Here is a 91,707-nt window from a genome sequence, read left to right as displayed (position 1 = left end):
TACGGCTGCAGCAGCCGTGTCAGGCAAGGTTTTTTTGGCTTCTAGTCGTCGTCTTCCTCGGCAAGCTTCGCGAGTTCCTGCTCCAGCGCTTTGCGACGCAAATACTCCTCGGTATCGCGGTCGCGTTGACGAGACTTCTCCTTCAACCGTTCAATGGCCGGCAGGATCAGAATGTCGATCTCCTTCTGAACCGTCGCCACCAGATCATAGCGGTCTTGCGTCTCCAGATAATGGCCGACATCGATCAAGGCGTTGTACCGGTCGAGCTCCTCGCGGGTCAGCAGCCCGCGAACCTGCACACTGCAGTGACGCATCGTTTAGAAACGGCCTTTCTTCAAGACGAGCGGGATGCCACCGATAATGTACAGGTAGCGAAGATCGATAACCTTCTTCATCACGGCCGCGACACCGCCTTTAATTTTGCGCGAGCCGACGATGCCGATCGCTTCGCCGCGGCCGAGCGAGGCCACGGTGCCTTTCGGCTTGTACTCGAACTTCTGCAGCTCGGAATTGCGAATTTGCGCAACAAGATTGTGCGCGCACACTTCCGCCTGCTGCATCGAAATTTGCGCGGTCGGCGGATAAGGACGGCCTTCCGGACTCATCACGATCGAGCAATCGCCGAGCACGTAGATGTTCTCATGGCCCGGGATGCGAAGCGTGTCGTCTACTTTGATGCGGCCGCGCATCGTTTCGAAACCGGCTTCCTCCAGCATGTGGTTGCCGCGGATACCGCCGGTCCAGATGATGGTGGCCGATTTGATCTCTTCGCCGGTCGCCAGAACGACGCCTTCCGGTGTGCATTCTTTAATCGCCGTGGCAATTTTGAACGTAACGCCTTTGTTCTTCAGAACGTTCATCGCATACTCGACCAGTTCCGGGTCGAAGCCCGGCAAAGCTGTTGGAGCCGCTTCAATATTATAAATGTTCACGAGAGACGGATCGATGTCAAACTCCTTACAGAGCTCCGGAATGCGATCGGCCAGCTCGCCGACGAATTCAATGCCTGTGAAGCCTGCTCCGCCGACGACGAATGTCAAGTAATCCGTACGGGAAGGCTCGCGCTTGAATTTGGCGAACTGATATTCGATATGCTCGCGAATGAAACGAACGCTGTTGATCGAGCGGATGTTCATCGCGTATTCCTTCAAGCCGGGAATGCCGAACGTTTCCGGCTCCCCACCGAGACCGATAACCAGGTAGTCGTAGGACAACGTGCCTTCTTCGAGAATAACTTTCTTCTCTTGCGGGCGAATTTGAACGACTGTCGATTTCACAAAATCGATTTTGAACTCGTCGATCAACTTTAAGATGCTGACACGTGCATTTTCCGGATTATCCGTGCCGGCAGCCGGCATGTGCAGATGCGTGGTAATGTAATGGTAATCATGCTTATTTACCAGCGTTACGTCCGCCTCGTTATAGTTGAGTTCCTTCTGCAGCCGGATCGCCGTCACAATACCGCCGTAACCTGCACCCAAAATGACAATCCTTGGAATTCGACTCATGGCTCTATCCCTTCCATCCTTGCGTATTTTCTATATTTCTTTATAAGTTTGACCAAAATTCTTTGTGAAAAATTACACAATCTATGCCGGAATGTGATTTTAATTTTATTTTTGGCATCAGTTAGTCAAAATATAAGCGTTTCAAGTGTTTATGCAACAACAAATTTAACCAATTCAAAAGAAATGATATAATGATACGCTTGAAATAGCAAGTATTATTTTGATTAAAATCGCCCCTTTTTCGCCATCTTAAGAAAGGGATTCCCCCGATTGTTTCCTCTCTCGTTTTTTCCCGCCGGAATTGAAATTATACGGAAAGGTTATGAATACCATTAATTAATTTAATCTAAATACGCTATGCTTTCATATTTTCATGGAAAGAGCGTACGTTTATAATAGAATGGATACATATCGTACCGGAGGTGCTTATTGTAATGAGTAGCGGAATTGTTGACATTATTATCGTCGGCGGCGGTCCGGCAGGCATGTTCGCTTCGTTCTACGGCGGCATGCGCCAAGCATCCGTCAAATTAATCGAGAGTATGCCGCAGCTCGGCGGACAGCTCGCCGCGCTTTACCCGGAAAAATACATCTACGATGTGGCCGGCTTTCCGAAAGTAACGGCTCAGGAGCTCGTCAACAATCTGGACGAGCAGATGAAGCATTTCTCCGACATCCAAATTTGCCTGGAAGAGAAAGTGCTATCCGTGGAGAAGAAAGACGAGCGTTTGTTTGAAGTTACGACCGACAAAGGCGTACATCAGTCCAAAGCCGTTATCATTACAGGAGGCGTCGGAGCGTTCGAGCCGCGCAGACTGGAATTGCCCGAGGCCGTTAAATACGAGAAGAAAAACTTGCACTACTTTGTCAGCGACCTTAACCGCTTCAAAGGCCAAAAAGTCTTGATCAGCGGCGGAGGCGATTCCGCCGTGGACTGGGCGCTCATGCTGGAACCGATTGCCGAGCAGGTAACGCTTATTCACCGTCGCGATAAGTTCCGCGCTCACGAGCACAGCGTTGAAAACCTGATGAATTCGAAAGTCAACGTCGTAACGCCGACAGAAATTAAGGCGCTTCACGGCGAAGATACGATTACCCAAGTCACGCTGGCCGATATCAAGAGCGGTGTGGAAACTGTCATCGACGTTGACGCGGTTATCGTCAATTTCGGATTCGTCTCCTCCCTCGGACCAATTGCCGAATGGGGACTGGAAATCGACAACGGCTCGATCGTCGTCGACTCCCGTATGGAAACGAGCATACCGGGCATTTTCGCCGCGGGCGACATCACCACATACCCAGGCAAGCTGAAGCTTATTGCCGTAGGCTTCGGCGAAGCGCCGACTGCGATCAATAACGCGAAGGTGTACATCGACCCGACCGCGAAGCTGTCCCCGGGGCACAGCTCGAATATGAAGAGGTAATGCCGGTTTTTCAGGGCAATTGTTCTCGGTAGTGACAAATAACCCCTGCTTACGCTTTAAGCGGCGAAGGAGGGGTTTTTTTGGAGTATGAGGGCTACTATCCGATAGGGGAGAGAAAGAAAGTTCAGGTCATGAAACCTGCGCGTCCCCTTCCCGGTAATAATCCAGGTTAAGTTCGCGACGATGTATTTCTTCCAGCAGCAGTTCGACAAATTCTTTTTCCAATTTTAGATCGAGCGCTTTGAAGTATGAATCCACCAATATTTCATTACTGATCAATTTCATCTCAATCACCTTGATTCTTTAAAGTAAAATTATAGTAACACGGTTCAAAAATTAGAACAAGCGTTCCGTTATCCACATCAATATGTGCACAACCTGTGTGCATCTTGTTAATAACTGTAGAAAAATGGATAATACTGCGCCGGGTCATGTGGACAAAGTTATACACAATGAAACCGGACGTGCATGCAATAAAAATATTTTATCAACTTTGGTTTAATTTCCCATTTGACTCGAAACCGTATTTACGGTTCTGCGTATTGCGTAATAGCTTTTACGGATGGAAGGGGCTGTTCTCTTGGAAACGCGTAAACTCATTTCGGCCTTATGCTATTTCAGCATTTTCTTCGCGGGGTTCATTATCCCGATCGTTATTTACTTCATTACCGATGACCCGGAAGTGAAGCATCATGCGAAAGCGGCGTTCGTCTCGCATATTTTGCCTTTCGCCTCTTTATTGTTTTTGTTGATCGCCGTCTTTACGCTGCCGACCTTCAGCGGTTTTATTATCGCGCTAGTACTTTGCGGCGTTCTGTATGCAGCCGTTACGATCTACAACGTCATTCAAGGTATTCGGGTGCTCGTCTCCCGCTAACAAAGTGTTGACCCCATGCGCCATTAATCCGAACTATCATGTAATCGCTTGCATATCATGTAATAAGAGCTAGCTTTCCAGCCGGCTCTTATTACGGATCGGGGTGGTGAACGCGATGGCCTTTCGCAACGGATTCACGGCGATGATCGGCGTCCTCTGGCTCACAGCACCTTGGTGGGCAAGCTTTACCGATACGTCCGGCGCCGTCCTTGCCGGCGTGCTGTTCGGGCTGCTTCAAGCGGTTTCCTCGCTGCTCGCCCGCGGCAGAACCGGTTGGTCTTCATGGCCGAATTGGATCAGCTTGCTGTGCGGCGTTTGGTTTATTTTGTATCCGTTCCTGTATCATTTCGACTGGATGCTGACCCTGCTGTACGTTGTTCTCGGTTATTTGACCGTACTGCTCAATTACACGAATATGAATACCGACCCTCCGCAAGCGAAATGAGCTGACGCGGGCGTTAAGAAACCTTTCGGGACTTTTACCGAAAGGCTTCTTTTTTATGAACCACGAATGTCAATCGTATAGTTCAATAAAATCGCTATGCCGATATAAGCTGCTAGGTTCAAAAGGTACGCCATTGTTTCCGATCACAAGCCAAACTTCAACTCCAGTGCCTGCTCCCTCAGGATCCTTTACATCCCCTTCCACAACAACTCTAAGGTTGTCAGATGCATGGAACCCGTAGACCAGATGAGTTGTACCACTATGCGGACTCAGCAAGACCTCTTCTTTGTAAAGAACCTCCCCTTCGGTTTCCATGTACGGGAAATATCGATTAACCGTAGCACAAACTCTCATCGCATGATCTTCCAGGTTTCTTAGATTAATAACAAGACTATCGATAGGCAGTCCACTAGCCGTAATCCGGGGAACAACAAACGGTTTCGTAGTGATCTTCGACATACTATCACCTCCTGAATATGAGAGAATACTATATTATATTTAATTATTAGATAGTGGTATCGGCGAATCGATAGAATACGAATGTACAAGCACCGAAATTGGATTGGTTTTTTTAAGTTTACGTAAGGCTAATGTTCATGGTAAAATCGGAAATCTGTGCGGTAAATGGAAGTAACCTTCCCTGTTGTGGATGACGTGGATAAGTGGCTTGATAACGCGCCGAATCTGCTTATCCACATGTGGATAATTCCGTTTAGCCACCGTAGTTATTCACCTTCTTCGTTATCTACCGCAGCGTTAATCGCCAAAATAAAAAAACTCCCAACGTTATTTCCGAAGAAATCATATTGAGAGAATCTGGAGCGTGGTCATAACGAAAAACCTCCTGACGTATGTTCCGTAGAACTAACGTCAGGAGGTGTGCAATCCGCAACCCGTAATCAACTATTGATCAGAATCAGAACCCGCACCGCTCCCGCGATTAATCCTCGCAAGGCTGTGCCAGTACCGCATCTTCCTCTTTCGTACGGAAGCTGGAGCCGCACCCGCACGTCGCTACCGCATTCGGGTTGTTGATGGTGAAGCCGCCGCCCATGCCGGCATCCTGGAAGTCGATCTCGACACCGTACAAATACTTGGAGCTTTCTGCGTCGACAACCACCTTCAATCCGTGGATGTCCATCACTTTATCGTCTTCCTTCTGGTTATCGTCAAAGCCCATTCCATAGGAAAAGCCGCTGCAGCCTCCGGATTTTACGCCAATGCGCAGGAACAAGTTGGACGACTCCTCCGCCGCGAGCATTTCTTTAATTTTATCGCTAGCTGTTTCGCTGATTGTAATCATATGAATTCAGCCTCCCTTACGATTAAATCGGTTCTAACATAAAGTATACTCTTTTGAAGCCGACACCTCAAGGGATTTTGTTCCCTGCCCGCCGCTTCTTCTTATTTTATCAATTTCGTAATAACGTAACAACAGCACGTCCAATTGTTGGCTGCACAGATGAACCTCGGGATGCATCAAACCGAGCTCACTGCCCAATTGAACCATCCGTTCGCGAACGCTCTCGATTTCCCGGGAAAGCGCCAGGTACTGCTCTTGTGAAACAGAAATCAGCATCATCGCACCGTCCCCTCTTAGAAAAATCGTTTTAGTAAGAAATCCGACAATGCTAAAGTATACTAGATTTGGCGGCTAATTGAAATACCAAATTTTAGGTTTTTCCACTTTACTGAAATAAAATTTTATGGTAATCGTGTCATTTACTCCCATGGAAATAATCAACCTTGGTTTGCTGAAACATTTTTGTCGAAACCATGTATTGCCCAGCCCGAACAGGAGGTTTATAATAGGGTGTATTGTTCAACCTTATTTGTGTTATAAGGATATCTTATATATGATGTGTGATCAGCATGCGCCCTTGAGCCTACGGCCAAGGGCGCCTATCCAGTTTACGGAGGTGGATTCGATTGAAATCCGCAATCAGCAACCCCGAATTGCGCATGGCCGAAATTGCTGAGAAAGTAGAGCACGGCGAGCGCCTGACGTTAGAGGACGGCGTGTTCCTCTACGAATCCGACGATTTGTTAACGATCGGACAATTGGCGGGCAAAGTGAACCTGCGCAAGAACGGCAAGAAAGTGTATTTTGTCGATAACATGAGTCTCTATTTTACGAACGTATGCGAAGAGCACTGTGCATTCTGTCATTTTCGGAGAGACGAAGGCCAGCCGGGCGCCTATACGTTAACGCCTGAAGAAATGTTCGCCTATATCGACAAGCATTACCATCCCGGCATGCGCGAGTTTCACATTACGGGCGGGCATAACCCGAACGTACCTTTCCAATACTATGTAGACTGCATCCGGGGTCTCAAGCAGCGTTACCCGGACGTCACGATCAAAGCGCATACGGCGGCGGAAATCGAGTTTTTCTCCCGTCTAAGCGGACTAAGCTATAAAGAGGTGCTGCAAACGCTGATCGACGCCGGGCTGGGCACGATGCCGGGCGGCGGAGCGGAAATTTTGTCCGAACGCTACCGCAAGAAGATGCACCTCGTCGACAAGGCTTCTACCGATCAGTGGCTCGAAGTGCACCGGACTGCGCATAAGCTCGGGTTGAAAACGCACGCGACGATGCTGTTCGGTTCCATCGAAACGTTCGAGGAACGCATCCGCCACTTGATGTATTTACGCGAGCTTCAGGACGAAACGGGCGGGTTCATGGTATTCATCCCTAACTCCGTGCAGCCGGCCAACGTCGATGCGGGTTTGAAACGCCGCGTCTCCGCTTACGATAACTTGCGAACGATCGCCATCAGCCGTTTGATGCTGGACAACATTCAGCATGTGAAAGCTTATTTTATCAATCTCGGCACACAGCTGACGCAAATCGCCTTCGCCTTCGGGGCGTCCGATGCGCACGGCACGATTATTCAAGAACGGATCAGCCATTCGGCGGGAGCCACTTCCCCTGAAGGATTGACCCGGGACGAGCTGGTTTACTTGATCCAAGGAGCGGGACGAATTGCGGTTGAACGCGACACGTTCTACAACGAGATCAAGGTTTACGAATAAAATGCATGTGAGAAAGGGTTTGCCGTTGTTATGAAAAAACTTGTCATTTTAGGCGGAGGATACGGCGGTTTGACCGTAGCCAAAACATTGCTCGAGGGGGATTTGCCGTCTGATACGGTCATGATCCTGATCGACCGCATGCCGTATCAAGGGTTGAAAACCGAATACTACGCGCTTGCGGCGGGAACCGTGTCCGATAAAGACATACGCGTCCAGTTTCCGGTCGATCCGCGGCTGATTTTGAAGTACGGGGAAGTGACGTCCGTCGATCCGGAGTCGAAGCTCGTGCACTTCGAGAATGACGATCCGCTCTCGTACGACTGGCTTGTCATCGCGCTCGGCTGCGTCGATAAGTACCACAACATTACCGGCGCGAAAGAGTTCTCGAACAGCATCCAGACGTTGTCCGCCACCCGAAAAACGTATCAAGGCGCCAACGACACTGCCCCCTACGGTCAAGTCACGATCGTCGGAGGCGGCCTCAGCGGCGTGGAGATGGCGGCCGAGCTCCGGGAAAGCAGGCCCGATCTGAACATCCGCATTCTGGACCGCGGCGCAAGCGTCCTGTCTCCGTTCCCGCAGAAGGTGCAGCGCTACGTAAGCGAGTGGATGCTGGAGCATGACATCGAGCTGCGCTCGCACGTCTCGCTCTCCCGTCTGGAGGGCGGCCTCTTGTATAACGGCGATGAGATCATCCAAACGGACATCACCATATGGACGGCGGGCATTCAACCGAGCCCGATTGTGCAACAGTTAGATCTGCCTAAAGATGCGCAAGGACGGCTAATCATTAACGAATACCATCAACTGCCCGACTATCAAGAGATTTACATCGTCGGCGATTGTGCGTCGCTCCCCTTCTCCCCGAGCGGTCAGGCCGCCGAAGCCCAAGGCGAGCAGGTTGCCGAAGTATTACAAGCGGTATGGAAAAACGAAACTCCCCGGCTCGGTAAAATCAAGCTCAAGGGAGTTCTCGGGTCGCTCGGCAAGAAGGCCGGCTTCGGTATGATGGGCAAACGCACCGTCATGCTCGGCATGATGCCGCGGGCGATTAAAAGCGGCGTGCTCTGGATGTCCAAGCGCCATTTCGGATAGTTTTATTCCCCTAAGAGATCGAACATCGCTTCGATCTCTTTTATTTTCGCTTGAATCGCTTCGTCTAATCCTTCGGCCGTCTCGGCTGCGACGATCTCGCCGTTCACCAGGGCGAACGGGAACAAGTAACACTCGCCGCAATTCCCCAGACAGCCATACTCGATCACGTCGTACTCGGGGTTGCTTTCCAGCGCCTTCATCAGCTTATCTGTGCCGTGATGCATATTGTTTGTGCAAAATTCTATGATCGGTCTCATGGACGCTTCCCCACCTTATAGCCATTTTAATTTTCAAACGATTGTAATATAATAAAGGATAGAAGGGAGATGATGCAAATGAGTGAGAGTACGCAGCAAAGCACTATGTATGACGAAGTGCTTGAAGTTTTAGATAAACTTCGTCCATTCCTGCAGCGCGACGGCGGTGACGTGGAACTCGTAGACGTGGAAGATGGCATCGTTAAGCTAAGATTGATGGGTGCATGCGGAAGCTGCCCGAGCTCGACGATTACGTTGAAAGCCGGCATCGAGCGCGCGCTGCTTGAAGAAGTGGAAGGCGTGCAAGAGGTTATACAGGTGTTCTAATTGCACTTGCCAAGCAAGAAAGGGTCGACCCTCCGGGGGTCGGCCCTTTCTTGCCTTTCAGGCGTTCGTACCCGCCTCTGCGCTCGCTTTCGTCTTCGCGCCGCTGCCGACGATCGCTCGTATCGGATCAAGCCCCCCGGAGACGTCGATAATGTTGCCGGTTAAGAAGTCCGACCGTTCCTCGCACAAGAAGGCGATTACGCGGGCGATGTCTTCTCCGGTTCCCGGACGCCCCCTAGGCGATTCGTCGTCATGCAGATGCTCCACTTCGTCGATCGTCCGCTCCTTGTTCGCGCCGCGAATATCCCCCGGGCATATCATATTGACCGTAATGCCGCTGGCCGCTTCTTCGACGGCGATCGTCTTCGTGAACGAGACGAGGCCTACCTTGGCAGCGGCGTATACGGCTCGGTGCGGCCAGCCTCGCGCCTCCGAGGCGTGACCGAAGCCGAAGTGGATGATGCGCCCCCATTGACGCTGCCGCATCATCGGCAGAACCAGATGGTCCAGATGCATGACGCCGAGCAAATTCCCCTGCATCAATCCTTCGATCTCCGATGCGTCGTAATCCCGAAACAAGCGGCGCTCGCGAATGAACGGACCGGCGTTGTTGATCAGAATGTCAATTTTGCCGAAGCGGTTGACGGCTTCCGAGACAAGACGTTCCCGGTCCGCAGGCTTTGCTACGTCCCCTTGAACGGCGTAACCTTCTACGCCCAGGCTGCGAATTCGCGCGCACAGCTCCTCGGCTTCCTGCGCACTGTTGACGTAGTTGACGAGCAGGTCGACGCCTTGCTCAGCAAGCAGAAGCGCGGTCATCTTGCCAAGTCCCTTGGCGCTTCCGGTAATGAGTGCGGTTTTCCGCATAGGCTGCATGCTCCGTTCCTCCCCGCTTCCAGTTCTTCCTCAAGTATAGTGGATGGCGGGATGCGATTTCAACGCCCGGCGCGCCGTCCGCCCGCTCTGGAAGTAGGCGCAGACTTTGGCGCTGCAGTCGCGGCCGGATGCCTGGCAATGTAACGGAATGCGGTCGTTACGGCTTTCATGGCCATTTCGCAGCCTTCGCGCAGATCGTCAAGATTGGCTTTGATCTCTTCCGTCTCGGGACGCAGCCGTTCTCCGCGTCTGCTCTCCTCCGCTTTCATCAAATCGTCGAGCAGATCGGCGTTAATCGTATGAATCTCCATGTTGCGCTTGTTGCGCAGACGGTCGACCGGTTCTTTATACTTTATCTTTAGCTCATACAACTGCTGCTCCAAATCCGTGTGCAGCCCGTTCTGATGCATATTGCGGAGTACGGTAAAATAGGAAAAACGGGATTTGACGCGCTCGGTCTGCAGTACAAATCGTTCGTTCAGAAAATGTCCGAGTTTATCGAGAATGGCAAACAGGCGGATCAGCGCGTTGCGGTAATAGTACAGATGACGATGGTACTCGTCCGTCTCCCCGGGCTGCATCTGATCGACGTAATCCGAATTGACCCGGCTTCCGTACAGAATCGCGGCATACTCGCTCTGCTCCAGCTCGTCCACCGCACGCAGGAAGTTTTCGCTCCAGATGACGAAGCGCCGCTCATGCGGTGTCTGCCGGTCACCGGGGATGCGCGAGAGGACTTGCAAATAGTTGCGTATGGCTTGATTGGCTTCCAGCAGAAGCCCTTCGTCCTTGCGCGGCGGTTCGCCGAATAAAGCTCTCAACATGGTTTTATCTCCATCATCGCGTAAGATATAACTATTATTATACCCCATGATTAGGCTGAAAACCATCGAACGGGCTTGATGGAACGGATTAAAGCAGCGAGCCGAATTGAAAAACGACGAGGCCGGGATCTCTCCCGGCCTCGTCGTTGATTTGGCTTAAGCAAAATATTCGTTCCACCGCGAGTCAACCAATTCAACGATATCTTCGCGCGGGAACAGCTCGTCCGGATAGCCCGGCTTCATCCGGGCGTCGATGACGATCGGCACCCGGTACCCGATATGGTGCCGTCTCAGCTCGGCGTCGGCATACATATCCGCCGCCGGATTGAACCGGGTAAACACCGTCCACAGGAATGGCGTTTGCCCGGAGGCGATCGCCGTGTCGTCGACGAGCACGACGAGCGGCCAATCGCGCAGCTGCTCGCCGGCGTCGCGAACGAGGCGGGCGGCCAGCTCGGGGTCGTCCGCGAACGAAGCGCCGGCGACGACTAAACAGCCGCGGCAGTATGGAACCGCGCTGTGAATGCCCGGCAGCTGCCCGCTTTCGTAGACGGCGGGCAGCTTGCGCTTCGGCTCGCCGACGCCGAGCAGCACCGCTTTGCTGCCGTGATTGAGCCGGTCGCCGGTATAATCAAGCGTATCGTGCGCCGTGTGATTGAAGATGAACAGATCCGTGGCCGGATCGAATCGTTCCAGCACCGTTTCCAGCAGCTGCGGGAAGTTGCTTAGATCGACGTGCTGATTGGTCACGATCAGGAACTTGGTCAGCGTCAGCTGGCCTTCCCCGAAGATGCGGAACGCCGTCGCCAGCGCCTCGCGGCTGTAGCTTTCGCGCACGATGGCGGCAGCCAGCGGATGCACGCCGGTTTCCGCGTACGCCCACAGTTCCTTCACGCCGGGCATCGCCATCGGGAACGCCGGCGCCAGCAGGCGCTGCAAATATTCGCCGAGGTAATAGTCTTCCTGCCGCGGCTTGCCGACGATCGTAGCCGGGTAGATGGCGTCCTTGCGGTGCCATACATGGCTCACATCGAAGACCGGGAAATCGTGCACAAGCGAGTAATAGCCGAAGTGATCGCCGAACGGACCTTCCGGCCGGCGCACATGCGGCGCCACCTTGCCGACGATGGCGAACTCGGCCTCAGCGATCAGCCGGTGTCCGCCCCGCGGATTGTCCACAAGCGGCAGCTTCTGGCCGAGCATCAGCGAAGTGAGCAGCAGCTCCGGCAGATGCTCGGGCACGGGCGCGATCGCCGAGGCGATCAAGGCCGGCGGGCCGCCCAGGAACACCGTAACCGGCAGCGGTTCGTTACGCAGCTCGGCTTCATGGTAATGGAAGCCTCCGCCTTTATGGATTTGCCAATGCATGCCCGTCGTCTGCGGATCGTACACCTGCATCCGGTACATGCCGAGGTTATGGTGCTTCGTAACCGGATGCTCCGTGTATACAAGCGGCAGCGTTACGAACGGACCGCCGTCCTCCTGCCATGACGTCAGAACCGGCAAGCCGGCAAGAGGCGCTTCGGTGCGGCAATGCTGCAGGATCGGCGCAGCCTCCCGGCCGACGCCTTTGGTGCCGATTTTGAGCAAATCAAGAATAAGCTGACGCTGCTCCCACAGCGCCTTCGGCGTCGGCGGCAGCAGCGTATCCATCGCGCCGACAATTTGCTTCATCAACTGCTCCGGACGCGGACCGAACGCGAGATCAACGCGGCGGCTCGTCCCGAACAAGTTTGTAACGACGGGAAAGGAGGCTCCTTTTACATGCGTGAACAGCAGGGCGGGCCCTTCCTCTTCAATGACGCGGCGGTGAATTTCCGCGAGCTCCAGATTCGGGTCGACCGGTGCCGAAATCACCTTCAGTTGATTCTCTTGGCGAAGCGCCTCCAAAAAAGCGCGCAGGTTGGAAAATCGCATGCGTGTGCCTTGCTCCCTTCACTTTCTAAGTATGTAGATGAAGAAGAAGGCTTACGGCAGCCTTGGAGCTGCGTAAGCCTGAACGTTGTGCTCCTCCGTATGGAGGGAAGTAATGCCGAAGTAACAGAGGATTCCGAATAAACAGGAGATCAGCACGGCATGCAGCAAGCTGGCCAGCAAGTAAATTTCGTACCCGATCGACAGCGTGACGAACGCGCCGCTTGCAATTTGCAGCGTGACGAAGATCAGCGACAGCTTGGCCGCTTGGTAAACGCTGCTGTCCGGCTGTGCTTGAGAACGGACGAACAGGAACAGCGCCAAGATGACGAGACCGAGCACCGCCGCCGCCACCCGGTGAGCAAATACGATGCCCGTCGATCCGGTAAATTCCGGGATCACCTGACCGTTGCAGAGCGGCCAGCCGATACAACCGCCGACCGACTCCGTATGGCGGACGAATGCGCCCAAATAAACGACCACATAGCTGTAAATCAGCACGAACCAGACCGACATCCGGACGCCCCGGCTTAGACGCGTACCGTCTCCGCGGTGCATCGCTTCGCCGTATTTGGTAAAGACCAAATACAAGAGCAGCGTAAACGCGAAAGACATCAGCGAAAATCCGAAATGCAGCGCGAGCACGGCCGACGATTGCGGCCACAAGACGGCAAGCGCTCCAAGAACCGCCTGCAGCAGCGTGAAGAACATCGCGCCGCCGACATACCACTTGGCGTCCTTGCGCTTGCTGTATAAAAACACAAGAATCGTTGTCGCGAGCAAAATGATCCCGACGACGCCGACAACAAACCGGTGACTGTATTCAATAAAAGATTCGATTGTATAGGCCGGAACGAATTTGCCGTTGCATAACGGCCAATCGTCTCCGCAGCCTCGCCCGGATTCCGTCTTGGTCACTAACGCGCCCATGACCAGAATCAAGAACATGCCGAGCATACTGGCCAATGATAAAGCCTTCATTCTTCGCTCCATCTTCATCCGCTTTCACCCGCTTCTTGTTCGTTATTTCTCGACATAATCGGACACCGACGAACGTTTCATTAACATTATAACGATAATCAGGGGGCAATTCCACGCGGAATTGTTACAAAGCGATGAAAGAAGAAAAGCCCAGGCGGAAGCGATCCGTCCCGGGCATTCTCCATCCGTCGGTTAGGGAGCGAGCGTATTCGCAACTTCAACCGCGCGATCCAGAAACTGTTCGATTTCTTCCCGCGTTTTGCGCAGCTTGCTCACAAAGCGGATCAGCTCCTGGCCGTTCCTGAAAGCGATAAAGCTCGGAATGCCTAAAATATTCAGCTCGCTGCACAAGTCCGGCATCTCATCGCGGTCCACGTGGATAAATTGCAGCCGGTCGGCGTAAGCTTCTTCAACTTCCGGCATGAATGGTTCGATGAAATGGCAGTCCTTGCACCATGTGGCTTTAAAAACGGCAACGGTCGGTTTGGAACCGCCGATGATTTCTTGAAATCGCTGTTCAGTCGTCACTTTCTCCATAGGAAACACCGCCTATTCTTAATATCAGAAATGGAACTTACCCCACTTATAGCATTCGACAAGGCGTCTGTCAATGAGCCGGGGTGCCTTTCTGGACGAGAAAAGAGTATCCATTATTTATGGATTTACATTAATTCCTAAAAGTGATATCATAACAGTATCAAAACAATATTTAAATGAATGACGAAAAGGAGTGTTTGTTCATGCAGGAAAAAAAACCTTGGGTGATTAACGGATTCGTCGGTTTGCTTGGGCTCGTTGCCGTCGATGTGATCGGCACGCTGCTGCTCATCGATAAAGAATGGCCGGCTCTCGCCATTGTGCTTGCTCTGTTCTCCATCGCGCTGCTTTCGTCCTTGACGATCGTCCAGCCGAATCAAGCGATGGTCGTCACCTTCTTCGGCAGCTACTCCGGTACGATTCGCCGAAGCGGCATCTGGATGACCATCCCGTTCTCCGTTCGGAAGAAAGTGTCCTTGCGGGTTCGCAACTTCAACAGCGCCAAGCTGAAAGTCAACGATATCGAAGGCAACCCGATCGAAATCGCCGCCGTCGTCGTCTTCCGCGTCGTCGATTCGGCGAAAGCGTCATTCGACGTCGACAATTATGAGCAGTTCGTGGAAATTCAAAGCGAGACGGCGCTCCGTCACGTGGCTAACAAATATCCGTACGACACGTTCGAAGACGGCGGCTACTCGCTGCGGGGCAATTCCGACGAAGTCGCTGCGGAACTGGCCCGCGAGCTGCAGGAACGGCTGTCCGTTGCCGGCGTGGAAGTGATGGAGGCGCGTCTGACGCATCTGGCGTACTCTACCGAAATCGCCAGCGCGATGCTGCAGCGCCAGCAAGCGGCCGCTATTATCGCCGCCCGCTCGAAGATTGTGGAAGGCGCGGTCGGCATGGTGCAGCTCGCTATCTCCCAGCTTCAGCGAGAGGGCGTCATCGAGCTCGACGAGGAACGCAAAGCCGCGATGATCAACAACCTGCTCGTCGCCATCGTATCCGATCGTTCCGCCAATCCCGTCATCAATACGGGAAGCTTGTACTAGAAGGCGCAGTCCGTTATGGCCGCGAAGAAAAATTTCCCTCTGCGGCTGGATCCGAAGTTATACGAGGTGCTTGAGCGATGGGCCGCGGACGAATTCCGCAGCGTAAACAGCCACATCGAATATTTGCTGCGGGACGCGGCTTCCCGAGCCGGAAGACACCTATCGCCGCGCCCGCCCGCCTCAGCTCCGAAAGAGCCGGCCTCCAGCGCAGACGACAACCCGACAACCGAATAAAGCGCTTGCCCCCGCGCATGCGGCAAAGCCCCCGAACGATCCTTGGCGGACAACGTTCGGGGGCTTATGCATGTTGGTCCCCATATTGGGAAAATGTAACGGGTAAAGCTCGTTATTCGCGGACGATGCCGACCGTTTGCGTTTCTTGCGTCCAGCCAACCTTAGCGTTCATGCTCTCCGCGACGAAACGCACCGGAATGTACGTTGAGCCTTCGACGATAACTGCGGCTTTCTCCAGCGTTTGCAACTGTCCGTTCACGCTTGCCTGCGTGCTGTTGATCGTCAGAACGGTTACGTTGCCGCTAAGCGGGTCAGTGATCGTGACTTGCTGCTTGGCCGCATCCCATTCGACGTCGGCGTCGAGCTGCTCGGCGACGAAGCGCGCCGGAACCATCACGGTCCCTTGATCGTTGAACGGCGTCAGGCCTGGAATGATGCTGACTTCGGAAGAGACGGTCAGATTTACTTCTTTCTTCGTGATGTTCAGTTCGTCCTTCAACAGCTTGTAGAGGTCCGACTTCGGATCGAGCGAGGCGACGAGCTTGCTCGATGTCAGGCGTCCGGATTTGTTCATCCACTCCACGACTCCGCCGGTTGTATCGATAGGATCGATCGTCACCGGTTTGTTGACGTTCCATACTTCGCCGCTGGAGGTCACTTTAATCGACTTGAGTCCATGCTTGGCCGAATCCGGCAGCGTGAGCAGCAATACGCTTGTCGACTTGCGGGTTACGTTCTCCGCGTCTACATACAGATCCATCGTCAACGATTGGTTGTCGTTCAGCAAGTCCTGTACCGACTTGCCGTCTTCGTTCTTAGGCAAGCTGTTCAGCGATTGATCAAAGCTCGCTACGACTTGTTCCAAATTGCTTTTCAGGAACGTATAGATGAATTCGACAGCTAATGTTTTATTCTCCAGGAAAGGCATGATCGAATCGAGCGCGCCTGTGTCGCCTTCGGCGTTCGCACTGCCGGCTTTGACCATTTCCTTCAAGAACGGCGCATATACATCATACAGCGCGGCGATAAATTGCTTAAGGCCTTCCTCATCTTTCAGAACATTGGTCAGGAAACCCTTGATCAGCCCGACCAGCTCGCTGCCCTTCAACTCAACGTGAAGCTTCTGCAGCTGCAGCGCTTCTCCGTTCACGGTTACGTTCGCTGCCTCCGCGGAGATCGTCTTCGGGTTCGGGAAGTTGCTCGTGAAGAACGAGCTGAACTTCGGCATCGCCTCTACGGCCTTCTGACCGAGCTGCTCGATCTGCTTCTGCAGTTCCGGCGTCGTCGGAAGAGCGGAACCTGCGCCTATTGCGGCGCTGTTGCCAATGACGATCGGCTTCTTCGCGCCTTCGATTTGAATCGTATAGATCATGTCGGATAAGACCAGGTGAAACGGAATTTTCACGTTCGCGTAAGCGAGCGAGCCTTTCGCGGAAAGCTCGGTCGGGCTTTGCTGCTTCATCTCGGTAACTTCTACCTTGAAGCCGTTCAACAGCTCGATCGCGCGCTTCTCTTCCGGCGTTATGGATGCGGCGGGATCCGCTGTCAGCTCCAAGGTTACACTTGATGCGCCTTCCGAAGATTTAACGGTAAACAGGTTGGACATGACTTTGCTGACGTCGACCGAGCCTACCGGTTGACAACCGGCCAGTACGATCACAAGGGCGATCAGCATGAGACTTAGTTTGGCGCTCCAATGTTTCTTCTTCATTCTTACCTCCTGAAATATGTAAATAAGTTCGGGGCCGTGCTACATTTTATACGCTTTTTATTTGGAAACGTTGCACTCGCCTGCGAAAATATACAAATTGTAACAATTTCCCATCGACAGGAAAGGAGGAACGGGATGAATCGTGATAAATACCGCTGGAGCGGAACCGATCTGCTGCATAAGCTGGCCGATCTGCCTCATGAGCTTTGGCATTGGTTCAAAGGCAAGGCACACAGCGTGCAGCACGAGGAGCCGCTGCTCGCGGCCGCCCACCGGATCGAGCTGAACCGGCCTTCGCTCGACGCTTTGAAGCGGCGCTATGCCTGGAAGCTGTCGCTTGCGGGCAAGGACGGGGCCGCCTCGGCCGAGGCCTGGGACGAAGCCGCCGTCAGCCCGTGGGAGCGGCAGCTGACGGCGCGCCTGGCCGCGGAGCGCGATGCGCATAACCGGAACAACTTGACGCGGACGACCGCCTACCTGAGGATGTACCGCGAGCACCCGGAGCTGCACTGGGCATTCCTCGCGCATATGGTGTCGCGCAACGGAGGCTGGAGCATGACCGATCTTCGCGGCGAGTTTCTCCCCTACCTGTTAAGCGAAGATCAGCGGGAGTGGGTGTTCCGATTCCTGGAACGGGCGAACGCGCTTATTTTTCGCGACGCTTATCCGCAGCTGCTGCTGTATGAGGCCAGCCTAAGGCATCGCAGGCCGCTGTTTCACCTGCTCCCCGCCTTCGGGGTATCGCGCTTCATGCGCCCGTTGTGGGAGCATTTCTGGGAACGGCGGGAGTCCGCTCTCTTGACGGTCGGACTCATTATCAACGAGCAGCAGCATATCGAGGAGCGGGTCGTGCGCAACGCTTCGTTCCTGCAGCAAGTGGTCGATACGTTCTTCTTCCAGGCACAGTCGCTGCTGCAGCTGAACCAGGTTGTGTTCCCGTACCGGTATGCAGCCGATTGCCGGTTGGCCGGCCTGATCCTGGAAAGCTTCAGCAGCTTGCGGGAGCGTATCGAGGTGGGCAAATCGCTGTACGCGATCTTGTTCGGCATTCCGGCTGTGCACGAGGGGGCCGTGCGCTTTGCCTGCGAGCGGCGGCACACAGGGTCGCGCGCGGATTATTGGCCGCAGCTGTTCGCGTCGGTGCGGCACGGTCCGCCGGTGAAGCGCGGACAGCTGCAGGAGAAGCTGGACGGCCTGCGGCTAAAGCCAGGAGCCGCGCCCCTGTACAGTCCGGGTCTCGCGGAGGCGTGGCCGGACCGGCCGATCGCCCCCACGGAGCCCGGAGACTGGTTCACGGATATCGCCGTGCTCGGTTATTTAAGCAGCATCCCGGCGCCGTTCTCGTTCGAGATGACGCAGGCAAACGGCTTCGGGTTGAAGAAGATCGAGATGACCGTGCTCGCGGGGGACTTGCTTGTTTGAGAAGCGGCGCACAGGCTGGGCACCGTTCGCCCAACACCAATACCCCAATCCTTCACCCTCTTTCGAGCAGGCGTGGATTGGGGTATATGCCGTTCTAGCTAAGCGGTTTTACTCAGGTTTTACTCAGGCTTTACGAGCCGCCTTGCCGCTTCTTCGACCGGTCTAACCGCGACAGCAGCGGACCCGCCAGCTTGCGCAGCGGACCTGGCGCCTGCTGCAAATCTTGCAGCCTCAGGACGCGCGTCGCAAACAGCAGCAGCGGATAGGCTGCGCCGACGATCGCGCAGATGACGATCGACTGCACCATATCGTTGAGCCGAACCGAGGCGAACGGAGTCACGTAGAGGCGGCACGCTTGATCGAGCAGGATGCCGATGACTGCGATTAGCGCCGTTGAGCCAATCAGCCCGATCCAGCGCTTTCCGCCGAAGATGCGGAAGCTCACGTTCTGGCGAAGCACGCGGACAATGATCGCCGTCATGATGATAAAGCAAAGCGCCGTCGCCGCGATAATGCCGTAGATGCCGAAAAGCGGCGCAAGCGCAAAGCTGACGGCGAGTTTGGCGGCGATGCCGACGATCACCGCGAGCACAAGCGTCCTCATCCGCCCCATGCCCATCAGTACCGCGCCGGACGTCTGCATGACAATTTGGAAGATGGCGGTTACCGTCAGCATGGCAATGACCGGACCGGCATACGTCTCCACGATCTCCGATCCCGTCACATTGCCGAATATGAAGCCGTTCAGCGGGCGGGCGGCAAGCGCGATCAGCAGCACCATCGGCAGGCCGGAGAGCAGCGAAAGCTGCAGCACCTTGGCCGTCTGCTCGGACACCTGCTTCATGTCCTTCTGCGAATAAGCCGCCGAGATGATCGGGACGATCGATTGGCTGAGCGCGACGGCCAGAATGATCGGGATGCCGGCAAGCGACTGGGCCCGTCCGGTTAAGATCCCGAGTATTTCACGGGCCGGCTCCTCCCCGAACCGGTCCTTCAACAGCAGCGTCACGATCGAAGAATCGATCGTATAGATGAGCGTCACCGTCATCGAGAAGATGACGATCGGTACCGACAGCTTGAACAGCTGGCCGTAGATCGCGCGGAACGCAAGCGGCGCTGACGCCGAGGCGGGCGCCGCCGCGTTCGCGCCCGATTCCGCTGCCGCCTGAGCGGCCGGCACAGCGGCCATTCGCTCGCTGCGGTCGCTGCGCTTCAGCCGGAGCGCGTAATACAGCATCACGGCCGCCGCCGCGATACTGCCCATCACGCCGCCGAACGAAGCGCCGGCGACTGCGGCGTCCAGGCTGTGGCCGAGCAGCAAATACGCCAGCGCCACCGAGGTGGCGACGCGGAATATTTGTTCGATAATTTGCGAAATGCCGTTCGGCATCATCATCCGGCGGCCTTGAAAATAACCGCGCATGATGGCAATCAGCGGGAACAGCAGCAGCGCCGGCGCAATCGCGCGAATCGGCAGCGCCGCCTGCGGGTTGACGATGCTTTCCGCGAAGTAAGGCGCGGCGGCATACATCAGCACGGTCATCACGACGCCCGCCGCCAGGGCGAACAGCAAGGCCGCCTTGTAAATCCGGTCGGCCTCCTCGTGGCGTCCGAGCGAGGTGCGCTCGGAGATCATTTTGCTCAGCGCGCTCGGAATACCGGCCGTTGCCACAACGAGCAGCACGGAGTACAAATTGAAGGCGATTCCGTATGCCGCCATGCCGATATCGCCGAGCAGGTAAACGAGCGGAATGCGCTGCACGACGCCGAGCGCCCGCGCCACCAATGCGGCTAACGTTAATATAAGCGTACCTTTGACTAGCGAATCTTTTCCGACTTTAGACACAGGCGTTTCCCTTCTCCCTTATCAACCGAAGAAAAACCGCCCGAACCAAGCTCCGGCGGTCTTCTTCCAAAGTGCCTTATTTCAATAACGGAACGACGGTGAACAACGGCGCGCTATGGCCCCGGTTCTGGCCGTACTTACGCATAGCGCACGACCCAAACGACGAACAGCGCGATCATCAGCAGCTGAAAGCCGATTTTGACTACCAGGCTGGAGAAAAAGCCGACCAACGCCCCGACTCCGGCACGCAGCGCCTGCTTCCAAGGGGTGCCGACGATCAGCTCGCCGAGGACGGCCCCGAGAAACGGTCCTACAATGAGCCCGACTCCCGGAATGACGAACGGTCCTGCAATCAGGCCGATCGTGCTGCCGATCACAGAGGCGCGGTTGCCGCCGAACTTCTTGACGCCAAGCGCGTTCACGAGATAATCGGCAATCATGAGCACGGCCACGATGGACGTCTGGATCAGCCAGAACCAGAAGCCGAACGGTTCGAAGCCGAGCATAAACCCGTATACGAAGAACGCACCGTAGATGGCCAGCGCCCCCGGCAGTATCGGGTACACCGCGCCGGCCATGCCGATGACGAACAAGATGACGATAATCGACCAAGCTGCCAGCACCATGCAGCCTCACTCCTTTCGCTACGCTTTCTTGTAAAGCCCGGCGACGCCCGCTTAAATGCCGGCGCTGCCGCCCAATGCATATTCACGGATGATGCATGCGACTCCGTGCTCCTCGTTCGTAAGCGTGACGGTGTCGGCGAGCTTCTTCACTTCGTCCTGCGCATTGCCCATAGCGACGCCAAGACCCGCTTCGCGGATCATCGACACGTCGTTCAAGCTGTCGCCCATCGCAATCACCTGCGACATGTCGAAGCCGTAAAGCTCGCACAACCGGCGCAGGCCGCTCGCTTTATTGACGCCCTTCGGGTTCATCTCGATATTGCACGGGTGCGAATTGGTGATCTCGAACAGGTCCCACGATTCCAGCTGCTGCCGGATCGTACCCAGCACCTCGAGATTCTCCGTATAATAGCCGAACTTCAGCCACGTCCGCGCATCGATATCGCCGACCCCGTCCCACGTCTCCTTATTAAACACATCGCCGACGCTGTACGCCCAGTACCAGGGATCGTACTGAATCGCCAGCTGGTGCATGCGGCGCACTTCATCCGCCTGCATCGGGTGCCGCTCGAGCAGCTCGCCCGGCGCCTTCCAGACCTCGCCTCCGTTGACGGTGACGAGCGGAGAGGTCAAGCCGAGCTCCACCGCGTACGGCAGCGCATTCTGGATCCCGCGTCCGGTCGCGAACACCACCTTGATCCCCGCATCTTCGGCCGCGAGTATGGCCGCGCGGGTTTCGGCGGAAATCGTCTTCTCCTCCGTCAGCATGGTGCCGTCCATGTCGAGTGCAATCATCCGGTATCGACTCATTCGTACCTCTCCTTTATCCCAGATCGTCCTTCCTTACAGCGCATAAGCGAGCGAAGGCTGCTTCTGTTCGTTCATATAGGTCGTATGCCAAAGCGCGAACATGTAGATCGTCCAAATGCGGCGGGCGTAGTCCCCTTGTCCGCTGCGGTGCGCGTTCAGCATGGAACGCACGGTGTCCAGACGAATGTACTCTTCAATGCCGCTGCCCTCGATCTGCTCCACGATTTGCTGCCCCCGCGGACCCTTCATCCAATCGCGCATCGGCACCGGAAACCCGAGCTTCGGCCGGTTCAAAATAAAGTCGGGGATGATCCCCTCCATCGCCTTACGGAACACGTATTTCGTCGTCCCCTGCGCAATCCGGTACTTGGCGGGTATACGGCGCGCCACCTCATACAGCTCCACGTCCAGGAACGGTACGCGCAGCTCGAGCGAGTGGGCCATCGTCATTTTGTCCGCCTTCATCAGAATATCGCCCGGCAGCCACAGGTTCATGTCGATGTACTGCATCCGCGACACCGGATCAAGATGCTTGCTTCTGTCATAAAATACTTTCGCTACCTCAAGCGGATTGCGGTAAGAGCGCAGCAGCTCGCGATCGGTGCGAACGATGTCGGCCTTCATCTCCTCGGTGAAAATTTTCGCGTTGCCGAGGAAACGCTGCTCGAGCGGCGTTGTCCCGCGCAGCAAGTAGTTGCGGCCCTTGAAGCCCTCCGGCAGCACCCGCGCCAACGCGTGCAGCATCCGTTTCACGCCATGCGGCAGCCGTTCGATCGGGGCCAGCGAGTTCGGCTCGTTATAGATCCGGTAACCGCCGAACAGCTCGTCAGCGCCTTCACCCGACAGCACGACGGTCACATGCTCGCGCGCAAGCTGAGCCACGTGATACAGCGCAATCGCCGAAGGATCGGCAACCGGCTCGTCCTGATGCCACACCGCTTTGGGCAGTGTCGCGAAATAATCGGCTTCCGTAATGATTTTATCGTAATGCTCCGTATCGATCGCATTCGCCGTCTGACGGGCGATCACCGTTTCGTTGTTGGCACCCTCAAAACCGACGGAGAACGTGCGGATCGGCTCGATCGAACGCATCAGCGTCGCGATGGCCGTCGAATCGATGCCGCTGGACAAGAAACAGCCCCGCTCCACGTCGCTCTGCATATGATGGATGACCGAATCCTGAAGCGTCGAGCGGATTTGCTCCACACAGTCCTCGAACGAGCGTTCCTCCGGCGCGAGCATCGGATCCCAGTACTGGCGGATCGACATTTGCCCGTCGTAGGTCACCGTTACGGTGTGGCCCGGCGGCAGCTTGCGGATGCCGTCAAACATCGTATCCGGCTCCGGCACATATTGGAACGTCAAGTAGTTCAGCAGGCTCTCGCGATGAATCGAACGCTCCACGCCGGCAGCCAGCAAGCTCTTGATTTCCGAGCCGAACAAAAACCGCGAGCCGTCGTGATAGTAATAAAACGGTTTGATGCCGAAATGGTCGCGCGCCCCGAACAGCAGCCTTTTACGCCGGTCCCAAATGACAAAACCGAACATCCCGCGCAGCTTCTCCACGCAGGCTTCGCCGTATTCCTCATAAAGATGAACGATGACTTCCGTATCCGTATGCGTCTTGAACTGATGCCCCTTGCTCTGCAGCGAATCCCGCAAATACTTATAATTATAAATCTCGCCGTTAAATGCGATCCAAACGGTATCGTCTTCGTTGGCGAGCGGTTGATGCCCTTCCTTCAAATCGATGATCGACAAGCGGCGAAAGCCCAATCCGATCCGGTTATCGCTCCAAAATCCAATATCGTCCGGTCCCCGATGCACGATGCAATCCGTCATGCTCTTCAATAATTCGGGAGACGGCTCACGGTCTTCAAAATACATAACGCCGGTAATTCCGCACATTCGTCTAAAGTCCTCCTCTTACCGCGTATCACAATCCGCGAAAAAAATGTCCGATATAACAGTATAGCATAGTTTCGCGGTTATCTGGAAATCGGTTGTCCCCTGGCGGCAGCTTCGGGCCCTCCGATGCGCCCACAAAAAAAACATCCGATCCGAACCTTGGGCGGCGGGTGTACGCCTTCCTTCCAAGGTCCGGATCAGGATGCTTTTTCTTTGCCGTCTGCGCTTCGCTTACGCGGCAAGCCGTTTCGACGGGGTGCGCTGTTTCAGCTTGCGCCAGACGATACCGTGCGACGGGGACAGCAGGAACGCCGCGACGAACAAGACGCCGGCAACCGTAATCATGCAGCCCGCGATCGAAGCGTCGAGCAGCGTTGCCATCCCGTAGCCGAGCACCGCGCTAAGCACGCCGACGATCATGCTGTACACGATCATGAGGCTGAGTTTCTCGGTCAACAGGTACGCCGTCGCCGCCGGGACGACCAGCATGCCGACGACGAGGATCGCCCCGACGCTCTCGAACGAGGCAACCGTCGTAACGGAGACCAGCCCCATCAGCAAGTAGTGGAACAGCGCGACGGGAATGCCTACCGCTGCCGCCATGGCCGGGTCGAACGCGCAAATTTTAAATTGTTTATAGAACAATCCGATCACGAGCAAGCTGACCGTCAGCACGAGGCCGAGCGCCCAGACCGCCTTCGGTCCGATATCGATACCGAACGCCTGAATGGTCTCCCACGGCACTTGAATGATCTCCCCGTACAAGACGCAGTCAAGGTCCAGGTCAACTTGGCGGGTGAACACGCTGACGAGCAGAACCCCCAAAGCGAACAACGCTGTGAATACGACGCCGATGGACGCATCGGATTGGACGCCGCTCTGGTTGAACCATTGAATCAGGAAAACGGTCAGCAGACCGATCACCGAAGCGCCCAGCATCATGAAGAAGGAGTCGCGCGAGCCGCTGATTAAGAAGGCGATGACGATCCCCGGCAGCACGGAGTGGCTGATCGCGTCGCCGATCATCGCCATCCGCCGCAGGACGAGAAAACAGCCGAGCAGACTGCACGAACAAGCAACGAGCGAGGCTGTCAGTATAATCCAGAAGTCGTTCATAGTCCCCCCTCCTCCCGTGTGCCGTGCGCCGGCTGCCGTACACTCTGAACTTGCACTTGGCGCTGCATGTCGCGCAGAACGGTGCGCTTCACCGCCAGCCGTTCCAGCACCTTGGCCGCGAGCCCTCTCTTAGGCGCGAACAGCACGGAAACGATGAAGAGCGCCGTGGCCGCGAGCACGCTGAGCGGACCGGTCGGCAGGTTGCTGCCGAGGCCGCTGACAAGCGTGCCGACAAAGCCGCTGATTGCGCCGAAGATGCCGGACAGGACGACCATCACGCCGAGCTTCTCGGTCCAGTAGCGGGCCGAGACGGCCGGAGTGATCAACAGCGCCGACATGAGCACGACGCCGACCGCTTGAATGCCGACAACGACGGCGACGACGATCAGGAACATCATAAACTGGTCGAGCGCCGCGACCGGCAAACCGATCCCTTTGGCAAACCCCGGGTCGAAGCTGAGCAGCTTGAATTCTTTGAAGAGCAGCCCGCATAGGATGACGAGGATTAAGGCGACTACCGCCATCGTAATAACATCGGAGAGCACCATCGAAGCCGCCTGCCCGAACAAAAACTTGTCGAGCCCGCTCTGATTGCCGCTCCCGCCGTGTTGAATTTTTGTTAAGAGCACGATCCCGACGCCAAAAAATACCGACAGCACGATGCCCAGCGCCGAATCCTGTTTAATCCGGGAATGCCTCGTCACGTAACCGATCCCGAACGTCGCGATGAGCCCTGCCGCCGCGGCGCCGATCAGGAAGAAGAAGATGGACTTCGAGCCGGTCAGCATGAAGGCGATGCAGACGCCCGGCAGTGCGGCGTGCGCCAGCGCGTCGCCCATCAGGCTTTGCTTGCGCAAGTAGGCGAAGCTGCCGAGCACTCCGCTGCTCAAGCCGAGCAGCATGCTGCCGAGCAGAATCCACTGCGCGTTCGGATCGCGCAGCATATCGAATAAATACGCGAACATCGCGATCACCTCGAGCTGACGATCACGGCGTCTTCATCGCTGTGAAGCAGCGCGAGTCGTCCGCCGTACGTCTTTTGTAAGTTGTCTTTCGTAAACCAATCATCCGTCGGCCCGATGCCCATGAGCTCGACGTTAAGCAGCATAATCCAGTCGAAATATTCCTTCACCGTTGCCAGGTCGTGGTGAACGACCAGCACTGTTTTGCCCTGCTTTTTCAACTCGTTCAACAGTGTAATGATCGCTTTCTCCGTCGCCGCATCGACCCCGACGAACGGTTCATCCATGAAATACAGCCGCGCATCCTGTGCAAGCGCCCGGGCAAGGAAGATGCGCTGCTGCTGTCCGCCCGACAGCTGACTGATTTGACGGCCGGCGAAATCGGCCATGCCGACCTTCTCCAGACAATCCATCGCCATCTCCCGTTCTCTGGCGCCCGGCCGCTTGAACCAGCCCAGATGGCCGTAACGGCCCATCATGACAACGTCGAGCGCGCTCGTCGGGAAGTCCCAGTCTACCGACTCCCGTTGAGGCACATACCCGATAGCCTTGCGCTGCTGCTCATACGGCTTGCCGAAAATCGTCACCTCGCCTGTCACACGCGGAATCAAGCCCAGCGCAGCCTTGATCAAGGTCGATTTGCCCGCGCCGTTCGGCCCGATAATGCCGATGAGCTTGCCTTCGGGCACCGTGAACGTGACGTCTCGCAGCACCGGCTTCTTCTGATAGGCAACGGTCAGCCCTTGCACCGATAAGGGGGATACAATCTCTTGTTTAACCATGGAATCTACTCCTTCTCCCAATTCCTGCTTCATCTTTAACCAAGCAGCCCAAAGATTATTTCAACGCCTTAACGATGGTATCCACATTGTGCCGCACCATGCCGAGGTACGTGCCTTCCGGCGTTCCTTCCTCACCCATCGCGTCGGAGAACAGCTCCCCGCCGATCTTCACGTCATGCCCTTGCTTCGCCGCGCCCTGAATGACCGCCTCGATCGATTTCTTCGGCACGCTCGATTCGACGAACACCGCTTTGATCTTATTCGTCACGAGGAAATCGCGCAGGTCGCTGACATCCTTGTAGCCGTATTCGGACGCGGTGCTGATGCCCTGCAAGCCCATCACTTTAATTCCGTATGCTTTGCCGAAATAGCCGAAGGCGTCATGCGCCGTCACGAGCACCCGCTGTCCTTCCGGGATGGAAGCGATTTGCTTCGCTGCGTACTCATCGAGCTCCTTTAACTGGGCGATATAAGCGTCCGCATTTTTCTTATAGTCATCCGCATGCGCCGGGTCGAACTTCGCCAGCTCGGTTTGCACCGTCTCGGTTGCGCTGATCCACAGCTTGACGTCGAACCAAACGTGCGGGTCATGCGAGCCGGAGCCGTCGTCCACCAGGTGCAAACTTGATTCCGGGATGTTTTTGGTCACAGCTACCGTCGTTTTTTGCTTCTCCATGTTCTCGAAGATTTCCGTCATTTTGCCTTCCAGATGCAACCCGTTGTAGAAAATGATCTGGGCGTCCTCCAGCTTGCGAATGTCGCCTTGGGACGCTTTGTACAAGTGAGGATCGACGCCGGGTTTCATCAATCCGGTCACCTCTACGTGCTCGCCGCCGACCTGCTTCACGATATCGCTGATCATGCCAATCGTCGCCGTCACTTTGATGACTTCGTTGCCCGCCGAATTTGTCGGACTTGCCGTGTTTCCGCATGCTGCGGCCATGGCCGCGATCCCCAGAAAGATGATCGTCATGATGAACCGCTTCAATGAAGACGGCAGCCCCTTGCTGTTAAGCATTGTATGGTCCGTTTTCAAAGTAACTCACTCCTACTCTTTTCATGGTATTATGTCTTGATCTATATGGTGCCTAAAGTTGTCTTAGACCTCATTTGTTGGTCTCGACAACTTTTCTTTCCCACCAGACTATATTTTTATTATATACAATAATGTTTCCTTAGTGCAACATTTATTTTAATGAAATCACCCAGCCTGCCGCGTACCCGCGGACCAACCCCTGTAATTATGTAAATAGCGGAACTTTAATTTACTATTTCGTCTGTCGGTCCTGTCGGCGCTGGCTCAACAAAAATAGCGGAACTACGGTTCGCTATTTCCACTCCAACCGCGACTGGGCGGCTAAAAAGAGGGAATAACGCTTCATAGTTCCGCTATGGGTAAATGTAACTATGGCGCCGGAGTCGGCGTCACTGCGCCTGCGGCGCCGTTCGTGCCTGCCGACTTCTTCGGAACGCCGTCGAGCCCGTAATAGTAATCGTACGCATCGAAAATTTTGCGCGCGATCGGAGCGGCGCCGTAAGCGCCGTACCCGCCTTCCGGCACGACGACCGCAACGGCGAGCTTCGGCTTCTCCAATGGCGCGAACGCGATAAACACCGCGTTGTCGACGTCTTTGTTGCCGGCGACCTTCTGCGTCGACGTTCCCGTTTTGCGGGCGAGGGTGTACGGGAAGTCGTCGAAGCCGTTCACTTTCACTTCTTTCATTCCTTTAAATACAGCATCCCAATATTCCTTCGAGAAATCCGTCTTGTCGAGCACCACTTTCTCGTTAAACTGCTGTAACGGTTCTCCGTCGTAAGTCTCGATCCGATCGACGAGCAGCGGCTTCAGTCTTTCGCCCCTTGTCGCCAATGTCGTCGCATACTGCGCAAGCTGGAGCGTCGTGTACTTCTCGTTCTGGCCCCAGGAAGCGAACACCATGCGCTGCTGGATCGACTCTTTCGTATTCGTTTTGTATTCGCTGATCCCCGGCGATTCCTTCGGCAGACCGCTTCCGGTCAATACGCCGAGTCCGAACTTCGCCAAATACGAATCCCAAATATCGACCGCCTTCTCCCGTTTCCGGCCGTACAGCTCGTTGCCGATCATCGCCGACATGAACGTATTGGACGAGTACTGGATCGCTTTCGTCGCATTAATCGGTCCCCAAGCCCGGGTGTCGGAGTTGGACAGCTTCGCGTTGTTGTCTTTCCCGTAATAGAACGTCCCTGTGTCTTGATAGATCGTGTTGACCCCGAACAAGCCTTCCTTCAATCCGATCAACACCGAGAGCGGCTTCACGACGGAACCCATATACACGATGGAGGTTGGATGATACTTGATCTCCTCGGCCGGATAATCCGGGTAAGCGGTCGTAATCGTGCCGTTATTGATGAACGACTGGATCCGGTCGTACTCCGATTTCGGAATTCCGCCCGCCCATACGCCCGGGTTATAGTCCGGCATGCTGGCCATCGTAACGACCTTCCCGGTTTCCACCTCGATGGCGACGGCATACCCGGCCACCGCGTTCCTGCCTCTGCCGATATACGGATCGTTGCGAACCGCCGGGCTTTTTAAATAAGCAAGGTGATCCATGATGGCCGTTTCCGTGATGCTCTGCACATTTTTATCGATCGTCAAATACAGATTGTTGCCCTTCTGCGGCTTCGTAATTTCGACTTGACCGATGATTTTGTGGGCGGCGTTGACCGGGTACGACTTGACGCCGTTCTTGCCGCGCAGCTCTTCCTGATACATCAGCTCAATCCCGTCATAGCCGACATATTCGGTATCCATGTAACCCTTGGTATTGGTTTTGTCTTTATAGAATTCGATCCCGTACTTCGGCTCCCGCGCCTGGGAGAACGGACGCATATAGCCAACCAGCTGCACCGCCACCGGCTTGACCGGGTCATAGCTGCGGATGCTCTCCTCGGTGATTTCCAGCCATTTCAGCTCGTCGCGGTGCTCCAGGATGAAGGCCATCTCGGCCTGCGTCAAATCCGCCTTGATCCGCCGCGGCACCGAGAAGTAGCTCGGCTTCGTCTCCGTCTCCTTCATCTCCAGGTCGTAACCGACGTCCATCTCCTTGATGATGTCGGCGGCCGATAAGGGGGCAGCGGTCGGGCGGCCGTGCGTGGCAAAGATGTCGGCCAGCCGCTTAGCCAGCGCGACGACTTCCTCCTTCGGCTGCTTCTGCTCGACGCGGAAATAGAGCGATTGCGACGACGTCGTCGAGGCGAGCGGCGCGCTTTGCCGGTCGAAAATATTGCCGCGGATCGGCGGAATCGGCGTGTTCGCATTGTTGATATCGTTCTTCTCTGCCAGCAGTTCCTTGCCTTCGACGAATTGGAGCATCGCCAGCCGCACGATCAGGACAGAGAACAAGAAAAACGTAAAGAAAAAGAACACATTGATCCGAAGCGTAAAATTCCGGCGCTTGCTGGCCTCCTGCTTCGTCGGGTCTTCCATGCCGATCGGTTTTTTCATGAGGTAAAGCTGCTCCTTTCGTTAAGACACAAGCAATTGTCGCAGCGAATGAATGCCTTCGCCCGTATGGTAGTCGTAACGCTTGATCTTCACCGCATCGATGCCCGCTTGCGCCGGCGCCCAAATATCGTTCCGGTCATGGTCGCCGACATACAGCACATCTGCGGCTTCAAGCCCCGCACGCTCCAACGCGAGCCGGAAAATCGCCGGGTCCGGCTTCTCCAGCCCGACTTCCGTCGAGACGATGACCGGCTCGAAGAAATCCAAAATCCCTTTATCCGCCAAAATTGACTTCAGCGTCGGGGCAAAATTCGAAATGATGCCGAGGCGCAGCCCTCTTCGCTGCAGCTCCGCCATCGTCTCGATGACGTCCTCGAACAGCGCATAATGTTCCGGCGACGTAAACAGGTCATACAGTTCATGACAGCAGGCATGGATTTGCTCCTCCGTCCATTTCTCTTCCTCCACGCCGAGCTTCTGCAAAATATAGTGGTACACCTTCATCCAGAACAAACGGTCGGATTCGGGCGAACAAGCTTCGAACGCGTCCGAAGGCTTTCCATAATACAATAGACGAAACGCCTCGGTAAAAAGTTCACCGACTTGCTCTTCCCCGCGATGCAGCGAACGGGAAGCCAAGTGCCGGTGGAGGATCGCGCTCGCCGCCGGTATTGTCAGCAGCGTATCGCCTACATCAAAAAATACGGCTTTATAGGCCGTTAACGGTTTGTTCAGCACGTCATTACCACCTTTTTTCAATCGATCGTTGTTATCAGTTTACCACAAACCGAACCGGAGAAGAAAAGCTTCTTGCCATGGATCGCCGGCCAAAAAAACCATAAAAAAGCCGGAAGACCGCTGTTCGCGATCCTTCGGCCAGGAAACGGAGACGTTACGCCTCCTTAATATGCGTATCGTTGAAGTTCGGCGGATTGAACCAATTGCCGCCGCTGGCGACCCATGTGGAATCGAGTGGCACCCAAGCTTTCTTCTCGGACAAGTATACCTCGTTCCAGGCATGCGGTCCGTAACCGCCCCGGCCGTCGTAGCCGAGTCCGGTCACAACCTTCACATCGAGCCCGACGGAACGGGCCATGACGGCATACAGCCTGGAGAAGTCGATGCAGACGCCTTTTCTCGTAGTGAATGTATCCTCGGGCGTCTGCTCCTTCCAGATGCGCTGTTCCTCGTAAAGCTTGACTTTGTCCCAGTCGTACGAGACCCGCGTGCCGACCCAGCGGTAGAGCAGCTTCGCCTTCTCCTCGTCGGTTTTCGCCTTGGCTGTCACCTGCCGGGCCGCCTGCGCGATATCCGGCGCGATCCGGGCGTCGAGCACCTCGTATTTGCGCTGTAAAATGTTGCTGAACTCCTGCTCTACCGCACGGGTAAAAACAGGCAGCTGATTGGCCAGAAAATCGCCGGTTACCGGCTGAATGACTTCCTTGGCGCCTTTCTGGTATAACGAGGACGCTTGAATGTAACCCGCCACAGGCGTTTGCGGAAACAGCGTCGTGAAAATGAACAGAGCGGCAACCAGGACAAGGCCCCGGCCGAGCCCCGTCACCCCGCCGATACCGCCGCCCAGCAGGCTGCTGAATACCGTCGGCGCGCCTCCGCTTACCCCGGATCGCGGCAAACGGTCGCCGCGAGCGGACAGCCAACCGTCCACAACGGGATCGATCAGCCGGTAGACGAGCTGTTTGATCAGACCGTAGCCGACCACGAAGAGCACACTGTTCCGCAGCAGCGAGAAATCCCGCAGCCCCGTCACGACGGTATAATAGAACTGCTCCCAAAAACCGAGCTCCTCGGACGGAATGGTAATATTCAAGCCGACGAGCCAAGCCTGTACTTTCGGCGACATCCCGTTCGTCAGCATCCACGCGAGGAACAAGCTGACAAGTGTAACGGCGCCCTCCGTCACCATCAGCGCCAAATGCTTGGCCGAAGAGGAAGCGCCGCGAAACAATCCTTGTATGACGGAAAAGAAAAATACTGCAGCAATAAGCAGCGTGACGGCGTTGAGCGACATCGCCGTCCTTAGCAAGTCCGTATCGCCCATACCTCCTCCTCCTTCCTACCCGGCCCGGTTGATGTCAAGCGCGGCTCCCTCCATTACAAACCCGCGTTCTTTTTCGCTTGGTCAATCAAGCCTTTGATAACATCATCCATTTTGACCGTGAAGGTCTGGTTCATAAACGTCACCTTCACATCGCCCTCGCCGGCTTTGCCTTCGAGCTTGATGCTTTTCGTCGTAACCGTGAACGATCCGTCGGGATTCGCCGCGTACTTGGCCTCTTTGATTTCTTCGCTGAACGTTCGGGCCAACTGGGCCTTCACTTCCGCTGCCGCTTGCGCCCCCACCGTCGTGCCGAATTCAAGCAGTTGATCTTTATAATTCGCCCCGTAGTAGAACAGCCCCGCTAACACAGCCAGCACGAGAATCCATTTCATCACCGTCTTCACCAGGTTGACGACGATGAACAGGACGACGAGCGCACCCACGATGACGTACCACCGGTCCTGTAAAAAATTCATGATAAAGTCCATCCGCTCTCCCCCTCCTTCAATCCCATGTGCGGCTAAACTAGCCGCTTTCCCCATCATACAACAGCTGGTCTCTACTCTTCATCTCTTTTTTTTCGCAGCTCGGCGAGCTTTCGCCGGATCTCGTCAGAACGATCCTTGTGCCCGGTGCCCTTGCGCGTTCTTTTCAACCGAAGCGCCGAAACGACCAGCACGGCGATCAGCAGCACCCACATGAAACCTTCCATTTGGCCGTCGCCCCTTTCTGTTAGGGTTGCAAACCGTTAATCGGGCTAATCGTTAACCCGTTCAATTATTGAGGAGTTTTCCAACTGTTGTACTAACTTGGCCGAGCCCGGCGTAAACGTATAAAGAGCTTGTATGAATAAGCCGGCAACGAACATCGGCAGTACCCGCTGTAACCGTTGCGGGATTAGATCGGGGTGATAGGATGAAAACCGCTATATGGCTTTATTTGTTTATGTTCGTCGCGATTTTCGATCTGCACGCGCAGTATCCGATTTTGTCGCCGTTCGCCGTGTCCTTGGGCGCCGCCCCTTCGTTCATCGGCCTCATTCTCGGCGTCTATTCCATTACGCATCTACCGGGCAACTTGATCGCCGGATACGGCGTCGATCGCTTCGGCAGCAAAAAATTTATTCTCTTCAGCCTGATTGTAGCAGGAGTGCTTCTCTTGATTCAATCCCGGGTCACCGACCCTTGGCAGCTTCTGATTATCCGCTCGTTCAGCGGGTTCGTCCTGGCCTTTCTGTCTCCGGCTTGTTTATCCATGCTGGCGAAAATCGCCAAGGACCGCGTCCACCAAGGCAAATTGATGTCCGGCAACGGAATGGTGCATACGCTGGCGTCCGTCATGAGCCCGGCGGCCGGCGCTTATTTGGTGGCCCGCTTCGGCTTCGAACAGTCGTTCGTTTATTTGGGATGGGGCTTAATCACCACGGGCGTACTGGCCTCTATCTTCGTCAAAGAAAGCCCGGCTCCCAGGATGGCCGCGTTCGCGGAGCCCTCAAAAGCGTCGGACGCGCACCATACGGCGTCTTCGAATGACGCTTCAGAGCTTGAGACCGCCGCCGGATCGGGTACGATTCCATGGCTGTTTTTCTGCATCCCGCTGGCTCTCTCCTGCTCCCAGGGCATTCTGTTCTTCGAGCTGCCGCTGATGAAAGAGACGCACAGCTCGATTATGACCTCCGGCATATTTTTCTCCTTGGTCAGCTTAGGATCGCTAGTGACGCTCAGCTTGTTATTCTTAAACCGGGTATCGCCGGTCTGGCGCGTATCGTTCGGGAGCTTGGCGCTCGCGTTCACTTTCTTCGGCATGTCGGTGCATTGGCCGCTTCCGATGTCGGTTTCGCTGTTCCTGATCGGGATGGCGAAAGGCGTTATTTTCCCCGCAATCGCTTCTTTTCTTGCCGGGGTCACAAGTGCCAGCCGGTACGGACGCACGTTCTCGTTTTTATCGATATCGTATTCGGTAGGGGCCTTTATCGGCCCGATCGTCTCGGGACATGTACGCGACATCATGTCTCCTTATTTTATCGCATTCGCGTTCCTGATGATCGCCTTATCGATGGTTCCGTTCCGGGCGATTCTGACACCGTCCCGCACATCTTGAGCCGCGGCCGCAAGCCTCGCCGTCCATGAACCGGTCTTTCGCCCGGTTCCGGGCGGCTTTTTTTGTCACATGAGAAGATGGTCGCAAACGGATAGGCCAAAAGTACAAATTAGGGTAAATCCCGCAACCTTATGTAAATGGCCTCCGTTAAGGAGAAACCACCGTGTTTCAGACCAGACAAGCTTGGGTAATCTCCATAGGACTACCCGACGAAGATGAAACATGATTTGGCAGTACGGACATAAATTGGATGTTCGTGCCGAACTCTTCTGGTGGAATTTCTTAAACGAAGGAGGTGACTAGTTTTGTCCGACCCATCTCATCATGAATATCGCACAGACCCCGTTCGATTACCAGATCAAGCAGAAAGGAGTGAATCGCGAATGAAGCCTTCTGTTCTACAGAAGACGGCACACTTTACCGTTCTTATGATGATGTTATCGTTTGTATTGCCGGTTTTGGCCTACGCGGGTACTGGTTTTAAGGATTTGACTTATAAGAACGGCACGGTCACCGGAACCGTATATTCCGATGTGTACAGCTCCTCCGTAACGCCGTCCGTTTATTTCTATGATCCGAGCGGAAACTACTTGGGCGTTACGACCGCTACATACACCGTGTACGACGGCGTGTACAACTATGGATTTACCCTCAATAACGTAAGCACCTTCGATTACGTCCAAGTATACGGACCGAAAGGAACCGGCTTTAACGTGGCGGATTCCGTCTATCAATCCGTATACTTGACGACAGATCCGGGCAACTCCGGAGGCGGCGGTGGCTGCTGCGCAGGCGGAGGCGGTTCTCCTTCCACCGGCTCTGAATCGATTCAAGTCGGCGCCGACGGAAGCGTCAATGCCGATACCTTGAAGAGCTCGTTCGAAAAGTTCGACACCGTTACGCTGAACTTGAGCGGAGACAGCGTCTCCATTCCGGCCATAGCGTTAGAGAGCTTCGCTTCCGATACTGACAAGCTGTTGAAGGTGACGAATGCGAACGGCACGTATAACATTCCGCTGCACGTCTTGAAGCTAAGCGACCTGGCCGCGAAGGTTGCAGTCACCGTCAGCGAGCTGACGGTGAAAATTACGATTGCCAAGGCCGATACGGCAACCAGCAGCGCTGTGGACGCCGCAGCGAAGCAGTTGGGCGGCTCGGTGCTTGCCCAGCCGGTCGACTTCAACATCGTCGGCGTCGGCAAAGACGGCAAAACCGCAGCTCCGGATTTCGGCAGTCATTACCTCAGCCGTGTGCTCCCGTTAAGCGGAAGCGAGAATCTCTCCAGGGCGACCGGAGTTCTGTACAACCCGGCCACCGGGAAGCTGAGCTTCGTTCCTACGCTATTCACAGATAAGCAGGCGACGCTGAAGCGTAACGGCAGCAGCTTGTACGCCGTCATTCAGCTCGACAAGAGCTTCGCCGACATCAGCGGGCACTGGGCGCAGCCTTACGTGGAACTGCTTGCAAACAAGCTCGTCGTGGACGGCGTAACCGATACGTCTTTCCAACCGGAGCGCAGTATCACCCGCGCCGAATTTGCGGCTTTGGTCGTCCGTGCGCTCGGTCTTGAGCCGTCCGGCAGCGCCGGATCGTTCCAGGACGTGGCCGCAAGCGATTGGTTCGCCGGCGTCGTCGGAGCCGCAGCAGCCGCGAAGCTGATCGACGGCTACGAAGACGGCACATTCCGTCCGAATGCCACGATTAACCGCGAAGAACTGGCCGCCATGGTCGTCCGCGCTCTGGCCTATGCGAAAGCGAAGCCGGATGTAACGCCGACCGAACAAGCGGCGCTGCTCGCGAAGTTCAAGGACTCCGGCACCATCGTCTGGGCGCAGCATGAACTGGCCGTCGCCATTCACGCCGGGATCATCGACGGCATGACGAGCGATACGCTCGGCGCTCGCCAGGATGCGACCCGTGCGCAGTCGGCCGCCATGCTGAAGCGCCTGCTTGTGAAGGCGAACTTCATTAACGAATAAGAATCGATCTTGTACGTACGAACAGCCCCGGCGCTTCCATAACGGAAGCGGCCGGGGCTGTTATTTATTCATCGTTTAACAACACGTATTTGTGCATCGACAAACTTCATAAAAGCCAAACGGCCCGTGTCGTCATGCGCTTCCCTGCCGCCTCATCGCCCGCTGGGCCTTCGACAATTTCCTGGGAAATATGTACAGGAACAGGTTGGATCGGACAGTAATAGGGGATATACTACAACTAAAGCGTACATAAAATAAGACGGAATGCGAGGAACGAGTATGCCGATTGCCATTATTGTCGAAGGAAAAAACGACAAGAGCCGTCTGAAACGGCTGCTAACGGACGATATTCTGATCGTGTGTACCTTCGGTTCTTTAAATACCGACCGCCTGGAAGAGCTAAAGAAATCGGTCGGCACCCGGGACGTCTATATATTCACCGATAACGACTCTTCCGGCAAGAAAATAAGAGGTATCCTGCGGGATACGTTCCCGGACGCCGAACAAATTTATACCCGCCGCGGCTACGCAGGCGTCGAAGGTACGCCGGACGAATATTTAATTCAACAGTTAGAAAAGGCCGGGCTCGAGGAATATATCTTATATCCGCCCGTGCTCCCGACCTTTGAGAAGTTTTAAGTCCGTTTATGCGATGAATTTCATTAAATAAATGACAAGCGTGACGGTAAAAATACTGAAGATCGTCGAAGAAAAAACAACCTGGGACGAAAATTCCGGTTCATTATCGTACTCTACCGCAAGCAGCACACTGCTTAACGAAGTTGGCACCGCACAGGAAAGCACAAGCGCTTGCGCCATGACGCCGTCGATGCCGAGCAGCTTGACGATGGCAAATCCGACCGCCGGACCGATGCACAGCCGAAGCACATTGGACAGCATGACGTCCGAGAAATTCAGCTTCCATTTCATGCTGCCCAGCTGTACGCCTAGCGTGAGCAGGGCGGTTGCGATGAACGCGTTCGAGATATAGTTGATCGGCGTATATACCGGGTCCGGAATCGGCACCTCCAGTCCGCGCAGCAGGAAGGCAACCGGAATCACATAGATGACGGGCATCGTCAGGATCGTGCGCATCGTCGCCTTGCTATCGTTCTTATTGGTCGCACTGCTCACCGAATAAATGCCGTACGTGTTCGGAATAAGACTCTGCATCATCATGATAATGATTTGAACCGACAGCGTGAACGCATCGCCGACAAACACGAGCTGGTTGAGCGGAATCGCATAGTTGGCGCTGTTGTAAAAGATGACGCTGTTCCGCATCGCCGGTACCATGCCGCCTTCATATCTCCGCACGCGGATGACGATTTCGATCAGCATGTACATGGCGGCGAAGAATAGAGAGAAAAACAGCAGCGTTTGCCCGATTAGCGCTAACGAAAGTTGCGATTCATATAACATTTTGAAGACGATAGCCGGAGAAAATAAATAAAAGTTCAGCTTGGATAATGTCTTAACTCAACTTTCGCAGCTTAATTTGGGCAGATAAGCCTTGATGTGACTAGGCAAAGCGGCAATCCATTGTTGAAGTTGTTTTTGGATTAATGTTGTGATCTTTTTGCTTGCTCCCTTAGCTACAGTTTCAAGGATCTCAATGAGCTGTTTTAATGCAATGGCCCAATCGATTTGACCGATTTCATCGCAGAGCAGATGAAATAAGCCGCCCAAAGTGCGCTTGTCCGTACTTTGACGATGTTGCCATGCTAACAAGATGTATCGCGAAAATACGATCGTCGTATGACTGATCAAGAGATCATAAGAACGGCCCTGGAACTCCTTTTGAAGTCGCAACAGCGATTTTGTGCACTTAAAGAACACCTCGATGTCCCAACGGATTCCATAAATCCGGATGATCTCTTCCACAGGAAGCGACAGGTCGGTGCACAGGATAGCAAGCCATTCCTTTTTGTTCGAACGGTGGCGCACGAAGACGATTGTGACGGGAATTCCCGGGGATAACTGCGTACGGATCGATCGCAGAATGCCTTTCTTGTTCCCCTCAACAGGCATAGCCTTGTAGTAAAGCTCATGCAGAGTGAGTCGACGTCCATGGATGAGATAACGCTTTTTATCCGCTTTGACCATGCCGATGACGTCCAGACCGCGAGCAAGCATCGCATGAATGAGCGGAGCATGCGTAAACCAACTGTCCATCAGCACGTACGATGCCTGCACGCCAGCAGAAAGCGCACGATCAATCATGGCGGGAATCACTTCCGGCGCAGGCAAGAGGGCCTCCATTCGCCGCTTGTAGCCAGACGTACGCTTATCGATCTTTTCCATGATGCCGTTCACTTGTGACTTGAGTGAAGCAAGCAAGGAAAAGTCAACGGGAATAAACGTATGGCCGTCCGACCATCCGAGCGTGAGCATTCGAAAGCCTTTGTAGTAGCAACCGGTTGCATGGTCTTTGAATCGGGAAAGTAGCTCGACCGCTTTGCTGCGATTGCGCTCATACATGGAATCATCGACCACAAATACGGATATACGGTCCTCTCCGGTCAAAGGATGCACCTTACCAATAGTGAAAGAACTCAACGAGGATAAGAATCGGCGCCATGCGTAACCGCTGTGATTGAGAAAGCGATACACCGCGTCTTTGCCGGGATACGTCTCGCCCTTAAGGCTTTCTAGCAAACGAAACCAGTTCTTATGATGGAATAAGAGGATAAAGACAAGCTGGAACAGGTATGAGCACGTGAAGCCGAACTTTTTCTTGAAGCCCGCTGTTCTCAAGTGCTGTAGCATCTTTAATTCCTGAAATGCAGATCTGATTTCATTTGGAAGTTGATTCGGCTCTACGGTTTGGCCTATCATAGAGAGGACACCTCTTCTGTATGGTAGTGATGATCTCGACAATCTCACTTTACCAAAAAGAAGCGGTGTTTTTCTATTTTTGCAACCTTCATATTCAATCTGCAATTTTTACTGTCACATCAATGCTCTATGCCGGTTTTCGCTCTGCGAAAGTTGAGGTCTTAATATCCAGTCGGAAAGCTCGATACAACCAAATCCCCAGCACAATCATAATCGTTAAAGGAATAACGTTATTCAATAAAATATGCGTAAAAACGTTCATGCTGGCGCGAGCCTCCGAAGCAAGCTATTTTTCTTTGCTGATTTTAATCAAATCAGCTGCCACTTTCTCCACGTCCAAGTTCTCGTCAGCGGCCGTATAGTACGTTCGCAGATCGCCTTTGCCGTCTACGAGCAGGAACAAGTTGCTGTGGGTCCAGGTATCTGCTTTCGGATCTTTGGCTACCATAACGCCGAACTTCTCGGCCAGTTCCACAGTCGCTTTCTCTTCGCCGCGCAGGAAATACCAGCCGTTATAATCCGGATGATAACGGTCGGCGAATTCTTTCAGCCGTTCCGGCGTATCTTTCGTCGGATCGAAAGTGATCGACAGTAATGCCGTTTTCGTGCCGAATACGCCTTTCTCCTTAAGACTGTCCTGAATTTTCGACAGCGTATACGTCGACGGCGGGCATACGTCTGGACACGTGGAGAAGAAGAAATATACAAGCTTCGCTTTCCCCGCCGTATCGGCTAAGGTGACCTCTTTGCCGTCCAGATTTTGCAGTTTGAAGTCGGGCGCTTTGCGCAAGACGTCCATCGTCTGCTCCTCCGGACCTTTCAACAGCATGTAACTGAACGTTCCAATCAAGCCGAGCAGCAGCACAATCACGACAATCTTAAATGAATTCTTCGGCATCTGTAAGCCCCTCTCTTCATAAAACAATCCCAGCCCGTAAGCGAGGCGTGGGATCGTTCGAAAGTATATGATTACGGCAGCAACGTCGTCGACGTCGTGCTGATCATCATGATGATGAATAAAAACATCAAGTAGTTGACGGAGAAGATAAACATCTTTTTGGCCCATTGCATATCGTCTTTGGCTTTAAAGCCTTTCAAGCTGAGGAATGCCCAGTACAGCCCCATCAGCACCGCCGCGTAAAAGTACAATTCACCGACATAGTCGAACACGTACAGCAGCAGCGAAACCGGCACAAGCAGCACAATGTAACGGATCATGGCCATCTTGGTCGGGTAAATGCCTTGAACGACCGGCAGCAGCGGAAAGCCTGCCGCACGGTACTCCTCCATGCGGCGGATGCCGAGCGCCCAGAAGTGAGGCGGCTGCCACAGGAACAAGATACCGAATAGGATAAGCGCCCCCATGTCAAACTGCTGCTGCACCGCGCAGTAGCCGATGATCGGAGGCACCGCGCCGGAGAAGCTGCCGACGAACGTGCTCCATACGGAAGTCCGTTTAAACCAGGCGGTATACACCCACACGTACAGGAACAATCCGATCAGCCCAAGCAGCGTCGATAACGGACTGCCGACCAAAAACCATAACACCGCCAAACCGGCCACGCCGAGCACGATGCCATACCCGAGCACCACCTGCGGGGAAATGCGTCCGCTCGCCAAGGCGCGCTTCTTCGTACGCTCCATCTTCGCGTCCAGATCGCGGTCCAAGTAGTTATTCAATACCGTGCCCGATGCCATCACGAGCGCGGTTCCTAGCAGCATATAAATCAGCTTCAACCAATCAATTTGCCAGCCGGACGCTACCCAAAATCCACCCAAGGCTGTAAGTGAGTTGGAGAAAATAAGACCGGGTTTGATCAGTTGATAGAAGTCTTTCCAACTTACCGGTGCACTTGCCGTCGATTCTGCCGCTGCGGCCGTTTCGACATGAAGCTCCAGGCTTGCCTGCTCTTTCAATTTGTGAACCTCCTTGTGTGAAAAATCGAACAAGCGTTGTTGCGATTTGTCCACGCTTTTACATGTCCCCTTTATAATAGCAACCCAAGGGTCGTTTGACAACAAACCGGGCACGGTGTTCAAAATATTGTCGAATGCGCAAAAAAAACAAGCGACCGCGGGCTGCGGCGCTTGCCAAATTCACTTATGGCTTATTACCCGATTCATTCTAGACCTGATCTATTTTATAGAAGAAAGTCATTTTGGAATGACAAATGCCTGACGGTCGAACAGCCGCTGCCGCACAAACAGCCAGGCCGCATGCAGCAGCTGCTGCAGCTCGAACACGCGCCGACCTAAGACGAAGACGGCCAAGCCGTAGCGGTACGTCAAACTGACGCCGACATACAGCTCGGGGAATTTGGCGGCGAATTCCGATAAATGCTGCCGCAGCTCCTCCACAACGGCCGCATCCGCCCGCTCCGAGAACAAATAAAACATGCCGAGATGCGTAAAGCTGTGCCATCGCGGAATAACGCCGACCCTCCCCTCCTTCGGGACGATTTGCTGCTTCGCTTGGTAAATCATTTCCCCGTCATAGGCGACGGTGAACCGGCTGCGAAGCTTCTCATAATGGAAACGTTCGCCGCGATGCGTCCGGCCGGGGCAAGTGAGCTCGCTAAGCATCAAGGTCGAGCCCCGCTCCATCTCAACCGCGGTGTCACTGATCAGCGTCGCGTCCCGATACAACATGAGCGGTTCCGGCATATATTCGACGTAAGCGTCCTTGCCGAGGTGCAGACGCTGCCGCTGTTCGCTTACGGCGTTCTCACCGTCACGGGGCGGATGCACCTTCGTATACGACTGGTTCGTGATCAGCACATCGGCGGTTTCCCCGATTCGCCATTCCAGCTCGTAGCAATCCCCGGCCATGATGCCCGGTGAAGCGTCCATAACATAAATGCCGAGCTGGTTGCCCGGGAACGGGAACGTTTTGGCGATTTTCAACGGATACGTCTGCGCGTGCCGCCGAAGCTGCGTGCTTCCGTTCGCACAGACAATATCCGCGGAAATCGTGCCGCTGACTTTAGACATGGCTGTATTCGTGTTCGATCCATGCCACGATATCGTCGAGTCCCTGACCGTTGAACAAGTTCGAGAAAACGAACGGCTTGTCGCCGCGCATGCGGATCGTATCCTCCTCCATGACCTGCAGGGACGCGCCGACGTGCGGAGCCAAGTCGATTTTGTTGATAATCAGCATGTCGGAGCGCATAATGCCGGGACCGCCCTTGCGCGGAATCTTCTCGCCCTGCGCCACGTCGATAATATAGATGAAGCGATCCACCAATTCCGGACTGAACGCCGCCGCCAGATTATCGCCTCCGCTTTCGATAAAGATGATGTCAAGCTCCTGGAAACGGCGCTCAAGCTCCTCAATCGCTTCGAAGTTCATCGAGGCGTCTTCGCGGATCGCCGTATGCGGGCAGCCGCCCGTCTCTACGCCGATAATACGCTCCGGAGGCAGTGCTCCCGAATGAATCAGAATACGCGCATCCTCTTTCGTATAAATATCGTTGGTAATGACCGCAACGCTGTATTTATCGTTCAGCTTGCGGGCGAGTCTTTCGACAAGCGCCGTTTTACCGGAACCTACAGGGCCTCCGATGCCGATTCGCATCGGACGGTCTCCTTCAATATTCGGCGCCTCCCATTGATGGTGGTGATGAGCTCCTCCTTGACACATTTCGCACCATTCCTCCTTCATTATTGATAGGATTAAATTCTATTTACGATAATGTTTTATGACATAAACAATCGTGAATATAAACCTTCATGACGCATCATGGCAATCTCGATTAGTGGCACGCTGCTGTAACCATCCTCCAACGGGTCTAATATCGACGCTTGCCTCCATGACCCGGCGATCGCCGGCATCAGCGAGGCGAGCAGCTTTTGCCCTTCGGTTTGGCCGAGCGACATGAGCCGGAGGCCGCTGTTCACTGCCGTGAGGGCGCATTGGTACAAGTACCCCTCCGCCGCCATAGTCAGCGGTACGCCAAGCTGCCGCGCGATCCAGCCGTGGATCAGCGGATGCGTGCCGGGACATCGGGCGTCCCGTATTGCGGTGGCAAGCGGCTCCCACTCAAGGTCCGGGTACATCGACCGCGCCAGCTGAAACAGCCTGCGGCCCATTTTGACCGTGCCTTCCCTCGTCTCCAGCGCCGGCCGCTGCATATGCTGCATCCGGTCCAAGCTCCACAAATCGTCCCACCTTGACGCCGGCGACCATTCGTAAACCGCCTTGACGGCAAGCGCGTCGACAGCGGACCAGCTACAGTACAGCATCGCTTCAATAAATTCACGCAGGTGGCCCGGAGTCATCACCCGGCCTTCCTGAACGAGCGTTTCGAGTCCGAAGGAATGGGAGAAGCCTCCGATCGGCAGCGCTGAATCGAGCAGCTGCGAGTAGGCCAGCCAGGAATATCCTCCGCCCGAATTCATCCTTGTACAGCCTCCTTAAAATAAGAAGTAACGCTGCGCCATCGGCAGCACGCTCGCCGGTTCGCACGTGATCGACGCCCCGTCCACCTTCACTTCGTACGTTTCCGGGTCCACCTCAATCGAAGGCGTCTGATCATTATGAATCATATCCTTCTTCTTAACAGTCCGGCAGCCCTTGACCGGCTCCACCCGCTTGTTAAGCCCGAGCTTCTTGTGTACACCGGCATCGAAAGCGGCTTGCGATACGAACGTGATGCTGTGCTTCAGCGCCATGCCGAACGCGCCGAACATCGGCCGTCCGAACACCGGCTGCGGCGTCGGAATGGAGGCGTTCGGGTCGCCCATCTGGGCGTAGGCGATCAAGCCGCTTTTCACGACCAGGTCGGGCTTCACCCCGAAGAAGGCCGGCGACCAAACGACGAGATCGGCCACTTTGCCGACCTCCACCGAGCCGACGAGATGCGAAATGCCGTGGGTGATTGCCGGGTTGATCGTATATTTGGCCACATACCGCTTGATCCGGAAATTATCGTGGGCTTGCGTGACCGCCGCATCCTCTTCCGGCGCAGGCAAGTAACCGCGCTGCTTTTTCATCTTATCCGCCGTTTGCCACGTACGGATGATCACTTCGCCTACGCGCCCCATCGCTTGCGAATCCGAGCTGAGCATGCTAAACACGCCCAGGTCGTGCAGAATGTCCTCTGCGGCGATCGTTTCCGGCCGGATGCGCGAGTCGGCGAAGGCCACGTCTTCCGGTATGCGGCTATCCAGATGATGGCAAACCATCAGCATATCCAAGTGCTCCTCTACCGTGTTCACGGTATAGGGCCGGGTCGGATTCGTCGAGGACGGCAGCACGTTCAGCTCCGACGCGATCCGGATGATGTCGGGCGCATGCCCGCCGCCCGCTCCTTCCGTATGGTACGTATGAATCGTCCGGCCGCCGATCGCCCGTATCGTGTCTTCCACGAAGCCCGACTCATTCAGCGTATCCGTATGAATGGCGACCTGTACATCGTAACGGTCGGCAACGCCTAAGCAAGCGTCAATCGCCGCAGGCGTCGTCCCCCAGTCCTCATGAAGCTTCAATCCGATCGCTCCCGCTTCAACCTGTTCGGCCAGCGGTTCGGGGAACGAGGCGTTCCCTTTGCCGGTAAAGCCGAGATTCATCGGGAACGCCTCCGCCGCTTCCAGCATCCGATGAATGTGCCAAGCGCCCGGCGTACAAGTGGTCGCGTTCGTGCCCGCCGCGGGACCGGTGCCGCCGCCGATCATCGTCGTCACCCCTGAAGCCAGCGCCGTTTCGATCTGCTGCGGACATATATAATGAATGTGCGTATCGATCCCGCCGGCGGTAATGATTTTCCCTTCGCCCGCAATCACCTCGGTCGATGCGCCGACAATCATATTCGGATCGACGCCGTCCATGACGTCGGGATTGCCCGCCTTGCCGATCCCGACGATGAGGCCGTCCTTCACGCCGATATCCGCTTTGTAAATGCCGGTGTAATCGATCACGACCGCATTCGTAATGAGCGTATCCAGTACGCCCTGATCCCGGGTGTGCCGGCTTGATTGCCCCATCCCGTCGCGAATCACTTTGCCGCCGCCAAATTTACACTCTTCGCCGTATACAGTGAAGTCCTTCTCTATCTCCGCCCACAGGTCGGTATCCGCGAGTCGGATCGCATCCCCCACAGTCGGTCCGAACATGAGCGCATACGCTTTACGGTCTATCGACGCCATCTAGATGCCATCCTCCCATTCGGCCAACCGGATGCGCACCGGTTCCGGCAGCTTTCCGCGGCGCACGCTGCCGGCGGACAATCCGTTTAAACCGAACGAAAGTCGTTCGCCCCCTAGCTCAACGAGCACGATCTCCTTCTCTTCGCCCGGTTCAAAACGGACGGCGGTACCGGCCGGAATGTTCAACCGCATGCCGTAAGCTTTCTCCCGATCGAAGCGAAGCCCCCGGTTTACTTCGAAAAAATGATAATGCGAGCCGACCTGAATCGGTCGGTCGCCGATATTGACGACGGTGATCACAGCTTCCGCTTTCCCGGCATTGATCGCCAGGCTGCCCTCACGAACCCGAAATTCGCCAGGTATCATTGGAATCTCCCCCTCCGTTTCGATGAACGTATTACGCCTTTAAAATTTGATCGGCTGGTGCACGGTCACCAGCTTCGTTCCGTCCGGGAACGTCGCCTCCACCTGCACTTCATGAATCATGTCGGGCACGCCCTCCATCACTTGTTCCGCCTTTAATACCGTTGTTCCGAACTGCATCAAGGCCGCCACCGACATACCGCTCCGGGCCCCCTCCATCAGCTCGGACGTAATCAAAGCTACGCTCTCGGGATAATTCAGCTTAACGCCCCGTTCCAGACGCCGCCGTGCCAAATCCGCAGCGACCGTGATGAGCAGTTTTTCTTTCTCCCTTTCCGTCAAAAACATCGGTGCACCTCCAAAACACGAATAATGAGGATGAGATTAGGTTTTATTATATTCGCGCTTATTACGTTTGTAAACAATTTATGTCATTTAATATAACATAAAAAGAGCTGAAAAAGGAGGTTATCTCTAATTTTAACCGAAAATCCTAATGATAACGTCAGTATCAGGTCAGATACAAAGTGAATTTAGTCGATTATTTTTTTGTATGTAATATATATTGACATAATTTCCGGATGTCACTATGATAATCGTGTGATCACCAATTTCCAAATAATAGGGGAGTGGATGAATTGAGAAACCAAAAACAAAGACAAAAACAAAGACAAAGCTTAACCGTACTTATGGCAGGAGCGCTTGCATGGACGGCGCTGCTTGCCGGATGCGCAAGCCAGACAACGCCGGCCGCCACCTCGGGCTCCGAAACCCCAACAGCGACCATGACCGAAGCCCCGAAAGACGGGGACGCCGGCACCGTGCCCGTCGGCGTGCTGCACTCGTTGACCGGCACCATGTCCATCAGCGAAGTATCCGTTCGAGATGCGACTTTGCTCGCCATCGAGGAAATCAATAAAGCCGGCGGTGTGCTCGGCAAACAAATCAAGCCGATCGTTGAAGACGGCGCGTCTGACTGGCCGACTTTTGCAGAGAAGACGAAAAAGCTGCTTCAAAAAGACAAAGCAGCAGTGATCTTCGGCGGGTGGACGTCGTCGAGCCGGAAAGCGGTTCTCCCCGTCGTCGAACAGAACAAAGGCCTGTTCTTCTACCCGGTCCAGTACGAAGGTCTGGAAGCATCTCCGAACATCTTCTACACCGGCGCTACGACGAACCAACAAATTGTACCGGCCGTCACATGGCTCTTGCAGAATAAAGGCAAAACATTTTTCCTCCTCGGCTCCGACTATGTCTTCCCGCGCACGGCAAACAAGATTATTAAAGAGCAGTTGAAAGCCGAAGGCGGCACCCTGATCGCCGAGGAATACACGCCGCTCGGCCATACCGACTACAACACGATCATCAGCAAAATCAAGAAGGAAAAGCCGGACATCGTCTTCAATACGTTGAACGGAGACAGCAACGTCGCCTTCTTCAAACAATTGAAGGATGCCGGCATCAGCGCAAGAGACCTGACGACCTTGTCCGTCAGCGTGGCGGAAGAAGAAATCCGCGGTATCGGCGCCTCCGTGCTCGAAGGGCATTACGCAGCATGGAACTATTACCAAACGACCGATACGCCGGAGAACCGAAAATTCGTTGAAGCCTACAAAGCGAAATATGGCCAGGACCGCGTAACCGACGACCCGATCGAAGCCGGATACTTCGGCGTATACCTGTGGGCGGAGGCCGTTAAGAAAGCCGGTTCCTTCGAGGTTGACAAGGTGAAAGAAGCTGCCAAGGGCCTCGAATTCAACGCACCGGGCGGCAAAGTGAAAATTGACGGCGACAATCAGCACGTATTCAAAACGGTACGGATCGGCCAGGTGCAAGCCGACGGCCAATTTAAAGAAGTTTGGAACTCGGGCCAGCCGGTGAAGCCGGATCCGTTCCTCACCACGTATCCTTGGGGCGCGGAAGTGACCAAGAAATAATCACGCTGCACATCGTAGAACTGAACGTATTTCTGGACGCGGGACTGCCTTCGGGCGGTCCCTTTCCTTCAACCTCACCTTTACAGCTTGACTCCCAAACAAGGAGGCGAACCTGCCATGAGCATTTTGCTGCTTCAGTTGTTTAACGGCATTTCCCTCAGCTCGATTTTGCTGCTCATCGCACTCGGGCTGGCCATTACGTTCGGTCTGATGAATGTGATCAACATGGCGCACGGCGAATTCCTGATGATCGGCGCCTATATGGCCTACATGATCCAGCTGGCGTTTCAAAAATATGTGCCCGCCTCGGCATTCGGCTATTATTTTGCCGTCTCGCTCGCCGTCTCGTTCCTCGCGGCGGGCCTGATCGGTTGGATACTGGAAAAAACGCTGATCCGTTTCCTCTACGGCCGCCCGCTCGACAGCCTGCTCGCCACTTGGGGCGTCAGTCTTGTACTGCAGCAGCTTGCACGCTCGATCTTCGGAGCGCCTAACGTCGCCGTCAAAGCGCCAAGCTGGCTCGAAGGCGGCTGGACCGTCACGGCTGAGCTCATCCTGCCTTACAAGCGGCTGTTCATTATCGCCTTAGCCGCCCTGTGCATCATCGGCCTTTATTGGTTCTTGTACCACACCCGTAACGGACGCAACATGCAGGCCGTCATGCAGAACCGTTCGATGGCCGCGTGCGTCGGCATTTCCACCAAACGCGTGGATGCGTTCGGCTTTGGGCTCGGTTCGGGACTCGCCGGCATCGCCGGCTGCGCCTTGACGCTGCTCGGTCCGATCGGCCCTTCGATCGGCACCTATTATATTGTAGACGCGTTCATGGTCGTCGTGCTCGGAGGCATCGGCAAAATCGTCGGCACGGTCGTCGGCGCGCTCGGCATCGGTGTCCTGAACACCGCCTTCGAATACTCGACGAGCGCCACGCTCGGCAAAGTCATCGTGTTTACCCTGATTATCGCGTTCCTGCAATGGAAGCCGGCCGGGCTCGTCACGATGAAGTCGCGTGCGCTGGATTAAACCGCAGAAGGAGTGTATGACGCATGAAACTGACGTTAGGCAGTACCCAAACCAAAGCGATTGCCACCGTGATTTTAATCGCTCTTTTATGCTTGGCCCCTATGGCGTTGTCCGAATTCAGGCTCGGTCTGTTGGGCAAATTTCTGGCATTCGCCATCCTGGCCATGGGGCTCGATCTGATCTGGGGCTATACTGGAATCCTGAGTCTCGGCCATGGCGTTTACTTCGGGCTGGGCGCCTACTGCATGGCGATGCACCTGAAGCTCGTCACCTCCGATGGCGGGCTGCCGGACTTCATGTCATGGAGCGGCGTGGAGAAGCTGCCCTGGTTTTGGGCGCCCTTTCATTCCGCCGGAGCGGCCCTGCTGCTGGCCATAGCCGTGCCTACGCTGGTCGCCCTCTTCCTCGGTTATCTCACATTCCGCAATCGCATCCGGGGCTCCTTTTTCTCCATCCTGTCGCAAGCGCTCGTCATCATCACCGTCACCTTATTCGTCGGCCAGCAGGGGTATACCGGAGGGTCGAACGGCTTGACGAGCTTCAGCACGTTTCTCGGAATGCCCGTGGGCGATCCTGCGACCAAAACCCTATTTTATTACGTGACGGTCGTGCTCGTCGGGCTCGTCATTTGCTTTTGCCTGTGGCTGACGTCCGGCAAGCTCGGCAACATCTTAATCGCCATTCGCGACTCAGAGAACCGGGTACGGTTCCTCGGCTACAACCCCGTCGCTTATAAAGTGTTCATCTATTGCGTGTCCGCCGCGCTCGCCGGGCTGGCCGGCGTCATGTTCGTGCTGCATGAAGGCATCATCTCTCCTGCACAGATGGGCATCGTCCCGTCTATTGAAATGGTGCTGTGGGTCGCCGTCGGCGGCCGGGCCACCATCTTCGGTGCCATAATCGGCACCATCCTGACGAACAGCGCCAAAACAACGTTCAGCGAAGCGTATCCGGACTGGTGGCCGATTCTGATCGGCGCGATGTTCATTGTTGTGACGATGTTTTTGCCGAAGGGCATTGTCGGGTCGATCCACGATCTGTTGAAGCGCCGGAAGAAGACCACATCGTCACCCGCTTCCCCGCGAAGCAGCGCATCGCTCGCCGCAACGGCAGGCACTGAGCCCAACAACACCTGATAAGAAGGAGGCCTCACCCATGATCCAACCTCTAACGTCACCGCGTACAGAAGCAGCCTCCCCCCTCATTCGCATCGAAAACCTGGAAGTCAGCTTCAGCGGCTTTAAAGCGATTCGCGGACTGAATCTGCTGCTCGCTCCGGGGGAACTGCGCTTTTTGATCGGTCCGAACGGCGCCGGCAAGACGACCCTTCTCGACGTGCTCTGCGGCAAGGTGAAGCCGTCGAAGGGCAGCGTTAAGTTCAAGGACAAGATCGACCTGGCCCGCCACCAGGAGCATCAAATCGCACAGCTGGGCATCGGACGCAAATTCCAAGCTCCCTCCATCTTCTCCACCCTATCCGTTTACGAAAACATGCTGCTCGCTGTCAAACAAAAGCGCGGTATCTTCGGCGCTCTGTTCACTTCGTCGCCCCCCCAGCAGCGGGCCCGCATCCGGCATTATTTAGAGATGGTCGGACTCGCGCATAAGGAGACGGCGGCGGCCGGCTCGCTCTCGCATGGGGAGAAGCAGTGGCTTGAAATCGGCATGCTGCTGAGTCAGGAGCCGGAGCTGCTGCTGCTCGATGAACCGGCCGCCGGCATGACAGACAGCGAGACCGGGAAAACCGGCGAGCTGCTGCAGCGGATCAGCCGAAGCCAGACAGTCGTTGTCGTCGAGCACGACATGGAATTCGTGCGTCAGTTCGCCCAAATCGTAACGGTTATGCATGAGGGCGCCACTTTGCGGGAAGGCACGATGGAGGAGATTCAGAACGACGATAAAGTCGCCGAGGTTTACTTAGGGAGGAGGACGGAACGACATGACGAAGGATAGCGGCGTAAATGCCGGGCTGCGCCTGCAAGCGCTGGAAGCCGGATACGGGGAGAGCATGATTCTGCGGCAAGTCACGCTGCAGGTAAAACCCGGCCAAGTCGTATGTTTGATGGGCCGTAACGGCGTCGGCAAAACAACGACGATGAAAACGATCATGGGCCTGATCAAGCCGCGAAGCGGCAGCATCTCCTATGCAGGCCAAGACATAACGCGATTTTCACCCGATCTGCGCGCCAAGGCCGGCATCGGCTACGTCCCGCAGGGCCGGGACATTTTCCCCCAGCTGACGATTGAAGAAAATTTGCTGCTTGGCCTGGAAGCCGCGCCTTCCAAGCTGCGCAAAGCCGGCATTCCCGATTCCGTCTTCGAGAATTTTCCCATTCTCCGGGAAATGCTTCACCGGAAGGGCGGTGATTTGAGCGGCGGCCAACAGCAGCAGCTTGCGATCGCCCGCGCCCTTGCTGCCGAGCCGAGGCTGCTGCTGCTCGACGAACCGATGGAAGGCATCCAGCCCTCTATCGTTCAGGATATCGAGCGCGCCATCGAAGCGATCAAGAAAATCGGGAATACGTCCGTGCTGCTGGTCGAACAGAGTCTAACGTTCGCGACAAGCATCGCCGATTATTATTACGTTCTCGATAAAGGCGTCATTGTGGCCGAAGGCGATCCTTCGCAATTAAGCGAAGAGATGGTACGCAAACACCTGGTTGTATAACGAAGGGAGCCATCCGCCCCGAGCCTGTAAGCAAAAACAGGCTCGCTTTGGCGTTCCCCGTCTCTTGTGTTATCATAAAAATGGATTACATAACCCAAAAATATCCATATAGAGGGAGCGATTCACGATGACAACCTTGAAGCAAATCCATGACGCCACCACGCTTAACAACGGGGTAACCATGCCTTGGCTCGGCCTGGGCGTATGGAAAACGAAGGATGGGGATGAGGTCGTTCAAGCCGTCACCGACGCGCTTGCAGCGGGATACCGCTCTATTGACACGGCAGCCTCTTACGGCAACGAAGCCGGAGTCGGCCAAGCTCTGCAAGCCTCAGGCATCCCGAGGGAACAATTGTTCGTCACGACCAAAGTATGGAACGCGGATCAAGGCTTCGAATCGACGCTGCGCGCCTTCGAGGAAAGCCGGCGCAAATTACAGCTTGAAACCATCGATTTATATTTGATACATTGGCCGGTCAAAGGCAAATACAAAGAAACCTGGAAAGCGCTGATCAAGCTGCGCGACGAAGGCTATGTACGCGCGATCGGCGTCAGCAACTTCCAAGTCCATCACCTGCAGGACCTCATCGACGACAGCGGAGTTGTGCCGGCCGTCAATCAGGTTGAATTCCACCCGCTGCTGCAGCAGTTGGAGCTTCGCCGTTTTTGCCAAAAGCAGCGTATTCAACTGGAGGCCTGGAGCCCGTTGATGCAGGGCAACCTCGACCTGCCGCTGCTGACCGAGCTTGCCGGCAAGTATGGAAAATCGCCGGCGCAAATCATCCTTCGCTGGGATCTCCAGCACGGCATTGTCACCATCCCGAAATCCGTTACGAAACACCGGATTCAGGAGAATGCCGATCTTTTCGACTTCGCGCTTACCGACGAAGATATGACCCGTTTGGACGGATTGAATCAAGACCGCCGATTCGGACCGGATCCAGACAATTTCGATTTCTAACCGACTGCTCTGAGAACCGTAAAGCCACAGGCTTTACGGTTTTTGCCGTTTACAAAAAAATACAACCCCCACCCGTCAACAAACATCCGCCTATCACATAGTATAAATTATGTGCGAAAGCCTAGATGCAGCGAGCGACCAGCGGCGAGCGTTATGATCCGGCAAGTCATTCTCTTTGGTATGTCAGTTCCACCCGGCGCCAGTCCGGCCCGGCGCAACCAACCGAACACCGGACGCTAGCAGAAGCACGGTTTCTTCCCCCCTGCAGGCAGCATGTGCCCAGGCGTTCAATGCACCTATCAGGCGTTAACCCCAAAGGAGGTTTTTCGAAAATTATGTACAATCAAGCTTACCGCCCGAACACCAATGCTTACGGCTACCCGATGTATTCGCCGGGCCGGGCCCGACTCAACCGATCGCACCCATGGGCGCGACCATCCCAAGCGGTTCGACCTTGCCGGGCATGTCCCCGCAGTCCCAGGCAGCGCCCGGCTTGCTCCCGCTCGAGCAATCGTTCATCGAGAACATTCTGCGATTAAACCTTGGCAAGGTAGCCACCATCTATATGACGTTCGAGAATAACTCCGAATGGAACGCAAAAGTGTTCAGGGGTCGCCTGGAAGCCGCCGGCCGCGACCACATCATCATCAGCGACCCGACCACAGGCATGCGGTACCTGCTCCTCATGGTTAACCTCGACTACATCACCTTCGACGAAGAACTTAATTACACGTATCCGTTCGGAGGAGGCCCGACCGGCCGATAAAGCTGACTCTTTAAAAAAACATACATGGTTAAGCCGGAAACAGCGGATCCCCTATTTGGGGGGATTCCGCTGTTTCTTTATTTTCGCCTGCACGACTGCCAAATCGATCAAATACCTATACCGTTTTCGAATCGCTTGAATATAGCTGGATCATAAGCTTCGAGCAAACGAAAGGTTTCGTCCTAAGGGGTGATCCTCGTGAACTTCCATATATGGACTTTCCCGCGGCCGCCGGCGATCCAAGGGTCTATGCGGCGCCACAAGCGACCTTCTTCCGTCTCATCGGGCAGGCCCGGCGTTATCGTTCCGGTCCGGGCCGCTTTCATAGCCGCGTAAGCTTCATCGCTCAACCCGTTCCAAATTTCAACGAACAAACCGGGCTGTTCAGCCCCCTCATAAACGTCCATTTGTTCGAACTGTTGTTTCAAAACGGCCGCCCACGTTAAATAAGAAGTACGGTACTCTTTTTCAATCCGATACTCGACAAAAACGATACACACTTTTTTCACCCTCGCCACCTTTATTTTGTTCAAGAAAATGATACACTACTAGTAATGGACTGCAAATCACATTATGGAAGAAATACGCTTTTCAGGAGGTAAGTCCATGGACACCGGTACCCATCTCGTCATCGGGCTAGGACTGGCAGGGCTCGCTTATATTGATCCTGTCGTAGCCGCAGATCCCGTCGTTGCGACGGCGGTCTTGATCGGAACCGTCGCGGGCTCGCAAGCGCCCGATGCGGATACGCTGCTTCGTTTGAAGAATAATGCAGTTTACATTAAAAATCATCGCGGGATCTCCCACTCGCTGCCTGCGCTTTTCCTTTGGACGGCAGCCATCTCCGGCGCGCTCTGGCTTTTCTTCGACGGATTGCCTATGCTGCATGTCACGATGTGGGTGTTCATCGCCGTTGCATTCCACGTATTCACCGACTTGTTCAATACGTACGGAACGCAAGCGCTTCGTCCCTTCTCGGAGCGATGGGTGTCATGGAATATCATTCATATTTTCGATCCGTTTATCTTTTTGGCGCATGTGGTCGCCATCTTCCTCTGGTCGATGAGGTTGGTGGACCCGGCGGTCGCTTTCCCGTTGTTATACGGATTGATAGCCGTTTATTACGCGTGGCGCTCGTGGCATCATCACCGGCTGGAGTCCACCTTGTACCGTCAGGATCCCGAGTACGCGCCCGGCGACAAGTACACGTTAATCCCTACCGTCCATCTGTATCATTGGCAGGTCGTGAAACAAAAGAACGACACGACGTTCAGCCTGGGCGAATATCGCAACGGCCGGATCAAGTGGGTCGATCACGTCAAATGCGATTGCCATCCGGCGGTGGACGCTTCCAAAGCGCATCCGAATATCGCCTCCTTCCTTTACTTTACCTCGTTTGCCTGCGCCGACGTCAAGGAGCACGGCTGGGGCTACGAGGTACGCTGGGCCGATGTGCGCTACCGGCATCGCAAGCAGTATCCTTTCGTAGCGGTGCTGCGGATGGACAAATCGTTTGAAACGCTCGATTCTTATGTCGGCTGGGTGAACGATACCCGGCTGGAGAAGAAGCTGCGCGTCGATATGAATTAACCGGGCCTTAACCCGCCAGCGGACATGCGCCACCCTTCAGGCTCATGCTCCGCTTCTTTCAGCGGACTTGTTCGCCATATATGATGAAAAAGCCCAAGGAGATTGGCTCCCTGAGCTTATGTCGATACTACGCTGATGCTAAGAATGCCGTCTGCAATTAGCGAGTTTGACCCGCGATTGCTTGCTCGGCGATTTGGACCAAGCGACGAGTGATGTGACCGCCGATCGCACCGGTGTCGCGAGATGCCATGTAACCGTAGTAGCCGTCTTGCGGGATTTGGATGCCCAATTCTTGAGCTACCTCATACTTTAATTGATCCAATGCCTGTGAAGCTTGTGGTACGACCAGAGCGTTGCTGCTGCGGGATTGACCTGCACCCATGTTCAGCACTCCTTTCAATTGAATGATGTCTTTGATGTATTTGCAAGCTTGCAAACTTATTATGTGCCCGCTGTAAGAAACTATACGCACCTTTATGAAAAAACCTTTCGAGTTTCAAATTTTATGGAGCAAAGGCGGATTTGAACCCTTATGAACAAAACTCTTGCGCTGATTTATGCCCTTGTCGGGACCGCGCTGCTGACAACGGTCAGCTACTTTATCGCTGCAGGGCGACCATGGATGGCCGTATTGACCGGCATAATCGCCCTATTCTTTATAGGATCCGGCTTTATCGTGAAGGCCAGACAGCGGAGACGGCGCGAAGGCCGGCAGCAAGAAGAACGCTGACGGATCGATACATAAAAAAGAGCTTGTCCTCCGGGTGAACGATCACACCGTCGGACAAGCTCTTTTGTCGTTTCAAAGAACGACAAAGCCCATCTTCGTCTTGACTTCCTTCAGCATCCGTTCCGCCTGCTCGGCGGCCCGCTCCTTCCCTTCGGCCAGGATGCGGTGCAGCTCGCCGGATTCCCGGATCTCGCGATAGCGCTGCTGCAGCGGCTCCAGCACCGTCACGACAGCCTCGGCCAGGTCTTTTTTAAACGGCCCGTAGCCTTGTCCTTCGTAAAGCGCCTCGACTTCGGCAATCGTTTTATCAGCCACCTGCGTGTAAATGCTGATCAGGTTGCTCACCTCCGGCTTGTTCGCCGGATCGAATTTCACTTCGCGCCCCGAGTCCGTTACCGCCCGGCTAATTTTCTTGCGTACAACGTCCGGCGCATCGAGCAGCGCGATGTAGCTGCCGGCATTCGGATTGCTCTTGCTCATCTTCTTGGAGGCATCGTCAAGCGACATGACACGCGCCCCGACTTCCGGGATGTAGCCCTGCGGAATTTTGAACGTCTCGCCAAACTTGCCGTTGAACCGCTGCGCCAGGTCGCGCGTCAGCTCCAGATGCTGCTTCTGATCGTCGCCCACCGGCACGAGATCGGCATTGTACAACAGAATGTCGGCCGCCATCAACGAAGGATACGTGAACAAGCCCGCACCGACGGATTCTTTGCCGGCCGACTTGTCTTTAAATTGCGTCATCCGCTCCAGCTCGCCCATATAGGTGAGCGTCGTCATCAACCATCCAAGCTCCGCATGAGCGGACACCGTCGATTGCAGGAAGACCGTTGCCGCTTTCGGATCGATGCCAGCCGCCAAATACAGCGCCGCGACCGACTCCGACTGCTCCTTCAACGCCGCCGGTTCCTGCGGAACCGTAATCGCATGCAGATCGACCACCATAAAGTAGCAATCATGGGTGATCTGCAGCTTCACATAATTTTTCAAGGCTCCGATATAGTTGCCCAGCGTCAACTGCCCGCTGGGCTGCATCCCCGACAGCACTCGTAATTTGGACATGTTCTTCTTCCTCCTTGATCATGGAAACTTCTCTTCTTCCGGTCCGACTGCAAAACAAAAAGGCCTTCCGCCGCAAGGGACGAGAGACCGTGGTGCCACCCTAATTCGCCCGTTGCCGCGTCAGCCGCGAATCGGCGATCGACAAGAGCCTTGATCTCCTGTAACGGGGAGTGACCGTAACGGTATAATGCAGCGCACGACTCCTAAGCCCGGGCCCGGGTTTGACGCCTGTTCCACCGTTCAGCTCGAGGATCCATTCGAACGACCGCCGCCTGCCGGTTCGCACCTGCCACCGGCTCTCTGCAAAGCGTGCCTGCCGCCTACTTATTCCCGTCATCGCTTATTAGACGTCATTGTACCGAACGGCATGCGGCATGTCAAGATCACTTTTTGACCAAAAACTTGTCCTATATTCATTCCGCAGTGCATACGCTATAATAATAATTACGAAAAAGAAGGAGAGACCGTGCTTTGCAAACGACTATTCAACGACTGGCCACTAACGTTCTCGCCGTTTTATGCATCATCATGTTCATCCTTATTTTCAGGCAAAAACAGCCGCCCGACTTGTCGTGGATCGGCTCGGAGGAGCTTCAAAACTTTAAGACGCTGTTCATCAGCATCGTGCTCGAGGCGCTGCCGTTCGTCCTCCTCGGCGTCCTGGTTTCCGCCCTGCTGCAAATGTTCGTTTCCGAGCAAACGATCCGCAAATGGGTGCCCAAAAATCCGGTGCTCGGCGTTCTGTTCGCCTGCGCGCTCGGCATCGTCTTTCCGCTGTGCGAATGCGGGATGATCCCGGTCATACGCCGCCTGATTCTCAAGGGCATGCCCGTATATACGGCCGTCGTCTTCATCCTCGCCGGTCCGATTATTAATCCGGTCGTATACGCCTCCACCTTCATGGCGTTCCGTACGCGTCCCGAAATCGCCTACTCGCGCATGGCGCTCGCTTTTCTCGTCGCCGCCACGATCGGGCTGCTCGTGTACCGTTTCGTCCGCACCAATCCGCTGCGGGCCGGCTTGAAATACGGTGCCGCGCCTGTGCACACGCACAATCACGCGCATGAACACGGGCACGAATATGGGCATACGCATCATCATCATACAGCGCATGGGCATGATCACGGCCATACGCATGATCACAGCCATACGCATGCTCACGGTCCCGGATGGCGAGGCCGCTTGTCCGGCGTGCTTGGGCACGCATCGGACGAATTTTTCGACATGGGCAAATATTTGATTTTCGGCGCCATGCTGACAGCCCTGATTCAAACGTTCATGTCCCGGGAAAGCCTGGTTTCGATCGGGGAAGGAACGGTTAGCTCGCATCTGTTCATGATGGGCTTTGCCTATGTGCTGTCGCTCTGCTCGACGTCCGACGCCTTCGTCGCCTCGTCGTTCGCCACGACGTTCTCGGCAGGGTCGCTGTTGACCTTTCTTGTCTTCGGACCGATGCTCGATATGAAAAGCACGCTCATGCTTCTGTCCGCCTTCCGCGCCAAGTTCGTGCTTCTGCTGACCGGGCTGCTCGTAATCGTGACGTTAATCGGCTCGCTGCTGTTCGAACGTATCTTTTTCCAGTGAGGTGTCCTATTATGAGTCCACGTCTGCTCAGCTTTCACCATACCATTAAAGCGCTCATCTTATTCGGCTTTGCCGGTTATATCGCATATCTCGTGCACAGCGATCGAATTTTGCTCTACATCGCGCCCCGCATGGTGGATTACGTCAAATGGTCCTCCCTGGCGCTCTACGCCGTGGCTGTGTACCAAGGCTATCAGGCGGTACGCACGTTCCGCAGTACGCATGAGCCGGATTGCGACTGCGGGCACGATCATACGCCGTCGCGCTCCATTCTCAAGAACACGGTTGTATACGGCCTCTTCCTCCTGCCGCTGCTGCTCGGGTTCTTGCTTCCGGATACGTCGCTGGGCAGCAGCTTGGCCGCGAAGAAAGGCATGAACCTCAGCAGCGCCAGCGCCGTGAAGAAAGAAAGCGAGCCTCCGGAGGCAGGTCTCTCGTCCTCCAACGCAGCCGCGCCAGGCGCGGACAATCCGCCGCCGGCGCAACCGCCGGCCAAAGGAGCCTCCGGTTCTCTCGATGCGTTGTTTCCATCGGATAAGTTCACGAAGCAGTACGCCGATTTCGCGAAGAAGCTGTACGCTTCCGATCAGATTACCGTCCAGGAAGAATGGTTTATCGAGACGCTCACCTCGGTGGACCTTTACCTGGATGCCTTCATCGGCAAAAAAATGCAGCTGACCGGTTTCGTCTACCGGCAAGAGGATATGAAAGACAACCAGTTTGTCATCGGGCGCTTTTCCATTCAATGCTGCTCCGCGGATGCCGCACCGTTCGGCGTGCTTGCCGAGTACGACCGCGCCAAAACATTCGCCGCAGACACCTGGGTCACGGTCACCGGCACCCTGGAGAAGACGAAATTCAACGACGTCGAGATCATGGTGCTGAAGGTCGAGAAGGTAGCCAAAGCCGAACCGGCGAAGACACCCTACGTTTACCCGAACATGAATTTCGGCGCTTAATGGAGGGTCACCCGCCTGAACTTCTGCAGCAAGCCAAAAGGCTCCGGCAGCGCGTTAAGCGTTGCCGGAGCCTTTTTCCTTCGCTGTCTTATGTGGAGGCGGCGCTTTGCCTTTTTTGAATCGCATGAACGCCCATGACGACAACAATCAGTTCTTCCATCGGCAGCGTCGAGTCGTTGGTCAGCTCGAACGCCCCGGCCCCGAACATCCCGTCCACGCGGCGGAATTCGGCGGCCAGCTGCTCCCTCTCCGTCTTCACCGTATATTCCCGCGAGAAGGCGGGGGATTCGATATAGAACGTCCCGTGCGTATCGCTATCATATACATACCGTTTGGTAAAAAACGTGAACTTCGCTTTTAACGTGCCGATTTCTTGGTCCCCTCCGTTAAACACGAGCCACGTATTGGAGAAAGCCCGGAATTTTCCGCTATACGACGTTAACCCATCTGAGAAACTCTGGACCGTTACGCCGGATTGAAACATGCCGTGCAGGTCGAGCGTGCCGATTTTCCGCTCCCGTTCATCCGTGATGTCCGTTTCCCCTCTGGACAAAAAGTTGTCGCGAACATATACCTTGCGCGCTTCCATCACTAACATCTCCTCGCTTTCCGTCGATCGGAGGCTTTGTCATTTTTAACGAACGGCGCGGTTAAAAGGTTTCGGTTTTCAAACATTTTCCACGCTTCATAATCGCATTCATTCCAGTGAATAGTAAGGGTACCGGTGAAGTTATGACAAGGGAGGCGAATCCTGCGTGACACGTTGTCTGTCCGGCGCTATAGCGGCGGTCATCTTGCTTGCATCGTTAAGCGGTTCCGCCGCCAGCCCCGACGTTCACCCGACTGCCGTCCGGCAAGCCGTTCCAAGAGCGGCGTACGAAGTACCCCGGCTGCGCTCCGGCCCTCCCTGCCCGCAGCCGGAGCAGAAAGCGTCGATCGCCGCCATCGGCGATGTCTTGATTCACCGCTCCATTTATGACGACGCCCGCACAAAGAGCGGCTTCGACTTTCGGCCGATGTTCGAGAAAGTTCGTCCTGCGCTCGCGGCGGCGGACGTGACTGTCGCCAATCAAGAGAGCATCACCGGCGGGATCGGCATCGGCTTGTCCGATTACCCGACGTTCAACAGCCCGTTCGAGACAGCCGACGCTCTCCGGGATGCCGGCGTCGATGTCGTTACGATGGCCAACAACCATACGCTCGATCGCGGCGAGAAGGCTGTGCTGCAAGCGATCGGGCACTGGCGGGACTTGCAGGTCGAGTACGCGGGAGCGAGCGAGAGCGTCAACGATCGGCGGCGTATGCGGCTCGTGAAACGGAACGGCTTGAAGCTGGCGTTTCTATCATACACCTACGGCACCAACGGCATTCCTTCACCGCCGGGCAAATCCCATCTCGTGCACCGGCTGGAGCCGGGCGTCCTGACCGCCGAAATTCGCGAAGCGAAGCGGCTGGCCGATGCCGTCGTCGTCAGCCTGCACTTCGGCGTCGAATATCAGCGGCTGCCGAACGACGAGCAGAAGCGCCTGGCCAAACTGGCCGCCGTGTCCGGCGCGGACTTGATCCTCGGCCATCATCCGCATGTGCTGCAGCCGCTCGAGTGGATCGACAACGGCCGTAACGGCGGACGAAGCCTGGTCGTCTACTCGCTCGGCAATTTTATCGCCGCTCAGAAGCAATCCGACCCGCATACGCGAATCGGCGGCATCTTGAGCGCGGACCTCCGAAAGGTACCGGGGCCGGGGCCAGAGGCCGGTTCGATAGGCAGCCGCATCGTCGTCGAGAACGTCACATTCCTGCCCACTTACATCCGCTTCAAGCGGTGGCGCGGTTATCGTGTCGTTCCGCTGGCCTCCGTGACGGAAGAGGAATTAAAGGACGCGCCCCGCGTCTTTAAAGAAGTGGCCGCCCATATGCGCCGCTGGATGCCGGACCTTACCGTCGCGGACGGGTTATAAACGACTATGTCGAATATTTCAAAGACAACTCATCCAACAATCGGCGAACCGTGGGGACGGTGTCTTTGTACAAAGGGCGGTAGTCGAGCGGCTCCACGAAGCTCAGGAACGTTTCGGCGATATCCCGTACCTGCCGAACGTACTCCGCCTTATCCACCGTATAAGACGCTACCCGGCGCGGGGCTCCGCCTTGCCGCTCCTCCACTTCCGTCAATTCCAGCTCCCGCTCGCTTCGGTGGATGACGACGAACGAGAACGCCCGGCATTCCGGATCGCCGCAGCCGCAAATAAAGAACGGAACCTTCGTCCACGCGTCCACTCCGGCCCAGCGGTCCGGTTCCACGTTCTCCAAAGCGCTCAAGAGCAGGGCCGGCAGTCCGACGTCCAGACATAAAGGCTCATCGATCACGGTTTCACCGTCGATGTCGAGCCGGACGTCGGCGTGAACGATCTGCAGGCCGGCGTCAAACGACCAGTTGCGGTAAGTTAATGAAAATGCCATGGCGGTTCTCCTTTTCACCCGGTGGACACATTTACCAATTTTTTTCAAAGAGTATAATTATTGCTTTGGTACATACTACCTTCAAGAACGGAGGTGATATCGATGGGCGCAGGACAATCCCGCAGCAGCAACGCTTTGGTCGTACCTCAAGCTTCCCAAGCTTTGGACCAACTGAAGTATGAAGTTGCTCAAGAGCTGGGCATCCAAATTCCTCAAGACGGGTACTATGGTTTCATGGCTACTCGCGACACCGGGGCTATTGGTGGCCACATCACACGTCGTCTGGTTCAAATCGCCGAGCAGCAGTTGGCCGGCAAGTTCACTCGATAATGCAGTACCTCGAATACTTAACGGGGCGGTTCCCTCGCGGAACCGCTTTTCCATGTGCGGCCGCCCCGATTATCCGAGGCCGGTATTGTTTATTATAAACGATTTCCACCGCTCCCGTCTAAGCGCAGGATGGAATCCGTAAAAGTGAAATAGGCCTCCGGCATCAACGCCAAAGGCCCATCCTACTATAAATGAGGTATAAGTGCTGATCAATCGGTATTGCCGTTTTTGTCGGGATTGACAAGATTCGCCATATTATAATTCGATTCGAACGTGACGCTTGTGCATAACAAGTTTTGCCGCATCGCGAACTCGAACTGGATTTCGCCGTGCGACCATTTTTTCAGCTTTAACGACTCAAGGGCTGTCTGACGAAAGGAGTGCTGGTGGCTTTCGGTCAGTCCCCGGTCCGCTTTCTTGAGTTCGCTTCCTCTACTTTCCAAGGGAAAGTGCCTGACCCCGAACTTTCCTACCATGTTGTTGCGAATTTGCACGAATACGGTGCCCGACGTCAAATGCGCAAGCTCTTCCTTTAATTCCCGAAACACCAGGTCCAACTGCCGCGCTAACGAAACCTTCTCCAAAATCAAAAGCATCATCCCTTCTTTTTGAATTAATGGAATATTATGTATATCCTGATGTAGCCCTATTATAGGACAATAAAATCAAAATATCAACAAAAATTCACTTTTTTCGCTATGCATGTAGGCCTATCGAAACCCCTTTCTTCCAACCCTATAGACCAAAACTTACAAGCAGTGGTATAATTGCCCGTAGGATTAATCGCCTTGTATGAGTCGTTGATCCCAGAACAGATTGAAGGGGTCGTTCGGGTATGAACAGATTTTCAGGCTTATCGTTTAAGAACAAGCTCCAGCTTGGGTGCTACGCCATCGTTGCCGTTTACTCCATCGCTATGCTGTTTTTCATTTTTCAATCCTCGTCAAGTATGCTCTGGGGGCTTATTTTACTATTTCTGCTGGCCGGGTTAAGTTTTCCTTTTATCCGATTCCTGGAAAGAACGCTTACAGAACCGATCAGCGATATTTCCCGCGCCGCGATTAGCATCTCCAAGGGCGACTTCACGTCGAAAATTCACATTCAATCGAACGATGCGCTGGGCGAGCTGGCGAATTCGTTCAACCGGATGACGGAGAAGCTGCGCGAAATTTTGAAGGATACCGGTAAAGCGTCGAAACACGTGTCGGATTCCAGCCGGGACATCTTTTACAAGAATGAGAAAATGAAAGCGGTGCTCGAAGAAGCCGCGATCGCAGCCAACGAGCTTGCAGCCGGGGCCAATCAAATTTCCGAGGAAATCAGTGAGGTTTCTGCCGCCACGAAGGACATCGAGCATAAAGTAACCAGCTACACGGAATCGACGCGGGAAATGAATGCGCGCTCCGGCCAAATGCTGGAGCTGGTCAATAAAGGTCTGCAATCCGTCGAAACGCAAAGCGACGGCGTCCGCAAGAACGTCGAAGCGACCGCCAACGTCTCGAACACGATCAACTCGCTGGCCGAGCTGACGAAAGGAATTTCCACCATCACCGCGTCCATTTCGGAAATCGCCGAGCAGACGAACCTGCTGTCCTTGAACGCCTCTATTGAAGCGGCACGGGCAGGCGAGCATGGCAGAGGCTTCGCCGTCGTCGCCCAAGAAGTCCGGAAGCTTGCCGAAGAGTCGACGACCTCGACCCAAGAGGTGTTCGGCTTGGTGCGCAGCATTGAGCAAGGCATCCAGGAAGCGCTCTCGTCCATGGCGCAAAACGAAAAGATCGTGCAAGAGCAAACCCAGCTGATTTCCGAGACGGAAACGGTATTCGGAGAAATCGTAAGCAGCGTATCCTTCATCAGCGAGCAAATTTCAAAGTTCGCGCGCGAAAGCGAGCAGATGCTGGCCGGCGCCCAACAAATCTCGGCGACGATGGAGAACATATCGGCAATCACGGAGCAATCCGCCGCCGGGACGGAGCAAGTGTCCGCCTCCATGAAGGATCAGATCGGCGCCGTGCAAGCCATCGTGGCCCAGTCGGAAGAAATGACACGGCTGGTGACGCAGCTGCAGCTCACGATGAGCATCTTCAAGCTCTAGTACATAAGAGACGGCCATGTGAAAGAGGCTGACCCCCGCAGATTATCATCTGCCGCAGGGTCAGCCTCTTTCCTTGTACACCGAACGGTCGAACGGTCTTATTCCGTCAAGCGCAGAAATTCATGCACGTCGGCGACCGACAGATCCAGCGCCTGCTGCCAGAAGTCCGGCTTCGTCAGGTCGACGCCCAAATGTTTACGCGCCAGTTCTTCCACGGTCATCCGGCCGGTATCGCGCAGGAGCGCCACATACTGGTCCTCGAACGCAGCTCCCCGGCGGAGCGCCTCGGCGTACAAGCCGGTGCTGAACATATAACCGAACGTATACGGAAAATTGTAGAACGGTACCTCGGTGATGTAAAAATGCAGCTTCGACGCCCAAAAATGAGGATGATATTCCTCGAGTGCCTCACAAAACGCCTGCTTCTGCGCCGCCGTCATCAGCTCGTTCAAGCGCTCGATCCCGACCAGCCCCTGGCGCCGCTCCTCGTAGAAATTCGTCTCGAATATAAATCGCGCATGGATGTTCATATAGAACGCGACGGATCGCTGTATTTTATCCTCCAGCAGCGTAATCCGCTCAGCCTCGCTTGACGCGGCCTTCACCGCCGCATCGGCGACGACCATCTCCGCGAACGTCGAGGCCGTCTCGGCCACGTTCATCGCGTACTCCTGTGCAAGCGCCGGCAAATCGTTCATGACGTGCTGGTGGTACCCGTGGCCCAGCTCATGCGCCAGCGTCGCCACATTGGAAGCCGTGCCGGCGTAAGTCATGAAGATCCGGGTTTCTTCGGCGATCGGGAACGACGTACAAAACCCGCCCGGCCGCTTGCCGGGACGATCCTCCGCTTCGATCCAGCGGTTCTCGAACGCCCTCTCCGCAAAATCAGCCATCCGCGGGCTGAAGCGGCGGAACTGCTCGACGATCAGCTGGGCGCCTTCATCATAGCTGAACTCCAGGCTGCCTTCGCCGACTGGCGCGTCGACATCGTACCAGCTCAGCTTCGGAATGCCGAGCAGCTTCGCTTTCCGCTCCAGATAACGGACGAAGATATCTTTACCGCCCTCGATGACGCCCCACATCGCATCGAGCGTTTCCTTCGTCATCCGGTTGATCGCAAGCGGCTCCTTGTGAATGTCCTCCCAGCCTCGGCGCTCGTACAGCTTCAGCCGGAACCCGCCCAAATGGTTCAGCGCGTCGGCGCAATAATCCGCATGCTCGGCCCACTGCTCCTCCCATGAACGGAACAGCTTCTGCCGCACCTTCCGGTCGGGGCTGTGCATCCGGTTGGCCGCCTGACCGGCCGACAGCTGAAGCACTTCGCCGTTCTCCTCATACGGAACGCGGAACTTGCTGACGGTCGTGTTATACGACTCGCCCCAGCCGTGATACCCGTCAACGGCCAAATCGTTGACAAGCGCCTCCTGCTCCGGCGGCAGCTTGTCGGCCGCAAGCAGCTTGCGCTCTACGAGCGGGTAACGGATTTCCGCCGTTTCCGGATGCGCCAGCAATGCCTGCCAGGCCTCCTCCCCTATACGCGTCAGCAGGTCGTCGAAATGCGTTTGCGCGGTGGCGTACTCCGCCCCAATCGCCTTCACTTTACCTGCCAGCATGACGGCCGTCTTATCGTTCTGGTTAGCGGCGGCCAAGCAGGCCGTGAACGAGTCCGCTTCGCGCAATGCGAGCGCCGCTTTCTGCAGCAGCGCAAGCGTCGGCAGCAGCGCCGTCGCTTCCTCGGCCGTGTTCGGCACGCGCAGCTCCTTCAGCGCGGTACGCAGCGCCGCGATATCCGTCTCCAGCTGACGCAGAAAGCGGGCAAACGCCTCCGATTGACTGCCTCCGGCAAAAAAACGCTCCAAATCCCAGGTTTGAGGCAAAGGACTTTGCATGAGTGAACACCGCACCTTCCAATAAGGGATATACTTCTTTTTCCATTAAACCATAATTTGACGTCCAGCCCAAATGGAGCTCTATTGTTCGGACGGGTGCGTCAAGAGGCGCAGGCCCCCGCCCTTCCGGGATGGTTTCTTGTTGAATGCAGGTCCTGGATATGTTTAAATGGAGACTATAGATGTACGAATGGGAGTTGATTTCGGAAGATGAGACCGCTGCAAATTTCTCCGGAAACGGCACAAAAGCTGGCCAAACAGTTGAACGTGCCGCTGGAGCACCTGATGCATATGCCGCAGCATATTTTGCTGCAAAAGCTGGCCGAGCTGGCCAAATCTGCGGAAGCGGATAGCAAAACCGGCACCGCCGCCGAAGCTCAAGAAAAGCCGAAATCGGAGTAACCGAAAACGATGATACCTTTCGAAAATACATGGCCTTACGACCGGTTCGGTCAGGACATCTACGTGCAAAACTGCCCGTTCTGCCAAGCGGAGAACGTCCTGCTGCCGCTTAAAGCGAGGGACATGCAGGAGCTTCAAGACCGCGTCAAGAAGCTGCTCGTATTCCCCTGCTGCCGCAATCGGCTGACACTCGTCGATGCCGATTCGGACTATTTGCTGGCGAGCCGGCCGCTTCGCCGCGGCGACCGCTCGAAATCGACATAACAGCAGACAAGCGGGCGCTAATTCCTGCAAATGGCATAACAAAACGCTTAAAGCAAATTCGTTTCCCGCCTCCCCGGCCCGGCAGCGAATTCCCTTTAAGCGTTTGTTTGTTAGTGCAGCTTACATACGGAGTCTATAATTCTTGGACATCTTCTTCCAGCTGAAGCTTTTGCTCCTGCATTTCCTCCCGTACGGCCTGCCACTGCTCCCGGCAAGCCCGAATCATGCCGGCATCCATAATCTGTTTGTCGTTCACGACGCGTGCGAACCACTTGACCGCTTGATTGAAATTTTTCAAGCGCCGATGCAGCTCTCCGATTAAATACATGAGCCTGGCGTTGTTCATCTCGGAAGCTTCCGTCTCAAACGTCCGGATATACTCCTCAAGCGCGTATTGAAGGAACCGTTTCTCCTGCTCCTCGTTTCCCTGATGCCGATACAACCAGGCAATATGGTGGAGCAATGAGGCGGTGACCCGCCCTTTTTCATTCACCGCCTGCGCGCATACGAGCGCCAGCTTAAAAGCATATAATGCATCATCCCATTGACGTTCGCCGCCGCAGTCTTTGTACGACCACTTGGCGCCGATCTTCTCCTTAAAAGCGTTCTTCTGCTGAAGCGTGAGGTGCTCCTTCGAATTTTCGGTGCCGGCGAAGCCGCAAAACGGACAAATCCGCACGACGTAATAATCGGGATTCAGATCTTTATAATGCAGGCAAAAGTCCGTGTCGGACTTGATCGACTTCTTGAAGCTCGGCCTTACCCGAGACGTTCTGAATTCCGCATCGCACTGGGGGCATTGGACTTTTGCTTGGAATAGAGGCTCCATCATTTCATACACTTCCTTTAATCGGCATATGACATTCAGCTGTTCACAAAATGATAGGCAGGCCCCTTCAGCCGTTCCAGCACGGCGCGCCGCAGCTGCGGCTCCATGCCGGTTTCTTCAAGCGCTAACGCCATGCAGCCGAGCCACGCTTCCGCTCGCTCTTCGGTAATGGGGAAAGGGAGGTGGCGGGCGCGCATCATCGGATGGCCGTATTGTTCCGAATACAGCGGCGGTCCGCCGAAAAATTGACTTAAAAATAAAGTTTGCCTCTCCATCACCGGCCTAATATTGTCAGGAAATAACGGGCCGATCAGCGGGTGGGCCTGAACCTTCGGATAGAAGGCTTCGACGATTCGGCGAATGCCTTCCACCCCGCCCATCGCTTCATATATCGTCATCGATTCTCGTTCATGCGTCAAAGCAATCAGCTCCTTAACCCTAAGATAATCGGCGGCACCGTCCTTGTCTTACAAAGGGGGCGCGATGTCAGTCAACAAAAAAAGATGCTAATGCATGCGCTTTAGCATCGTCATTCGAATCCTATCCCACTCGGCGCGTTGACCGGTAAACACAGCAACGGCCGTTTCAACTTAGGCGTCTTCTTCACCAGAGGTCATTAAGGTCTCCCTGATGACATATACAAATGCACATACGAGAATTCCAGCAATAACGCCCATCATAAGGATCACTCCCATTCTCATATTAGTACCATTGTACCATAAAAAAAATAAACAAACAGCATTTTTGAAAGCACTCTCTTTAATTTTTGCATGCCTATATCTTCCATTCAGGAGCATGTCTCCGGGAAGCTCGTCATATACCAGAATGACAGGCTCTTTGGAGAGGAAGTGACTTTTTTGCGCAAAACAAATCCCGGTCTGCAGCTCGCCGCACTCGCCGCCGTCCTGTTAGCCTGTATGATGCTGATCTTTCCGGAACCGTCTTTTCGGGCGTCCATCAAGGGCATTGCCATCTGGTGGGATGTGCTCTTTCCCGCACTGTTTCCGTTCTTCGTCATCTCCGAGATGATGCTCGGCATCGGCATTGTGCATTTCTTCGGGACGCTGCTCGATCCGATGATGCGACCGCTATTTCGCGTGCCCGGGATCGGGGGCTTCGTGATGGCGATGGGTTTTGCCTCCGGGTATCCGATCGGCGCCCGGCTGACGAGCCAGCTGTGGGATCAGCGTATCGTTACCCGCGAGGAAGGCGAACGGCTTGTCGCGTTTACGACGTCGTCGGATCCGATCTTTCTGATCGGCGCCGTATCGGTCGGCTTCTTTCACAGCCCGTCGCTTGCCGGGCTGCTCGCCGCCGCCCATTACGGCTCAGCCGTTCTCGTCGGTTTGATGATGCGGTTTCATGGCAAGCCGAGGGAGGGTCATGGCGTTCAGACCCGGGAGGCAAAAGCCCCCAAGGTCAGTCGGATAGGTATATGGAAGCAATCGTTTCGGGCGATGCACACGGCCAGATTGCAGGACGGACGAACGCTTGGCGTCATGCTGACGCAAGCTTTATCCTCGGGTCTCCAATTATCGTTCGTCATCGGAGGCTTGGTCGTGTTTTTCTCCGTCGTCATGGAAGTACTGGCGTCCGCAGGCGTGATGTCGTTCATTTATACGGGGGTGCAAACCGTGCTGCAGGGCGCAGGCATTCCCTCCGTCTTGGCAGAAGCCGTCGTGAACGGATTTTTCGAGGTGACGCTAGGAGCCAAAGAGGCCGGCAGCGCAATCGGCATTCCGCCCATGTACAAAGCGGCGATTGCGGCCTGGGTGCTCTCGTGGGCAGGGCTGTCCGTTCATGCGCAAATCGTCAGCGTGCTTCACCGCACGCCGTTTCGCTACACGCCGTTCTTATTCGCGCGGTTCGTGCACGGCTTGCTGGCGGCCGCCCTGGTCCTGCTCCTCTGGGAGCCGCTGGCCGCCGTTCCCGCGACGTTCGAGCCGTCCGCTTACTCCACCGTAGACGTGACGCAGCCGCTCGCGACCTGGTTCCGGCATACGCTGCCGGCGGCGCTGACGGCTTTTACGGTTTCCCTTGTCATCATGCTGCTGCTGTCCGCCTGCTTCCTCTTCGCCCGAAGATGTATGAAGCGGATCCGAACTTAAGTTCATACGGTATATCCAAAATTTAGATTGAGGTGACCTGATGCATACGTTGTTCCGTGCACGTCAAATCCCGCTGCCTGCGGCCCTTGTCCGATTATCCGAGCTTGCTCACAACCTGTGGTACAGCTGGAACGACAGCGCCAAGTCGCTGTTTGCCGAGATCGATGCGACCTTGTGGGACCAGTGTCAGCACAACCCTGTGCGTCTGCTCATCGAGGCTCCGAACGAAAAGCTGGAACGGCTCGCCGGGAATGGCGATTTCCTAAGGCGCTACCAGGCGGTTATCCAGCAGTACGACGACTATATGGAGAGGCAGACCTGGTTCGAGCGGCAATACCCGCAGCACGTTCATCAAGCGGTCGCTTACTTCTCGGCGGAATTCGGCTTTCACGAATTGCTGCCGATCTACTCCGGGGGGCTCGGCGTGCTTGCCGGGGATCATTGCAAATCGGCAAGCGATTTGGGTGTGCCGCTCGTCGGCATCGGCCTGTTGTATAAGAAAGGTTATTTCAATCAAAAAATCGATAACCGGGGCGGACAACAAGCCGAGAACGTCGTCTACGACTTCATGAAGCTGCCGATCGGCCCGGCGTATGCGCTCGATTCCGAGTCCCCGCAGGAATGCGAGGAGCCGTCGTCATCCCCGGACGCTGCGACTGAAACGGCTCCCGAGGAGCTGTACATCACGGTACCGGTGGCGGATCGTACGGTGCGTCTAAAGGTTTGGCAAGTCCAGGTGGGCCGCATACCTGTCTATTTGCTCGACGCCGATCTGCCAGATAACAGTCCCTGGGACCGCGAGCTGACCGGACAGCTGTACGGCGGTAACCAGGATATCCGGATCGCGCAGGAGGTGCTCCTTGGCGTAGGCGGCATCCGGGCGCTGCGGGCGCTTGGAATCCCGACCGGGGCGTATCATATCAATGAAGGCCATGCGGCGTTCCTCTCTTTCGAACGGCTGCGGGAACAGTTGGATCAGGGGCTGCCCTTCCACGTGGCGCTCGAGGTCGTTCGCGCCGGCACCGTCTTCACTACGCATACGCCGGTGCCGGCCGGACACGACGCGTTCCCGCTTCCGATGTTCGACTACTATTTCAGCAAGCTGTTTGCGGACTATCCGGGCTTCCGGCACGATTTCACCCGTCTCGGATTCGACGAGCGCAAGCAGGCTTTCAATATGACGCATCTTGCGATGAACACCGCTGCGCTGCGCAATGGCGTCAGCAAGCTGCACGGGCATGTGTCCCGCGAGATGTTCCGGGAGTTCCACGGGGACATTGATGTGAATGAAGTGCCGATCGGGCACATTACGAATGGCGTGCATCTGAACACGTGGCTGGCTCCGGAGCTGAAGGCGCTGTTTAACCGCTTTTTACCCGGCGGCTGGCAGCAGCATCAGACCGACCCGGACATGTGGAGCTCGCTGCAGATCGTGCCCAGCGAGTCGCTCTGGAACATTCACAGCGGGTTGAAGAAGAGGCTGATCGGGCTGGCGCGCGACAACCTTCGCGAACAGCGCAGACGCAGCAGCCTACCCGCCGATAAGCTTGCGGAAGTGGACGGCTATTTGTCCGAGCAAGCGCTGACCGTCGGGTTCGCGCGCCGGTTTGCGACCTATAAACGGGCCCGTCTCCTGTTTAACGATTTGAACCGGTTGGACCGGCTCGTCAACAATCCCGAGCGCCCCTTGCAGTTCATATTCGCCGGGAAGGCGCATCCGGCCGATCAGCCCGGACAGGACATGATCCGGGACATTTATCAAGTGTCGCAGATGGATCGATTCCGCGGCAAAATCGTCATCCTGGAAAATTACGATATCAACCTCGCCCGCGTCCTTGTCCAGGGCGTCGACGTCTGGTTGAACAACCCGCGCCGCCCGTACGAAGCCAGCGGTACCAGCGGCCAGAAGGCAGCGATGAACGGCGTTCTCAATTTCAGCGTGCTGGACGGCTGGTGGGAGGAAGGTTACGACGGCGCCAACGGCTGGAGCATCCATTCCAATGACAAGTCGGACCCGGAGACGCAAGATCGGGAAAATACACAGTCGTTGTACCACGTCCTGGAGCATGAAATCGTGCCGCTTTATTACAGTCAGGGCGAGTTCCCGTCCCCGTGGGTTGATCGGATGAAGCATTCGATCCGCACCTTGTCGCCGGTCTACAATACGGACCGGATGGTGATGGATTATACGAACGGCACCTATGTTCCCTCGCTTGTGCGGACGCAGCGTTTCGTAAGCAACCATTACGAGGAGGCGACAAAGGTCGCCGACTATAAGAAGTTTGTGCGGAGCAATTGGCAGCACGTCCGCGTGCTCGAGGTTAACGACGGCCTTACGACCGGCAGGCAGCCCGTCCCGGGCATGGCGCCGACAAAGGAAGCCACCGCCACGGTGCACTTCGGGCCGATGTGGTACCGCGACACGGCCGTAGAGCTCGTCTATTACGAAGAACAGCCCGATGGCTGGCGGCAGGTCGTCGTCGTCATGGAGCCGACCCGTCATCTTAACGAGAACACGATCGTTTACCGTGCGGTCATTCCGTCGCATCTCCGCCACGGCTCGCACTTTTCCGTACGCGTTCATCCGGTAAGCGCCAATTTCACCCACCGCTTCGAGCTGCCCTTGGTCAAAGCGTATTAGCCGATAGGAAGCCGTCCTGTTATCCCGGGGCGGCTTCTTCTTGCTGCGCGTTTCTGTCAGGATTGCAACTTTGCGGCGGCAACATCCGTATGTAAAACCGAAGGATACGATTTCCAGCGATTGGGGCGATACGATGAAAAGCATAAAACCGGGACGCGGCCCTTCCGCGATGGGAGCAGCCGGCAGCTTGTTTGCCGTTATCTTCGGTATATTCTGGACGATTATGGCGTTCTCGATCACTCGCGATGCGCCGTTTCCGCTTGTCGGTATCGTCTTTCCGCTGTTCGGGTTCGTCTTTATCGGATTCGGCATCGTGCAAGCCGTCTACCACTTCAAGAACGCGACCGGCCGCAATCGCATGTCGACTTTTGACATCGTCGATGCCGACCGCGAGCCCGATCCGCTGGATCGGTTCGCGGGACGCCCCCCACGGGCGTCAAGGGGAAATGAATCAGCGGATCGAAGCGCAGACAGCGGAGGCAAAAGCTTCTGCCCGTATTGCGGCGATAAAATCGAAGCCAGCTATCGTTATTGCCCGAAGTGCGGCGAATCGGTTTAAAAGGAGTGGCTGCAGCGCCGGGCCGTTCCCGGCATGCCGCCCCTTTTGACGGGGGCGGCATTGTATTATTTGACAAGATTGATTATGATGGATGGAGCTATGCTTACGATGCGGCTTTATGACGAAAGCCTTGCTTATGCTTACGAAGTGGCTTTCTAACGAAAGCCTTGCTTATGCTTACGAAGTGGCTTTCTAACGAAAGCCTTGCTTATGCTTACGAAGTGGCTTTCTAACGAAAGCCTTGAGGAGGACAACCAGTTGAAATACAATGTGGTTCACCGCGGCGACGAAGTCTCGATCCAATTGATGAATACGTTCCACGATCTCATACAGCGGAACGGATTGGTTCACGAGGAAACGAATCCGGATATCGTCCTCTCGATCGGCGGAGACGGCACGCTGCTTCACGCCTTCCATCGGTACAAAGAACAGCTCGATCATATCGCGTTTGTCGGTATACATACGGGGCGTCTCGGATTTTTCGCCGATTGGAAGCCGGACGAGGTCGAACTGCTTGCGCAGTTGATGGGAGAAAGCGCCCGGCAGAACGATTTGAGGGTGGTCAAATACCCGCTGGTGGAAATTCAAATCACGACACAGCAGGGCATTGAGACCGAGCTGGCGCTGAACGAATTTACGTTGAAGGGCGTCGATGCCACCTTGGTGGCCGAGCTGCACATCAACGACGAGCTGCTCGAAACGTTCCGCGGCGACGGCATCTGCATCTCGACTCCGTCGGGCAGCACCGCTTACAATAAAAGTCTCGGGGGCGCCATCATCCATCCGTCGCTCGACACGATTCAGATCGCGGAAATCGCCTCCATCAACAACCGTGTCTTCCGGACGCTCGGCTCGCCGATCCTGCTGCCGAAGCATCACCATTGCGACATTTATCCCCGCCCCCGGCAAAATATTGTGCTCTCGCTCGATCATGTATACATGCAGCGCAATGATATTGTGTCGATCCGAAGCATGGTAGCCGCCGGAAAAAAAGTAAAGTTCGCCCGCTTCCGCCCGTTCCCGTTCTGGAGCCGCGTTCGTGAGGCGTTTATCGGATACGACATGATCTAAATCATGCAAGAAGCCCCGCCGATTGGCGGGGCTTCTTGCATGATTTTCAGCCTACACGCGGGACGATTCCGGCTTCGGCTTCTGGCTGTGATGGCCGTGATTGCGGTTCGACTTGTTACCTTGACCCTGGTTACCTTGACCCTGGTTACCTTGACCCTGGCCCTGGTTGTTGCCGCCTTGCGCACGTCCCCCTTGCTCGTTGCGGTCCTGACGGTCGCTGCGATCAGGTCGATCGTTACGGTCATTGCGCGGCGAGCCTTGCGCGTTCGGGCCTTTCGACGCCCCCGGCTTGCCGTCTTTCCCGCGGAAATGAGAACCGCTTTGCGGCTTAGAAGTTCCTTGATGCGAACCGCCTTGCTTGCCGGACGATTCCTGCTGCTGTCCTCGGCCGTGATTGCGGCCGCCGCCTGGAGAGGACGAACGCGCATGCTCCTGCTTCGTCTCGGCGCGGGCAGCGTGCGTGTTATGCCGCGTCGGCGCTTGCTCCCTGCGCTCCTGCCCGGCCGGAACAGACTGCTGCTCGCCGGCGTCCTGTGCCGGTTCCCCTTCCTCTTGCGCCGCCCCTTCTTCATCGCCGCCTTGCTCCGACGGAGGGATTTCCCGGGTTCCGGTTTTCTCAAGGATGAAATAAGCGCAGCCAAAGTTGCAATATTCGTTTAAGTAATCTTCAATCGTGGAGATGACCGTGTCCTTCGTCGCTTTCGGATGGTTGTCTTTGAAAAAACCACGCAGCCGAAGCTGGCTGTATCCCCAGTCCCCGACAATGTAATCGTACCGGTCCAGCACTTCGCTATACCGCTCGCGGAACGCCTCGGGACGCCAGCCGTTCTTATGATCGACGAACACTTCATAGGTTTTGTTGGAAATTTGGATCACGGAGCGTGCCTCCTTAAGGTTACGACTGCTGGGCTGATTTGACCTGATCATGGGCGTGATATGAACTGCGTACAAGCGGGCCGGACTCCACATGGCTGAATCCGCGCTTCATGCCTTCCGCCTTCAACTCGGCGAATTGCTCGGGCGTGTAATAGGTCGTCACGGGCAAATGCTGCGGGCTCGGCTGCAAATATTGGCCGATGGTCATGATGTCGCAATTGATGGCGCGCAAATCGTCCATCGTCCGCAGGATCTCGTCCCACGTTTCACCGACGCCCAGCATAATGCTCGACTTGGTCGGGATGTCCGGCGCGATTCGCTTCGACCGTTCCAGCAGCTCGAGCGAGCGGCCGTATTTTGCCTTCGCTCTTACTTTATCGGACAACCGCTCCACCGTCTCCACGTTATGATTCAAAATGTTCGGTTTCGCTTCAAGTACCGTCCGCAGCGCTTCCTCATCCCCCTGAAAATCCGGGATCAGCACTTCGACGCCGGATAACGGCAGACGCGCGCGCAGCGCTCGAATCGTTGCGGCGAAGATGGAGGCTCCGCCGTCCTTCAAGTCGTCTCTTGCAACGGATGTCACTACGACGTGGCGAAGGCCCATTTGCTCGGCAGCCTCGGCTACCCGTTCCGGCTCCTGCAAGTCCAGCTCGGTCGGCAAGCCTGTTTTGACGGCGCAAAATCGGCAAGCCCGCGTACAAATGTCCCCCAGGATCATAAACGTCGCCGTCCGGTTCGCCCAGCATTCGTGAATATTTGGACATTTGGCTTCTTCGCATACGGTGTGGAGCGTTTTGGTGCGCATCATATTTTTCAGTTCTTTATAAGAATCGCCGTTGGCTAATTTAATTTTTAACCATTCCGGTTTTCGCTCAATCGACGGTGTCGCCATCGTTATCCCTACTTTCCTCTGCTGGAATCCGAACATTGCTAATAATGTTTATTGAAGTTATTATATCATGAATGGCGCAACAATCCATCCCGCGAATTTCGTTCGATTTCGAAATATGCTACACTAAGATGAGTGTTTCCCGGGGAGGATTTGTTCGTATGATGAACATGGATCATATATTGAAGCTGGTTCAGTCCGGCGATCTGGACGTCGCGGAAGCGAAACGGCTGCTAGAGGAAGAACGCGAGCAGCCTTCGGCGGAGCGGCCGGCGGGCGCAGCAGCAGCGCATGCCGGCCGACAGACGGACGCGCGCGAAGCGGTCTTGGGGCAAGCGCCGGGAGTTCCCGGTATCGACGATACGCTAGGCTACGCGCAGCTTGATTTGCACCGGGCTGAACGGACGGGGTTTCCCGAGGTCATTTACGGTGAAGGCAAGTCCGCGGAGCAGATTGCAGCCATTATGGAGCGGCTGTCCGCGCATAGCGATCGGGTGCTCGCCACCCGCGTTAGCGCAGACAAAGCAGCCGCCGTGCTGGAGCGGTTCCCGGGCGCGGTCTACCGCGCCGAAGCGCGCGCCTTAACGTGGCTGCGCGGCGGACAAACGCCGGACGCTTCCGGCACGGCGCCTTACATCGCGGTTGTCTGCGCAGGAACGAGCGACGTGCCTGTCGCCGAAGAAGCTGCCGTGACCGCCGAATGCTTCGGCACCCGCGTGGAGCGCGTCTACGATGTCGGGGTTGCCGGCATTCACCGGCTATTCCGCCGGCTCCCGCTTATTCGAGGGGCCGACGCTGTCGTCGTCGTCGCCGGGATGGAAGGCGCGCTGGCCAGCGTGCTCGGCGGTCTTGTCGCCGTGCCGGTCATCGCCGTGCCGACAAGCATCGGCTACGGCGCCAGCTTCCAAGGCGTGGCCGCTCTGCTTTCCATGCTGAACGCCTGCGCGCCCGGCATCTCGGTCGTGAATATCGACAACGGATTTGGCGCCGGTTACAACGCAGCCTTGATCATAAAGAACCAGACAAAGAGGGATGACCGATGAAAATTTTATACTTGGACTGCTTCTCCGGCATCAGCGGCGATATGACGTTAGGAGCCTTGGTCGACGCCGGGGCGGATCGCCATTATATTGAAGAAGAATTGCGCAAAATTCAAGTGGAGCCATTTACGCTCGAATGGAAGCGGGTGAACAAACGCGGCATCTCCGCACTAAAGCTGGACGTGCTGCTCGATCCGCATACGCCTCCCAAGCATCATCGCCATTATTCTGAAATCGTAAGCATCATCGAACAAGCCGGGTTTTCGGAGCGAACGGTCAAGCTGAGCCTTGCCATCTTCGAGAAAATCGCCATCGCCGAGGCCAAAATTCACGATATTCCGATCGATCGCGTGCATTTTCACGAAGTGGGCGCCATCGATTCCATCGCCGATGTTGTTGGCGTAGCGCTGGCTGTCGACTCGCTCGGCATCGAGAAAATATTGTCTTCCGCCGTTCCGCTTGGCTCTGGCACGGTCCATTGCGATCACGGCATTTATCCCGTGCCCGCTCCCGCCACTCTCGAAATGATGCGCGGGCTGCCGATCGCGCCGACCGCCTATTCGCTCGAAATGACGACGCCGACCGGCGCCGGTATTATCGCCGGAGTGGTGGACGAATTCGCCAAAGGACTTCCGCCGATGATCGTGGAATCGATCGGTTACGGCGCGGGCACCCGCGACTTGCCGAATCAGCCGAACGTACTGCGTGCGGTCGTCGGACAAGCGGACCCTTACCTGAACAAGTGGCGCGTGCACCACGATGAGATCCATCACGAGCACGGGCATAACCACCATCATCACGAGCACCACCATCAGCATGATCATGACCACGGGCATCACCGCCATAGTCATGACGATCATCACCATCATCATGAGCATCATCAGCATGATCATGACGGACACAACGCCAAACACGAGCACGAGCATGATCATCATCACCATCACGAGCATCATCAAGAACAGGTGCGCATGCACCTGCACCGGGACCATCCCCAAGACCCCCCTCAAAAATTGCACGAGAGCGGCTCTGTTCTTGGCGCAGCCCGGGCGGGCAATGGGGTGAACGGAGATTCCACGCAGCGCCTGAATTCTCACCAGCATTAGTGGGCCAAGGCTCTGAAGTCTGATCCGGCCGATTGCGGGAAAGATAAGGGGCAAGGCGTCCGCGCCTAAAACAAAAACGAACAGGCTGCCTCAGCCTGTTCGTTTTTGTTCCACTTCCTCCTTCGTTCCCGTCAGGGAACCGAGAGCGGATTCGCTATCCCCTAACTTATGGGAAAAGCTTCAAGCTTATTCTCCGTACGTTTCCAGAAACAAACGGCGCACCTCGTCATACACCTGCTTTAGCGGCACCTGATGCTTCCTCGCCGCCTGCTCGCACTCCTTGAATTCTGGGGCGAACTGCACCATCTTACCCTGATGAAAGCCGGCCTTCACCTGCACCGTCCCCCACCGCGTATCCACGGCGATAAACTCGCGGCCGAGCCTATGACAGCTGGCCCGCATATATCGAAGCCCGAGCGTCGTCGTCTCGGCGAAAATAATGGCTTCCATGTCTCCAGTTTTGCATTCATCCACGAAAACGTTCAGCATCACGCCGGGACGTCCCTTTTTCATAATAATCGGAATCCAGTAAACGTCGTTAGCTCCCGCTTCCAGCAGCAAGTCGGTAATGTAGGAGCACCACTCCGGGTTCATATCGTCCAAATTCGCCTGCAGCAGCAGCATCCCGTCGTCCACATGCTCGTCCCGGTGATTAAAAGACATATGCGCATCCCTCCCATAGCATCATATCAAACTTATTGCGGGATAAAAAGACAATACGCGGCACAAGCTAACGTTATTGAAGCGAGCGTAGAGCTTCACCGTACGTGATTAGGAGGTAGCTATTTTAATGGCAGCATCTTTAACGCGGAACTTCTCAATGTGGATGTGCAGCACCTTACTCGCAACTGCGGTATGGAATTTCGATCCGGGCTCATCTGCGCATGCAGCGGCTCCTCCGGCTACCAATACAGCCAAAAACAAAGCTGGGGCGAATATGAAGGCCGTATTTGCAGAGCGAAAAGACCTTTTTGACAAAACAAGCGCGTTGACTGGAATCCCCTGGTATTACCTGGCTGCTGTGGATCAATACGAACGAACGATCAATCTTGCCAAAAAAAGACCGGCCCCGGACGGAACGGTCGCGATTTATTTTACGGATTTGCAGTGGGGCGGCATGCTGAATCCCGATCACGAAGACCGGAACCCGCAGAGCATTATCTTGTTCGGAGGCATGGGCAAAGACGGTTCCGGGGATAACCTCGCCGACCGTTCGAACGATCTGGACCGGCTGCATGCCATGGCAACCTTCTTATTAAAGCGCGGCAGCTCGGATGAAGACCTGCGCATCGGCTTGTGGGATTATTATCAGAACTCGCGCAGTGTACAGCGGATCCAGCAATTTGCCCGGATTTACGCCAAATTCGATACGTTGGACCTGCACGAACATTGCTTCGTCATGCCGCTCAGCAGCGATTATGCGTACCGCAGCACCTGGGGAGCGAGCCGCGGCTGGGGCGGGTACAGGATCCACGAAGGGACCGATTTGTTCGCGGGTTACGGCGTACCTGTGCGAAGCGCCACCTACGGCATCGTCGAAGTGATGGGCTGGAATCCGTACGGCGGCTGGCGGATCGGTATTCGTGATTTAAATAATGTATATCATTACTTCGCCCATTTGTCCGGGTTTAACAAAAAAGAAGTGAAGGAAGGGGAAGTCGTGAAACCCGGACAAGTCATTGGCTGGGTCGGCAGCTCCGGCTACGGCAAGCCCGGCACCTCCGGAAAATTCCCTCCCCATCTGCACTACGGGTTGTATCGGGATAACGGACTGACGGACTGGTCGTTCGACCCGTATCCCTATTTGCGGAAGTGGGAACGCGAAGAGCGTCTGCGCCGCAAGAAGTAAGCCGTTCCGTCCGCGTAAAGAATCGAAAGACTGCAACCGAACCCGGGCCGGACAAGACAAAGCAAAGAACCTTCATAACCACGGTCAACGTGGAGATGAAGGTTCTTTGGCATGGGACTTCGAAATTCCAAAACCGGTTTTGCGCACAGCCCCTTCACTCGCTCTTCTCCGGACGGTTATCCCTCCGCCGCGGCCTCTTCCTTTGATGGCATCCCCTTGCCCGGCTGCATGTTCAACTCCGGCAACGCGACGCCGGGCGGCATCGGGTTGGTCTGTCCGAGCGGGTTGCCTTTGCCGTCGAAATAATACGTCGGCACATCGCCGACGACAAGCGAATACGAGACCGGCAGCTCCGTCTCCACCACCTCCGTTTGCGAATCGAACGGGATGATGACGGTTACCTCCACGCGGACTTTAATGTACACTTCCACTAAGATCATGTTGATCCCGGCGTTCTGGTAGCGGGTGTTCAAGTCTACCTTCGCCGCAGCCGCCGGTACGAGTCTAATCGGAATTTCCGGCCCGAAGGAAGCGAGAATCGGGCTTTTCATCGCCTGCCCGAGCGGAATGTGATCCGGCAGCTCCCCGATTTCGTCCAACCGCTTCTGTACGATTTGAATCGTGTCCGCTGATATTCTCATATGCTCGGCGTAGTTCAGCATAAAACCTGTAATTTTACCGTTCCGGTCCGTCTTCCAATCGATTAGTTTCTCGAAGTTCGTATTTTGCGCGATGCGGTCCGATATGGCTGCATTAATCGATTCGGTAGCCACCTGCTTCATGCGCACCGTAGCCAAATGCACGAGCGGAGGCACCAGGCTTCGATCGATGTACATATAAAATTGAATCATGAGCAGGAGCAGCACGACACTAACGATTGCGATATGACGCCGCAGCTTGCTCTTGCCCGAGGGACCGCTTCTCCATCTGCGCCTCAACAGCACCGGGGTTCCCCCTTTCCCGGCCGCGGACGGCCTATGCTTCTACCAGCATATGCGGCCAGGCCGTAAAAAAGAAGAGCCCGCCTTCGGCGGGCTTACTCGTGCTTCATGTGCTGCAGCATCTGGACAAAAATTTGTTCGATATGCTCGTCGTCGAGCGAATAAAACACCGTCTTGCCGACCTTGCGGCGCTTGACGATTCGCAAATTGCGCAAATACCTGAGCTGATGGGAGACAGCCGATTGCCCCATCTCCAGCACAAGCGTCAAATCATGGACGCAGAGTTCCTGCTGCAGCAGCGTATGAATGATTTTGACCCGGGTCGGGTCCCCCAGCGCCTTGAAAATATCCGCCAGCCCCGCCGCCGTCGATTCGGAGATGAGCTGCTGCTTCAGCTCGGCGATATGCAATGTTCCCTCGCATGTCTCATCGCACTGGTCCTGCAGCTTGTTTATCACGGGTATCACCGCCCTTTTCCGCACAGTACAAGCTTCCGCTTGATTTCCATTATAGCAGAAAACGGCGCAAACCGATCAAGCTCGCTCTGCTTACGGTACGTTTATCGTGAACGGCACCGTGAATACGCGCCCTTCGTGCTGGAACTGGCCCCAAATTTTATACAAACCCGCCTTCGGGAACGTCGTAGCGAAAGCCGCATTCGGCCCCTTCGCACTTTCATCCAGCGGATGATTGTGAAGGTACTGCTCAGCGTCGCCGCTAATGACGACAACGTGACCGACAGCGCCAAGGTACGGCTGCAAGTTCGTAATCGGAGCCTTGGACTGGGCGTCCTTGATCGTAAACGTCATCGTCGTCTCTTGCCCGGCCTTCAGCTTGTCGAAGGTCAGCGCCACTTCCTTGCCGTCCACGGTCTTGACCAGGCTCGCATCAGGCTGCAGCGCCGACGGCGATCCCGCTCCGCTGCCTGCGGCAACCCAATGGGTCTCGGTCCGTGCAGTCCCTCCCGCCGGAATAAAGTCCGCGATCAGCTTGTATTCGCCGTCCGTAGGAAATGGGACGTCCGCTTGGAACAAACCGTTCTGCCTGTAATCCGGATGCAGATGTGCAAAGTGAGACAAGTCCTTGCTGACGACGATCAGATGCATGAGCTTCTCATGGTTGACATCGAACTTCTCGACGGGCTTGCCGTCCGCATCACGAATTTGTACCGTAACCTGCGCCGTCTCGCCTGCCGCGGGCTTTTCCTTCGACAGCTTCCATTCCGCCTGCAACGCAGCGGAGCTCTCTGAGCTGCCGCCGCTCGCATGGCTATCGTGCCCTGCGTGCCCGCCGCCGGTTGTCGGCTCCGCTTGTCCGCCGTGATCAGCCGCCGTCTGCTTGCCTCCAGTCCCGCAGCCCGCAAGAAGCAAAACGGTCACGAGAGCCGCCGCGATAAAAATCGTACGTGGTTTGGTTTTCATCATCGTTCACCTCAAGCCAATAATACCATACCCCCATATGGTATTCAAACTATCCGCCAGTCCTCCTCCGATGAAGCGGAAACGGAAAAGCCGCCGCGGCCTCGGGTATGACGGCGGTAAACGAATACCGGTACGGCAAGCGAGGCGATCGCGGCGGCGGTGTTTGTTGGAATACATGGTCTTTATCAGCGAGGTTGACATTATTGCCGGGCGGTCGGACGCACGGAGCGGACATGCAAGCGGCACCGGCGTTAACAGCCCCAGGCTCGCCGCAGCTTTAGACGAACTCTTGAATGGCCGCCAAAATAAGCCCGATGAAGAACCCGCAAATCGCCCCGTTCACGCGAATCCACTGCAAATCTTGTCCGATCTTGTCTTCCATCATTTCGATCAGGGACGCGTTATCGAAGCGGTCGACGTTCTCCTTGATCAGCTTCCCGATTTGGTGGTGATTTTCGCCGATCCACTGAGTCAGTCCCGAGCGGATGAATTGCTCCATGGTCTGCATGCTGTCCGAATCCGCTTTAAGGTTGTGGATCGCACGGATTAAATACGGAATCAAGTATTCGTCCGCAAACCGTTCTTCGCGGATAAAAACTGCGAGACGTCCGCGGATATCGCCGAGCGCCTGCGCCGCCTTATCGGTTAAATCCAGGCTGCCGAGCAGCTCGGTCTTCCACGCCTCAAGCGCTTCGCGCTGCTCCTCGCTCTTACCGAACGACTGGGCATAGGCGCGCAGCTCGCCCACGATCCACCGGCGGTTCGAATCCTGCCCGTTCTTCAACCGGACGATTTCCCTCAGCAGCTGTTCCTGAATGATCCCTCCCAGCTTCTCCTCGCTGACAAACCCCGCGAATGCGTTCATCGCGAACGACATAAAGCCTCCCGTGTTCATCTGCGAAACGGCGTTCACGGCAAGCGCGCCCAGCCGGTCTCGCGTGTCCGTCCGGCTGATCAGATCGTATACGACATCAAGCAGCCCATTCACCGCTTTCTCGTCGTATTGCCGCTCGATGGCATAGCTTACGCCGGTTTGCAGCAGCTCCGGCACGTTCAACGAGCCGGCCTGCCGCCTGATTTCCCGATCCGCCAAACGAGCCGCTTCGTCCCACGGAATTTGCTCCAGCACAGTCTCGATCAAGCGGATCAGCGCCGCTTTCGCTTCCGTCGTGCCGAGCTTCCGCTCGATCAGCTCGAGCAGCCGACGGCCGATCTGCAGCGATTCCAGCTTCCGGGTCAAGCTCTCCTTGCTGAGCAGCTCGTTCTCTACGATGGAAATCAGCGCCTGCGTCACACGCTCGCGATTTTTCGGAAGCAGCGCCGTATGCGGAATCGGGATACCGAGCGGATGCCGGAACAATGCCGTGACGGCGAACCAATCAGCCAGTCCTCCAACCAGGCCCGCTTCGAATCCGCTCTGTATGAACCGCACCCAGGCAATCGAATCCCACGGAATCGTGGCTACAAAACCGATGAACATAACAATCAATGAGACCCCTGCGGTATATTTGGCCTTTCCCCTCATGACAATGGTCAACTCCTTCCCTTCAACTCGGGTGACATAAATTTGTCTAGAGTATAGCATTTCATGTCGAGAATTGCCAAACGCACGCTCTTCCGGCCACTGCCTCAGGCGGTATGCCAACGGCCGTGGCTTTCGTCCGTCCGTTTCATCCTATGCGCAGCTTAACGCAGCGTCTTGAGCAGACGTTTCGCTTCGCCGCCCGGCGTTTGGATGACTTCGTACACGTTCACGGTTACCGGGAACTCAAGCTGCTCGCTCTTGATGTTGGCGAACGTCAAGGTTTGTCTGCCGCTTACCAGCTTGTTCGTGCCTGTGAACACGCCGTCCGTAGAGCCCAGAATGCGACCCAGCGTATCGACGACCTCAAACCGCAGCTTCGAAGAATTGGCGTCGGCGACCACGTCCTCCGCTTGCGCGATATCGAGATCAAGCAGCACTTTATACGTGTACGCAATCGTCTGTGTGCCTGTCGTCGCAGCGGAGATCGTGTAGTAGTTCAGCTTAACGTCGAACGGATACAGGTCGAGACGCTCTTCGGTCGTCTCCTGCTGTACCGACGTCGCTAACGAAGCCGCTGTGCTTACGTACGGCGAAGCGGGTTGCGCATCGAGCAGCTTCAGCGTCAGTGCGTCACCTTTCTCCGACTGCGGCACGTTAAACGAGTAGCTGATCACGTAGCTCAGACCCGGATTAAGCGTCTCTGCAACATTGGCTTGCCTCGATCCGGCATAAGTTGCGCCCGTGCCGCTCACGAGCTGCGTCTGGAACGCCGGCAGCGCCGTCGGTATACTGCCCTTGTTCGTAATCTTGAACTTGCCGACAACCGTCTGGTAGCCTTCGTCGGGATTTTCGTGCAAATGCAGCTCCATCAGCGATACTTCCGTTTGCGCATCGACGACCTTCGTCAGCGGATCGAAGGCAATCGGGGTTCCGAGCGTATAAGCGTCAGGAAGACGATCAGCCTGCCCGCCGTCCGGCAATGCCAGCTTCAGCCGCCCTGTATCGATGGCAACCTGCGTCGCCGGGTTACCCGCTTGCGTAAACGTATCCGTCGTCATGACGAACAATTCCGTCAGTGCGGAGCCGTTCTCGTACGGAATCGCGATATGTACGTACGCCTTCGCGCCGGCTTCCACAACGACGGGCTGCTTGTCCGTGAAAGCGCCCGTATACGTCTTTGCGGCCGCGCGGCCGTCGATACGGAAGCTCGGCACCGTCTCTTTGCCGACGCCCGGGTTCTCAACCAGCAAAGTGACGACATCTGCGGTCCCCTGGGCCGTGCTTTGCTTGGACAAGCCGACCGGCGTATACACCAGCTCCGAGTTTAAACCGGGGATGCGGAAGGTTGTCCCCCAGGCGAGCGATTCGCGCTGCCGCCCGTTCTCCGAGCCCGCCCCGTACCATACCTGGTCTGCGGCCGGCAGCGTCAGCAGCGTCGTTTCCTGCTTCGGATACGTGTATTCGTTCACATTTACCAAAGACAGCTCGGCAGGCTTGAACTCGGCCTTGCTGTCGACGGTAGCCATATAGACGAGCTCGCCGATCTCCTTCGGCTGCAGCGCCGTTTTGTTCGTGGCGCTGGGCTTTAGCGTATACGTCAAGCCGTCCGCTTGACGTATGCGAAGCTCATGCTCGGGCACACGGTTTTGGACGGTTCCGCCATTATATAGCCGGACGACGGCCGCCAGCTGCAAGCCTTGCGCCGTCGATTCGACGGAGACGCCTTTCAATGCGGCGCGGATGTCGCTCGTCAAGCCGTAATTAACGGAAGGAGCGGATACGACGGAAGTCTGCGCGTCTGCGGCCAGCGCGGGAACGCTGGCTTGCACCAGGATCGCGGCAAGCGCCGCGGCGGTTATGCCGGTTTTCCAAGGGGTTCTTTTTCTCATACTAGATTTCTCTCCTCGCTTTATGATTTGGAAGTGTCGGCCTGTTGTCCGTCCTTCAACGTGTGTTGTCCTGTGACGACCAGCTGATCGCCTTCTTTCACGCCTTCCAGCACCTCTTGATAGGAGCCGTTAATGCGGCCGAGCTTGACCTGGCGCTTCTGGTATTGATCGCCTTGCTGTACAAATACGTACGTCGCGGACTCTTCGCGCACGATGCTTAAGGTCGGAACGGCAACGACTTGCTGCTCGGCATCCGATGTCAGCTGAACCATGACGCGGGCGCCTGGCTGGAGCGCGCCGTCTGCGTTCGGCACCTCGAGTTCCAGCGTGAACGTCTTGTTCTGGGCGCTCATGACCGGCGCCAGGTAGCTGATGGCGGCGGTCCCTTTTTTGTCCGGAGCGTCCGGGCTGTAATACGTAAGCTGCTGCTTGTTTTTCACCAGCTGGTAATTCGTTTCCGACAGCTCGGTTTTGATTTTGACCGGATCGATCTGCTGCACTTGGCCGACCTTGCCCCCATTCATCGAAACCGTCTGTCCCGCCACGACGTTAAAATCGGTCAGGAGCCCTCTCGCCGGCGCCTTCACGCTGTAATTGTCCAAATTCCGCGTCGCGTCTTCCAGGGAAATACGCGCCGATTCCGCCTGCGTCTCGATCGAAGCGATCGTATTGGAATTGTCGTTCGCCGCCAGCTTGCTCCGTGCCGACTCCAAGCTCATCCGCGCGTTATCCACCTGCTGCTTGGACTGATCAACCTGGTGCTGCGTCACTTTCCCGGCGTCGAAATCGTTGCGCATTTTATTGTAATCCTGCTCCGCATTGTTCAGCGCCACTTCCGCCCGCGTCACCGCATCGGCCAAATCCTTGCGGTTGTTGACCCGGTCGTCCTTCGCCTTCTGCAGCGATTCCAGCGCGCTGCTGAGCGCCAGCTCGCTCTTCCGCTTCGCCGACTCCGCATCGCGGCTGTCGATCCGAAACAGCACATCGCCCTTCTCCACGAACTCGCCGCGCTTGCGCAGCACTTCCAGCACCTCGCCGCTTGCCTTCGGCAGGATATCCAACACGTTCAGCGCCACAACGTCAGCGACTTGCTCGACAGGTTGTCCGATGTCGTGTTTCACGACCGCCTCCGTTCGGACCGCCCGTACCTGGAGCTGCGCTTCCGCCGCACCCGCTCCTTGCCCCGGAACGGAGCAGCCGACCGCCGTAACGGCAATCGCCGCTGCAACGACCAGCACGCCGACGGAGCGACTTTTCAACGCTCTATTGTTGTCCGCACTAACCTTTCTCATCTCTTGGCCTCCTCAACCTTCTCTATCTCTATGTCTGTTCGATCGATGCCTGACTCTACATCTCGAGCGCTTTCGCCGGAGGCTCCTGGACCTTCTTCGTACGGTTGAACCTGCGCGATACCCGGTTCTTGAGCCCTTCGATCATTTCATACACAACCGGCACGACGACCAGCGTCAAAATCGTTGAAGTCGTTAAGCCCCCAATCACGACGACGCCAAGCCCCTTGCCGATCAAAGCCCCTTCGCCGGACAAGCCGAGCGCCAGCGGGATCAAGGCCATAATCGTCGCACCCGCCGTCATGATGATCGGACGCAAGCGAACTTTCCCCGCTTCAAGCAGCGCCTGCCGCACCGTATACCCTTCCTCGCGCAATTGCTGCGCCCGGTCGATCAGCACGATCGCGTTCGTGACCACAATTCCGATCAGCATCATAAAGCCGATCATCGACGTAACGTTCAGCGCTTCGCCCGTCAGCACAAGTCCGAGCAGGCCGCCGATCGCCGCAAGCGGCAGCGAGAACAGGATCGCGAACGGCGCACCTGCGTTCCCGAAGGCGAGCACCATGATCAGGTACACGACGCAAACGGCTACACCCATGGCCATAAACAGCTGCGAGAAGCTTTCGTTAATGTCGGCCGAAACTCCTTTTACTTCGCGGGATACCCCGTCAGGCAGCTCAAGCGCGTTCAGCGCCGTGGTCACTTGTTGGCTGACGCCGTTTTTGTTGTCGGCATTAATTTTGGCCGTCACCTTCACGAGCTGCTGCTGATCTTCGCGTGTGAGCGCCGCCGCCGATTGAATCTCGCTGACTTTGGCGATTTCCTTCAAATAGACGGTGGTTCCGTTAACCCCGGTCAGCGGGAGGTTGCCGAGCTTCTCAAGCGTATCTTTGTCGGATTTATCGAGCGAAACGGTCGTCGTGTACGTCTCGTTATCCAGCTTGAGGTCGCCAATGCTTTGCTTCTGAATCCAAGCGCGGGCGGTATCGCGCACACTTGCGGCCGTCAGACCGTAAGCTCTCGCCTTTTTCTGATCGACTGCGATTTCGACCTCGGTTTTCGCATCGCTCAGGTTGTCTTCGATTTCGCTCAATTCAGGGAACGTATGGAGCTTTTCCTTGACCAGCGCGGCTGCTTTCACCAGTTGGTCCTGATCTTCGCCCTTGAGCGAATACGAGAAGTCCGTGGTCGTTCCGCCGAAGTCGTTGCCGAGTGAACGCGGCTCAACCTCGGAGCCTTGCGGCAGCTCGGAGACAATGAAGACTTTCACCTGCTCCTTCACCTTGTCCGGATCAACATTCTCGTTCACTTCCAAATAAATTTGGGAAGCGTACGGGGTCCGTTCATCGTCGTTGCCGCTGTATCCGACAAGTCCCTCGACGAATTTGAAGACGGGTTCTCCGCGGCTGTCCTTCGTTTCCATCAGCATGTTCTCCAGCTCTCTGGTTTTCTCGTCGGTCGCCTCGAAGGACGTCTCATACGGAAACTTCAGAGAGAAGTACATCGTTCTCGAGGCCTCGCTACTGGGCAGGAACGACACGTTCAGCATCGGAATCGTAGCGGCCAGCGTAACGGCAAACAGCAAACCGGAGATGAGCAGCGTCTTGATCCGGTTCATAAGCGTCCACTTCAGCACGTTCTCATAGAACGAGGTGAAACGGCTTGGCTTCGTTTCGTCATGCGCCTTCACGTTTTTCGCGCCGCGCAGCACCAATATTTTCGCCAGCATCGGAATGACGGTTACGGCGACTACTAACGAGGCCAGGAGCGCGCAGGCCAGCGTGATGGCGAAAGGCCGGAAAACGGCACCCACAATTCCGCTTACCATCCCCATCGGCGCAAATACGCCGACGGTGGCGAGCGTTGAGGACGTAATAGCCATCGAAACCTGCTTCGTGGCAAGCGCAATGACGGATTCGTTCCGGGCCTGCGCCTTCTCCAGCGAGGCGTAAATGTTCTCGATGACGACGATCGCATCGTCTACGACCCGTCCGACGGCGATAAACATCCCGCCCAGCGTCATCGTGTTTAAGGTCAAATCGAACTGCCACATCAGCAGCAGCGTGATCAGGATCGATAGAGGAATGGACACCAGCACGATCAAGGTCATACGCACGTTGCGCAAAAACACGAGAATCATCAGCGAGGCAAGCAGAGCCCCGACGATGCCTTCCTTCAGCATGCCGTTGATCGAGTCCCTGATCTGATCCGCGCTGTCGTAGGTGCTCTTGAACACGACATTCGGCAGCGTCTGATGCCAGCTTTCGAGCTGGTTGTGGATGTCGTCCGAGAAATCGACCGCGTTGGCGCTGCCTGCCTTGTACAAGATGAGCCCAATCGCCGGCTTGCCGTCCAACCGTCCTTTGAAGTCGGACTCGGTAATCGCCTTGACTTTCGCCACTTGCGACAGCTTGACGATATCTCCCTTGCCGGTCACGATTTCGAGCTGCTCCAGCGCATACAAGGTGTCGATGTCGCCGGTCACGCGCGCCATCTTGTCGTTGCCGTTCAGCTTGACGCTGCCGATCGGACTTTTCGTTACGGCGGCGCTGATCGCATTGCTGACTTGCGAAGGCGACAAGCCGAAGGCCGCAAGCGCACCGGCATCGAGCTCGATATCCAAGCTCGTATCGCGAGCCCCGATGACGTCCATATGGTCGAGCCCTTTGATGCTTTCCAGCCCCGGCTCGATCGTATCCCGGTACACCTTGTCGAGCTCCGTCTGACTCATTCCGTTGTCTGCGTATACGACTAAGTAATTGGATGCCATGGAAGAGGCTCCAAAGGTGGAAGCCTTGGGCGTGCTCGCCGAAGCCGGCAGCCGCACTTCCGTAAGTAAGCTTTCGATGTCCTGCTTCTTCTTGTCGATATCGACGTCCTGCTTAAACATGATGATAATCATGGAGTTGTTGTCGCTCGACGTCGAGCTCATCGAGTCGATGTCCTCGACACCCGCGAGCTTTTCCTCGATCGGATCCGTGATTTCATCCATGACGTCCTTCGGCGCGCCCGCATATTGCGTCGTCACCACAACGACGGGGAACGAGATATCCGGCATGTTTTCCTTTTTCAGCTCGCCGGACGCATAGATCCCGCTGCCGAATAAGAGAAGCATGATGATAAACAAAGCGGAAACGTTTTTCATAGAAAATTGCGTGATTCGATTCATTCCTGCACTCCCCTCATTCCTTAACCTGAACGTTTCCTGTAAATTGGCGTCCTGCCTACTATACGAAGCGAATATGAACGCAGTATGAACGGAGGTACAATCAGAAACGCAAAAAAGACGTTTGCCCGAGGCGAGCCAAACGCTTCGCTTCAGACAACCGTCCTTGGTCCGGTTCAAACCGGCAGTTTACATGCTTTTGGAAGCTGCGGGCACGCTCGGCAACGTGACGATAAATGTGGCGCCCTGTCCCGGCTGGCTTTGGACTTCGACCGAGCCTTGGTGAAGCTCGACGATTTTACGCACGATCGACAGCCCCAGCCCGCTGCCGCCAAGCTCGCGCTGCCGGGCGCGGTCCGCTTTATAGAACCGTGTGAAAATAGGCTCCAGATCTTCTTCCTTAATCCCTATGCCCGTATCCGCTATCACGACCTTCACGCGATCGGTTAACGCCTCGAGCCTGATGGAAACCCGCCCTTCCCGGGGCGTAAATTTAACGGCGTTGCCGAATAAGTTGATCCACACCTGGTTCAGCTGATCGGGGTCCCCGGTAATTTTGACCCGCGGCAGTTCCAGCTCGAGCTCCAGCTCCTTCGCCGACCATTGCGGCTCCAGCGCCACGACGACCCGCCGCAGCTGCTCGTCCAAATCGAACGTGACCGGGTGAAACGGGTGGTGCTCCGACTCGAGGGACGCGAGCTTCAGCAAATTTTCGCTAAGCCGGGAAAGGCGCAACGACTCCGTCTCGATAATATCCAAATACTGGTTTCGTTCGTTGGCGGGCATGCCCGGATCGCGGATAAGCTTGGAAAAGCCGGAAATCGACGTCAGCGGGGACTGGATTTCGTGCGAAACGTTGGAGACAAAGTCCCGTCGCATCTGCTCAAGCTGCTTCAGCTCCTCGGCCATATCGCTGAAGCTGCGGGCCAGCTCGCCGAGCTCGTCCTTTCTTTTGCCCCAGTTTAAACGGATGTTAAAGTTTCCTTTCGCAATACGCCGGGTCGCCACCGTCATCAGCTTGAGCGGCTGAACCAAATACCGCGCGGCAATTAATATAAACAAGCTGCCGACCCCGAGCTCGATCAGGAGCGACGTCAGCACAATTTTCCTCAAATCGTTCAATTGCTCGGTCCGCGCTGCCTGGACGAAAACCGCATGCCTGGACGTGCCGGTTTGCAGCGGATACCCGATCGTCCGGTGAAAGGGCGGACCGTCGCCGCGATAAATACCGCCGTTCAGCACCGACCGGACGGCTTCGTCCGGGATCGTCTCCCCATCCCGGCGAGCCCCGTACGTTTTTCGCCCGCCTTCGTCATCGACGATCGTGATCGAGTACGCCTTCACCCAATGGCGCTCACCCATATACTTATCCGCGGCGGAATTCCCCATAAGCCGATAAGTTTCGGCAATATCCTGCGCCGTATTGACCATTTCCTCTTCGATCCCCAGTTCGATCCGATCCCGATACACATACGTCGTCGCAAAAAAGGCCACGATCAGCCCGAACGTGACCGCCAGCAAGAACGTCAGCACCACGCGCAAGTACAGCGACCGGATCACGGCCGCACCTCCAGCTTGTACCCCAGCCCGCGAATCGTCTTGATGCTGAGGCCCGTCCCCGCTTCCGGCAGGCGCTCCCGCAGCCGCTTGATATGAACGTCGACCGTCCGATCGTCTCCTTCGTAATCAATGCCCCATATTTGTTCGATCAATTGGTTACGCGTAAATATTTGGTTCGGGTAAGAAACGAGCTTGAACAGCAGCTCGAACTCTTTGGGCGGGAGCTCCATCCGCTCTCCCAGGCACAGGACCTCGTAGCTGTTGCGGTTCATCTCCAGTCCGCCCAGACGAATGACCGGCGACGTGCTGATCCGATACCGCTTCAGCAGCGCTTTGACCCGCAGCATAAGCTCCATCGGATCGAAAGGCTTGGTCAAGTAATCGTCCGTTCCAAGCCGAAAACCTTTCACTTTGTCGGCGGACTCGGCCTTTGCCGTGACCATCAGCAGCGGCAAATCAGCATCATACGCCCGAATTTCCTGGCATAGCTCCCAGCCGTCCATGTGCGGCATCATAATATCCATCACGACCAAATCGACGGTTGTGCGCGCCAAGGCGTCCAGCGCTTGACGGCCGTTCTCCGCCTCCAGCAGCGTGAAGCCTTCGCCCTGCAAGGTGGCCTTGATCAGCCTTCGAATATGGGGATCGTCGTCGACAACGAGAATTTTGGTCATGGCCCTCC

At 55.7% G+C, this 91,707-nt stretch carries 90 protein-coding genes, 2 pseudogenes and 1 other annotated feature; of the genes and pseudogenes, 35 read left to right on the top strand and 57 right to left on the bottom strand.

Going from position 1 to position 91,707, the window contains the following annotated elements:
* Positions 1-41 precede the first annotated feature (41 nt).
* Both JMF85_RS09700 and JMF85_RS09695 read right to left on the bottom strand, forming a co-directional pair.
* Positions 42-314 (bottom strand): hypothetical protein, encoded by a 273-nt coding sequence (locus JMF85_RS09700; RefSeq protein ID WP_054797788.1) that lies wholly within the window; start codon positions 312-314, stop codon positions 42-44.
* A gap of 3 nt (positions 315-317) precedes the next feature.
* A complete protein-coding gene (locus JMF85_RS09695) occupies positions 318-1,508 on the bottom strand; it encodes an NAD(P)/FAD-dependent oxidoreductase (protein ID WP_054797787.1) in 1,191 nt (396 codons plus the stop codon).
* A gap of 434 nt (positions 1,509-1,942) precedes the next feature.
* Here JMF85_RS09695 and JMF85_RS09690 point away from each other — a divergent pair, with 434 nt between their 5' ends.
* A complete protein-coding gene (locus tag JMF85_RS09690; RefSeq protein WP_201318114.1) occupies positions 1,943-2,932 on the top strand; it encodes an NAD(P)/FAD-dependent oxidoreductase in 990 nt (329 codons plus the stop codon).
* Between the two features lie 129 nt (positions 2,933-3,061).
* Here JMF85_RS09690 and sda read toward each other — a convergent pair whose 3' ends face one another.
* Complete coding sequence (gene sda, locus JMF85_RS09685; RefSeq protein WP_054797786.1) at positions 3,062-3,217, bottom strand: sporulation histidine kinase inhibitor Sda; 156 nt, start codon at positions 3,215-3,217, stop codon at positions 3,062-3,064.
* Positions 3,218-3,512: 295 nt separating this feature from the next.
* Between sda and JMF85_RS09680 the strand changes: the two genes are divergently transcribed.
* Together JMF85_RS09680 and JMF85_RS09675 are read left to right on the top strand one after the other, a co-directional pair.
* Entirely contained in the window at positions 3,513-3,809 is a 297-nt protein-coding gene (locus tag JMF85_RS09680; protein WP_054797785.1) for a magnetosome magnetite crystal formation protein family, read from the top strand.
* A 115-nt stretch (positions 3,810-3,924) separates the two neighbouring features.
* Positions 3,925-4,254, top strand: a complete 330-nt coding sequence (locus tag JMF85_RS09675; RefSeq protein ID WP_127604893.1) for an SPW repeat domain-containing protein — start codon at positions 3,925-3,927, stop codon at positions 4,252-4,254.
* Positions 4,255-4,323: 69 nt separating this feature from the next.
* Here JMF85_RS09675 and JMF85_RS09670 read toward each other — a convergent pair whose 3' ends face one another.
* From JMF85_RS09670 to JMF85_RS09660, 3 genes are all read right to left on the bottom strand, one after another.
* On the bottom strand, positions 4,324-4,713 hold the full coding sequence (locus tag JMF85_RS09670; protein WP_127604895.1) for a hypothetical protein: 390 nt from the start codon (positions 4,711-4,713) through the stop codon (positions 4,324-4,326).
* Positions 4,714-5,194: 481 nt separating this feature from the next.
* Positions 5,195-5,557, bottom strand: coding sequence for an iron-sulfur cluster insertion protein ErpA (erpA, locus tag JMF85_RS09665; protein WP_054797782.1), 363 nt, complete (start codon positions 5,555-5,557; stop codon positions 5,195-5,197).
* Between the two features lie 33 nt (positions 5,558-5,590).
* The gene (locus JMF85_RS09660) at positions 5,591-5,836 is read right to left on the bottom strand and encodes an aspartyl-phosphate phosphatase Spo0E family protein (RefSeq protein ID WP_230876077.1); all 246 of its coding nucleotides are present in this window, start codon (positions 5,834-5,836) and stop codon (positions 5,591-5,593) included.
* Positions 5,837-6,216: 380 nt separating this feature from the next.
* On the opposite strand from JMF85_RS09660, the gene mqnE reads away from it, so the two are divergent.
* Together mqnE and JMF85_RS09650 are read left to right on the top strand one after the other, a co-directional pair.
* Positions 6,217-7,290 (top strand): aminofutalosine synthase MqnE, encoded by a 1,074-nt coding sequence (gene mqnE, locus JMF85_RS09655; protein WP_373423885.1) that lies wholly within the window; start codon positions 6,217-6,219, stop codon positions 7,288-7,290.
* A 30-nt stretch (positions 7,291-7,320) separates the two neighbouring features.
* Complete coding sequence (locus JMF85_RS09650) at positions 7,321-8,385, top strand: NAD(P)/FAD-dependent oxidoreductase (protein WP_127604897.1); 1,065 nt, start codon at positions 7,321-7,323, stop codon at positions 8,383-8,385.
* Positions 8,386-8,387: 2 nt separating this feature from the next.
* On the opposite strand, the gene JMF85_RS09645 is transcribed toward JMF85_RS09650, so the two are convergent.
* Positions 8,388-8,642 (bottom strand): YuzB family protein, encoded by a 255-nt coding sequence (locus JMF85_RS09645; protein WP_054797780.1) that lies wholly within the window; start codon positions 8,640-8,642, stop codon positions 8,388-8,390.
* A 78-nt stretch (positions 8,643-8,720) separates the two neighbouring features.
* Here JMF85_RS09645 and JMF85_RS09640 point away from each other — a divergent pair, with 78 nt between their 5' ends.
* The gene (locus JMF85_RS09640) at positions 8,721-8,969 is read left to right on the top strand and encodes a NifU family protein (RefSeq protein WP_127604899.1); all 249 of its coding nucleotides are present in this window, start codon (positions 8,721-8,723) and stop codon (positions 8,967-8,969) included.
* A 57-nt stretch (positions 8,970-9,026) separates the two neighbouring features.
* On the opposite strand, the gene JMF85_RS09635 is transcribed toward JMF85_RS09640, so the two are convergent.
* The 5 genes from JMF85_RS09635 to JMF85_RS09615 all read right to left on the bottom strand — a co-directional run bounded on the left by JMF85_RS09635 (position 9,027) and on the right by JMF85_RS09615 (position 14,101).
* Positions 9,027-9,845, bottom strand: coding sequence for an SDR family oxidoreductase (locus tag JMF85_RS09635; RefSeq protein ID WP_054799176.1), 819 nt, complete (start codon positions 9,843-9,845; stop codon positions 9,027-9,029).
* Between the two features lie 59 nt (positions 9,846-9,904).
* Entirely contained in the window at positions 9,905-10,669 is a 765-nt protein-coding gene (locus JMF85_RS09630) for a Cthe_2314 family HEPN domain-containing protein (RefSeq protein ID WP_201318113.1), read from the bottom strand.
* Between the two features lie 156 nt (positions 10,670-10,825).
* Positions 10,826-12,586, bottom strand: coding sequence for a UbiD family decarboxylase (locus tag JMF85_RS09625; RefSeq protein ID WP_127604903.1), 1,761 nt, complete (start codon positions 12,584-12,586; stop codon positions 10,826-10,828).
* Between the two features lie 51 nt (positions 12,587-12,637).
* Positions 12,638-13,564: a COX15/CtaA family protein gene (locus JMF85_RS09620; RefSeq protein ID WP_230876078.1), complete on the bottom strand. Its 927-nt coding sequence runs from the start codon at positions 13,562-13,564 to the stop codon at positions 12,638-12,640.
* A 192-nt stretch (positions 13,565-13,756) separates the two neighbouring features.
* Positions 13,757-14,101: a thioredoxin family protein gene (locus tag JMF85_RS09615; protein WP_054798606.1), complete on the bottom strand. Its 345-nt coding sequence runs from the start codon at positions 14,099-14,101 to the stop codon at positions 13,757-13,759.
* 203 nt (positions 14,102-14,304) lie between these two features.
* Between JMF85_RS09615 and JMF85_RS09610 the strand changes: the two genes are divergently transcribed.
* Both JMF85_RS09610 and JMF85_RS09605 read left to right on the top strand, forming a co-directional pair.
* Positions 14,305-15,150: an SPFH domain-containing protein gene (locus JMF85_RS09610; protein ID WP_127604907.1), complete on the top strand. Its 846-nt coding sequence runs from the start codon at positions 14,305-14,307 to the stop codon at positions 15,148-15,150.
* A 15-nt stretch (positions 15,151-15,165) separates the two neighbouring features.
* Positions 15,166-15,384, top strand: coding sequence for a type II toxin-antitoxin system antitoxin (locus tag JMF85_RS09605; protein ID WP_127604909.1), 219 nt, complete (start codon positions 15,166-15,168; stop codon positions 15,382-15,384).
* A 112-nt stretch (positions 15,385-15,496) separates the two neighbouring features.
* Here the strand turns inward: JMF85_RS09605 and JMF85_RS09600 are convergent, their stop codons facing one another.
* Positions 15,497-17,095, bottom strand: coding sequence for a copper amine oxidase N-terminal domain-containing protein (locus JMF85_RS09600; protein ID WP_054798608.1), 1,599 nt, complete (start codon positions 17,093-17,095; stop codon positions 15,497-15,499).
* A gap of 135 nt (positions 17,096-17,230) precedes the next feature.
* Here JMF85_RS09600 and JMF85_RS09595 point away from each other — a divergent pair, with 135 nt between their 5' ends.
* Entirely contained in the window at positions 17,231-18,517 is a 1,287-nt protein-coding gene (locus JMF85_RS09595; protein WP_127604913.1) for a DUF2515 family protein, read from the top strand.
* Positions 18,518-18,647: 130 nt separating this feature from the next.
* Here JMF85_RS09595 and JMF85_RS09590 read toward each other — a convergent pair whose 3' ends face one another.
* The 13 genes from JMF85_RS09590 to JMF85_RS09530 all read right to left on the bottom strand — a co-directional run bounded on the left by JMF85_RS09590 (position 18,648) and on the right by JMF85_RS09530 (position 32,831).
* Positions 18,648-20,363 carry a putative polysaccharide biosynthesis protein gene (locus JMF85_RS09590; protein ID WP_201318112.1) on the bottom strand — a complete coding sequence of 572 codons (1,716 nt, stop codon included), beginning with the start codon at positions 20,361-20,363 and terminating at the stop codon, positions 18,648-18,650.
* Between the two features lie 137 nt (positions 20,364-20,500).
* Positions 20,501-20,989: a DUF456 domain-containing protein gene (locus tag JMF85_RS09585; protein ID WP_201318111.1), complete on the bottom strand. Its 489-nt coding sequence runs from the start codon at positions 20,987-20,989 to the stop codon at positions 20,501-20,503.
* 51 nt (positions 20,990-21,040) lie between these two features.
* The gene (locus tag JMF85_RS09580; protein WP_201318110.1) at positions 21,041-21,799 is read right to left on the bottom strand and encodes a Cof-type HAD-IIB family hydrolase; all 759 of its coding nucleotides are present in this window, start codon (positions 21,797-21,799) and stop codon (positions 21,041-21,043) included.
* 33 nt (positions 21,800-21,832) lie between these two features.
* Positions 21,833-23,707 (bottom strand): asparagine synthase (glutamine-hydrolyzing), encoded by a 1,875-nt coding sequence (asnB, locus tag JMF85_RS09575; protein WP_201318109.1) that lies wholly within the window; start codon positions 23,705-23,707, stop codon positions 21,833-21,835.
* A 231-nt stretch (positions 23,708-23,938) separates the two neighbouring features.
* The gene (locus tag JMF85_RS09570) at positions 23,939-24,823 is read right to left on the bottom strand and encodes a metal ABC transporter permease (protein ID WP_127604921.1); all 885 of its coding nucleotides are present in this window, start codon (positions 24,821-24,823) and stop codon (positions 23,939-23,941) included.
* Positions 24,820-25,788: a metal ABC transporter permease gene (locus tag JMF85_RS09565; protein WP_155614611.1), complete on the bottom strand. Its 969-nt coding sequence runs from the start codon at positions 25,786-25,788 to the stop codon at positions 24,820-24,822. Before JMF85_RS09565 ends, JMF85_RS09570 begins: the two co-directional genes overlap by 4 nt.
* Positions 25,789-25,793: 5 nt before the next feature.
* A complete protein-coding gene (locus JMF85_RS09560; RefSeq protein WP_127604925.1) occupies positions 25,794-26,567 on the bottom strand; it encodes a metal ABC transporter ATP-binding protein in 774 nt (257 codons plus the stop codon).
* Between the two features lie 55 nt (positions 26,568-26,622).
* A complete protein-coding gene (locus JMF85_RS09555; protein WP_236595802.1) occupies positions 26,623-27,510 on the bottom strand; it encodes a metal ABC transporter solute-binding protein, Zn/Mn family in 888 nt (295 codons plus the stop codon).
* Between the two features lie 462 nt (positions 27,511-27,972).
* Positions 27,973-30,057: a peptidoglycan D,D-transpeptidase FtsI family protein gene (locus JMF85_RS09550; protein ID WP_201318108.1), complete on the bottom strand. Its 2,085-nt coding sequence runs from the start codon at positions 30,055-30,057 to the stop codon at positions 27,973-27,975.
* A gap of 21 nt (positions 30,058-30,078) precedes the next feature.
* Positions 30,079-30,795 (bottom strand): HAD-IA family hydrolase, encoded by a 717-nt coding sequence (locus JMF85_RS09545; RefSeq protein ID WP_127604929.1) that lies wholly within the window; start codon positions 30,793-30,795, stop codon positions 30,079-30,081.
* Positions 30,796-30,949: 154 nt separating this feature from the next.
* Positions 30,950-32,119, bottom strand: coding sequence for a transglutaminase domain-containing protein (locus JMF85_RS09540; RefSeq protein WP_236595800.1), 1,170 nt, complete (start codon positions 32,117-32,119; stop codon positions 30,950-30,952).
* A 53-nt stretch (positions 32,120-32,172) separates the two neighbouring features.
* On the bottom strand, positions 32,173-32,607 hold the full coding sequence (locus tag JMF85_RS09535) for a hypothetical protein (RefSeq protein ID WP_230876080.1): 435 nt from the start codon (positions 32,605-32,607) through the stop codon (positions 32,173-32,175).
* A gap of 71 nt (positions 32,608-32,678) precedes the next feature.
* Positions 32,679-32,831 (bottom strand): hypothetical protein, encoded by a 153-nt coding sequence (locus JMF85_RS09530; protein WP_155614613.1) that lies wholly within the window; start codon positions 32,829-32,831, stop codon positions 32,679-32,681.
* Between the two features lie 203 nt (positions 32,832-33,034).
* Here JMF85_RS09530 and JMF85_RS09525 point away from each other — a divergent pair, with 203 nt between their 5' ends.
* From JMF85_RS09525 to JMF85_RS09515, 3 genes are all read left to right on the top strand, one after another.
* On the top strand, positions 33,035-34,219 hold the full coding sequence (locus JMF85_RS09525) for an MFS transporter (RefSeq protein ID WP_201318107.1): 1,185 nt from the start codon (positions 33,035-33,037) through the stop codon (positions 34,217-34,219).
* A 383-nt stretch (positions 34,220-34,602) separates the two neighbouring features.
* Positions 34,603-36,198: an S-layer homology domain-containing protein gene (locus JMF85_RS09520; RefSeq protein WP_201318106.1), complete on the top strand. Its 1,596-nt coding sequence runs from the start codon at positions 34,603-34,605 to the stop codon at positions 36,196-36,198.
* Positions 36,199-36,477: 279 nt separating this feature from the next.
* The gene (locus JMF85_RS09515; protein WP_127604937.1) at positions 36,478-36,837 is read left to right on the top strand and encodes a ribonuclease M5; all 360 of its coding nucleotides are present in this window, start codon (positions 36,478-36,480) and stop codon (positions 36,835-36,837) included.
* A 6-nt stretch (positions 36,838-36,843) separates the two neighbouring features.
* Here JMF85_RS09515 and JMF85_RS09510 read toward each other — a convergent pair.
* From JMF85_RS09510 to JMF85_RS09465, 10 genes and pseudogenes are all read right to left on the bottom strand, one after another.
* Positions 36,844-37,677, bottom strand: a pseudogene (locus JMF85_RS09510) (AEC family transporter); the annotation flags it as partial.
* Complete coding sequence (locus JMF85_RS09505) at positions 37,678-39,036, bottom strand: IS4 family transposase (protein ID WP_141336825.1); 1,359 nt, start codon at positions 39,034-39,036, stop codon at positions 37,678-37,680.
* Positions 39,037-39,322: 286 nt separating this feature from the next.
* Positions 39,323-39,934 carry an SCO family protein gene (locus JMF85_RS09500; protein ID WP_127604941.1) on the bottom strand — a complete coding sequence of 204 codons (612 nt, stop codon included), beginning with the start codon at positions 39,932-39,934 and terminating at the stop codon, positions 39,323-39,325.
* 71 nt (positions 39,935-40,005) lie between these two features.
* On the bottom strand, positions 40,006-40,953 hold the full coding sequence (gene cyoE, locus JMF85_RS09495) for a heme o synthase (RefSeq protein ID WP_054799845.1): 948 nt from the start codon (positions 40,951-40,953) through the stop codon (positions 40,006-40,008).
* 237 nt (positions 40,954-41,190) lie between these two features.
* A complete protein-coding gene (locus JMF85_RS09490) occupies positions 41,191-42,027 on the bottom strand; it encodes an urease accessory protein UreD (RefSeq protein WP_054796354.1) in 837 nt (278 codons plus the stop codon).
* Positions 42,020-42,679: an urease accessory protein UreG gene (gene ureG / locus JMF85_RS09485; protein WP_127604943.1), complete on the bottom strand. Its 660-nt coding sequence runs from the start codon at positions 42,677-42,679 to the stop codon at positions 42,020-42,022. Before ureG ends, JMF85_RS09490 begins: the two co-directional genes overlap by 8 nt.
* A gap of 56 nt (positions 42,680-42,735) precedes the next feature.
* A complete protein-coding gene (locus tag JMF85_RS09480) occupies positions 42,736-43,437 on the bottom strand; it encodes an urease accessory protein UreF (protein ID WP_127604945.1) in 702 nt (233 codons plus the stop codon).
* A 15-nt stretch (positions 43,438-43,452) separates the two neighbouring features.
* On the bottom strand, positions 43,453-45,183 hold the full coding sequence (ureC, locus tag JMF85_RS09475) for an urease subunit alpha (protein ID WP_127604947.1): 1,731 nt from the start codon (positions 45,181-45,183) through the stop codon (positions 43,453-43,455).
* Positions 45,184-45,549, bottom strand: coding sequence for an urease subunit beta (locus JMF85_RS09470; RefSeq protein ID WP_127604949.1), 366 nt, complete (start codon positions 45,547-45,549; stop codon positions 45,184-45,186).
* 39 nt (positions 45,550-45,588) lie between these two features.
* Entirely contained in the window at positions 45,589-45,894 is a 306-nt protein-coding gene (locus JMF85_RS09465) for an urease subunit gamma (RefSeq protein WP_127604950.1), read from the bottom strand.
* 341 nt (positions 45,895-46,235) lie between these two features.
* Here JMF85_RS09465 and urtA point away from each other — a divergent pair, with 341 nt between their 5' ends.
* The 7 genes and pseudogenes from urtA to gerQ form a co-directional block, all read left to right on the top strand.
* Positions 46,236-47,480, top strand: a complete 1,245-nt coding sequence (gene urtA, locus JMF85_RS09460; protein WP_201318116.1) for an urea ABC transporter substrate-binding protein — start codon at positions 46,236-46,238, stop codon at positions 47,478-47,480.
* Between the two features lie 117 nt (positions 47,481-47,597).
* The gene (gene urtB / locus JMF85_RS09455) at positions 47,598-48,503 is read left to right on the top strand and encodes an urea ABC transporter permease subunit UrtB (RefSeq protein WP_141335409.1); all 906 of its coding nucleotides are present in this window, start codon (positions 47,598-47,600) and stop codon (positions 48,501-48,503) included.
* Positions 48,504-48,526: 23 nt separating this feature from the next.
* Positions 48,527-49,639 (top strand): urea ABC transporter permease subunit UrtC, encoded by a 1,113-nt coding sequence (urtC, locus tag JMF85_RS09450; protein ID WP_141335407.1) that lies wholly within the window; start codon positions 48,527-48,529, stop codon positions 49,637-49,639.
* A 19-nt stretch (positions 49,640-49,658) separates the two neighbouring features.
* Positions 49,659-50,456 (top strand): urea ABC transporter ATP-binding protein UrtD, encoded by a 798-nt coding sequence (gene urtD, locus JMF85_RS09445; protein WP_054796352.1) that lies wholly within the window; start codon positions 49,659-49,661, stop codon positions 50,454-50,456.
* The gene (urtE, locus tag JMF85_RS09440; RefSeq protein WP_127604958.1) at positions 50,443-51,171 is read left to right on the top strand and encodes an urea ABC transporter ATP-binding subunit UrtE; all 729 of its coding nucleotides are present in this window, start codon (positions 50,443-50,445) and stop codon (positions 51,169-51,171) included. The genes urtD and urtE overlap by 14 nt, the downstream gene beginning before the upstream one ends.
* Positions 51,172-51,298: 127 nt before the next feature.
* Positions 51,299-52,132, top strand: coding sequence for an aldo/keto reductase (locus JMF85_RS09435; RefSeq protein WP_127604960.1), 834 nt, complete (start codon positions 51,299-51,301; stop codon positions 52,130-52,132).
* A 343-nt stretch (positions 52,133-52,475) separates the two neighbouring features.
* Positions 52,476-52,898, top strand: a pseudogene (gene gerQ, locus JMF85_RS09430) (spore coat protein GerQ); the annotation flags it as partial.
* A gap of 182 nt (positions 52,899-53,080) precedes the next feature.
* Here gerQ and JMF85_RS09425 read toward each other — a convergent pair.
* On the bottom strand, positions 53,081-53,407 hold the full coding sequence (locus tag JMF85_RS09425) for a hypothetical protein (RefSeq protein WP_155614614.1): 327 nt from the start codon (positions 53,405-53,407) through the stop codon (positions 53,081-53,083).
* A 97-nt stretch (positions 53,408-53,504) separates the two neighbouring features.
* Here JMF85_RS09425 and JMF85_RS09420 point away from each other — a divergent pair, with 97 nt between their 5' ends.
* Positions 53,505-54,488, top strand: coding sequence for a metal-dependent hydrolase (locus JMF85_RS09420; protein WP_155614615.1), 984 nt, complete (start codon positions 53,505-53,507; stop codon positions 54,486-54,488).
* Between the two features lie 157 nt (positions 54,489-54,645).
* Here the strand turns inward: JMF85_RS09420 and JMF85_RS09415 are convergent, their stop codons facing one another.
* Entirely contained in the window at positions 54,646-54,870 is a 225-nt protein-coding gene (locus tag JMF85_RS09415) for an alpha/beta-type small acid-soluble spore protein (protein WP_054796368.1), read from the bottom strand.
* Between the two features lie 150 nt (positions 54,871-55,020).
* On the opposite strand from JMF85_RS09415, the gene JMF85_RS09410 reads away from it, so the two are divergent.
* The gene (locus tag JMF85_RS09410; protein WP_054796349.1) at positions 55,021-55,218 is read left to right on the top strand and encodes a DUF5325 family protein; all 198 of its coding nucleotides are present in this window, start codon (positions 55,021-55,023) and stop codon (positions 55,216-55,218) included.
* Positions 55,219-55,290: 72 nt separating this feature from the next.
* Here the strand turns inward: JMF85_RS09410 and trpS are convergent, their stop codons facing one another.
* On the bottom strand, positions 55,291-56,280 hold the full coding sequence (gene trpS / locus JMF85_RS09405) for a tryptophan--tRNA ligase (protein ID WP_127604966.1): 990 nt from the start codon (positions 56,278-56,280) through the stop codon (positions 55,291-55,293).
* 72 nt (positions 56,281-56,352) lie between these two features.
* Positions 56,353-56,626: a binding site (T-box leader), on the bottom strand.
* A gap of 125 nt (positions 56,627-56,751) precedes the next feature.
* Between trpS and JMF85_RS09400 the strand changes: the two genes are divergently transcribed.
* Together JMF85_RS09400 and JMF85_RS09395 are read left to right on the top strand one after the other, a co-directional pair.
* A complete protein-coding gene (locus tag JMF85_RS09400; protein ID WP_141335395.1) occupies positions 56,752-57,864 on the top strand; it encodes a permease in 1,113 nt (370 codons plus the stop codon).
* A gap of 11 nt (positions 57,865-57,875) precedes the next feature.
* The gene (locus tag JMF85_RS09395; protein ID WP_127604970.1) at positions 57,876-58,823 is read left to right on the top strand and encodes a TIGR03943 family putative permease subunit; all 948 of its coding nucleotides are present in this window, start codon (positions 57,876-57,878) and stop codon (positions 58,821-58,823) included.
* 88 nt (positions 58,824-58,911) lie between these two features.
* Here the strand turns inward: JMF85_RS09395 and JMF85_RS09390 are convergent, their stop codons facing one another.
* Complete coding sequence (locus JMF85_RS09390) at positions 58,912-59,412, bottom strand: LURP-one-related/scramblase family protein (RefSeq protein ID WP_127604971.1); 501 nt, start codon at positions 59,410-59,412, stop codon at positions 58,912-58,914.
* A gap of 166 nt (positions 59,413-59,578) precedes the next feature.
* Between JMF85_RS09390 and JMF85_RS09385 the strand changes: the two genes are divergently transcribed.
* Positions 59,579-60,781: a CapA family protein gene (locus JMF85_RS09385; protein ID WP_201318103.1), complete on the top strand. Its 1,203-nt coding sequence runs from the start codon at positions 59,579-59,581 to the stop codon at positions 60,779-60,781.
* Between the two features lie 4 nt (positions 60,782-60,785).
* Here the strand turns inward: JMF85_RS09385 and JMF85_RS09380 are convergent, their stop codons facing one another.
* The gene (locus tag JMF85_RS09380) at positions 60,786-61,283 is read right to left on the bottom strand and encodes a hypothetical protein (protein ID WP_054796344.1); all 498 of its coding nucleotides are present in this window, start codon (positions 61,281-61,283) and stop codon (positions 60,786-60,788) included.
* A gap of 102 nt (positions 61,284-61,385) precedes the next feature.
* Between JMF85_RS09380 and JMF85_RS09375 the strand changes: the two genes are divergently transcribed.
* Entirely contained in the window at positions 61,386-61,613 is a 228-nt protein-coding gene (locus tag JMF85_RS09375) for an alpha/beta-type small acid-soluble spore protein (protein WP_054796343.1), read from the top strand.
* 209 nt (positions 61,614-61,822) lie between these two features.
* On the opposite strand, the gene JMF85_RS09370 is transcribed toward JMF85_RS09375, so the two are convergent.
* Entirely contained in the window at positions 61,823-62,212 is a 390-nt protein-coding gene (locus JMF85_RS09370) for an O-methyltransferase (RefSeq protein WP_372813985.1), read from the bottom strand.
* Positions 62,213-62,448: 236 nt separating this feature from the next.
* Between JMF85_RS09370 and JMF85_RS09365 the strand changes: the two genes are divergently transcribed.
* Entirely contained in the window at positions 62,449-63,708 is a 1,260-nt protein-coding gene (locus tag JMF85_RS09365) for a methyl-accepting chemotaxis protein (RefSeq protein WP_054799840.1), read from the top strand.
* A gap of 98 nt (positions 63,709-63,806) precedes the next feature.
* On the opposite strand, the gene JMF85_RS09360 is transcribed toward JMF85_RS09365, so the two are convergent.
* Positions 63,807-65,597 (bottom strand): M3 family oligoendopeptidase, encoded by a 1,791-nt coding sequence (locus JMF85_RS09360; protein ID WP_201318102.1) that lies wholly within the window; start codon positions 65,595-65,597, stop codon positions 63,807-63,809.
* Positions 65,598-65,807: 210 nt separating this feature from the next.
* On the opposite strand from JMF85_RS09360, the gene JMF85_RS09355 reads away from it, so the two are divergent.
* Entirely contained in the window at positions 65,808-65,999 is a 192-nt protein-coding gene (locus tag JMF85_RS09355; protein ID WP_054796342.1) for a YycC family protein, read from the top strand.
* A 9-nt stretch (positions 66,000-66,008) separates the two neighbouring features.
* On the top strand, positions 66,009-66,263 hold the full coding sequence (locus tag JMF85_RS09350) for a hypothetical protein (RefSeq protein WP_127604977.1): 255 nt from the start codon (positions 66,009-66,011) through the stop codon (positions 66,261-66,263).
* A 133-nt stretch (positions 66,264-66,396) separates the two neighbouring features.
* On the opposite strand, the gene JMF85_RS09345 is transcribed toward JMF85_RS09350, so the two are convergent.
* Positions 66,397-67,095 carry a DUF2225 domain-containing protein gene (locus tag JMF85_RS09345; RefSeq protein ID WP_054799839.1) on the bottom strand — a complete coding sequence of 233 codons (699 nt, stop codon included), beginning with the start codon at positions 67,093-67,095 and terminating at the stop codon, positions 66,397-66,399.
* 32 nt (positions 67,096-67,127) lie between these two features.
* The gene (locus JMF85_RS09340) at positions 67,128-67,490 is read right to left on the bottom strand and encodes a globin domain-containing protein (RefSeq protein WP_054796367.1); all 363 of its coding nucleotides are present in this window, start codon (positions 67,488-67,490) and stop codon (positions 67,128-67,130) included.
* Between the two features lie 459 nt (positions 67,491-67,949).
* On the opposite strand from JMF85_RS09340, the gene ylbJ reads away from it, so the two are divergent.
* The 4 genes from ylbJ (at position 67,950) to JMF85_RS09320 (ending at position 73,471) form a co-directional block, all read left to right on the top strand.
* Positions 67,950-69,200 (top strand): sporulation integral membrane protein YlbJ, encoded by a 1,251-nt coding sequence (gene ylbJ, locus JMF85_RS09335; protein WP_269103225.1) that lies wholly within the window; start codon positions 67,950-67,952, stop codon positions 69,198-69,200.
* 40 nt (positions 69,201-69,240) lie between these two features.
* On the top strand, positions 69,241-71,841 hold the full coding sequence (glgP, locus tag JMF85_RS09330; RefSeq protein WP_201318100.1) for an alpha-glucan family phosphorylase: 2,601 nt from the start codon (positions 69,241-69,243) through the stop codon (positions 71,839-71,841).
* A 70-nt stretch (positions 71,842-71,911) separates the two neighbouring features.
* Positions 71,912-72,400: a zinc ribbon domain-containing protein gene (locus JMF85_RS09325; protein WP_307720663.1), complete on the top strand. Its 489-nt coding sequence runs from the start codon at positions 71,912-71,914 to the stop codon at positions 72,398-72,400.
* Between the two features lie 258 nt (positions 72,401-72,658).
* Positions 72,659-73,471 (top strand): NAD kinase, encoded by an 813-nt coding sequence (locus JMF85_RS09320; protein WP_127604985.1) that lies wholly within the window; start codon positions 72,659-72,661, stop codon positions 73,469-73,471.
* A gap of 51 nt (positions 73,472-73,522) precedes the next feature.
* On the opposite strand, the gene JMF85_RS09315 is transcribed toward JMF85_RS09320, so the two are convergent.
* Both JMF85_RS09315 and lipA read right to left on the bottom strand, forming a co-directional pair.
* Positions 73,523-74,347, bottom strand: a complete 825-nt coding sequence (locus JMF85_RS09315) for a YutD family protein (protein WP_127604987.1) — start codon at positions 74,345-74,347, stop codon at positions 73,523-73,525.
* 19 nt (positions 74,348-74,366) lie between these two features.
* Positions 74,367-75,242 carry a lipoyl synthase gene (lipA, locus tag JMF85_RS09310; protein ID WP_127604989.1) on the bottom strand — a complete coding sequence of 292 codons (876 nt, stop codon included), beginning with the start codon at positions 75,240-75,242 and terminating at the stop codon, positions 74,367-74,369.
* A gap of 158 nt (positions 75,243-75,400) precedes the next feature.
* Between lipA and larB the strand changes: the two genes are divergently transcribed.
* Together larB and larC are read left to right on the top strand one after the other, a co-directional pair.
* The gene (gene larB, locus JMF85_RS09305) at positions 75,401-76,282 is read left to right on the top strand and encodes a nickel pincer cofactor biosynthesis protein LarB (RefSeq protein WP_201318099.1); all 882 of its coding nucleotides are present in this window, start codon (positions 75,401-75,403) and stop codon (positions 76,280-76,282) included.
* Complete coding sequence (larC, locus tag JMF85_RS09300; protein ID WP_127604993.1) at positions 76,279-77,382, top strand: nickel pincer cofactor biosynthesis protein LarC; 1,104 nt, start codon at positions 76,279-76,281, stop codon at positions 77,380-77,382. Before larB ends, larC begins: the two co-directional genes overlap by 4 nt.
* A 186-nt stretch (positions 77,383-77,568) precedes the next feature.
* On the opposite strand, the gene larC2 is transcribed toward larC, so the two are convergent.
* A complete protein-coding gene (gene larC2, locus JMF85_RS09295; RefSeq protein WP_054796339.1) occupies positions 77,569-78,045 on the bottom strand; it encodes a nickel pincer cofactor biosynthesis protein LarC2 in 477 nt (158 codons plus the stop codon).
* Between the two features lie 127 nt (positions 78,046-78,172).
* On the opposite strand from larC2, the gene JMF85_RS09290 reads away from it, so the two are divergent.
* A complete protein-coding gene (locus JMF85_RS09290; RefSeq protein WP_397375986.1) occupies positions 78,173-79,231 on the top strand; it encodes a M23 family metallopeptidase in 1,059 nt (352 codons plus the stop codon).
* 176 nt (positions 79,232-79,407) lie between these two features.
* On the opposite strand, the gene yunB is transcribed toward JMF85_RS09290, so the two are convergent.
* From yunB to JMF85_RS09245, 9 genes are all read right to left on the bottom strand, one after another.
* Positions 79,408-80,175, bottom strand: a complete 768-nt coding sequence (yunB, locus tag JMF85_RS09285; RefSeq protein ID WP_236595799.1) for a sporulation protein YunB — start codon at positions 80,173-80,175, stop codon at positions 79,408-79,410.
* 92 nt (positions 80,176-80,267) lie between these two features.
* A complete protein-coding gene (locus JMF85_RS09280; RefSeq protein WP_054796364.1) occupies positions 80,268-80,627 on the bottom strand; it encodes an ArsR/SmtB family transcription factor in 360 nt (119 codons plus the stop codon).
* Between the two features lie 93 nt (positions 80,628-80,720).
* Positions 80,721-81,596 carry a hypothetical protein gene (locus tag JMF85_RS09275; RefSeq protein ID WP_236595798.1) on the bottom strand — a complete coding sequence of 292 codons (876 nt, stop codon included), beginning with the start codon at positions 81,594-81,596 and terminating at the stop codon, positions 80,721-80,723.
* Between the two features lie 274 nt (positions 81,597-81,870).
* Positions 81,871-83,118: a DUF445 domain-containing protein gene (locus JMF85_RS09270; RefSeq protein ID WP_201318098.1), complete on the bottom strand. Its 1,248-nt coding sequence runs from the start codon at positions 83,116-83,118 to the stop codon at positions 81,871-81,873.
* 161 nt (positions 83,119-83,279) lie between these two features.
* Complete coding sequence (locus JMF85_RS09265; protein WP_201318097.1) at positions 83,280-85,007, bottom strand: DUF4352 domain-containing protein; 1,728 nt, start codon at positions 85,005-85,007, stop codon at positions 83,280-83,282.
* 20 nt (positions 85,008-85,027) lie between these two features.
* Entirely contained in the window at positions 85,028-86,299 is a 1,272-nt protein-coding gene (locus JMF85_RS09260) for an efflux RND transporter periplasmic adaptor subunit (protein WP_201318096.1), read from the bottom strand.
* A gap of 55 nt (positions 86,300-86,354) precedes the next feature.
* A complete protein-coding gene (locus tag JMF85_RS09255) occupies positions 86,355-89,468 on the bottom strand; it encodes an efflux RND transporter permease subunit (RefSeq protein WP_201318095.1) in 3,114 nt (1,037 codons plus the stop codon).
* A gap of 186 nt (positions 89,469-89,654) precedes the next feature.
* Complete coding sequence (locus JMF85_RS09250; protein WP_201318094.1) at positions 89,655-91,025, bottom strand: sensor histidine kinase; 1,371 nt, start codon at positions 91,023-91,025, stop codon at positions 89,655-89,657.
* The gene (locus JMF85_RS09245) at positions 91,022-91,699 is read right to left on the bottom strand and encodes a response regulator transcription factor (RefSeq protein ID WP_201318093.1); all 678 of its coding nucleotides are present in this window, start codon (positions 91,697-91,699) and stop codon (positions 91,022-91,024) included. Before JMF85_RS09245 ends, JMF85_RS09250 begins: the two co-directional genes overlap by 4 nt.
* Positions 91,700-91,707 lie beyond the last annotated feature (8 nt).

The sequence above is a fragment of the Paenibacillus sp. EPM92 genome, assembly GCF_016586185.1.
Taxonomy (GTDB): Bacteria; Bacillota; Bacilli; order Paenibacillales; family NBRC-103111; genus Paenibacillus_G; species Paenibacillus_G validus.
Note: the sequence above shows the minus strand (reverse complement) of the source record. Positions and strands in the feature narration are given on the sequence as shown.

What these genes read in the sequence shown, in the direction of transcription:
- JMF85_RS09700 (WP_054797788.1), bottom strand. Translation starts at nt 314, where the DNA reads ATGCGTCACTGCAGTGTGCAGGTTCGCGGGCTGCTGACCCGCGAGGAG.
- JMF85_RS09695 (WP_054797787.1), bottom strand. Translation starts at nt 1,508, where the DNA reads ATGAGTCGAATTCCAAGGATTGTCATTTTGGGTGCAGGTTACGGCGGT.
- JMF85_RS09690 (WP_201318114.1), top strand. Translation starts at nt 1,943, where the DNA reads ATGAGTAGCGGAATTGTTGACATTATTATCGTCGGCGGCGGTCCGGCA.
- sda (WP_054797786.1), bottom strand. Translation starts at nt 3,217, where the DNA reads ATGAAATTGATCAGTAATGAAATATTGGTGGATTCATACTTCAAAGCG.
- JMF85_RS09675 (WP_127604893.1), top strand. Translation starts at nt 3,925, where the DNA reads ATGGCCTTTCGCAACGGATTCACGGCGATGATCGGCGTCCTCTGGCTC.
- JMF85_RS09670 (WP_127604895.1), bottom strand. Translation starts at nt 4,713, where the DNA reads ATGTCGAAGATCACTACGAAACCGTTTGTTGTTCCCCGGATTACGGCT.
- erpA (WP_054797782.1), bottom strand. Translation starts at nt 5,557, where the DNA reads ATGATTACAATCAGCGAAACAGCTAGCGATAAAATTAAAGAAATGCTC.
- JMF85_RS09660 (WP_230876077.1), bottom strand. Translation starts at nt 5,836, where the DNA reads ATGATGCTGATTTCTGTTTCACAAGAGCAGTACCTGGCGCTTTCCCGG.
- mqnE (WP_373423885.1), top strand. Translation starts at nt 6,217, where the DNA reads ATGGCCGAAATTGCTGAGAAAGTAGAGCACGGCGAGCGCCTGACGTTA.
- JMF85_RS09650 (WP_127604897.1), top strand. Translation starts at nt 7,321, where the DNA reads ATGAAAAAACTTGTCATTTTAGGCGGAGGATACGGCGGTTTGACCGTA.
- JMF85_RS09645 (WP_054797780.1), bottom strand. Translation starts at nt 8,642, where the DNA reads ATGAGACCGATCATAGAATTTTGCACAAACAATATGCATCACGGCACA.
- JMF85_RS09640 (WP_127604899.1), top strand. Translation starts at nt 8,721, where the DNA reads ATGAGTGAGAGTACGCAGCAAAGCACTATGTATGACGAAGTGCTTGAA.
- JMF85_RS09635 (WP_054799176.1), bottom strand. Translation starts at nt 9,845, where the DNA reads ATGCAGCCTATGCGGAAAACCGCACTCATTACCGGAAGCGCCAAGGGA.
- JMF85_RS09630 (WP_201318113.1), bottom strand. Translation starts at nt 10,669, where the DNA reads ATGTTGAGAGCTTTATTCGGCGAACCGCCGCGCAAGGACGAAGGGCTT.
- JMF85_RS09625 (WP_127604903.1), bottom strand. Translation starts at nt 12,586, where the DNA reads ATGCGATTTTCCAACCTGCGCGCTTTTTTGGAGGCGCTTCGCCAAGAG.
- JMF85_RS09620 (WP_230876078.1), bottom strand. Translation starts at nt 13,564, where the DNA reads ATGAAGGCTTTATCATTGGCCAGTATGCTCGGCATGTTCTTGATTCTG.
- JMF85_RS09615 (WP_054798606.1), bottom strand. Translation starts at nt 14,101, where the DNA reads ATGGAGAAAGTGACGACTGAACAGCGATTTCAAGAAATCATCGGCGGT.
- JMF85_RS09610 (WP_127604907.1), top strand. Translation starts at nt 14,305, where the DNA reads ATGCAGGAAAAAAAACCTTGGGTGATTAACGGATTCGTCGGTTTGCTT.
- JMF85_RS09605 (WP_127604909.1), top strand. Translation starts at nt 15,166, where the DNA reads ATGGCCGCGAAGAAAAATTTCCCTCTGCGGCTGGATCCGAAGTTATAC.
- JMF85_RS09600 (WP_054798608.1), bottom strand. Translation starts at nt 17,095, where the DNA reads ATGAAGAAGAAACATTGGAGCGCCAAACTAAGTCTCATGCTGATCGCC.
- JMF85_RS09595 (WP_127604913.1), top strand. Translation starts at nt 17,231, where the DNA reads ATGAATCGTGATAAATACCGCTGGAGCGGAACCGATCTGCTGCATAAG.
- JMF85_RS09585 (WP_201318111.1), bottom strand. Translation starts at nt 20,989, where the DNA reads ATGGTGCTGGCAGCTTGGTCGATTATCGTCATCTTGTTCGTCATCGGC.
- JMF85_RS09580 (WP_201318110.1), bottom strand. Translation starts at nt 21,799, where the DNA reads ATGAGTCGATACCGGATGATTGCACTCGACATGGACGGCACCATGCTG.
- asnB (WP_201318109.1), bottom strand. Translation starts at nt 23,707, where the DNA reads ATGTGCGGAATTACCGGCGTTATGTATTTTGAAGACCGTGAGCCGTCT.
- JMF85_RS09570 (WP_127604921.1), bottom strand. Translation starts at nt 24,823, where the DNA reads ATGAACGACTTCTGGATTATACTGACAGCCTCGCTCGTTGCTTGTTCG.
- JMF85_RS09565 (WP_155614611.1), bottom strand. Translation starts at nt 25,788, where the DNA reads ATGTTCGCGTATTTATTCGATATGCTGCGCGATCCGAACGCGCAGTGG.
- JMF85_RS09560 (WP_127604925.1), bottom strand. Translation starts at nt 26,567, where the DNA reads ATGGTTAAACAAGAGATTGTATCCCCCTTATCGGTGCAAGGGCTGACC.
- JMF85_RS09555 (WP_236595802.1), bottom strand. Translation starts at nt 27,510, where the DNA reads ATGGCCGCAGCATGCGGAAACACGGCAAGTCCGACAAATTCGGCGGGC.
- JMF85_RS09550 (WP_201318108.1), bottom strand. Translation starts at nt 30,057, where the DNA reads ATGAAAAAACCGATCGGCATGGAAGACCCGACGAAGCAGGAGGCCAGC.
- JMF85_RS09540 (WP_236595800.1), bottom strand. Translation starts at nt 32,119, where the DNA reads ATGGGCGATACGGACTTGCTAAGGACGGCGATGTCGCTCAACGCCGTC.
- JMF85_RS09535 (WP_230876080.1), bottom strand. Translation starts at nt 32,607, where the DNA reads ATGGACTTTATCATGAATTTTTTACAGGACCGGTGGTACGTCATCGTG.
- JMF85_RS09530 (WP_155614613.1), bottom strand. Translation starts at nt 32,831, where the DNA reads ATGGAAGGTTTCATGTGGGTGCTGCTGATCGCCGTGCTGGTCGTTTCG.
- JMF85_RS09525 (WP_201318107.1), top strand. Translation starts at nt 33,035, where the DNA reads ATGAAAACCGCTATATGGCTTTATTTGTTTATGTTCGTCGCGATTTTC.
- JMF85_RS09520 (WP_201318106.1), top strand. Translation starts at nt 34,603, where the DNA reads ATGAAGCCTTCTGTTCTACAGAAGACGGCACACTTTACCGTTCTTATG.
- JMF85_RS09515 (WP_127604937.1), top strand. Translation starts at nt 36,478, where the DNA reads ATGCCGATTGCCATTATTGTCGAAGGAAAAAACGACAAGAGCCGTCTG.
- JMF85_RS09505 (WP_141336825.1), bottom strand. Translation starts at nt 39,036, where the DNA reads ATGATAGGCCAAACCGTAGAGCCGAATCAACTTCCAAATGAAATCAGA.
- JMF85_RS09500 (WP_127604941.1), bottom strand. Translation starts at nt 39,934, where the DNA reads ATGCCGAAGAATTCATTTAAGATTGTCGTGATTGTGCTGCTGCTCGGC.
- JMF85_RS09490 (WP_054796354.1), bottom strand. Translation starts at nt 42,027, where the DNA reads ATGTCTAAAGTCAGCGGCACGATTTCCGCGGATATTGTCTGTGCGAAC.
- ureG (WP_127604943.1), bottom strand. Translation starts at nt 42,679, where the DNA reads ATGTGTCAAGGAGGAGCTCATCACCACCATCAATGGGAGGCGCCGAAT.
- JMF85_RS09480 (WP_127604945.1), bottom strand. Translation starts at nt 43,437, where the DNA reads ATGAATTCGGGCGGAGGATATTCCTGGCTGGCCTACTCGCAGCTGCTC.
- ureC (WP_127604947.1), bottom strand. Translation starts at nt 45,183, where the DNA reads ATGGCGTCGATAGACCGTAAAGCGTATGCGCTCATGTTCGGACCGACT.
- JMF85_RS09470 (WP_127604949.1), bottom strand. Translation starts at nt 45,549, where the DNA reads ATGATACCTGGCGAATTTCGGGTTCGTGAGGGCAGCCTGGCGATCAAT.
- JMF85_RS09465 (WP_127604950.1), bottom strand. Translation starts at nt 45,894, where the DNA reads ATGTTTTTGACGGAAAGGGAGAAAGAAAAACTGCTCATCACGGTCGCT.
- urtA (WP_201318116.1), top strand. Translation starts at nt 46,236, where the DNA reads ATGGCAGGAGCGCTTGCATGGACGGCGCTGCTTGCCGGATGCGCAAGC.
- urtB (WP_141335409.1), top strand. Translation starts at nt 47,598, where the DNA reads ATGAGCATTTTGCTGCTTCAGTTGTTTAACGGCATTTCCCTCAGCTCG.
- urtC (WP_141335407.1), top strand. Translation starts at nt 48,527, where the DNA reads ATGAAACTGACGTTAGGCAGTACCCAAACCAAAGCGATTGCCACCGTG.
- urtD (WP_054796352.1), top strand. Translation starts at nt 49,659, where the DNA reads ATGATCCAACCTCTAACGTCACCGCGTACAGAAGCAGCCTCCCCCCTC.
- urtE (WP_127604958.1), top strand. Translation starts at nt 50,443, where the DNA reads ATGACGAAGGATAGCGGCGTAAATGCCGGGCTGCGCCTGCAAGCGCTG.
- JMF85_RS09435 (WP_127604960.1), top strand. Translation starts at nt 51,299, where the DNA reads ATGACAACCTTGAAGCAAATCCATGACGCCACCACGCTTAACAACGGG.
- JMF85_RS09420 (WP_155614615.1), top strand. Translation starts at nt 53,505, where the DNA reads ATGGACACCGGTACCCATCTCGTCATCGGGCTAGGACTGGCAGGGCTC.
- JMF85_RS09415 (WP_054796368.1), bottom strand. Translation starts at nt 54,870, where the DNA reads ATGGGTGCAGGTCAATCCCGCAGCAGCAACGCTCTGGTCGTACCACAA.
- JMF85_RS09410 (WP_054796349.1), top strand. Translation starts at nt 55,021, where the DNA reads ATGAACAAAACTCTTGCGCTGATTTATGCCCTTGTCGGGACCGCGCTG.
- trpS (WP_127604966.1), bottom strand. Translation starts at nt 56,280, where the DNA reads ATGTCCAAATTACGAGTGCTGTCGGGGATGCAGCCCAGCGGGCAGTTG.
- JMF85_RS09395 (WP_127604970.1), top strand. Translation starts at nt 57,876, where the DNA reads ATGAGTCCACGTCTGCTCAGCTTTCACCATACCATTAAAGCGCTCATC.
- JMF85_RS09390 (WP_127604971.1), bottom strand. Translation starts at nt 59,412, where the DNA reads ATGGAAGCGCGCAAGGTATATGTTCGCGACAACTTTTTGTCCAGAGGG.
- JMF85_RS09380 (WP_054796344.1), bottom strand. Translation starts at nt 61,283, where the DNA reads ATGGCATTTTCATTAACTTACCGCAACTGGTCGTTTGACGCCGGCCTG.
- JMF85_RS09375 (WP_054796343.1), top strand. Translation starts at nt 61,386, where the DNA reads ATGGGCGCAGGACAATCCCGCAGCAGCAACGCTTTGGTCGTACCTCAA.
- JMF85_RS09370 (WP_372813985.1), bottom strand. Translation starts at nt 62,212, where the DNA reads ATGATGCTTTTGATTTTGGAGAAGGTTTCGTTAGCGCGGCAGTTGGAC.
- JMF85_RS09365 (WP_054799840.1), top strand. Translation starts at nt 62,449, where the DNA reads ATGAACAGATTTTCAGGCTTATCGTTTAAGAACAAGCTCCAGCTTGGG.
- JMF85_RS09360 (WP_201318102.1), bottom strand. Translation starts at nt 65,597, where the DNA reads ATGCAAAGTCCTTTGCCTCAAACCTGGGATTTGGAGCGTTTTTTTGCC.
- JMF85_RS09355 (WP_054796342.1), top strand. Translation starts at nt 65,808, where the DNA reads ATGAGACCGCTGCAAATTTCTCCGGAAACGGCACAAAAGCTGGCCAAA.
- JMF85_RS09350 (WP_127604977.1), top strand. Translation starts at nt 66,009, where the DNA reads ATGATACCTTTCGAAAATACATGGCCTTACGACCGGTTCGGTCAGGAC.
- JMF85_RS09345 (WP_054799839.1), bottom strand. Translation starts at nt 67,095, where the DNA reads ATGATGGAGCCTCTATTCCAAGCAAAAGTCCAATGCCCCCAGTGCGAT.
- JMF85_RS09340 (WP_054796367.1), bottom strand. Translation starts at nt 67,490, where the DNA reads ATGACGATATATGAAGCGATGGGCGGGGTGGAAGGCATTCGCCGAATC.
- glgP (WP_201318100.1), top strand. Translation starts at nt 69,241, where the DNA reads ATGCATACGTTGTTCCGTGCACGTCAAATCCCGCTGCCTGCGGCCCTT.
- lipA (WP_127604989.1), bottom strand. Translation starts at nt 75,242, where the DNA reads ATGGCGACACCGTCGATTGAGCGAAAACCGGAATGGTTAAAAATTAAA.
- larB (WP_201318099.1), top strand. Translation starts at nt 75,401, where the DNA reads ATGATGAACATGGATCATATATTGAAGCTGGTTCAGTCCGGCGATCTG.
- larC (WP_127604993.1), top strand. Translation starts at nt 76,279, where the DNA reads ATGAAAATTTTATACTTGGACTGCTTCTCCGGCATCAGCGGCGATATG.
- larC2 (WP_054796339.1), bottom strand. Translation starts at nt 78,045, where the DNA reads ATGTCTTTTAATCACCGGGACGAGCATGTGGACGACGGGATGCTGCTG.
- JMF85_RS09290 (WP_397375986.1), top strand. Translation starts at nt 78,173, where the DNA reads ATGGCAGCATCTTTAACGCGGAACTTCTCAATGTGGATGTGCAGCACC.
- JMF85_RS09275 (WP_236595798.1), bottom strand. Translation starts at nt 81,596, where the DNA reads ATGATGAAAACCAAACCACGTACGATTTTTATCGCGGCGGCTCTCGTG.
- JMF85_RS09270 (WP_201318098.1), bottom strand. Translation starts at nt 83,118, where the DNA reads ATGAGGGGAAAGGCCAAATATACCGCAGGGGTCTCATTGATTGTTATG.
- JMF85_RS09265 (WP_201318097.1), bottom strand. Translation starts at nt 85,007, where the DNA reads ATGAGAAAAAGAACCCCTTGGAAAACCGGCATAACCGCCGCGGCGCTT.
- JMF85_RS09260 (WP_201318096.1), bottom strand. Translation starts at nt 86,299, where the DNA reads ATGAGAAAGGTTAGTGCGGACAACAATAGAGCGTTGAAAAGTCGCTCC.
- JMF85_RS09255 (WP_201318095.1), bottom strand. Translation starts at nt 89,468, where the DNA reads ATGAATCGAATCACGCAATTTTCTATGAAAAACGTTTCCGCTTTGTTT.
- JMF85_RS09245 (WP_201318093.1), bottom strand. Translation starts at nt 91,699, where the DNA reads ATGACCAAAATTCTCGTTGTCGACGACGATCCCCATATTCGAAGGCTG.